The organism is Wenyingzhuangia heitensis (genome assembly GCF_011762155.1).
GTDB classification, from domain to species: Bacteria; Bacteroidota; Bacteroidia; order Flavobacteriales; family Flavobacteriaceae; genus Wenyingzhuangia; species Wenyingzhuangia heitensis.
Window position 1 is genome coordinate 1 of record NZ_JAASQL010000004.1, and the last position, 115,343, is coordinate 115,343.

102 protein-coding genes and 2 tRNA genes (1 of these 104 running past the window's edge) are annotated in these 115,343 nt (G+C 31.3%); 59 read left to right on the forward strand and 45 right to left on the reverse strand.

What is annotated here, in order from left to right:
- Positions 1-210 precede the first annotated feature (210 nt).
- Positions 211-1,716 carry an aminotransferase-like domain-containing protein gene (locus tag FHR24_RS12175; protein WP_167189150.1) on the reverse strand — a complete coding sequence of 502 codons (1,506 nt, stop codon included), beginning with the start codon at positions 1,714-1,716 and terminating at the stop codon, positions 211-213.
- Between the two features lie 67 nt (positions 1,717-1,783).
- Here FHR24_RS12175 and FHR24_RS12180 point away from each other — a divergent pair, with 67 nt between their 5' ends.
- Entirely contained in the window at positions 1,784-3,607 is a 1,824-nt protein-coding gene (locus FHR24_RS12180; protein ID WP_167189153.1) for a TonB-dependent receptor plug domain-containing protein, read from the forward strand.
- A 13-nt stretch (positions 3,608-3,620) separates the two neighbouring features.
- On the forward strand, positions 3,621-4,730 hold the full coding sequence (bioB, locus tag FHR24_RS12185; RefSeq protein ID WP_167189156.1) for a biotin synthase BioB: 1,110 nt from the start codon (positions 3,621-3,623) through the stop codon (positions 4,728-4,730).
- Between the two features lie 55 nt (positions 4,731-4,785).
- Here bioB and FHR24_RS12190 read toward each other — a convergent pair whose 3' ends face one another.
- Positions 4,786-6,327, reverse strand: coding sequence for a glycerol-3-phosphate dehydrogenase/oxidase (locus tag FHR24_RS12190; RefSeq protein WP_167189159.1), 1,542 nt, complete (start codon positions 6,325-6,327; stop codon positions 4,786-4,788).
- 130 nt (positions 6,328-6,457) lie between these two features.
- Here FHR24_RS12190 and dnaE point away from each other — a divergent pair, with 130 nt between their 5' ends.
- Complete coding sequence (gene dnaE, locus FHR24_RS12195; RefSeq protein WP_167189162.1) at positions 6,458-10,957, forward strand: DNA polymerase III subunit alpha; 4,500 nt, start codon at positions 6,458-6,460, stop codon at positions 10,955-10,957.
- A 64-nt stretch (positions 10,958-11,021) separates the two neighbouring features.
- On the opposite strand, the gene gldJ is transcribed toward dnaE, so the two are convergent.
- Positions 11,022-12,722: a gliding motility lipoprotein GldJ gene (gldJ, locus tag FHR24_RS12200; RefSeq protein ID WP_167189165.1), complete on the reverse strand. Its 1,701-nt coding sequence runs from the start codon at positions 12,720-12,722 to the stop codon at positions 11,022-11,024.
- 128 nt (positions 12,723-12,850) lie between these two features.
- Between gldJ and porU the strand changes: the two genes are divergently transcribed.
- The 3 genes from porU (at position 12,851) to FHR24_RS12215 (ending at position 18,994) form a co-directional block, all read left to right on the forward strand.
- Positions 12,851-16,732 (forward strand): type IX secretion system sortase PorU, encoded by a 3,882-nt coding sequence (gene porU / locus FHR24_RS12205; protein WP_449441504.1) that lies wholly within the window; start codon positions 12,851-12,853, stop codon positions 16,730-16,732.
- A 17-nt stretch (positions 16,733-16,749) separates the two neighbouring features.
- Positions 16,750-17,859 (forward strand): type IX secretion system outer membrane channel protein PorV, encoded by a 1,110-nt coding sequence (gene porV / locus FHR24_RS12210; RefSeq protein ID WP_167189171.1) that lies wholly within the window; start codon positions 16,750-16,752, stop codon positions 17,857-17,859.
- Between the two features lie 64 nt (positions 17,860-17,923).
- Complete coding sequence (locus FHR24_RS12215) at positions 17,924-18,994, forward strand: 3-oxoacyl-ACP synthase III family protein (RefSeq protein WP_167189175.1); 1,071 nt, start codon at positions 17,924-17,926, stop codon at positions 18,992-18,994.
- An 8-nt stretch (positions 18,995-19,002) separates the two neighbouring features.
- Here FHR24_RS12215 and tsaD read toward each other — a convergent pair whose 3' ends face one another.
- Positions 19,003-20,025: a tRNA (adenosine(37)-N6)-threonylcarbamoyltransferase complex transferase subunit TsaD gene (gene tsaD, locus FHR24_RS12220; RefSeq protein WP_167189178.1), complete on the reverse strand. Its 1,023-nt coding sequence runs from the start codon at positions 20,023-20,025 to the stop codon at positions 19,003-19,005.
- A 111-nt stretch (positions 20,026-20,136) separates the two neighbouring features.
- On the opposite strand from tsaD, the gene FHR24_RS15755 reads away from it, so the two are divergent.
- From FHR24_RS15755 to gap, 4 genes are all read left to right on the forward strand, one after another.
- A complete protein-coding gene (locus FHR24_RS15755) occupies positions 20,137-24,444 on the forward strand; it encodes a translocation/assembly module TamB domain-containing protein (RefSeq protein ID WP_167189181.1) in 4,308 nt (1,435 codons plus the stop codon).
- Positions 24,445-24,515: 71 nt separating this feature from the next.
- A complete protein-coding gene (locus FHR24_RS12230; protein WP_167189184.1) occupies positions 24,516-25,430 on the forward strand; it encodes a sugar phosphate nucleotidyltransferase in 915 nt (304 codons plus the stop codon).
- Positions 25,431-25,579: 149 nt separating this feature from the next.
- Positions 25,580-26,566, forward strand: coding sequence for a 6-phosphofructokinase (gene pfkA, locus FHR24_RS12235; RefSeq protein WP_167189187.1), 987 nt, complete (start codon positions 25,580-25,582; stop codon positions 26,564-26,566).
- A 45-nt stretch (positions 26,567-26,611) separates the two neighbouring features.
- Positions 26,612-27,610 (forward strand): type I glyceraldehyde-3-phosphate dehydrogenase, encoded by a 999-nt coding sequence (gene gap / locus FHR24_RS12240; RefSeq protein ID WP_167189190.1) that lies wholly within the window; start codon positions 26,612-26,614, stop codon positions 27,608-27,610.
- Positions 27,611-27,922: 312 nt separating this feature from the next.
- Here the strand turns inward: gap and fumC are convergent, their stop codons facing one another.
- Complete coding sequence (fumC, locus tag FHR24_RS12245) at positions 27,923-29,320, reverse strand: class II fumarate hydratase (protein ID WP_167189194.1); 1,398 nt, start codon at positions 29,318-29,320, stop codon at positions 27,923-27,925.
- 244 nt (positions 29,321-29,564) lie between these two features.
- Between fumC and FHR24_RS12250 the strand changes: the two genes are divergently transcribed.
- Entirely contained in the window at positions 29,565-30,569 is a 1,005-nt protein-coding gene (locus FHR24_RS12250; RefSeq protein WP_167189197.1) for a lipid A-modifier LpxR family protein, read from the forward strand.
- 53 nt (positions 30,570-30,622) lie between these two features.
- Here FHR24_RS12250 and FHR24_RS15670 read toward each other — a convergent pair whose 3' ends face one another.
- From FHR24_RS15670 to gcvP, 4 genes are all read right to left on the reverse strand, one after another.
- Entirely contained in the window at positions 30,623-31,630 is a 1,008-nt protein-coding gene (locus FHR24_RS15670) for a TlpA family protein disulfide reductase (protein ID WP_243846551.1), read from the reverse strand.
- Between the two features lie 149 nt (positions 31,631-31,779).
- Positions 31,780-33,423 carry a pyruvate dehydrogenase complex dihydrolipoamide acetyltransferase gene (locus FHR24_RS12260; RefSeq protein ID WP_167189200.1) on the reverse strand — a complete coding sequence of 548 codons (1,644 nt, stop codon included), beginning with the start codon at positions 33,421-33,423 and terminating at the stop codon, positions 31,780-31,782.
- A gap of 15 nt (positions 33,424-33,438) precedes the next feature.
- Positions 33,439-34,437 carry a pyruvate dehydrogenase (acetyl-transferring) E1 component subunit alpha gene (pdhA, locus tag FHR24_RS12265; RefSeq protein WP_167189203.1) on the reverse strand — a complete coding sequence of 333 codons (999 nt, stop codon included), beginning with the start codon at positions 34,435-34,437 and terminating at the stop codon, positions 33,439-33,441.
- A gap of 377 nt (positions 34,438-34,814) precedes the next feature.
- Complete coding sequence (gene gcvP, locus FHR24_RS12270; RefSeq protein ID WP_167189206.1) at positions 34,815-37,658, reverse strand: aminomethyl-transferring glycine dehydrogenase; 2,844 nt, start codon at positions 37,656-37,658, stop codon at positions 34,815-34,817.
- A 119-nt stretch (positions 37,659-37,777) separates the two neighbouring features.
- Between gcvP and FHR24_RS12275 the strand changes: the two genes are divergently transcribed.
- Positions 37,778-38,590, forward strand: coding sequence for a UbiA prenyltransferase family protein (locus FHR24_RS12275; protein WP_167189209.1), 813 nt, complete (start codon positions 37,778-37,780; stop codon positions 38,588-38,590).
- A 52-nt stretch (positions 38,591-38,642) separates the two neighbouring features.
- Here the strand turns inward: FHR24_RS12275 and FHR24_RS12280 are convergent, their stop codons facing one another.
- The 7 genes from FHR24_RS12280 to rsfS are packed head-to-tail and all read right to left on the reverse strand — an operon-like array spanning position 38,643 to position 44,010.
- The gene (locus FHR24_RS12280) at positions 38,643-39,248 is read right to left on the reverse strand and encodes a YceI family protein (protein WP_167189212.1); all 606 of its coding nucleotides are present in this window, start codon (positions 39,246-39,248) and stop codon (positions 38,643-38,645) included.
- An 11-nt stretch (positions 39,249-39,259) separates the two neighbouring features.
- On the reverse strand, positions 39,260-39,544 hold the full coding sequence (locus FHR24_RS12285) for an acyl-CoA-binding protein (protein WP_167189215.1): 285 nt from the start codon (positions 39,542-39,544) through the stop codon (positions 39,260-39,262).
- Between the two features lie 16 nt (positions 39,545-39,560).
- The gene (locus tag FHR24_RS12290; protein ID WP_167189218.1) at positions 39,561-40,214 is read right to left on the reverse strand and encodes a phosphatidylserine decarboxylase family protein; all 654 of its coding nucleotides are present in this window, start codon (positions 40,212-40,214) and stop codon (positions 39,561-39,563) included.
- Between the two features lie 3 nt (positions 40,215-40,217).
- Positions 40,218-41,045 carry a phosphatidate cytidylyltransferase gene (locus FHR24_RS12295; RefSeq protein WP_167189221.1) on the reverse strand — a complete coding sequence of 276 codons (828 nt, stop codon included), beginning with the start codon at positions 41,043-41,045 and terminating at the stop codon, positions 40,218-40,220.
- 2 nt (positions 41,046-41,047) lie between these two features.
- On the reverse strand, positions 41,048-41,641 hold the full coding sequence (locus FHR24_RS12300) for a hypothetical protein (protein WP_167189224.1): 594 nt from the start codon (positions 41,639-41,641) through the stop codon (positions 41,048-41,050).
- Positions 41,642-41,660: 19 nt separating this feature from the next.
- Positions 41,661-43,622 carry an ATP-dependent zinc metalloprotease FtsH gene (ftsH, locus tag FHR24_RS12305; protein ID WP_167189227.1) on the reverse strand — a complete coding sequence of 654 codons (1,962 nt, stop codon included), beginning with the start codon at positions 43,620-43,622 and terminating at the stop codon, positions 41,661-41,663.
- Between the two features lie 16 nt (positions 43,623-43,638).
- Positions 43,639-44,010 carry a ribosome silencing factor gene (gene rsfS, locus FHR24_RS12310; protein WP_167189230.1) on the reverse strand — a complete coding sequence of 124 codons (372 nt, stop codon included), beginning with the start codon at positions 44,008-44,010 and terminating at the stop codon, positions 43,639-43,641.
- A gap of 76 nt (positions 44,011-44,086) precedes the next feature.
- Here rsfS and FHR24_RS12315 point away from each other — a divergent pair, with 76 nt between their 5' ends.
- The gene (locus tag FHR24_RS12315; RefSeq protein ID WP_317166205.1) at positions 44,087-44,827 is read left to right on the forward strand and encodes a biotin--[acetyl-CoA-carboxylase] ligase; all 741 of its coding nucleotides are present in this window, start codon (positions 44,087-44,089) and stop codon (positions 44,825-44,827) included.
- Here FHR24_RS12315 and FHR24_RS12320 read toward each other — a convergent pair.
- Both FHR24_RS12320 and pyrE read right to left on the reverse strand, forming a co-directional pair.
- On the reverse strand, positions 44,824-45,213 hold the full coding sequence (locus FHR24_RS12320; RefSeq protein ID WP_167189236.1) for an SRPBCC family protein: 390 nt from the start codon (positions 45,211-45,213) through the stop codon (positions 44,824-44,826). The genes FHR24_RS12315 and FHR24_RS12320 overlap by 4 nt on opposite strands.
- Positions 45,214-45,297: 84 nt before the next feature.
- Positions 45,298-45,948, reverse strand: coding sequence for an orotate phosphoribosyltransferase (gene pyrE / locus FHR24_RS12325; protein ID WP_167189239.1), 651 nt, complete (start codon positions 45,946-45,948; stop codon positions 45,298-45,300).
- Positions 45,949-45,955: 7 nt separating this feature from the next.
- Here pyrE and FHR24_RS12330 point away from each other — a divergent pair, with 7 nt between their 5' ends.
- The 9 genes from FHR24_RS12330 (at position 45,956) to FHR24_RS12370 (ending at position 57,393) form a co-directional block, all read left to right on the forward strand.
- Entirely contained in the window at positions 45,956-46,552 is a 597-nt protein-coding gene (locus FHR24_RS12330) for an NUDIX hydrolase (RefSeq protein WP_167189242.1), read from the forward strand.
- Positions 46,553-46,593: 41 nt separating this feature from the next.
- Positions 46,594-48,528 (forward strand): protein-disulfide reductase DsbD family protein, encoded by a 1,935-nt coding sequence (locus tag FHR24_RS12335; RefSeq protein ID WP_167189245.1) that lies wholly within the window; start codon positions 46,594-46,596, stop codon positions 48,526-48,528.
- A gap of 61 nt (positions 48,529-48,589) precedes the next feature.
- Positions 48,590-49,273 carry a phosphatase PAP2 family protein gene (locus FHR24_RS12340; protein ID WP_167189248.1) on the forward strand — a complete coding sequence of 228 codons (684 nt, stop codon included), beginning with the start codon at positions 48,590-48,592 and terminating at the stop codon, positions 49,271-49,273.
- A 4-nt stretch (positions 49,274-49,277) separates the two neighbouring features.
- Positions 49,278-50,852 carry an ArnT family glycosyltransferase gene (locus FHR24_RS12345; protein ID WP_167189251.1) on the forward strand — a complete coding sequence of 525 codons (1,575 nt, stop codon included), beginning with the start codon at positions 49,278-49,280 and terminating at the stop codon, positions 50,850-50,852.
- 25 nt (positions 50,853-50,877) lie between these two features.
- Positions 50,878-52,545: an ArnT family glycosyltransferase gene (locus tag FHR24_RS12350; RefSeq protein WP_167189254.1), complete on the forward strand. Its 1,668-nt coding sequence runs from the start codon at positions 50,878-50,880 to the stop codon at positions 52,543-52,545.
- Between the two features lie 88 nt (positions 52,546-52,633).
- Entirely contained in the window at positions 52,634-53,581 is a 948-nt protein-coding gene (locus FHR24_RS12355; RefSeq protein WP_167189257.1) for a glycosyltransferase family 2 protein, read from the forward strand.
- Positions 53,568-54,461 (forward strand): lysylphosphatidylglycerol synthase transmembrane domain-containing protein, encoded by an 894-nt coding sequence (locus FHR24_RS12360; RefSeq protein ID WP_167189259.1) that lies wholly within the window; start codon positions 53,568-53,570, stop codon positions 54,459-54,461. The genes FHR24_RS12355 and FHR24_RS12360 overlap by 14 nt, the downstream gene beginning before the upstream one ends.
- A 168-nt stretch (positions 54,462-54,629) precedes the next feature.
- On the forward strand, positions 54,630-56,420 hold the full coding sequence (gene rpsA / locus FHR24_RS12365) for a 30S ribosomal protein S1 (RefSeq protein ID WP_167189262.1): 1,791 nt from the start codon (positions 54,630-54,632) through the stop codon (positions 56,418-56,420).
- A 118-nt stretch (positions 56,421-56,538) separates the two neighbouring features.
- A complete protein-coding gene (locus FHR24_RS12370; protein ID WP_167189265.1) occupies positions 56,539-57,393 on the forward strand; it encodes an N-acetylglucosamine kinase in 855 nt (284 codons plus the stop codon).
- A 50-nt stretch (positions 57,394-57,443) separates the two neighbouring features.
- Here the strand turns inward: FHR24_RS12370 and FHR24_RS12375 are convergent, their stop codons facing one another.
- The 4 genes from FHR24_RS12375 to FHR24_RS12390 all read right to left on the reverse strand — a co-directional run bounded on the left by FHR24_RS12375 (position 57,444) and on the right by FHR24_RS12390 (position 61,497).
- Positions 57,444-58,184 (reverse strand): hypothetical protein, encoded by a 741-nt coding sequence (locus FHR24_RS12375; RefSeq protein WP_167189268.1) that lies wholly within the window; start codon positions 58,182-58,184, stop codon positions 57,444-57,446.
- A 190-nt stretch (positions 58,185-58,374) separates the two neighbouring features.
- A complete protein-coding gene (locus FHR24_RS12380) occupies positions 58,375-59,634 on the reverse strand; it encodes a UDP-N-acetylmuramoyl-tripeptide--D-alanyl-D-alanine ligase (RefSeq protein ID WP_167189271.1) in 1,260 nt (419 codons plus the stop codon).
- A 5-nt stretch (positions 59,635-59,639) separates the two neighbouring features.
- Positions 59,640-60,344 (reverse strand): 16S rRNA (uracil(1498)-N(3))-methyltransferase, encoded by a 705-nt coding sequence (locus tag FHR24_RS12385; protein WP_167189274.1) that lies wholly within the window; start codon positions 60,342-60,344, stop codon positions 59,640-59,642.
- 4 nt (positions 60,345-60,348) lie between these two features.
- Positions 60,349-61,497 carry a transporter gene (locus FHR24_RS12390; protein WP_167189277.1) on the reverse strand — a complete coding sequence of 383 codons (1,149 nt, stop codon included), beginning with the start codon at positions 61,495-61,497 and terminating at the stop codon, positions 60,349-60,351.
- A 174-nt stretch (positions 61,498-61,671) separates the two neighbouring features.
- Here FHR24_RS12390 and FHR24_RS12395 point away from each other — a divergent pair, with 174 nt between their 5' ends.
- The 13 genes from FHR24_RS12395 to FHR24_RS12455 all read left to right on the forward strand — a co-directional run bounded on the left by FHR24_RS12395 (position 61,672) and on the right by FHR24_RS12455 (position 74,893).
- Positions 61,672-61,848 carry a DUF4834 family protein gene (locus FHR24_RS12395; protein ID WP_243846552.1) on the forward strand — a complete coding sequence of 59 codons (177 nt, stop codon included), beginning with the start codon at positions 61,672-61,674 and terminating at the stop codon, positions 61,846-61,848.
- Between the two features lie 17 nt (positions 61,849-61,865).
- Complete coding sequence (locus FHR24_RS12400) at positions 61,866-64,283, forward strand: YfhO family protein (RefSeq protein ID WP_208412351.1); 2,418 nt, start codon at positions 61,866-61,868, stop codon at positions 64,281-64,283.
- A 1-nt stretch (position 64,284) separates the two neighbouring features.
- Positions 64,285-65,472, forward strand: coding sequence for a glycosyltransferase family 4 protein (locus FHR24_RS12405; protein WP_167189282.1), 1,188 nt, complete (start codon positions 64,285-64,287; stop codon positions 65,470-65,472).
- A gap of 5 nt (positions 65,473-65,477) precedes the next feature.
- Positions 65,478-66,731, forward strand: a complete 1,254-nt coding sequence (locus tag FHR24_RS12410; RefSeq protein ID WP_167189285.1) for a glycosyltransferase family 4 protein — start codon at positions 65,478-65,480, stop codon at positions 66,729-66,731.
- A 1-nt stretch (position 66,732) separates the two neighbouring features.
- A complete protein-coding gene (gene wecB, locus FHR24_RS12415) occupies positions 66,733-67,824 on the forward strand; it encodes a non-hydrolyzing UDP-N-acetylglucosamine 2-epimerase (RefSeq protein ID WP_167189288.1) in 1,092 nt (363 codons plus the stop codon).
- Between the two features lie 90 nt (positions 67,825-67,914).
- A complete protein-coding gene (locus FHR24_RS12420) occupies positions 67,915-69,378 on the forward strand; it encodes a lipopolysaccharide biosynthesis protein (RefSeq protein ID WP_167189774.1) in 1,464 nt (487 codons plus the stop codon).
- 90 nt (positions 69,379-69,468) lie between these two features.
- Entirely contained in the window at positions 69,469-69,807 is a 339-nt protein-coding gene (gene rpsF, locus FHR24_RS12425) for a 30S ribosomal protein S6 (RefSeq protein WP_167189291.1), read from the forward strand.
- 2 nt (positions 69,808-69,809) lie between these two features.
- Positions 69,810-70,106 (forward strand): 30S ribosomal protein S18, encoded by a 297-nt coding sequence (gene rpsR / locus FHR24_RS12430; RefSeq protein ID WP_167189294.1) that lies wholly within the window; start codon positions 69,810-69,812, stop codon positions 70,104-70,106.
- Between the two features lie 13 nt (positions 70,107-70,119).
- The gene (gene rplI / locus FHR24_RS12435) at positions 70,120-70,566 is read left to right on the forward strand and encodes a 50S ribosomal protein L9 (RefSeq protein WP_167189297.1); all 447 of its coding nucleotides are present in this window, start codon (positions 70,120-70,122) and stop codon (positions 70,564-70,566) included.
- A gap of 82 nt (positions 70,567-70,648) precedes the next feature.
- Complete coding sequence (locus FHR24_RS12440; protein ID WP_167189300.1) at positions 70,649-71,122, forward strand: DUF6495 family protein; 474 nt, start codon at positions 70,649-70,651, stop codon at positions 71,120-71,122.
- A gap of 8 nt (positions 71,123-71,130) precedes the next feature.
- A complete protein-coding gene (locus tag FHR24_RS12445) occupies positions 71,131-71,802 on the forward strand; it encodes a TrmH family RNA methyltransferase (protein WP_317166206.1) in 672 nt (223 codons plus the stop codon).
- 299 nt (positions 71,803-72,101) lie between these two features.
- Entirely contained in the window at positions 72,102-72,401 is a 300-nt protein-coding gene (locus FHR24_RS12450) for a hypothetical protein (protein WP_167189306.1), read from the forward strand.
- On the forward strand, positions 72,353-74,893 hold the full coding sequence (locus tag FHR24_RS12455) for a VPS10 domain-containing protein (protein ID WP_167189309.1): 2,541 nt from the start codon (positions 72,353-72,355) through the stop codon (positions 74,891-74,893). Before FHR24_RS12450 ends, FHR24_RS12455 begins: the two co-directional genes overlap by 49 nt.
- Before the next feature lie 50 nt (positions 74,894-74,943).
- On the opposite strand, the gene FHR24_RS12460 is transcribed toward FHR24_RS12455, so the two are convergent.
- From FHR24_RS12460 to FHR24_RS12495, 8 genes are all read right to left on the reverse strand, one after another.
- A complete protein-coding gene (locus tag FHR24_RS12460) occupies positions 74,944-75,819 on the reverse strand; it encodes an aldose 1-epimerase family protein (RefSeq protein WP_167189312.1) in 876 nt (291 codons plus the stop codon).
- A complete protein-coding gene (locus FHR24_RS12465; protein ID WP_167189315.1) occupies positions 75,812-76,249 on the reverse strand; it encodes a DUF4258 domain-containing protein in 438 nt (145 codons plus the stop codon). Before FHR24_RS12465 ends, FHR24_RS12460 begins: the two co-directional genes overlap by 8 nt.
- A 62-nt stretch (positions 76,250-76,311) precedes the next feature.
- A complete protein-coding gene (locus FHR24_RS12470) occupies positions 76,312-77,511 on the reverse strand; it encodes an alanine dehydrogenase (protein ID WP_167189318.1) in 1,200 nt (399 codons plus the stop codon).
- 30 nt (positions 77,512-77,541) lie between these two features.
- The gene (gene tsaE, locus FHR24_RS12475; RefSeq protein ID WP_167189320.1) at positions 77,542-77,946 is read right to left on the reverse strand and encodes a tRNA (adenosine(37)-N6)-threonylcarbamoyltransferase complex ATPase subunit type 1 TsaE; all 405 of its coding nucleotides are present in this window, start codon (positions 77,944-77,946) and stop codon (positions 77,542-77,544) included.
- Positions 77,947-77,967: 21 nt separating this feature from the next.
- On the reverse strand, positions 77,968-78,369 hold the full coding sequence (locus FHR24_RS12480) for a hypothetical protein (RefSeq protein WP_167189322.1): 402 nt from the start codon (positions 78,367-78,369) through the stop codon (positions 77,968-77,970).
- 40 nt (positions 78,370-78,409) lie between these two features.
- Positions 78,410-78,492: transfer RNA gene (locus FHR24_RS12485), tRNA-Leu, on the reverse strand.
- Between the two features lie 119 nt (positions 78,493-78,611).
- Positions 78,612-80,069: an aldehyde dehydrogenase family protein gene (locus FHR24_RS12490; protein ID WP_167189324.1), complete on the reverse strand. Its 1,458-nt coding sequence runs from the start codon at positions 80,067-80,069 to the stop codon at positions 78,612-78,614.
- A gap of 200 nt (positions 80,070-80,269) precedes the next feature.
- A tRNA-Lys gene (locus FHR24_RS12495) sits at positions 80,270-80,342 on the reverse strand.
- Between the two features lie 102 nt (positions 80,343-80,444).
- Between FHR24_RS12495 and FHR24_RS12500 the strand changes: the two genes are divergently transcribed.
- Entirely contained in the window at positions 80,445-80,954 is a 510-nt protein-coding gene (locus FHR24_RS12500; RefSeq protein ID WP_167189327.1) for a shikimate kinase, read from the forward strand.
- Positions 80,955-80,957: 3 nt separating this feature from the next.
- On the opposite strand, the gene FHR24_RS12505 is transcribed toward FHR24_RS12500, so the two are convergent.
- Complete coding sequence (locus FHR24_RS12505; RefSeq protein WP_167189330.1) at positions 80,958-81,458, reverse strand: phosphoribosyltransferase family protein; 501 nt, start codon at positions 81,456-81,458, stop codon at positions 80,958-80,960.
- Positions 81,459-81,468: 10 nt separating this feature from the next.
- Complete coding sequence (locus FHR24_RS12510; RefSeq protein ID WP_167189333.1) at positions 81,469-81,855, reverse strand: RNA-binding S4 domain-containing protein; 387 nt, start codon at positions 81,853-81,855, stop codon at positions 81,469-81,471.
- Between the two features lie 71 nt (positions 81,856-81,926).
- Between FHR24_RS12510 and FHR24_RS12515 the strand changes: the two genes are divergently transcribed.
- Positions 81,927-82,544, forward strand: a complete 618-nt coding sequence (locus tag FHR24_RS12515; protein WP_167189336.1) for an FKBP-type peptidyl-prolyl cis-trans isomerase — start codon at positions 81,927-81,929, stop codon at positions 82,542-82,544.
- Positions 82,545-82,598: 54 nt separating this feature from the next.
- Here the strand turns inward: FHR24_RS12515 and FHR24_RS12520 are convergent, their stop codons facing one another.
- On the reverse strand, positions 82,599-83,123 hold the full coding sequence (locus FHR24_RS12520) for a DUF1697 domain-containing protein (protein ID WP_167189338.1): 525 nt from the start codon (positions 83,121-83,123) through the stop codon (positions 82,599-82,601).
- Between the two features lie 93 nt (positions 83,124-83,216).
- Here FHR24_RS12520 and pta point away from each other — a divergent pair, with 93 nt between their 5' ends.
- The 7 genes from pta (at position 83,217) to FHR24_RS12555 (ending at position 90,775) form a co-directional block, all read left to right on the forward strand.
- Positions 83,217-85,310, forward strand: a complete 2,094-nt coding sequence (gene pta / locus FHR24_RS12525; RefSeq protein WP_167189341.1) for a phosphate acetyltransferase — start codon at positions 83,217-83,219, stop codon at positions 85,308-85,310.
- A 3-nt stretch (positions 85,311-85,313) separates the two neighbouring features.
- Positions 85,314-86,504 (forward strand): acetate/propionate family kinase, encoded by a 1,191-nt coding sequence (locus FHR24_RS12530; RefSeq protein ID WP_167189344.1) that lies wholly within the window; start codon positions 85,314-85,316, stop codon positions 86,502-86,504.
- 321 nt (positions 86,505-86,825) lie between these two features.
- Positions 86,826-87,302, forward strand: coding sequence for a T9SS type A sorting domain-containing protein (locus FHR24_RS12535; protein WP_167189347.1), 477 nt, complete (start codon positions 86,826-86,828; stop codon positions 87,300-87,302).
- A 4-nt stretch (positions 87,303-87,306) separates the two neighbouring features.
- A complete protein-coding gene (locus tag FHR24_RS12540; protein WP_167189350.1) occupies positions 87,307-88,242 on the forward strand; it encodes a hypothetical protein in 936 nt (311 codons plus the stop codon).
- Positions 88,243-88,351: 109 nt separating this feature from the next.
- Positions 88,352-89,032 (forward strand): Crp/Fnr family transcriptional regulator, encoded by a 681-nt coding sequence (locus FHR24_RS12545; RefSeq protein ID WP_167189353.1) that lies wholly within the window; start codon positions 88,352-88,354, stop codon positions 89,030-89,032.
- A gap of 61 nt (positions 89,033-89,093) precedes the next feature.
- Positions 89,094-90,026, forward strand: a complete 933-nt coding sequence (locus FHR24_RS12550; RefSeq protein WP_167189357.1) for an anti-sigma factor — start codon at positions 89,094-89,096, stop codon at positions 90,024-90,026.
- A 254-nt stretch (positions 90,027-90,280) separates the two neighbouring features.
- Positions 90,281-90,775, forward strand: coding sequence for an autotransporter domain-containing protein (locus tag FHR24_RS12555; RefSeq protein ID WP_167189360.1), 495 nt, complete (start codon positions 90,281-90,283; stop codon positions 90,773-90,775).
- A gap of 64 nt (positions 90,776-90,839) precedes the next feature.
- Here the strand turns inward: FHR24_RS12555 and FHR24_RS12560 are convergent, their stop codons facing one another.
- The 6 genes from FHR24_RS12560 to FHR24_RS12585 form a co-directional block, all read right to left on the reverse strand.
- A complete protein-coding gene (locus FHR24_RS12560; protein WP_167189363.1) occupies positions 90,840-91,532 on the reverse strand; it encodes a TerC family protein in 693 nt (230 codons plus the stop codon).
- An 89-nt stretch (positions 91,533-91,621) separates the two neighbouring features.
- The gene (gene rplT / locus FHR24_RS12565; RefSeq protein ID WP_167189366.1) at positions 91,622-91,966 is read right to left on the reverse strand and encodes a 50S ribosomal protein L20; all 345 of its coding nucleotides are present in this window, start codon (positions 91,964-91,966) and stop codon (positions 91,622-91,624) included.
- 113 nt (positions 91,967-92,079) lie between these two features.
- Positions 92,080-92,277 (reverse strand): 50S ribosomal protein L35, encoded by a 198-nt coding sequence (gene rpmI / locus FHR24_RS12570; protein ID WP_167189369.1) that lies wholly within the window; start codon positions 92,275-92,277, stop codon positions 92,080-92,082.
- A gap of 156 nt (positions 92,278-92,433) precedes the next feature.
- A complete protein-coding gene (gene infC / locus FHR24_RS12575) occupies positions 92,434-92,952 on the reverse strand; it encodes a translation initiation factor IF-3 (RefSeq protein WP_317166207.1) in 519 nt (172 codons plus the stop codon).
- 85 nt (positions 92,953-93,037) lie between these two features.
- Positions 93,038-94,981 (reverse strand): threonine--tRNA ligase, encoded by a 1,944-nt coding sequence (gene thrS, locus FHR24_RS12580; RefSeq protein WP_167189372.1) that lies wholly within the window; start codon positions 94,979-94,981, stop codon positions 93,038-93,040.
- Positions 94,982-95,060: 79 nt separating this feature from the next.
- Positions 95,061-95,678, reverse strand: a complete 618-nt coding sequence (locus FHR24_RS12585) for a TetR/AcrR family transcriptional regulator (protein ID WP_167189375.1) — start codon at positions 95,676-95,678, stop codon at positions 95,061-95,063.
- Between the two features lie 76 nt (positions 95,679-95,754).
- On the opposite strand from FHR24_RS12585, the gene FHR24_RS12590 reads away from it, so the two are divergent.
- The 4 genes from FHR24_RS12590 to FHR24_RS12605 all read left to right on the forward strand — a co-directional run bounded on the left by FHR24_RS12590 (position 95,755) and on the right by FHR24_RS12605 (position 101,247).
- Positions 95,755-96,882: an FAD-dependent monooxygenase gene (locus tag FHR24_RS12590; protein ID WP_243846553.1), complete on the forward strand. Its 1,128-nt coding sequence runs from the start codon at positions 95,755-95,757 to the stop codon at positions 96,880-96,882.
- Complete coding sequence (locus FHR24_RS12595; RefSeq protein ID WP_167189378.1) at positions 96,883-97,374, forward strand: DUF2867 domain-containing protein; 492 nt, start codon at positions 96,883-96,885, stop codon at positions 97,372-97,374.
- Positions 97,375-97,424: 50 nt separating this feature from the next.
- Positions 97,425-98,957, forward strand: a complete 1,533-nt coding sequence (gene guaA / locus FHR24_RS12600; protein ID WP_167189380.1) for a glutamine-hydrolyzing GMP synthase — start codon at positions 97,425-97,427, stop codon at positions 98,955-98,957.
- A gap of 151 nt (positions 98,958-99,108) precedes the next feature.
- Entirely contained in the window at positions 99,109-101,247 is a 2,139-nt protein-coding gene (locus FHR24_RS12605; RefSeq protein WP_167189383.1) for a LysM peptidoglycan-binding domain-containing protein, read from the forward strand.
- Here FHR24_RS12605 and FHR24_RS12610 read toward each other — a convergent pair.
- A complete protein-coding gene (locus FHR24_RS12610) occupies positions 101,239-102,240 on the reverse strand; it encodes an NAD-dependent epimerase/dehydratase family protein (protein WP_167189386.1) in 1,002 nt (333 codons plus the stop codon). The genes FHR24_RS12605 and FHR24_RS12610 overlap by 9 nt on opposite strands.
- A gap of 64 nt (positions 102,241-102,304) precedes the next feature.
- Here FHR24_RS12610 and FHR24_RS12615 point away from each other — a divergent pair, with 64 nt between their 5' ends.
- Positions 102,305-102,877, forward strand: a complete 573-nt coding sequence (locus FHR24_RS12615) for a 5-formyltetrahydrofolate cyclo-ligase (RefSeq protein WP_167189390.1) — start codon at positions 102,305-102,307, stop codon at positions 102,875-102,877.
- Positions 102,867-103,517: an HD domain-containing protein gene (locus tag FHR24_RS12620; RefSeq protein ID WP_167189393.1), complete on the forward strand. Its 651-nt coding sequence runs from the start codon at positions 102,867-102,869 to the stop codon at positions 103,515-103,517. Before FHR24_RS12615 ends, FHR24_RS12620 begins: the two co-directional genes overlap by 11 nt.
- Positions 103,518-103,614: 97 nt before the next feature.
- On the opposite strand, the gene FHR24_RS12625 is transcribed toward FHR24_RS12620, so the two are convergent.
- Positions 103,615-104,286 carry an SCO family protein gene (locus tag FHR24_RS12625; protein ID WP_167189396.1) on the reverse strand — a complete coding sequence of 224 codons (672 nt, stop codon included), beginning with the start codon at positions 104,284-104,286 and terminating at the stop codon, positions 103,615-103,617.
- Positions 104,287-104,398: 112 nt separating this feature from the next.
- On the opposite strand from FHR24_RS12625, the gene rseP reads away from it, so the two are divergent.
- From rseP to FHR24_RS12655, 6 genes are all read left to right on the forward strand, one after another.
- The gene (gene rseP, locus FHR24_RS12630) at positions 104,399-105,727 is read left to right on the forward strand and encodes an RIP metalloprotease RseP (protein WP_167189399.1); all 1,329 of its coding nucleotides are present in this window, start codon (positions 104,399-104,401) and stop codon (positions 105,725-105,727) included.
- 111 nt (positions 105,728-105,838) lie between these two features.
- A complete protein-coding gene (locus FHR24_RS12635; RefSeq protein ID WP_167189402.1) occupies positions 105,839-107,680 on the forward strand; it encodes a cation:proton antiporter in 1,842 nt (613 codons plus the stop codon).
- A 96-nt stretch (positions 107,681-107,776) separates the two neighbouring features.
- Positions 107,777-108,322, forward strand: coding sequence for a 30S ribosomal protein S16 (locus FHR24_RS12640; protein WP_167189405.1), 546 nt, complete (start codon positions 107,777-107,779; stop codon positions 108,320-108,322).
- Between the two features lie 18 nt (positions 108,323-108,340).
- Positions 108,341-108,868 carry a ribosome maturation factor RimM gene (rimM, locus tag FHR24_RS12645; protein ID WP_167189408.1) on the forward strand — a complete coding sequence of 176 codons (528 nt, stop codon included), beginning with the start codon at positions 108,341-108,343 and terminating at the stop codon, positions 108,866-108,868.
- A 45-nt stretch (positions 108,869-108,913) separates the two neighbouring features.
- Entirely contained in the window at positions 108,914-109,609 is a 696-nt protein-coding gene (locus FHR24_RS12650) for a tRNA1(Val) (adenine(37)-N6)-methyltransferase (protein WP_167189411.1), read from the forward strand.
- A 5-nt stretch (positions 109,610-109,614) separates the two neighbouring features.
- On the forward strand, positions 109,615-110,001 hold the full coding sequence (locus FHR24_RS12655; RefSeq protein WP_167189413.1) for a DUF423 domain-containing protein: 387 nt from the start codon (positions 109,615-109,617) through the stop codon (positions 109,999-110,001).
- A 13-nt stretch (positions 110,002-110,014) separates the two neighbouring features.
- On the opposite strand, the gene FHR24_RS12660 is transcribed toward FHR24_RS12655, so the two are convergent.
- Genes FHR24_RS12660 through FHR24_RS12670 form a run of 3 tightly spaced genes read right to left on the reverse strand, consistent with a single transcriptional unit; the run spans position 110,015 to position 112,489 of the window.
- A complete protein-coding gene (locus tag FHR24_RS12660) occupies positions 110,015-110,419 on the reverse strand; it encodes a DUF4296 domain-containing protein (RefSeq protein WP_167189416.1) in 405 nt (134 codons plus the stop codon).
- A gap of 9 nt (positions 110,420-110,428) precedes the next feature.
- The gene (locus FHR24_RS12665; protein ID WP_208412352.1) at positions 110,429-111,766 is read right to left on the reverse strand and encodes a dihydroorotase; all 1,338 of its coding nucleotides are present in this window, start codon (positions 111,764-111,766) and stop codon (positions 110,429-110,431) included.
- Between the two features lie 3 nt (positions 111,767-111,769).
- A complete protein-coding gene (locus FHR24_RS12670; RefSeq protein ID WP_167189420.1) occupies positions 111,770-112,489 on the reverse strand; it encodes a polyprenol monophosphomannose synthase in 720 nt (239 codons plus the stop codon).
- A gap of 85 nt (positions 112,490-112,574) precedes the next feature.
- Between FHR24_RS12670 and FHR24_RS15795 the strand changes: the two genes are divergently transcribed.
- The 3 genes from FHR24_RS15795 to FHR24_RS12685 all read left to right on the forward strand — a co-directional run bounded on the left by FHR24_RS15795 (position 112,575) and on the right by FHR24_RS12685 (position 114,639).
- On the forward strand, positions 112,575-113,228 hold the full coding sequence (locus tag FHR24_RS15795; RefSeq protein ID WP_167189423.1) for a DUF4271 domain-containing protein: 654 nt from the start codon (positions 112,575-112,577) through the stop codon (positions 113,226-113,228).
- A 7-nt stretch (positions 113,229-113,235) separates the two neighbouring features.
- Positions 113,236-113,985 (forward strand): uroporphyrinogen-III synthase, encoded by a 750-nt coding sequence (locus tag FHR24_RS12680; RefSeq protein WP_167189426.1) that lies wholly within the window; start codon positions 113,236-113,238, stop codon positions 113,983-113,985.
- A gap of 72 nt (positions 113,986-114,057) precedes the next feature.
- On the forward strand, positions 114,058-114,639 hold the full coding sequence (locus FHR24_RS12685; RefSeq protein ID WP_167189429.1) for a DUF3109 family protein: 582 nt from the start codon (positions 114,058-114,060) through the stop codon (positions 114,637-114,639).
- 74 nt (positions 114,640-114,713) lie between these two features.
- Here the strand turns inward: FHR24_RS12685 and FHR24_RS12690 are convergent, their stop codons facing one another.
- On the reverse strand, positions 114,714-115,343 hold the 3' portion of the coding sequence (locus FHR24_RS12690; RefSeq protein WP_167189432.1) for a ribonucleoside-diphosphate reductase subunit alpha. 1,086 nt of this gene lie beyond the right edge of the window; the window shows 630 of its 1,716 coding nt (coding positions 1,087-1,716); its start codon lies beyond the right edge, outside the window; its stop codon occupies positions 114,714-114,716.

Here is a 115,343-nt window from a genome sequence, read left to right on the forward strand (position 1 = left end):
AATGAGCTAATGGGATACGATACGTTAGGCATCTATCTCTATAAATAACTCTAATTAAGACTGGTATTTACTCTATTATTTATTAATAGAATATTAATCTAATATTTAAAGTTAATTATAACTCAGAATATATGCCTTGTAAATAAAAATGTTACCTGGTGTTATTGTTGACTAAAAGTTAATTTTTTATTATTATAAGTGATTAATCTATTAAGCATTAGTTTTAGATACTTGATTATAAGCAGTTTTTAGTTTTTTGATTACTTGTATTATCTCGTCATCATTTAAATGACCATAGCCTAAACGAATAGCACATGTGCTTTTGTTTTGGTACAAAATAGTTTTTGGTAAAAACAAATCCATTTTTTCAGCTTTTTCAGCTAGTTTTATTAATGAAATTTCAGGATGAAAATTTAACCATACTGCAAGACCTCCTGAGGGTATATTCCATTGTGCTATTTCTTTAAAATGTTTAGATAACAAATTGCACAATGAATCCCTTCTTTGCTTATATATAAAGATGTTTTTTTTCATGAGACGATATATTTCACCCTCATTAATTAACTCAGACAACATTTGTTCTTGTATTAAATCGCCTTGTTTATCTAATAATTGTAAATAGTTATTAGCTTCTGAAATTAAGTTTTGAGGAGCAATTACAAAACCTGTTTGAAAACTTGGAAATAAAGACTGTCCAAGTTTTCCTAAATAAATTACGACACCGTTAATATCAGCACTTGCCATGGGTAACATTGCAGAACCTTCAAATTGAAAATCATAATCGTAATCATCTTCAATTATAGCAAATTCGTATTCTTTGGCAAGTTGTAATAATTCTAAACGACGTTCTGCATTTAAAGTCACTCCTGTTGGATAATCTCTATGTGCACATACATATACACATCTAATGCTTTGCTTTTTGAATTTTTTTTTGATATAGGTAACATTTATACCATTTTTATCTACTGGAATTGTTTTTATCTTTGCACCAGCTTGTTGAAAAATCATGTTAGCAGCATAATTACTCATATCTCCTACCAACACAATATCATCTTGTTTTATTAATAACTGAGATACAATATATAAGCTCATTTCTGTACTTCGTGTACTAATGATACTTTTAGGAGTTATATGAAAACCTCTAGTTGCATTTAAATAATTACACAATTGTGTTTGAAACAAAGAATAAGAAAATTCGTTATATCTATTCCATTTTTGGATTAATGTCTTTCGTTTCATTGCTGCACTATACCATCTTGAAAATTGATGTACTGGATGTAGTCGTAAATCAGGATTTCCATCGTTTATAGTATAATTTGCTTTTGTTTGTTGTATTGTAGATGCTAAATGAAAAGATTTTTGAAATGGAAAACCTGTGGTTTCTGCATATTTGTAAGCTTGATTTACTTGTAATGAGTTTGCTCTTATCTTTGCTGTCTTAAGTTCTGGTTCTAAAACAAATGTCCCTTTGTTGGGGATTATTTCTACCCAACCTTGAGAAGCTAACTCTTCATAAACAGCTACTGCTGTATTTCTATGAATTTTTAATATTTGGCTAAGCACACGTGTTCCAGGAAGTATGGCTCCTTTGGTTAAATACCTGCGTTGTATTACGTTAATTATTTTTTGTGAGATTTGAATATATACAGGTTGAGTTAAAGATTTATCAAAATCTATCAATTGCTTAAAAAGGAGATTAACCGGACTATCTTTCATCTTTGTACTGGACTATTTGTATCGTCCGGAAAGTTACGAGTTTTGCACCGTATTTAAAATCCTATACATGAAAATTAAGATTACTTTAATAATTACATTATTATTTTCTGCTACACAAGTAGAAGCGCAAGAAACCTCTATTGAAAGAGATGTTTTAAAAGAAGTTACTATTACATCTACAAGAATAGATTTACCATTCAAAGAACATTCTAGAACTATAGATGTAATTTCATCTGATGATATAAAAAATAGTGCAGCTACTAATGTTGCCGATTTATTACAACAAGTAGCAGGTGTTGATATTAGAAGAAGTGGAACAGGAGGAGGAAATGCAGATTTATATATCAGAGGTGGAGGATTTGACCAAACTTTACTTTTAATTGATGGTATTAAAATGGATGATTCTCAAACAGGTCATCATACCCTAAATGCTGCTATACCAATTGAAATGATTGAAAGAATTGAAGTTGTAAAAGGACCTGCAGCTAGGGTTTTTGGTCAAAATGCATTTACTGGAGCTATAAATATTGTAACTAAAAAGAAATTAAAAAGTGTTGCTACTGTAAATATTGAGGCAGGTTCTTTTGGACAAGTAAATAGTTCTGTTACGTTTGGAGAAGAATATGAAAACACATCTTTTATTGGGCATGTTAGTGCATTAACTTCAGATGGTTATAGATACAACACAGATTATGAAAATAAAAATTATGTGTTAAAAGGAGTTTTTAACAAGAAGAATCAACCAATTGAAGTAATTGCGACTTTTCTTGATAAAAATTATGGAGCCAATGGATTTTATTCAATTGAATCGGCTACAGAACAATATGAAGAAACACAAAGTAGTTTGATAGGTGCAACGACTACTTTTAAATCGGGGAATTTAAAAATAACTCCTAGGTTATATTGGAAAAGAGGACAAGATGAGTATCTGTATATAAGAGATAATCCTAGTGTTTATAGAAACTTACATATAACTCATAAAGTAGGTTTGGAAACAAATGCTTCTTATACTTCAGATCTTGGAGTTACAGGTTTAGGGGTTGATATTTCTAGAGTATTTATTAGTAGTAATAATTTAGGAAATAGAAATAGAACTATGGTAAATTTATTTTTAGAACACCGTTTTAAACTATTAGATGATAAATTAGATATAACACCAGGTGTTGCAGTTACTTATTTTTCTGATTTTAAGTTCTTTGCATTTCCTGGAATAGATATAGGGTATGAATTGTTAGACAATTTAAAAATATATGGAAATGTAGGAGTTACTTATAGAATACCGACGTATACCGATTTATTCTATAACTCACCAACATCGAGTGGAAACTCTAATTTAGAACCAGAAGAAGCTTTTGCACAAGAAATAGGACTAAAGTATAACTCAGGAGTATTTACAGCTTCTATGGCTATTTTTAATAGAGATGCTTCTAATTTAATTGATTATATAAGACCTGATACATCAACTTCTATATATACAGCAACAAATATTACAGAAGTCAATACAAAAGGTTTAGAACTAAATACGGATTACCGTTTTAAAATAAAAGAGTTTGATCAAATATTATCTTTGGGCTATACTTTTTTAGATGATGATATTTTACATGAAAATAAAGAGTTGTCCCGTTATTCTTTAAACACTTTAAAACATCAATTCATAACTCGTTTCTCAAGTAGATTATTTAAGAATGTAAGTCAGAATATTATTTATAAACATGCAGAACGATCTGTAGGGACAAGTTATAATGTTTGGGATGCTTCTATTATTGTAGATATCCAAAAAGTTAGTTTTACGGTTACGGCAAATAATATTTTTAATGCAGACTATATAGAGTCTGGTTTTGTACCCATGCCCCCAAGTAATGTGTTATTTGGTTTGCGTTATAGTTTTTAAAATAAATGTATTTATGAGTGAAGTAAGACACAATTGGACAAAAGAAGAAATTCTTGAAATATATAACAAACCATTAATGGAGCTTTTGTATGAAGCTGCCACTGTTCATAGAGTTCATCATGAACCTAATGAAGTTCAGGTATCTACCTTATTATCTATAAAAACAGGGGGATGTTCTGAAGATTGTGGGTACTGTCCACAAGCAGCAAGATATCATACAGATATTGAAGGAAATGAGTTAATGCCCGTTCAACAAGTAAAAGCACAAGCTTTAAGAGCTAAAGCATCTGGCTCTTCTAGAGTTTGTATGGGGGCATCTTGGAGAAATGTAAAAGATGGACCTGAATTTGATGAAGTTTTAGAAATGGTAAGAACCATTAATAAATTGGACATGGAAGTTTGTTGTACGTTAGGAATGGTTACCGAAAATCAAGCACAACGTTTGGCAGAAGCTGGTTTGTATGCATATAATCATAATTTAGATTCATCAGAAGAATATTACAAAGAAGTAATTTCGACAAGAGGATATCAAGATAGATTAGATACGATTGACAATGTTAGAAAAACAAACGTAACCGTTTGTTCTGGTGGTATTATTGGAATGGGAGAATCTACAGAAGATAGAGCAGGAATGTTAGTTGCCTTATCATCCTTAAATCCTCAGCCAGAATCTACACCTATTAATGCACTGGTAGCAGTAGAAGGGACACCTTTAGAAGATCAGCAACCTGTTGAGATTTGGGATATGATTAGAATGGTTGCAACGACTAGAATTGTATTGCCAGAAACACAAGTAAGATTGTCTGCAGGTAGAACACAAATGAGTCAAGAAGGGCAAGCATTCTGTTTCTTTGCAGGAGCCAATTCTATTTTTGCAGGAGATAAATTATTAACAACTCCAAACCCTGATGTTAATGAGGATATGAAGTTATTTGCAAAATTAGGATTAAATGCCATGAAACCATTTACCAAAAAGGTACAACCAAAATCTGTAGATGCAGTAGATTCTGAATACCAATCTTTGGGAGAAAATCCTAAATGGACAAGACCAGAACATAAAATTGCTAAAAACGAAGAAGCAAAACAAAAAGCAAAAGAGATTAGAGCTGCTGAGAAAGCATAAAATTTAAGTAATAGATTAAGAAAAAACTCGTAGAATTAATTTTCTACGAGTTTTTTTAGTTTAATAAATATTGTTGTGCTAATTTTTTAAAACTAGTAATTTGTTGTTTTTTCCAATCCTCACTTTTAATTAATTGTTCTTGTAATATAGCTGCTACAACTTCTACAGATTCTATGCTTGCTTTAGCATCTAAAAATAATAAACGAATTCTTCTAGCTAAAATATCCTCTATAGTTTTAGCATCTTCTTTTAAAATAGCCCAAACAATTTGTGCTTTGATAAAAGGATAATTAGGGTGAATTTTTTCTTTCAATTCAGGTTTTTCTTCTGCTAGTTTTCTAATTAATTTGGCATCAGTTCCATAAATACCTAAAGGATTTATTTCAGGTTTTTGTTTGCTGTGACCGTGAATATTTAAAAATTCAGTTTCCGATTTAATAAAAGGAATTACAGCAACCATAGTTGCTTTATCCACAACATCTTCAGCCATTTTTCTATAAGTCGTCCATTTTCCACCAGCAATACTAATCAATCCACTTTTGCTAACTTCAATTACATGTTCTCTAGAAATTTCTGCTGTATCTTCTGCATTTCCATTTTTAACCAAAGGACGTAAACCTACAAATACACTTTTTACGTCTTTTTTGGTAGGGTTTTTAGTTAAATACTTTGCTGTATGTGTTAGTAAAAAATCAACTTCTTTATCTTTAGGTAAAGGTTCGTAAGAGTATTTGCTAACAGGAGTATCTGTAGTTCCGATAATAATTTTATCATGCCAAGGAACGGCAAACAAAACTCTACCATCTTCTGTTTCAGGAATCATAATAGCAGTGTTACTGGGTAAAAAACTTTTATCTAACACAATATGTACCCCTTGACTACTTGTCATTATTTTAGGAGTTGTCTTGTGATCTTGTTGTCTAATGGTATCAGAAAAAACACCTGTAGCATTGATAACTGATTTTGCTTGAATAGCATAGGTTTTTAATGTGTTTGTGTCTTTAATAATAGCTCCGTCTATCAACCCTGCTAAGTTTTTGGTAAAATCTATAAACTCTGTGTAGTTCAAAACAGTAGCTCCTTGTTCTTTGGCGGTCTGCATCATGTTGATAAGCAATCGAGTATCATCAAACTGACCATCGTGATAAATAACACCACCACGCAATCCCTTTTGACTAACGGTGGGAATGTAGTTAATTGTTTCTTCTTTAGATAAAAATTCAGAATCACCAAAACCTTCTTTTCCGGCCAACCAATCGTATAATTTTAATCCAATTCCGTAAAATGGACTTTCCCACCAATCGTAGGTAGGTACTACAAATTTTAAATCGTGAACAATATGTGGAGCATTTCTTTTTAGAATAGCACGCTCTTTTAAAGCTTCTAAAACCAAAGAAAAATTTCCTTGTTGTAAATACCTAACTCCACCATGAATTAGTTTGGTGCTTTTGCTAGAAGTTCCTTTTCCATAATCTTCTTTTTCTACTAATAAAGTTTTGTAGCCTCTAGAAGCAGCATCAATAGCAGCTCCTATTCCTGTGGCACCACCACCAATAATTAAGATATCCCAATGTGTGTTTTCAAGTTTTTCTTTCATAGTAATAAGTTATGATGGTTGTTTTAAAGGTACTATAATTATCAGTTGATAACTATTTTGTTTGCATGTGAAATCATCAATATTTTACGTGATATATTTTGTATTTTTAAAACTTCCCAAAACAACATATATGTACTTAATTTTTGATACAGAAACTACAGGTTTACCTAAAAGTTACAAAGCACCTATGACAGACACAGACAACTGGCCTAGATGTATACAAATAGCATGGCAGTTGCATGATGATATGGGGCGTGTTGTAGAACATGATAATTTTATGGTACAACCAAATGGATTTAATATTCCGTTTGACTCTGAAAAAATTCATGGTATTTCTACAGAATTGGCTCAAGAACAAGGAATTTCTTTACAAGAAAGTTTAGAGCGATTTAATATCGTTTTGGGAAAAACTAAATTCTTAGTAGGACAAAATGTTACGTTTGATGTAAACATTATGGGGGCTGAATTTATTAGAGCTGGAATCACCCCAAATTTTAAAGCTTTTGAATTTGATAGTTTTGATTTAGAGACGTATAATTTTGGAACTAAGCCTCCCAAAAATCGTTCAATGGCTATTGATGATTTGTCTGAAGATGATAAAAATACATTGGGCATTTTAGATACCTGTACAGAAGTTACAGCTAGTATGTGTCAGTTACCAGGAGGTAGGGGAGGAAAATTTAAACTACCCACTTTAACAGAATTACATAATTATTTGTTTGGAGTTGGTTTTGGAGAAGCTCACAATGCAACTGCCGATGTGGAGGCAACTACACGCTGTTTCTTTGAATTGATTAGAAAACAAGCATTTACTCAAGAGCAATTAGATGTAGATCCTAATTATTTTACAGAATTTAGAACTATAAATCCTAAACCTTTTGACGTTATAGGTTTAAAACACTTAAACTTAAAAAAAGAAAGTGAAAAAATAAGAAAACGTCAATCAGAACAAGCAGGAGCTAAGGGTAAAGGAGTTAATGTAAAAGAAAGTTTAGCCAAGTTAGAAGATGTTTCTTTTGCACATTTACACAATCATACACAATATTCTATTTTACAATCTACTATAGAAATTGGAGCATTGGTGAACAATGCAGGTAAACACAATATGTCTGCTGTAGCTATGACAGATACAGGAAACATGATGGCATCTTTTCATTTTACCAATGCCGTTGCTGGTTATAATAATGGTATAAAAGCAAAAAGAGAAGAGGCAGAAGAAAAAGGTGAAGTATTTACTGATAAAGAATTGGTTCCTATTGTTGGTTGTGAATTTTTTGTTTGTGAAAATCATTTAGATAAAACTAAAAAAGACAACGGTTATCAAGTTGTTTTGTTAGCTAAAAACAGAAAAGGATATCAAAATTTGGCAAAAATGTCATCTACAGCGTTTGTGGATGGGTTTTATTATGTGCCAAGAATTGATCGAAACATTATAGAACAATACAAAGAAGATGTTATAGCGTTAACGGGAAATTTATATGGAGAAGTTCCTAGTAAAATTTTAAACGTTGGTGAAAAACAAGCTGAAGAGGCTTTAGTTTGGTGGAAAGAGCAGTTTGGAGATGACTTGTACATTGAAATGATGCGACATGGTCAAGAAGATGAAAATGTTGTGAATAAAGTCTTGCTAGAGTTTTCTGAAAAATATGATATAAAGATTGTTGCGACCAATAATACTTTTTATATCAATCAAGAAGATGCCAATGCACATGATATTTTATTGTGTGTAAAAGATGGAGAAAAACAAGCCACTCCAATAGGTAGAGGTAGGGGGTATAGATATGGATTGCCTAACGATCAATATTACTTTAAAACTCCCGATGAAATGAAGGAGCTTTTTGTGGATGTGCCAGAAGCAATTAGTAATATTCAGGAATTGGTAGATAAAATTACTCCATTTACTTTGGCAAGTGATGTATTACTTCCTGCCTTTGATATTCCAGATCAGTTTAAAGATGTAAAGGATTTAGAGGATAAAGGAAAAAGAGGAGAAAACAACTTTTTAGCGCATTTGGTGTATGAAGGAGCTAAAAAAAGATATGGGGAAATTACAGAGCCTATTAGAGAACGTTTAGATCTTGAATTAGATGTAATTGCCAAAACCGGATACCCTGGTTACTTCTTAATTGTAGAAGACTTTATTCGAGCAGCCCGTGAAATGGGTGTTTCTGTAGGACCTGGTCGTGGATCTGCAGCGGGTTCTGTAGCTGCTTATTGTTTATGGATAACCAATATTGATCCTATTCAGTACGATTTACTTTTTGAGAGATTCTTGAATCCGGAACGTATATCTATGCCTGATATTGATATTGATTTTGATGATGAAGGACGTGGTCGAGTAATTGATTATGTAATTGATAAGTATGGAGCCAATCAAGTAGCTCAAATTATTACATACGGAACTATGGCAGCCAAATCTTCTATTAGAGATACTGCCAGAGTATTAGATTTACCTTTGTTTGAGGCCGATAGAATTGCCAAGCTAATTCCGGGGATGAAACTGAAGAAAATTTTTGGATTAGACGATAAGGAATTAGCATCTAAACTACGATCCGAAGAAATAGAAATGGTAAATGAGCTAAAACGCATTTCTGATGGGGATGGTTTAGAAGCAGAAACTATTAATAAAGCAAGAGTATTAGAGGGTTCCGTTCGTAACACAGGAATCCATGCCTGTGGAGTTATTATTACTCCAGATGATATTACAAAATTTGTTCCCGTTTCTGTAGCCAAAGATTCAGACATGTATGTTACTCAGTTTGACAACTCAGTGGTAGAAGATGCTGGACTGTTAAAAATGGACTTTTTGGGGCTAAAGACCCTTACTTTAATTAAGCATACTTGCCAAATTGTAAAAGCAAGACATGATGTAGATTTAGATCCAGAGGCTTTTCCTATTGATGATTTAAAAACATATGAGTTGTTCCAAAGAGGAGAAACGGTTGGGATTTTTCAATATGAATCACCTGGAATGCAAAAATACATGCGTGAATTAAAGCCGACAGTTTTTGCGGATTTAATTGCGATGAATGCCTTGTACAGACCAGGACCTTTAGAATATATTCCAAGTTTTATTAATAGAAAACACGGAATTGAAGAAATTTTGTATGATTTACCTGCTGAAGAATACAAAAACCGATTGGCAGAAACCTATGGTATTACCGTATACCAAGAGCAGGTGATGTTACTGTCTCAAGATTTAGCCGGATTCACCAAAGGTCAGGCCGATACCTTGCGTAAAGCAATGGGTAAGAAGCAGATTGCAGTACTGGCAAAAATGAAACCTTTGTTTGTTAGTCAAGCAGCTGCTAAAGGACATGATGAAAAAGCCTTAGAAAAAATTTGGAAAGACTGGGAGGCATTTGCATCGTATGCATTTAACAAATCTCATTCAACCTGTTATGCTTGGATTGCATACCAAACAGCTTATTTAAAAGCACATTATCCTGCAGAATATATGGCAGCTGTGTTGTCTAACAACATGAATGATATTAAGCAGGTTACCTTTTTTATGGAAGAGTGTAAGCGAATGGGATTGACTGTTTTAGGGCCTGATGTAAACGAATCTTATGCAAAATTTTCTGTAAATGATGAAGGAGCCGTTCGTTTTGGAATGGCAGCCATTAAAGGAGTTGGAGGAATAGCTGTAGAGGGAATTATAAATGAACGAAAAGAAAACGGACCTTTTGCTTCTATTTTTGATGTAGCCAAACGTGTAGATTTAAGAACTTGTAATAAAAAAGCATTTGAAGGTTTGGCTTTGGCAGGTGGTTTTGATTCTTTTGGAGATGTACACAGAGCTCAGTTTTTTGCTACCGATGAAAAGGGAATGACTTTTTTAGAAAAGGCAATGAAGTTTGGTCATGCCTATCAAGAAAGTATCAACTCTTCTCAAGTATCCTTATTTGGTGAGGCTTCTGATGTTCAATTACCAGAACCTTTAGTTCCTCCTTGCGAAACTTGGGGGACTATGGAAACTTTATCAAAAGAAAAAGAAGTGGTGGGAATTTATATTTCTGCTCATCCGTTAGACGATTATAAAAACGAAATGCGCTTTACCAATTGTAGTGTAAGTATGTTTAAAGAGGATTTAAAAAAATATGTAGGAAATGGTTTTTCATTTGCTGGAATTTTAACAAGTGCAGAACATAGAATTGCCAAAAATGGAAATGGTTGGGGATCTTTTATTATTGAAGATTATATGGATTCTCATGAGTTTAGATTATTTGGAGAAGATTATTTACGTTACCAACACATGTTAGTGCCTAATTCTTTTTTATACATAAGTGGTACAATTCAGCGTGGATGGATGCAAAAAGATGGTACGGAAGGGACTCCAAGAGAAAAGTTTTCTGATTTTTCTTTACTGTCAGATGTGATGGATAAAAAATGTAAGAAGATTACGTTTAAAATGAAATTACATGAAATAACAGAAGAAAGAATAGAACAGTTAGAAATGTTACTATCTGGTTATACAGGTGAAGGAGCTAAACAAACAATAGGATTTAATTTAATATCGGACAAAGATAGAATTGATATAGAAATGCCATCAAGAACTTATAAACTAAAAATATCGTCAGAACTATTTGAGTATTTGGATAAGGAAGGGTTTGAGTATAAGTTGAATTAAAATAAAAAAGAGGTAAATAATTTTAATTATTTACCTCTTTTTTGTTTTGTGTAATGTAGTTCTCTTAATAAGAAATATTAAAAGGAGTTCTTTTTCCAGGTTCATGACCTTCCCCCACCTTGCTTACAACACATCTAAAACCAATATAATCTGTAGACATGTATTCTTCCATAAATCTTCTTTGTGATGGATCTAACCAGAATTCTCTATCTTTCCAAGATCCTCCTTTGTATACTCTAGAATGATTTGTAATTAAAGAGGTTCTCGTTTTGTCATCATATACATACTCTAATTTTCCTGTTTCTTCATTAAGAACTGGAGCAGGAATAATAGGGGCATTGTATACTTTTTTTACTCTTTCAGGATCCTCTTCTAAATATGTTCTAGAAGAAGCAGTATCTCCGTCTGCAAAATCTCTATTGTCAGCTTTTTGAAAGCTAGGACTTAAATAGGCATCACTACTAGATATTTGTTCTTTAATTATTTGTCCAGGAAGTACTGTAGGTACAATTTTACCATTAGGTAATGTGTCATAAGTAATGGTATTATAATCAGCAATTACAATATTTCCGTTTTCATTTAATTTAGGTTTTCTAAATACGTTTCCTCTAGCGTAGTTAAAGTCGTTTAAGTTAGTGTCTATTTCTGGTCTGTAAACATCAAAAACCCATTCTGCAACGTTTCCTGACATATCGTACAATCCAAAAGCATTAGGAGGGTAACTTCTTACTGGAGTTGTAATATCTCCATAATCAGAACTCCACCCTGCAATACCACTATAATCTCCTTTACCTTGCTTAAAGTTGGCATGTTGTACATAGTATTTACTTTGTAAATCTCTTGTACTTTCACCATTCCAAGCATATTTTTTTCTACCTCTAATAGAGTTAAAATATCTATTTTCAATATCAGCTTTAGCAGCATATTCCCATTCAACTTCTGTAGGTAATCTGTAAGAAGGAGATGGAGAGTGTCTGTCTATATTTAAGATAATATCTTTTTTATCTACAACAGCAGCAATTGCTGTAGTATCATTTTCTTCTTCTTCAGGATTGGTTACATATTCTGTATAAATAGAATAATCTCCGTTAAATAACAATTTAGGATCAGCTTCAAACACTTCTGCATCAAAATGGTTTCTTCCTTCAACAGTAATTTGTTTGTTTGTATATAAAGGTTTTAAAACCCCTTCTTCCATTAATTGTTTTTCAGTAATTCTATCGGTTCTCCATTTACAGTAATCATTTGCTTGCCTCCAACTTACTCCCACAACAGGATAGTTTTCATAAGCTCTGTGACGTAAATAATTTTTAGATAAGCCAGCATCATGACCTAAAGGTTTTTCCCAAACCCCTTCATTAGGAACTGCAGCTGCATAAATATGTTTGTATTTTGGATTTTCTGGAGGGAATACTTTTTTTAGCCAATCTAAATAAATAAGATATTCTCTGTTGGTTACTTCTGTATCATCAATATAAAAACTTTGTACGTGTACAGATTTTGGTGGGTTTGTAATACCTCCCATTACATCTTGCTGAGTTTGTCCCATCACAAAAACACCACCTTCTATAAGAACCATATTATTGGTTATTTCTTGTCCTCCATTAGGAGATAGTCTAGAAAGACCACCGTTTTCGGGTAAACTAAAATCCATTCCTACGTTTTCGGAACGTCTATTAGTACTAAGGTTTTGCTGGTTAAAACAACTTGTTAAGCAAAGTAGTAATAAGCTAGATATCAAGATTGTTTTTATGAATTTTTTCATAAAGATTGAAATCACTATAATTGTTAATTGGTACGCAAGATATCATATAATCCTTAATTATACAATTTAAATACGTTGTGTAATTGAGAAGTTTATAATCGCTATATTCGTCAAATAATTCCATAGAAATGAAACTACGCTACTTAGTCTTTATTATATTAAGTACCTTGAATATATTTAGTCAAGAAAAACAAACTTTTAGTTTAGATTGGAAACAAGTATATGAACCTGTTTTACAGAAGAGTATATTAGTTGCGACTAATGTAGCTCTTAATCATGATTTACAACCTTCCTTTGGGTATCACTTTAAAATAGAAGAAGGTAGGTCTATTGATAATTATGAATTTACAAACGTTATTACAGAAAAATTAACGAATAGTGAGTTAAATACTGTAGATGTTAGTTTGTTACTAAATACATTTACTCCTTTACTTAGTGTTGTTAAACAGAGAAATAAAAATACAATTGCAGTAGAGGCAAATCCTGTTTATAAAAAAGATAATGGAGAAATTGTAAAAGTAACTTCTTTTCAACTTAATTATGGTTTAACAAGTTTATCTAGTTCAAGGATTAGTGCTATAAATGGAACAACTGCTCAAATTAATTCTGTTTTGTCGTCGGGTACTTGGTATAAAGTTGCTGTTGATAAATCTGGAGTTTTTAAAATAGATGCTTCATTTTTTAATTCATTAGGAGTTAATATATCATCTATAAACCCTAGAAATATAAGAGTTTATGGAAATGGAGGTGTTATGTTGCCAGAGTTGCTAAGTGAATCTAGAAAAGAAGATTTGGTAGAGAATGCTATTTTTGTATCTGGTGAAAATGACAATGTGTTTAATGATAATGATTATGTTCTGTTTTATGCACAAGGTCCTATAGGTTGGGATTTGGTATCAAGAAATAATATTACTCATCAACAAAATATTTATAGTGATTTAGCCTATTATTTTATAAATGTAGATTCAGGTGTAAATGGAAAAAGAATTAAAAATAAGGCAACTATAACGAATACTGCTACAAAAAGCATTAATACGTTTACAGATTATCAATTTCATGAAAAAGAGTTGATAAACTATATTAGAGTAGGGAAAAAATGGTTTGGAGAAGACTTTACCTTAAATAATAGGCAGTCATTTACGTTTAATTTTCCTAACATAGATACAAGTCAACCAGTGTTTTTAAAAGGATCTTTTACAGGTTTGTCTAGTAGTGTTTCTACAGATTATTTGGTGCAGTATGACAATAATGATGGGAATGTAGATAATAATAATCAAGTTTTATCTGCAAGTATCGCTTCAACAAGTAGCTCTGCGTATGTAGATAATTTAGTGTCTAATACTTTTAATGTAGAAAACTCTAATGTTAAGTTAGATATTACATGGAATCATAATGGCGATCTATCTGCTTTAGCTTATTTGGATTATTTAGAAGTGAGTGCTGATCGATTTTTAACCGCTACAGGGCAACAGTTTAATTTCTTAAACTTTAATTCAAACACAACTTCCGAAGTTTTAGAATATACTATTGCCAACAATTCTGAAATAGATGCAATTTGGAATGTTACAGATCCAACAAATGTTACTAATATTCAGGACCTAGATTTAGGAACTAGTACTTTTAAATTTAAAGAAATTACTGATGGAGTTTTAGATTATTATCAAGTTGTAAAAGAGTCAAATGCTTATACACCTATCAAGTTGGAAAACTCGATTGTTGTCAATCAAAACTTACATGGTTTAACAAACGTACAGTATATAATAGTAACAAATAAAAGTTTAAAAAGTCAAGCACAAAGATTGGCTAATTATCATCAAGAAAACACAACTATATCAGAAACAAACAATAGTTTATTAAATGTTGAAGTGGTAGAAATAGATGAGATTTACAATGAGTTTGGTTCTGGATCTCCAGATATAACAGCTATTAGAGATTTTCTTAAATATATATATGATAATGGAACTTCTGAAGAAACCAAACTAAAATATGTTTGTTTTTTTGGTGATGCAAGTATAGATTACAAAGAAATTAAATATCCAAATACAAATTTGGTTCCCGTATACTTATCTACAAGAAGTACCAGTTTAACAAGCTCTTACAATACAGATGATTATTTTGCTTATTTAGACGAAACAGACGATACAAACAATGATGGAGAAGTGAATCCAGGAGGGCAATTAGATATTTCAACTGGAAGAATACCTGTGAAGACAGAACAAGAAGCCAAACAATATATAGACAAGGTCTTAAATTACTACACTCCAAAATCTTTTGGGGATTGGAAAAATAAAGTTACTCTTTTGGGGGATGATGGTCAAGATGGAGAAGATCAGGATTTGATAAAACACTTAGAAGAATCAGCTTTAAAGATAGGAGTAAATAATAAGAACTTAAATTTAGATAAGTTATATACAGATGCTTTTAAAGAAGAAGTTACTGCAGGTGGAGGAAGATATCCAGATATAAAAAAGAGATTTGACGAAGCTTTTGAAAGAGGATCTTTAGTCATTAATTATTTTGGACATGGAAATACTTCTACACTGGGAGAAGAGGTATATATGGGAATATCTGATATAAGAGGGTATAGAAATTTAAATAATCTTCCACTGTTTATTACAGTAACCTGTGATTTTTCTAGATTTGATGATCCTACATTTGTGTCTGGAGGAGAAGAGTTGATAGAAAGTGCCTATGGAGGAGCTGGTTCTATGATAACAACTTCTAGAGAAATTACTATATTCTCAGGAGAAACTATAAATAATAAATTAGCAGATTTTCTTTATAGTTACGATGGTAAGAGTAGAACAATAGCAGAAGCTTTAAAAGATGCTAAAAACGAAATTATACTATCTAACGAATTGTTTGTGTATTTCTTTGGAGATCCAGCCATGAAACTATCAATACCCAAAGAAGGAGTTGTTTTAAACAATGTACAAAAACATATTACAAATACCGAAACAGGAAATGTAACTTATAGTGATGTTACTGAATTAAACGGATTGTCTAAATTAAGAGTAACTGGAGAAGTACAAAATGAAGGTTTGTTAAACGAAAACTTTAATGGAGAATTATCTGTTATTTTATACGACAAAGAAATAGATAGAAAAACATTATTAAATGAAGGAGCTGGAACAGTTGTAGAGTTTAAGTCCTTAGAAAGTAAAGTTTTTGTGGGAAAAGCATCTGTTACCAATGGAGTGTTTAAGTTCGATTTTGTTTTACCTAAAGATGTAAGCGTATTGCCCGAAAATGCTAAATTTAGCTTTTATGCAGCTTCTACTACAGAAGAAAGAGCAGGAAGTAGTTTTGATTATAAGGTAGGAGGAATAGATCCTGATGTAGAGGAGGATACAACAGCACCAGAAATTCAACTCTTTTTTGAAGATGAAACTTTTGTTGCCGGAGGAAATACATCATCAACACCTAACTTACTTGCTAAAATTTATGATGAAAATGGAGTGAATACTTCCTTAAATTCTATAGGACATAATATCACTTTGGTTATAGATGGAGATTTGGCCAACCCGATATCATTAAATGAGTATTATACAACAGAAAAAGACGACTTTACAAACGGAGTAGTAAACTATCAGTTGTCTGAATTAGAAATAGGAAATCATACAATTACATTTAAAGCGTGGGATTCACATAATAATTCATCAACTCAAACGTTAAACTTTTTTGTAGAAGAAGATAAAGGGTTTAAATTAAGTAAGGTATTAAACTATCCAAACCCATTTATTAACCACACAGAATTTTGGTTTAAAAATAATAGACTTGGTGATCCATTAGAAATTAAAATACAAATTTATACGGTATCAGGTAAATTGATAAAAACAATTAGATCAACAACCAATAACTCTGATAATATAGAAAGATCTGTTACCTGGGATGGTAGAGATGACTATGGAAATCGTTTGGGGAAAGGAGTTTATTTGTATAAATTAGTTGTAAAAAACACATTTACAGATGAAGTTGATGAAAAAATTGAAAAATTAGTAATATTGTAAAAACAGAAACAAACTATATGAGAATCTTAAAATTAAACTTAACTACTTTAGTTTTGACTGTACTTTTTAGTACATCACTTTATGCCCAAGAGAATAATACCATTACAACAGTAGCTCCTTTTTTAAATATTGTTACAGATGCAAGGGCAGCCGCAATGGGAGATGTTGGAGTTGCTTCCTCTGCTGATGGAAATGCTCTTTTTCACAATGCCGCTAAAATGGTGTTTCATAAAAATGAAGTTACTTTAGGAATAAATTACACACCTTGGTTACGTAACCTAACAGATGATATTTATGTAGGTAATTTCACTTATCAACAGAAAATAGATGAGAGAAGTGCTTTTGGTGGTGGGATAAAATACTTTAATTATGGTGAAATAGAAATTACACAATCGGGAGATAGCGGAACTAGTTCTAAGGGTTCTCCGTATGAATTAGCTTTAGATGCGGCTTATTCATTAAAATTAAGTGAAAATTATTCTATGGCTGTAGCCCTTAGGTACATTAGATCTGATTTAAGTATTACAGGTACATCTATTTCAGATATTCAACCTTCAAATGGTTTTGCAGTAGATATTTCTGGATACTATGTGTCTAATGAAATGGCTTTTAGCGAATTTAATGGAGTTGCAAGAGCAGGTTTTAATATTAGTAACATAGGTCCTAAAGTAAGTGTGTTAAACAGCGAAGGTTTTTTACCCACCAATTTAAAATTAGGAGGAGGGTTCGATTTTATTGTTGATGACTACAATCAATTAGGGTTAACGTTAGAATTTACCAAATTATTGGTTCCTGCTGTAGATGGGGAAGATAAAAATTTTATAGAAGGAATGATTTCTTCTTTTGGAGATGCTCCAGGAGGTTTAAAAGAAGAATTACAAGAAGTAACTATTGGTTTAGGAGCAGAGTATTTATATAACAATGCATTTGCTTTTAGAGCAGGATACTTTAAAGAAAACGAAAATAAAGGAAATAGAAACTTTTTTACATTGGGAGCTGGTTTTAGAGCAAGTTCTTTTAACGTTGATATTTCTTACTTAGCAAGTAATTCTGTAGTAAACAATCCACTTGAAAACACACTTAGATTCTCGTTGTCTTTTGATTTAGGAGATATATACGAGTATTAATCCTAAAAATATATTTACATTTGAGCCAGCATTAATAGAATGCTGGCTTTTTTATTTATTACATATGTATAGCAATATTATCATTACAGGTACAGGAAGTGCCATTCCCAATAGAATAGTAAAAAACACAGATTTTAAAAATCACGTATTTTTAAATGAAGATGGTTCTCTTTTTGAAAAAGAAAACAGTGAAATTATTGAGAAATTTAACGCAATTACAGGAATTGAAGAAAGAAGGTATGCGGAAGATCATGTAAATACATCTGATTTGGCTACACAAGCATCTGTAGAAGCTATTAAATCCTCTAAAATTGATAAAGAAGAGTTAGATTTAATTATTGTAGCTCATAATTTTGGAGATATTAAAAAAGGAAGTATACAAGGAGATATGTTGCCTAGTTTGGCAACTCGTGTTAAAAATAAATTAGGAATAGAAAATCCAAACTGTGTGGCATATGATATTCTTTTTGGATGTCCGGGTTGGGTACAGGCTATGATACAAGCAAATCAAGCAATAAAAGCAGGAGATGCTAAAAAAGTATTAATAATTGGGGCAGAAACATTGTCTAGAGTTGTTGATGATAGTGATAGAGATAGTATGATTTTTGCTGATGGAGCGGGAGCAACTATTTTAGAATTAAAAAAAGAAGATAAGGAAAGAGGAATTTTAAGTACAGCTGCTCAAACCTATGCAATAGAAGAGGCAGGGTATTTATATTCGGGACCTTCATACAATCAAAATTTAGATCAAGACGTTAACTATATAAAAATGTTAGGGCGTAAAATTTATGAATTTGCATTGACAAAAGTACCTGCAGCCATAAAAGTAGCGATGGATAAAAGAGGATTAGAAATAGATGATATTTCTAAAATATTCTTACATCAAGCTAACGAAAAAATGGACGAAGCCATTGTAAAAAGGTTGTATAGAGAATACAGAAAACCAGTTAAAAAGAATGTGATGCCAATGTCTATTCAAAAACTAGGAAACAATTCTGTAGCTACAGTTCCTATTTTATACGATATGGTTTTACGAAATCAATTAGAAGGTCATTCTGTTGAGATCAACGATATTGTTGTATTTGCGTCTGTTGGAGCAGGAATGAACATAAATGCAATTACGTATAAACTATAATTATAGTTTTAAGAATTTACTTTTAATCTTGGATTTGCAGTAACACTTTGGTTGTTGTACAATCCAAGTTTATATTTTTGATAAGCAGTAATAGCAATCATAGCAGCATTGTCTGTAGTATATTCAAATTTAGGAATGTAACAAGACCAACCAAAATGTGTTTGAGCATTGGTTAAACGTTTTCTAATTTCTGAATTGGCAGAAACACCACCTGCAATTGCTACTTGTTTAATCCCTGTTTCTTTTACGGCTTTTTTAAGTTTATCCATTAATATTTCGGCAATTGTGTTTTGTACACTAGCGCATATATCATTTAAGTTCTCTTGAATAAAATTAGGATTTTCTTTTACCTGCTTTTGAATAAAATATAAAATAGCTGTTTTTAAACCGCTAAAACTAAAATGGTGTTCTTTTACTTTAGGCTTGGTAAATGTAAAAACAGGGTTCCCTGTTTGAGCATGTTTGTCTATTAAAGGACCTCCAGGATAAGGCAATCCTAAAATCTTAGCAGTTTTATCATAAGCCTCTCCAACAGCATCATCAATAGTTTCTCCTAAAATCTCCATGTCAAAATAATTGTTCACTTTTACAATTTGTGTGTGACCCCCGCTAATAGTTAAGCATAAAAAAGGAAATGTTGGTTTTTTATCGCTAGCATCATCAATAAAATGAGCCAAAATATGAGCCTGCATATGATTAATAGCTAACAAAGGAACGTTTAAAGCAAGTGCCATAGATTTGGCAAAAGATGCTCCTACTAGCAAAGAACCCATCAAACCAGGACCTTGTGTAAATGCAATAGCGTTAAGGTTTTCTTTGGTAATGTTTGCTTCTTTTAGAGCAGCATGTACTACAGGAACAATGTTTTGTTGATGTGCTCTAGAAGCTAATTCTGGAACTACCCCTCCATATTTTGAATGTATCTCTTGATTGGCAACAATATTAGATAGAATTTGTTCGTTACAAATTACAGAAGCACTGGTATCATCGCAAGAAGATTCTATGGCTAAGATGTATGTTTTATCAAGCATATTTACAGTTTAATTAACTATTTTAGTGGCACAAATTTAGGGTTTATAAAAACAATAATAAAAATACTCGCTCGGTTTTTAATAGCAATAACAGTTCTACTGCTATTGCTGGTGTTTGCGTTACAATTTGGAAAAACTCAGACCTTAATAGCAAACAAAGTTTTTGATTATTTAGACAAAAAATACGATGTTACTTTTCAGTTAAAAGAGCTTAAAATTAATCCTTTTGGTAATTTTAGAATAGAGAATCTATTAATAGAAGACCATTATCAAGACACCTTAATTTATGTAGATTATTTAAAAGGGAGCTTGGTCGATTATCATAAAATTAAAGACAAAACTATTTCTTTTAAAAATATAGAAGTTAAAAATGGTTGGGTAGATGATTATATTTATAGTGGAGATTCTATAAGTAGTTTGACCATTTTTTCGGCAAAATTTAAAACGGGTAAAAAAAGCACAGAGCCTTTAAAACTTAATTTTAAAAATATACGTTCTACCAACTTAAGATATGTAAGAAGGAGTGATGAAAAACCTATTGTTGATTTTCATCAGATTTCTGGGCAAATAGAAAACCTACATATAAAAGGTCCCGAAGTTACTGTAATTGCAGACTCTCTAGGTTTTGAAGATGTTTATGGAATTAAATACCAAAAGTTAAAAACAGATTTTAGTTATTCACTTTCTAAAATGAGTTTTAAAAACACCAAAATAAAAACGAAAAACTCTAATGTGTATCTAAATGTAGATTTTACATACAGACCTGGAGAAATGGCAGATTTTGTAACCAAGGTAAAATTACAAGGTCAAATAGATGAAGGAGAGTTAAGCTTAAAAGACATTCATAAAATATACCCACATTTTAAAAATGGAGAAACTTTTGATATTAAAACACAATTGTCAGGAACTTTAAATGATTTAGATTTAGAAGAGACAAAAATTATATCTAAGAATTTAAAGACGTATCTAATAGGAGACTTTTCTTTAAAAAATAGCATTGTAAATAGAGATGATTTTTGGTTTAGAGCTAAAGATGCAGCTATAGAATTAATGCCAGAATCTTTGGAACAAATTGTGCCAAATCAATATTACAAAGAGTTGCCCACAAGTTATTACGGATTAGAACAATTAAATTTTAATGGCGATTTATTTGTCTCTAAAGAAAAATTGGTGCTTACCGGAGGAGTGGTTTCTAACCTAGGTAATTTACAGCTAAATGGATTGATAGATCATTTAAACAAAAACACAAAAACCTTAGATTTTAAAGTCTTACACGGGGTTGTGTTTAAAAATAAATACTTAAAAGGTTTTAAAAACATTACGTTAAATGGAGGTGTAAAAGCAAGTATTGCTAAAAATGAATTGCAGTTAAAAACAGATATGGCTTTAAAAAGAATATCTTATAAAGATTTAAAGTTATCCAATGCAACTTTATCTTTAACCATAAATAACAAAGATATAAGAGCTAATTTTAAATCTTTAGATTCACTACTAACGTTTGAAGCCAATATAGATTATAAAAATCAAGCAGATCATCAAAAAAAGTATGATTTAAATTTTAAAGTTTCCAAAGCAAGATTGGCCAAACTATTTCCTAAAAGTGCCTCTTATCAAAAGAATGTAACAGGAATTGGTCAGGTAAACATTATTCAAAATGGAGATAGTCTTTTAGCAACAGGTTTGATAGATGATTTGCATATAGAAACAGAATCAGACACCTTAGGATTAAGTGCTATAGATTTAAATTTTTCATCAAAAGGAATTAATAAATTAATCACATTAAACGCTAAAGAATTATTGTCTTTAGAGGTAGAGGGAGCTTTTGAGTTTTCTGATTTTGAAAAATTAGTTGAAAATGCCTTGTATAAATTTATACCCGGTAAAAAAAACAGAACCGATGTTAAAAATCAAACTTTAAACTTTGGTTTAGAAGTGTATCCAGAGTTTTTAAGATCTATAACTAATAAAATAAAATTAAACGAAAATGTAAAGGTCTCTGGAGTTTTAGATGCCAAAGGAGATAAAGGATTGATATATGCAACAGCACCCTCTTTTGCTTCTAAAGATTTTCAGGTAGATAGTTTAAGGATCTTTTTAGACAACTCTAACCAATGGATTAATTCTAACATTTCGGCTAAAAAATTTAAATTTAAGAAACAAGTTTATGATGATTTATCCTTGTTAGGAAAAAAGGTAAACGATACCCTTTTTGTAAGGTCTAACTTTAATACAGATAAAATAGACAATCGAGCCGTTTTTAATTTAACAACAGAAAAGGATGCATTAACTTTAGGAATAGAAAACGTGTATTTTAAATATTTAAAATCTACATGGGTTAACAAAGAAATAAAACAAAATAAAATATACTACAACTATAAAACGGGGGATTGGTATTTCTATGGAATTTCTTTTGGAAATAAAAATCAAGAATTTGAATTTGATGGAAGCATTAAAAAGGGAACTTCTAAAAACCTAAGATTAGCACTTAAAAACATAAATTTAGCTGAGGTTTTCCCCAGTATTGATAGTTTAAAAATAGGAGGACTTGCTAGTGGAGTTGTGTTTTTTAGAGAAAAAAACACCTTGTTAAAACCAGATGGAAATTTAATTGTTAGAAACTTAAAAATTAACGGAGTAGATTATGGTTTTATGAAAACCAGTATTGAACCTAGTGCTAAAGAATTTGGCTACAATTTAAACTTTAATATTTCTAACAACGAGGAACAAAACATTGATGCAGCTGGAGAAATTATAGTAAACGAAACCAATTTTTTAGAATCCAATGTTGCATTAAATGTAGTACTAAATGATTTAAGATTAAGTTCCTTAAGCCCCTTAGGTAGAAATGTGTTATCTGCAATAAGAGGTAGAGCTAAGGGGAATTTTAATGTATCAGGAAAATTAAATGATTTTAATACCTACGGCTTTATAGAACTTTCCAAAGCAGGATTAAAATTTCCATATTTAAATACTAATTACAATTTTACCGGAGACACCAGAATAGATTTAAAAGGAAAAAGTTTTGTGTTTAATAAAATTAATTTAGAAGACAATGTATACAAAACCAAAGGAATTTTAAAAGGAGTAATTGATTATGATAAATACAATAATTGGAATTTAGACTTAAGAGTAGATACCAAAAATTTATTGGTAATGAATACCCAGCAACATGAAGACTCTAGATACTACGGAACTGGTTTTATAAATGGCTTTGCAACCATAAAGGGACTGACCTCTAGTTTAGACATAAATGTAACGGGAAGAACATTAGAAAACACTAAATTTATTTTGCCAATTAGTGATGTAAAACAAGTAGAAACCAATCGATTTATTTATTTTAAAGAGCAAAAAACAGACTCTGATGAAACCAATACAACCAATATATCTCAATCTTTAGGAGGCGTAACCGTGGTTTTAAATTTAGATATTACCAAAGATGCTTTGGGAGAAGTCGTAATAGATCAAACCTCAGGAAGTTCTTTACAAGGTAGAGCAGATGGTAGATTATTGATAGATATAGATCGATTTTTTAACATTAAAATGTATGGAGATTTAGTAGTTGATGAAGGCTTGTATAATTTTAAATACGGAGGTATTGTAAACAAACCCTTTACGGTAAAAAAAGGAGGAACCGTTTCTTGGAACGGAGACCCTTACAAAGCAGAATTAAATATAGAGGCTGTACATAGCGTAAAAGCAAACCCTAAAGTATTGTTAGAAAGTTTAACTGTAAACAGAAAATTAGAGGTTGATTTAATAACGCAAGTTACCGGAGAGTTGTTTGACTCTAATCAAGAGTTTATGATTGAAATTCCCAATGCAAGTTCTACAGTTGCTTCGGAATTAGACTTTAAATTAAATATTGATGAAAACTCCAAAATGAGACAATTCTTTTCGTTGTTAGTCTCTAAATCTTTCTTTGATGAAAATAAATTAAACAACACAAGTGCTGTATTGTCTAACACAACATCAGAATTAATTTCTAATGCCGTAACCGATATTTTTAACAACGATGGAGATTTATTTCAATTTAATTTTGGATATACCTCAGGAGAAACCTCAGAAGTAGAAGATTTAGCGATAGACAATCAAATAGACATTGGAGTAGAAACAGAAATTAATGATCGAATTTTAATTAACGGAAAATTAGGAGTACCCGTAGGGACTAAAACACAGTCTGCCGTTGTAGGAGAAGTTAAAGTAGAGTTTTTATTAAATAAAGATGGAAGTCTAAGATCATCGGTGTTTAATAGGCAAAATGAAATTCAATATTCAGAAGAAGAACAAGGTTATACTCAAGGGATTGGTTTAAATTATCAAATAGACTTTAATAATTTAAAAGAAATGCTTCAAAAATTAAAGATAAAATCAAAAGGAAAAGCCAAAAAAGAAGAGGAACTAGATTTAATTGATAATTAATTAATAAAAGTAATTTTTTGGGTATCAGATAAAAAACTATTTTTATAATCTATAAAATTAAAAAAGGAAAGATGAGTACATATACACTGGTTGTTTTAGCAGCAGGAATGGGAAGCCGTTATGGAGGTTTAAAACAAATGGATACCATGTCTGATGAAGGAGATACAATTATTGACTTTTCTCTATACGATGCAATTCAAGCAGGATTTAAAAAAGTAGTTTTTATTGTAAGAGAAGAATTTATAGATCAGTTTAAGGCCAAGTTTGATGATAAGTTAGAAGGAAAAATAGAAATAGAATATGTTTGTCAAGAATTAGACAAAGTACCTTCAGGATATCCAATTCATCCAGAGAGAAAAAAACCTTGGGGAACAGGACACGCATTACTGGTAACTAAAGGTGTTGTAAAGGATAACTTTATTGTAATTAACGGAGACGATTTTTATAGTAGAGAAGCTTTTGAAACCATTATAGGTGAGTTGTCTAAATTAGACAAAGAATCACACAATATGTGTATGGTTGGTTTTAACTTAGACAAAACAATATCTGAAAATGGATATGTTTCTAGAGGACAATGTTATGTTAATAATGCACAAGAATTAACAGACGTTGTAGAAAGAACACATATAGAAAAAATTGAAGATAAAATTTATAGAAAAGACGAAGACGGAAACTTAGTAGTTATGGAAAATGACACTACCGTATCTATGAATTTTTGGGGATTTACTCCTAAATTTTTAGATGCATTAGAAAATGACTTTGTAGATTTTATGAAAGAAAGATCTGCAGAATTAAAAAGTGAGTTTTTTATACCTACCGTTGTTAACAATGTAATTCAATCAGGAAAAGGAGCTGTAACAGTGCTAAAATCTGATGCAAAATGGTATGGAGTTACCTATGCAGAAGACAAACCAGTGGTAACAAAAGCAATAAAAGAATTAAAAGAAAAAGCAATATATCCAAAACATCTTTGGAGTATAAAATAAAAATATTAAAACTCTCTAAAATATAAATTTAGAGAGTTTTTTTTGTTTTTCCAAGATCGAAAATACTCGATATCGTTTTCGTATTTAAAACTACTAGTAATATTTTGAAAGTTAAATATTACTACTTTTATGCATTATAAAAAAAGAACATGAATACTAAAGTAACCAAAATAGCCGTAATGACTTCAGGAGGAGATGCTCCAGGAATGAATGCTGCGGTAAGAGCTGTTGTTAGAGCTTGTATATACAATAATATTGAATGTATGGGAATCATGAGAGGTTACCAAGGATTGATTGAAAACGAATTAATTCCTTTGGACTCTAGAAGTGTTCGTAATACAATTAGTAGAGGAGGTACTTTTTTACAATCTGCTAGATCTAAGGAATTTAGAACACCAGAAGGTCGCGCTAAAGCTTTTGAAAACTTTAAAGCAAACGGATTAGATGCTTTGGTCGTTATTGGAGGAGATGGTTCTTTTACAGGAGGAATGATCTTTAACAAAGAACACGGAGTGCCTGTTATTGGTATTCCTGGTACAATAGATAACGATATTTATGGTACACAATTTACCTTAGGGTATGATACTGCTTTAAATACCGTAGTAGAGGCAATTGATAAAATTAGAGATACAGCATCATCGCACAACCGTTTATTTTTTATTGAAGTAATGGGACGTGATGCAGGATTTATAGCATTAAACGCTGGAATTGGTGCAGGTGCTGAAGAAATATTAATTCCTGAAGAAAATTTAGGAATTGAAAGATTGATAGAGTCTTTAGAAACAAGTAAAAAATCTGGAAAAACATCTAGTATTGTTGTAGTTGCAGAAGGAGATAAAACTGGTAAAGGAGTTTTTGAATTAAAAGACTACGTAGAAAAGAACATGCCAGAGTACGATGTACGTGTATCTGTATTAGGACATATGCAAAGAGGAGGTTCTCCTTCTTGTTTTGATAGAGTTTTAGCAGGACGTTTAGGAGTAAAAGCCGTAGATTTGTTGATAGAAGGAAAATCTAACTTAATGGTTGGAATTAACAACAACGAAATTACAGCTACTGACTTAGAAAAAGCAGTAAAATTACATCACGACATCAATAAAAACTTGTTAAGAGTTGCAGATATTTTAAGTATCTAACAAAAGAACAAATAAATAAATTAATAAATATTATAATTAATTATCATGGTAAAAATCGGAATTAACGGATTTGGTAGAATTGGTAGATTTGCATTCAGATCTGCAGTAGCAAGAGAAAATGTACAAGTAGTTGGTATCAACGATTTATTAGACGTTGAATATTTAGCTTACATGTTAAAATATGATTCAGTACACGGTGAATTTAAAGGAACTGTTGAGGTTGTTGATGGTGCTTTAGTAGTAAACGGAAACACAATTAGAATTACTGCAGAGCGTAATCCAGCTGACTTAAAGTGGGATGAAATTGGAGCTGAGTATGTAATCGAATCTACAGGTTTCTTTTTAACTAAAGAAACTGCAGGAGCGCACTTAGAAGCTGGAGCTAAAAAAGTAGTTTTATCTGCACCATCTAAAGATGATACCCCAATGTTTGTAATGGGAGTTAACAATACTGAGTTAAAAGCTGATCAAGCAATTTTCTCTAACGCTTCTTGTACTACTAACTGTTTATCTCCTATTGCTAAGGTATTAAACGATAACTGGGGAATTTCTGAAGGGTTAATGACTACAGTTCACGCTGCAACTGCAACTCAAAAAACTGTTGATGGTCCTTCTATGAAAGACTGGAGAGGTGGACGTTCTGCAATTCACAACATTATTCCTTCTTCTACTGGAGCTGCAAAAGCTGTAGGAAAAGTAATTCCTGCATTAAACGGAAAATTAACAGGTATGGCTTTTAGAGTTCCTACTATGGATGTTTCTGTTGTTGATTTAACTGTAAAGTTAGAAAAGCCTGCAACTTATGCTGAAATTTGTGCTGCAATGAAAGCTGCTTCTGAAGGAGATATGGCTGGAGTTTTAGGATACACTGAAGATGCTGTTGTTTCTCAAGACTTTATCGGAGAAACTCGTACTTCTGTATTTGATGCAACTGCTGGTATCGCATTAAACGATAACTTTGTAAAAGTTGTTTCTTGGTACGATAACGAAATTGGTTACTCTACTAAGATTGTTGACTTAATTGAATACGCTGCTACTTTATAGTAATAGCAAACAATATAAATTTAAAAAGTCCTTTGTTATTGTAACAAGGGACTTTTTTTTATAATTTATACTATGTGTAAAGCTGTCTAAAATAATCAGGCAGGTTTTTAAGTTTTTATACTTTTTTTAAAGAGGAAAATGCATCAAAAGAACGAAAGTATTCTAAAATGATAGTATCAATACTTCAAGGAAATTTGTGTGGAAAACCTATAACGGTTAAATTAAGCATAAACTAAATTTTATTTTAGAAAGGAAAATAAAAAACCGTTATCTATTATTAGATAACGGTTTTTCTATATTGTAATATTAGGCTTATTTTAAAGCACCAATCATCTCTTCTGGTCTTACCCATTCATCATATTGTTCTGGTGTTACGTAACCTAAACGTACAGCTTCTACTTTTAAAGTAGTTCCGTTAGCGTGAGCAGTATTTGCTATCTCAGCAGCTTTGTAATATCCTATCTTAGTGTTTAAAGCAGTCACCAACATTAAAGAGTTGTTTAATAACTTTTCTATAACGGGGTAGTTAGGTTCAATACCAACCGCACAGTTCACATCAAAAGATACACAAGCATCACCAATTAAACGAGCAGATTCTATCAAGTTTTTAGCCATAACAGGTTTAAAAACATTTAACTCGTAGTGTCCTTGTAGTCCACCAACACCAATAGCAACATCGTTACCCATTACTTGAGCAGCTACCATAGTTATCGCTTCACATTGTGTAGGGTTTACTTTACCTGGCATAATAGAAGATCCTGGTTCATTAGCAGGAATAATTAATTCTCCAATACCAGAACGAGGTCCAGAAGCCATTAAACGAATGTCATTTGCTATTTTGTTTAAAGACACAGCAACTTGTTTTAAAGCTCCGTGAGTTTCTACAATAGCATCGTGAGCTGCTAGCGCTTCAAATTTATTTTCTGCGGTTACAAATGGCAATCCTGTAAATTCAGCTATTTTTTTAGCTACTAAAACATCGTAACCAGCAGGAGTATTTAAACCTGTTCCTACAGCGGTTCCTCCTAAAGCCAATTCAGCCAAGTGAGGCAATGTGTTTTTTAAAGCTTTTATTCCGTGGTCTAATTGAGAAACATATCCAGAAAATTCTTGTCCAATAGTTAACGGAGTTGCATCCATTAAGTGTGTACGTCCAATTTTTACTACATTTTTAAACGCTTCAGATTTTGCTTTTAAGGTATTGCGTAATTGCTCAATTCCTGGAATAGTAATTTCTACTACAGCTTTGTAAGCGGCAATGTGCATACCTGTAGGAAATGTATCGTTAGAGGATTGAGATTTGTTTACATCATCATTAGGAGTAATAACCTTTTCACCTTCACCAATTACACGTCCGGCTAATTCTTGAGCTCTATTGGCAATAACCTCATTAGAGTTCATGTTAGACTGTGTTCCAGATCCTGTTTGCCAAACTACTAATGGAAATTGATCATCGTGTTTACCCGATAAAATTTCATCACAAACAGTAGAAATTAATTCTTTTTTAGATTCTTCTAACACACCTAAATCAAAATTTGCATGTGCAGCTGCTTTTTTTAAGTAAGCAAATCCATAAATAATTTCTAATGGCATACTACCAGAAGGTCCTATTTTAAAGTTGTTAATAGATCTTTGAGTTTGCGCTCCCCAATACTTATCAGCAGGTACCTGTACCTCACCCATAGTATCTTTTTCTATACGATATTTCATTGGATATTATTTAAAATTCATTTTGATAACTCAAAGATAAGCGAAACCAAAAATTAGAAAAATGATTCATCTCATAAAATAAAATTAATTTTTAAGATTATACAGATTGAATGTTTTTCACTAAGTATTTAACAAAAATCGATGTAGTTGACTATGATCAATTTTGTTTAGGTACTAAGTAGAGTAGCATCAATTTTAAAAAGAAGAAGAGCGGGTATATTTGAATAACTAAATGATCAACTTTATGTCTTATTTTTACAACCTTTTTCTAATTTCAATCACATTACTTTCTACAGGTAATTTACTCTCTCAAAATAAAGGAGATTCGTTTATAAAACAAGCTTCTTTTTACCATGAAAATGATGCTTTTTTTGCTCCTAAAAATACAGATGATAATTACACAGCAGGGTTAAGATTAGATGTGGTAACTAAAGAGCTTAAATTTTGGCAACCCTTTTTTAAGTTAACAGGAAAAAATCCAAAATACTACAATCATTTTAATTTTGGATTTCAATCTTTTACGCCAACTAATATTAGTAATAGTGAGGTGATAACAAGTGATAGACCCTATGCATCTTATACTTTTTTAAGTTTAGGAAGAACACAATTGTTTAAAAATACTGTGTTTTATTCAGAGCTATCTATTGGTGCATTGGGATTGCCTTTGGCCAAAAGAGCTCAGATTTATATTCATAAGAAAAAGTTTTTAGGAACCGATAGACCTAGGCCTATGGGTTGGGACAATCAGATAGAAAATGGAGGAAGTTTGGCCATAAATTATAAGGTGAATTATTTATATGTTTTTAATGATGCCATTTCTCATAATTATGTGATTCCATCAATACGTGTAATGGGAAATTTTGGTAACTATATTTCAGATTTGTATGTAGGGACACAATTATCTTTGTTAAATATTAATTATAGCAATTCATCATTAAATTTTAACGAAAAAGTAGGGTATCATCATAAAAGAAATGGAAAAACAAGATTTAATATTTTTGTAGAGCCAGGTTTTAGATGGAATATATACAACCCAACGTTACAAGGAGCTTTGTTTTTGGATAATTCTGTTTATACCGTTGACAGATCTAAAATAAACAGTTTTCTATTTGATGTAAATTTAGGAATGAACTTAATTATTAAAGACGTGTTGGTTTTAAAATATACATTAACAAGAAGAACACAAGAGTTTTCTTTTGGAAAACAATCTCACTGGTGGGGAGGTTTTGGTTTGGGGATTAAATTATAAAAGCGATACCTAATAAAGATATCGCTTTTAAGCGTACTGTTTTAAACCTAGAATTAAGGTAGGTTTTTTAGCAATGTGTGTATTTGATCACTAGAAGGTCTTGGAGCATTTGCAGATACAATATTCCCCTCTGTATCTAACAAAATAAAACGAGGAATTCCCGTAATTTGGTAAGCTTCCATAAAATTATTGTCACCATTTGAAAATAGTTGAATACCTCCCATATCTTTGTCTTTAATCATGCTTTTCCATTTGTCTTTTAAGTTGGGATTGTCTACAGAAATACTTACAAATTTGATGTTTTTCTTGTGAAATTTAGTTTCTAGTTTTTTTAAGAAAGGAATTTCTGCGATACAAGGAGGACACCAAGTAGCCCAAACATCTATATAAACATAGTTTCCTTTTAAATCTGAAAGTTTGGTAGAACCACCTTTGTAATTTTCATAATCAAAAACAGGAGAAGTATCTCCTTTTTGTAAGCTAGCATCAATACCGTTAACTGTATTGTATTGATTGTTTAGATTTTCTATAAAAACAGTTAAGTTTTCTTTTTCAGTTTTGTTAACTAAAGGGTCTATGTCTGAATGATTTTTTAATAAATCTTCAATTTTTTGAACCATAGTATTAATATAAGCATCAAAAGCAGTTTTGTCTAAGCTATTTATACTGTCTAATTTTTCAAATACATCTTGGGTGATTAATTCTCTTTTAAGTAAATAATTGTTTACTTTTTTTCCGTTACCACTATAACGAATGCTTTTATGAAAATCATTTACATCTACATTAATTTCTAAATTGGTGTTTTTGTTTAGGAATAAAGTTTTTCCTTGGTTTCCTATTTGAAAGTATGCAAATTCACCATCAATATTAATAGTGTCTTTAAAGACTCCATTTTCTATTTTAATGTTTTTTACATTGTCTTTAGTTCTTAAAACTACTTCTGTAATAGAGCTAGGTAGGTTTTCTATTTTTCCTTCTATACTAGCGTGTTTAGGGCTGTTGGTACAAGCAATTGTTAACAACGTTGTACTAGCCACAAATATTTTTTTTAAATACTTCATTTCTTAATTTCTATGGTAAATCTATTGACCTTTTTGTAGCATATATCGAGCCAAAAAAGAGAAATCTAAATTTTAAGTTTATAAAATCTAAGATATAAAAAAACACCTCTGCAATAACAGAGGTGTTTTAAATATGTATATAAAACTGCTTAGGCAATCATAGTAACAGGATTCTCTATAAATTGTTTTAAAGTATTTAAGAAAGCTGCACCAACGGCACCGTCAATAGTTCTGTGATCACAAGACAATGTTAAGTTCATTACATTACCAACAACAATTTCTCCATTTTTTACAACAGGCTTTTGTTTAATCCCACCTACAGATAAAATTGCAGAGTTTGGTTGGTTAATAATAGATGTAAAGTTGTCTACACCAAACATACCCAAGTTAGAAACCGTAAATGTACTACCAGACATTTCTGCAGGAGTTAATTTTTTGTTTTTAGCTTTGATTGCTAAGTCTTTTACTTCAGCACCAATTTGAGTTAAACTTTTTGTATCTGTAAAAGGAATTACAGGAACAACTAGTCCGTCTTCAATAGCAACAGCAACACCAATAGCAATATGCTCGTTATAGATTGTTTTTTCAACAGTCCATTCCGTGTTAATTTGTGGGTGTTTTTTAATCGCCATTGCAGAAGCTTTTACAACTAAATCGTTGAAAGAAACTTTAGTGTCTGGCAATTCGTTAATTTGCTTACGAGAAGCAATAGCATTGTCCATATCAACATCTAAGCTGATGGTAAAGTTTACGTTTTCTGTTTGAGACTTATCTAGAGCTCTAGCAATAGCTTTACGCATGTTAGAGTTTTTCTCTTCTCTTTGGCTAACTTCTCCTACTGGTGCAGCAGGTGCAGTAGCTTTAGGAGAAGGAGCAGCTTCGGTAGCAGGAACGTAGTTTTCAATATCTACTTTCACAATTCTTCCACCTTCACCAGTTCCAACAACTTTTGCTAAGTTAATTCCTTTTTCTTCAGCTAAAGCTTTTGCTAAAGGAGAAGCAACTATACGTCCATTTTCAGAATCAATAGCGCTTACTTTTTTAGTAGCCGTAGGAGTAGCTGCTTTAGGAGTCTCCGTTTTACTGGGAGCAGGAGCAGCAGTTTTAGGAGCTTCTGTTTTAGGAGCTTCTTTTGCAGGTGTACTAGGAGCTGTTCCAAAGTTAGCAGCAACAGCAGAAACATCAGTTCCGGCTTCACCAATAATAGCTAATAAACTATCTACAGGAGCCGTTTCACCTTCTTGCAATCCAATGTATAATAAAGTTCCTTCGTTAAAAGATTCAAACTCCATGGTAGCTTTATCAGTTTCAATTTCAGCAAGAATATCACCTTCTTCTACTTTGTCACCTACCTTTTTTAACCATGATGCTACAGTACCATCTGTCATAGTATCACTTAATCTTGGCATTGTAACTATTGTTACACCATCAGGAATAGCAGCTGCTTCTGTAGCAGGAGCTGCTTCTTCTTTTTCCGGAGTAGCAGGAGTTTCTTCAGTAGTAGCTTCTGCAGCAGGTGCAGAGTCACCATCTAACAATCCAGTAATGTCTTCACCTTCATCACCAATAATAGCTAATAAGCTATCTACAGGAGCGGTATCACCTTCTTGTAATCCAATGTGTAATAAAGTACCTTCGTTAAAAGACTCGAATTCCATGGTAGCTTTATCTGTTTCAATTTCTGCTAAAATGTCTCCTTCTTCTATTTTATCACCAACTTTCTTAAGCCATTGAGCAACTGTACCTTCGGTCATAGTATCACTCAAACGTGGCATTGTAACTATTGTAGCCATATTATTTTTCTTGGATTATTTATGTTTTACAAATGGATAATTTTCTTGCTCATATACCATATCGTATAATTGTTGCTTGTCTGGGTATGGAGATTCTTCAGCAAATTTTTCACATTCAGCAACTTTAGCTTTCACGTCTTTTTCTACTTGTTTAATTTCCTCTTCAGTTAAATATTCTTCTTTTTTAATAACGTCTAACACTTGAGTGATAGGGTCAATTTTTTTGTATTCAGCAACTTCATCTTTTGTACGATAATGTTGTGCATCCGACATAGAGTGACCTCTATAACGGTAAGTTTTCATTTCTAAGAAAGTTGGTCCATCACCTCTACGAGCTCTGTCCATAGCTTCGTCCATAGCTTCGGCAACTTTAATAGGATCCATTCCGTCTACAGGTCCACAAGGCATTTCGTATCCTAAACCTAATTTCCAAATATCTTGGTGGTTTGCAGTACGCTCTACAGAAGTACCCATTGCATATCCATTGTTTTCTACAATAAATACAACTGGTAATTTCCAAAGCATTGCCATATTAAAAGTTTCATGAAGTGACCCTTGACGAGCAGCACCATCACCAAAACAACAAATAGTAACTCCACCAGTATTGTGGTATTTATCACCAAAAGCCATACCAGCACCTAAAGGAATTTGTCCACCAACAATACCATGTCCTCCGTAGAAACCTTTTTCTTTAGAGAAAATATGCATAGAACCTCCCATACCATGAGAAGTACCAGTTACTTTTCCATACAACTCGGCCATTACTCTTTTAGGATCTACTCCCATACCAATTGGTTGTACGTGGTTACGATAAGCAGTAATCATTTTATCTTTACCTCCTAATTCCATAACATGCAAACATCCTGCTAAAATTGCTTCTTGACCGTTGTAAAGGTGTAAGAATCCTCTAACTTTTTGTTGAATGTAAACTGCTGCCAATTTATCTTCAAACTTTCTCCAGAAAAGCATGTCCTTATACCAGTTGATGTAGGTTTCTTTGGTGATTTCTTTCATGATTTAATTTAAATTATTACAATAAGTAAACTAAGTATTGCTACATAGTTTGGTGTTTTTATTCGTCGAATAGAGGCAAAAATAAGACATTATCACTAAGTAATAAACATATGAAACGACTTTTTTAAGTGCTCGCTTTTAAGATTTTACAGCCTTTTAGAAAACATAGGTTTGAATTTCGTGAGAGGTGTAATAGGTGTTTTGTTTATCTTGTTGTTATTTAGTGTTTTATCTTGTTTTTTGAAGTGTTTTTTTATTGTTGAATATCGTCAAAATAGATTTTAAAAAAAAGTGGTTTTTTAAAAAAAATGAAGATTCAAACAAAAAGGCTATCAATGTTTAATTGATAGCCTTTTTTGTAAGAGGTGTTTTTTAGTTTACATATAACTTTCTATAGGTTCACAAGAACATACTAAGTTCCTATCACCATAGGCATCATCAACTCTACGAACCGTAGGCCAGAATTTATTGTCTGCTATTTCTTTTAGAGGATAAGCTGCTTTGTTTCTAGAATAGCTAAAATTCCATTCATCAGAAGTTAACATTTTTTGTGTGTGAGGAGCGTTTTTAAGAATAGAACTTTCATCGTGATTTTCTAATTCATCAATTTCGGCTTTGATACTTATCATAGCATTGATAAAAGTATCTAACTCTTCTTTGTTTTCACTTTCTGTAGGCTCTATCATTAAGGTTCCTGCTACGGGAAAAGATACCGTTGGAGCATGAAAACCATAATCCATTAAACGTTTGGCAACATCAACAACTTCTATTCCTTTAGTCTTAAATTGTCTAAAGTCAACAATCATTTCATGAGCACAAAATCCATTTTCTCCAGAATATAAAATAGTGTATTCTGCTTCTAATTTAGTTTTGATATAATTGGCATTTAAAATAGCATTTTGAGTAGCCGATTTTAATCCTTTAGCTCCTAACATTTTAATATAACCATAGGATATTAAACAAACCAATGCAGATCCCCAAGGAGCTGCAGATATGGCCTTAATTCCATTTTCTCCTCCTGTGTTAATTACTGGGTTTGAAGGTAAAAAAGGAGCTAAGTGCTCTACCACACAAATAGGTCCTACTCCAGGTCCACCACCTCCGTGAGGAATGGCAAATGTTTTGTGTAGGTTTAAGTGACAAACATCTGCACCAATAGTTGCAGGATTTGTTAAACCTACTTGTGCATTCATGTTGGCACCATCCATATAAACTTGTCCTCCGTTATCGTGAATTAGTTGGGTGATTTCTTTAATACCACTTTCAAAAACTCCGTGGGTAGAAGGATACGTAACCATTAAACAAGATAAATTATCCTTATGTAAAATGGCTTTTTCTCTTAAGTCATTAATGTCAATATTTCCATCTTCGGTAGCTTTGGTTACTACTACTTTCATTCCAGCCATTACTGCAGATGCAGGATTGGTTCCGTGAGCAGAAGATGGAATTAAACAGATGTTTCTGTGATGATTGTTTTTAGATTCGTGATAGGCTTTTATAACTAAAAGTCCAGCATATTCTCCTTGTGCACCAGAGTTTGGTTGTAAAGAAGTTGCGTAGAATCCTGTAATCTCATTTAAATCATTTTCTAAACCTCGCAAAACTTCTTGATATCCTTGGGCTTGTTCAACGGGTACAAAAGGATGAATGTTTCCCCAGTTAGGCCAACTTAAAGGTAGCATTTCTGAGGCAGCATTTAATTTCATAGTACAAGATCCTAAAGAAATCATAGAGTGATTTAAAGATAAATCTTTACGTTCTAATTTTTTAATATAACGCATCATTGCTGTTTCAGAATGATAGGTGTTAAATACAGGATTAGTTAAATAATCCGAAGTTCTTTTGAATTCTGGTTTTACATCAACTTCTTGTAATTCATGAATTTCGGTAAAGTTTTTACCGGTAGCTTTGGCTAAAATTCTTACAATCTCGTTAATATCATGCAAGTTAGTTGTTTCGTTAACAGCTATGCTAATAGATGTTTCTGAGTTGTATAAAAAGTTAACATGTAATAATTCTGCAATTTCTTTTACTTTACTTGCAGATGGAACAGTTATATTAAGTGTGTCAAAAAACACTTGATTAACTTGTTCTAAACCTAATTGTTTTAGCGTAACGTTAAGTGTATGTGTGTGATTTAATATTTTATGGGCAATGTGTTTTAATCCTTTTGCTCCATGAAAAACACCATACATACCTGCCATAACAGCTAATAAAACTTGAGCAGTACATATGTTGGAAGTTGCTTTTTCTCTTTTAATATGTTGTTCTCTAGTTTGTAGAGCCATACGCAAAGCACGATTTCCATCTAGATCTTTAGTAACTCCAATAATTCTACCAGGTAGAGATCTTTTGTAAGCTTCTTTAGTTGCAAAATAGGCAGCATGTGGTCCTCCGTACCCCATAGGTATACCAAAACGTTGTGTTGTTCCTACTACAATATCTGCTCCCCACTCTCCTGGAGGGGTTAGTAGTGTTAGACTTAATAAATCTGCAGCCACTGCAATTCTAGCTTCTGCTTGGTTTGCGTTTTTTACAAAATTAGTATAATCAATTACTTTTCCGTTTTTACCTGGGTATTGAACCAATCCACCAAATACATCTTCTGAGAAATTAAAGTTTTCATGATTTCCAATAATCAAATCAATATGTAAAGGTGTTGCTCTAGAAATTAAAACATCAATAGTTTGTGGCAATACATTGTCTGATACAAAAAACTGCAATGCATTGTTTTTCTTTTGTGTTCTGGTTCTGGTATTAAATAACAAAATCATGGCTTCGGCTGCTGCTGTACCCTCATCTAATAAAGAAGCATTGGCAATTTCCATTCCTGTTAAATCGGTCACCATAGTTTGGTAATTTAACAAAGCCTCTAACCTACCTTGAGCTATTTCTGCTTGGTATGGAGTGTAAGCAGTATACCAACCTGGATTTTCTAAAACATTACGCTGAATAACTCCAGGAGTAATTGTAGGATGGTAGCCTAAACCTATGTAGTTTTTAAATAATTTATTTTTTACAGATAGTTTTTGAATATGATCCATGTATTCATACTCACTAAGTGCGGTATCTAATTGTAAGTCTTGTTGTAAACGGATGTCACTAGGAACGGTTAAGTTTACCAGTTCTTCCATTGAGTTTACATTTATTTGAGCAAGCATTTGTGCTTGTTCCTCTGTATTTGGACCTATATGTCTGTTAGCAAAAACATCTGTTTTCATGCGAAAAGAATAAAAATTTGAAAGACACAAAAATAGGGATAATAAAAGTTTTATTTTTGATTAAGAATTAAATGTTTTAAGCAATTTTGCATCACTTTGTTGATAAGTCTATTTGTTAAATGAAAATTTTTAAAATTTTGTTTCAGTTTTATGTGTTTAGCAACTTGCATGTGTCTATTGCTGTTTGTTGTTTGGTACAAATTACCGGAACCCTTTTTAAGGTTGATGTGTTTTATGAATCTCTTTTATTAGCTTTTTCTACGTTTGTTGCGTATCATTTAATTAGATATTTAAATAGGTTTAAATATGGAAAAGTTCATCTTTTAGATCGTTTTAGCAATCAATACAAAAGGGCTATTGTTGTAATGAATGTTGTTGCTTTTTTGGGATCTATAATTCTTTTTTTTCAATTTAAATTTTTAGAATTATTAAGATTGATTCCCTTTGGGGTTGTGACTTTATTTTATGCTTTTAGTTTTTTAAATATACATGGAGAACGTTATTCTTTGAGGTATATTCCCGGATTAAAAATTTTTATTATTGCATTTGTGTGGGCTGGGGTAGTGGTGTTTTTTATGTTAGATTTTAGTAAGCAAACCTTTCTTTATTTTTTAGAGTTGATGTTTTTTGTAGTTGCTTTAACACTTCCTTTTGATATAAGAGATTATAATTTTGACATTGATAAAATAAAAACATTGCCTATTGTATTGGGAGTGAAAAACACCAAATTTTTAGGGAGTATTTTACTGTTTGTGTCTACAGCGTTGCATTTTTATAATTTTGGTTATCATGGGTTTTGGGAATTTACATGTGTTAATATAGTATTGCTAATAATGTTGTTGTTCTCTAGAACAAAACAATCTACCTATTATGCTTCTTTTTGGATAGAAGGAGTACCTATTTTATATTATTTAATTGTGATATATACATAAAAAAAACCTCTACAAGCTGTAGAGGTTTTTTTATAAGAATTTGATCTGTGTATTATTTTATAAAGTTTAAAACAGCATCAAGATCTACAGTATTCCATGTCTTGCTTATACCATCTTCACCAGTATGCAATACTTCACAAGCTTTGTGTAAAGATGCTAAAGCTTTTTCTGCATGCCATTCATTAATATTAATAGATGCTTTTAAATAAGCAGTATTGTTTTGTAGGTTTAATGTAAATGGCAAATCGTGAGTTTCGTCATTCATTGTTAAAGAGATAATACCATTTGTACCGGTAACACTAGTAACTTTACCCGATAACAATTCTGTATGATCCATTATTCCAAAAAATAGGGATTTTAGTTTAGCATCTCTCACACCATTATTACTAAAAATACTACTTACAGGAATTGAAAATTCTACACCTGTTAAAGCTTCGTTTAACGTAGCTGCTTTTTTGTTGTTAGTTACATTGGTTGTTTGAAACTGACCTTTAACTCCAGTTTTGTTTGTGAATTTATATCCAACCCAGTTTACAATTACCGTTTCTGCATCTAATTGATATGTAGGAGTACTACTTGTTGTGGTTTCTTTTTTCTCTTTTTGTTTACAGGCTGTAAGGGAAACAACAGCTAATAAAATAAGTGCTATTTTTTTCATGTTGATATGATTTATTTAATGGTTATATTATTGTGTTTTTCTACAAGTCTAATGTATTTTATTTGAGCTTGTTTAGGCGAAATACCTTTTAATTGCATCCATGCATTAAATTTAAAAGAATCTATAAGGTCTTTTTTTTCTTGATGTGCATTGAAACTAAAAAAATGATCACCTTTGGTAGCTTGTTTAAAATAAGCATAAAACTCTAACATAATATCGGGTGGTAACGGATCCATTTTCAAAGCAATTTTTACAGCTTTGTCAAAACGTTCTCTCAATAAAGCATCTTTACTCATAGTACGATATTGGGTATTATAAAGAGGCGATAATATCTTCAGCTCCTTTTACTTTTTGATTTAAAGATACATTAATTTTAGCATCTAACGGAAGGAATAAATCTACTCTAGAACCAAATTTAATAAATCCAGCATCTGTTCCTTGTAACACTTCTTGTCCTTCTTCAGCGTAGTTTACAATTCTTTTGGCAAGTGCTCCGGCAATTTGTCTGTATAGTACTTCTCCAAAAGTTTTATTTTCTACCACAATAGTAGTTCTCTCATTTTCTTCTGATGCTTTTGGATGCCAAGCTACTAAATATTTACCAGGATGGTATTTGCTGTATTTTATCAATCCACTTAAACCATATCTTGTTACATGCACATTTAAAGGACTCATAAATATAGATACTTGTAATCTTTTGTCTTTAAAATATTCAGGTTCAAAAACTTCTTCTATTACAACTACTTTACCATCTACAGGAGCTACTACGTGATTGTCTGAAACTTTGGTATGTCTTTTAGGGTTTCTAAAAAACTGTAAAATAATATACACAAAAAATAGTGCTACTGCATATATAATGTATTGTAACCAAGCTAAATCTTTTAATAAAAAGTAGGTTAAATCAGTAGCTATTAAAGCTAAAATAATTGTTGCGGTTATAATTAATTTTCCTTCTTTGTGAAACATGGTTTATGAAATTAGTTGTAAATAAAAATAAATAAATGGTGATGCAAATAAAAGACTGTCAAAACGATCTAAGACTCCACCGTGACCTGGAATTAAATTTCCACTGTCTTTAATGTTGGCTGCTCTTTTAAACATAGACTCTACCAAATCACCCAATCCACCAAAAATACTAATTACAATACTTAGTCCCAACCATTCTGACAAAGAATATTGAGTAAAATACTGAGCCAATACTGTTGCTGTAATTAATGTAAATATCAATCCACCTAAAGAACCTTCTATGGTTTTGTTAGGAGATATTTTTTGATAAAGTTTGTGTTTACCAATAGCTTTTCCTGTTAAATAAGCAAAAGTATCTGTAGACCATATTAGAATTATACAACCTAAAAAAGTAGATCCTTGATAAGTGTTTGTTTCATTGCAAAAGGGAATTGCTAAAATAATGGTAAACGGAATAATAGCATATAAAAAGGTTAGAAATATAATTCCTAAATCTGTAAATGGGTTGTTTTGTTGTTTTTTAAAAAGTAAAATTAAAAATGCAAAAAATAATAAAACATAGATAAAGGTTGCATTTGTAATGTCGTTAGAAAACAAGTTGTTTATTGGAAAGTAATTTTTTAAAATTTTAAGACCCCCTGTAGAAAGCAAAAAAGTAAAAGTTCCTAAAACATAAAAGAAAGGAGTTTTGTAATTGCTCAATTTTTGAAATTCAAAAATAGCGACAATCATAAAAAAGAAAAAAAGTAAGTAGAAAGATATACTACTATACAATGTTGCTCCTATAAGTATGGCAACAAAAACAATTCCTGAACAAGCTCTTTGCAGCATAATTATAGATCTTCTACTAAAATTAGATATAAATTCTTAGAATTAGAAACCCCATAGCTTAAAAAATTGTCTTTTTTAGTATCTAAAATATAGTTTCTAATGTCACAAATATTGGTTGGAATTTTGTTTTTACAGTTAGATTTAATTCCTGTTAAACCTTCTCCCATGTTTTTTACTATTTGGCTAGTGTTTGCCAAAACAATAAAGTTACTGTCTAGTTCACCCAGCTTCATTTCTCCAATTTGATTAGAGGATAACATTATATTACCCGAATCGGCAACCAAATGTTCACAGGTAGAAAAGAAAGGATATTCTTTGTTAGATACTGCTACATTAGTATCGGTTATCATACAAACTTCTTTAAGCTCGTTGTTTATACAAGAAACACTCTTCCAGTTGTTTTCTAACAATATTCTTTTAAATGTTTGTAAAGCCTCTTCTTGAGAAACACAGTATAAAAACTTACCTCCTTTGTTAATAAAGTTATTAACAAACAAATCATCTAAAGATAAAATAACGGGTTGTTCGTTAATTTTTTTCTCTTTAGATGATGGTTTGGTATTTGAAGTTTTAAAAAATTTACTAAATAAACTCATTAAATAATGTACCTCAATTTTAACTTTTCACTTCAGAAGTCTCTTCCTCAGTTTCTTGTTCTTTTAATTTTTTTTCTAGCTTTTCACTTTCGCTTAAAAAAGCTCTTTCACCAAAAATTTTGACTAAGTCATCCTTAAAAATAACTTCTTTTTCTAACAAACGATCTGCCAATGCAGTTAACTTGTCTTTGTTTTCTGTTAATATAGTAATGGCTCGTTGGTATTGAGCTTCTATTAGATTGCTAATTTCTTCGTCAATTAACTTTGCTGTAGTTTCACTATAAGGTTTGGTAAACCCGTATTCTTGTCCACTAGAATCGTAATAGGTTAAGTTTCCAACTTTTTCACTTAAACCATATATACTTACCATGGCTCTAGCTTGTTTGGTTACTTTTTCTAAATCGCTTAAAGCTCCTGTAGATATTTTATTGAAAATAATTTTTTCTGCTGCTCTACCTGCTAAGGTTGCACACATTTCATCTAACATTTGCTCCGTTTGTACAATCATTCTTTCTTCTGGCAAGTACCAAGCGGCTCCTAAAGATTGTCCTCTAGGTACAATAGTAACTTTAACCAAAGGAGCTGCATGTTCTAACATCCAACTTGCGGTTGCATGTCCCGCCTCGTGATAAGCAATTGTTTTCTTTTCTTTAGCAGAAATGATTTTGTTTTTCTTTTCTAAACCTCCAACAATTCTATCAACAGAATCTAAAAAGTCTTGATTGTCTATAGATTCTTTTCCTTTTCTAGCAGCCATTAAAGCAGCTTCGTTACAAAGGTTCGCAATATCAGCTCCAGAAAAACCTGGTGTCTGTTGTGCTAAGAAATCTACATTTAAATCGGTACCCAGTTTTAAAGGTTTTAAGTGTACATTAAAAATGGCAGATCTTTCGTTTAAATCTGGTAGGTCAACATAAATTTGTCTATCAAATCTACCAGCACGCATTAGAGCTTTGTCTAATACATCAGCTCTGTTGGTTGCTGCAATAACAATAACGTTTACATCTGTACCAAAACCATCCATTTCTGTTAGTAATTGGTTAAGCGTGTTTTCACGTTCATCATTACCACCTGTCATGTTGCTTTTTCCTCTGGCTCTACCAATGGCATCAATTTCATCAATAAAAATAATAGAAGGAGATTTTTGAGCTGCTTGTTTAAACAAGTCTCTTACTCTAGAAGCTCCTACACCTACAAACATTTCTACAAAGTCTGAACCTGATAAAGAGAAAAAAGGAACACCTGCTTCCCCAGCAACAGCTTTTGCCAATAAGGTCTTTCCTGTTCCAGGAGGTCCTACTAGCAATGCCCCTTTAGGTATTTTACCACCAAGGTTTGTGTATTTTTCAGGATTCTTTAAAAAGTCTACAATTTCTTGTACTTCTTCTTTGGCACCTACCAGTCCTGCAACATCTTTAAAAGAAACTTTTACTTTTTGTTTCTCGTCAAATAACTTGGCTTTAGATTTACCAATGTTAAAAATTTGACCTCCAGCACCACCTCCGCTAGCACCACCAGACATTCTTCGCATCATAAAGATCCAAATACCTAGAATTACTATAAAAGGTAAAAATCCAATTAAAGAATCAAATAAATCTGTTCTGTTGTCAAATTTAAGATCAATAGTTAAATTATACTTTTCTTTATTTTTGTTGATAAGATTCTCAAAGTTTTCTAAACTACCAAAGTTATACGTTAATACAGGTTTGGTTGGAGCCCAAGGCAAAATATTGTCTTGATTTTTATCTTTATAGGTTTCTTGTGCTTCTTTAGTTAAGTGAATTTCTGCATAATCTTTATTAACAATAGAAATGTTTTCAATATTGTTAGATCTTAACAGTTCTTCAAATTTATTTTTAGAAATATCAGTACTAGTTGTAGTATTTCCAAAAAGATTAAAAGATAATATTACAGCTATTATTGCTGCATAAATCCAATAGGAATTGAATTTAGGTTTGGGTTGGTTATTTTCTTTACTCATTTTAATAGCGTGCTTTTTAAGATTCAGAAGAAATTTTAGTGATTTTAGCATCACCCCATAATCCTTCAATATCGTAAAGTTCTCTTACTGGTTTTTGAAAAACATGAACGATTACATGTACATAATCCATTAAAACCCAGTTAGCTTGGCTTTCTCCTTCAACATGAAATGGTTTTTCTTGAGCTTCTTTTCCAACTATTTTTTGAATGGAACCAGAAATAGCACTTACGTGGGTGTTAGAGGTTCCTGTGCAGACTACAAAATAGTCGCATATAGTATTGTCAATTTCTCTTAAATCTATTAATTGAATATCTTGACCTTTTAACTCGTCAATTGCTTTAATAACTGTAGAAATTAACTGATCGGTACTTACGTGTTTTTTAGACATTAAAAAATCTTTAGTTTTGTAGCAAAGTTATCGTTTTTTAAGTGATTACTTATACTAATGTAATTATAATTTATTTGTGAATATAATCAAACTTAATGCCATCGACTCAACAAGTCTTTTTTTGAAAGATTTGTCAAAAAAAGGAATCTTAGAAAATTTTACAACTGTTGTGGCTGAATCTCAACTTGAAGGTAAAGGGCAAATGAATACACACTGGCATTCTGCCAAGGGTAAGAATTTATTGTTTACTGTTTATGTAGCGTTAACAGGTTTACCCATAGCACTTTCTCCTTATGTTAGCTTTTTAGTTGCCTTAAAAATAAGAGAAGTTTTAGATGGATTTTTGGCAGACAAAACAAAAATACAGATAAAATGGCCTAACGACATAATGTCATACAATCAGAAGATTACAGGGATTTTGGTTGAGAATAAAATAAAACAAGAAAAGGTTTTTGGAACTTTTATAGGGATTGGGATAAATGTAAATCAACTAGTTTTTCCAGATTTTTTACCAAATGCAACCTCTATGTCTATTATTAGTGGTGTGAATTACAATAAAGATTTGCTTCTTACCACTATCATAAATGAATTTAAAAAAGTATTAACTGTTGGTTATATTCTAGAGAATAAAGAAATAATCAAAAAAGATTACTTGTCTTATTTGTATAAAATAAACATTCCGTCTATGTTTAGAGACAAAGCAGGAAATGTGTTTATGGCAAAAGTAATTAACGTTTCTGATGAAGGTTTGCTAATTGTAGAAAAACAAGATGAGTTAGCGTATTCTTATGCAGTTAAAGAAATAAGTTTTCTTTAAATATTTTTAAGGTTGTCACTCAATGCATTTATAAAATTGGTTAACGGTTTTTTTACCATCATAGCCATCATTGGATTGAATTTTCCATCAAACAAAAGTTGAGCTTTTGATTTGGTATCATCAATAGTATTTAAAAGTATGGTTAAACTAAAGTCTAACTTGCTAGATGCAGCTCCTAAAACTATTTTATGGGTAGGTGTTTGTTCTTTTAGAACTAATCTTATTTCTGGCATTCCAGATAATGCAAATAGAAAAGAGTCTCCATCTACTTCAAATTTTTCAATATTGCTAGGCATTAGCTGCTCAAAGTTTTTTAAATCTGTTAAAAAATTATATATATTTTCTGTAGATTTTTGAATGCTAATAACGGGAGTTTCTAATTTCATAAGAGTCGTTTTTTATGGAATACAAATATAGAAAATAGGAATAAAAAAAAGCATCTTAAAATTTTTAAGATGCTTTTGTGTGTTTTAGTCTTCTTCGTTAGTCCATTTGTCTGGAGCTTTTCTCCAAGCTTGAACCAACGCAAGTTCTTTAGCTGTAATGTAATTGTCTTTAACAGCTTGTTCTAATAGTATTTTATAATTACTTAATGTAGTTAAGCTAATGTTGGCTTCTTTAAAATTTTCATCAGCAATAGGAAATCCATAGGTAAATATAGCCATCATTCCTTTAACGTTTACATCGGCTTCTTTTAAAGCTTCAACAGCTAGTAAACTACTTTTACCTGTGCTAATTAAATCTTCTACCACTACTACGTTAGAACCTTTTTCTAAATAACCTTCAATTTGGTTTTTTCTACCATGTTTTTTAGGTTCTGGTCTTACGTATACAAACGGAATTCCAAGTTCTTGAGCTACCAAAACTCCAATGGCAATTGCTCCTGTGGCAACACCAGCAATTACATCGGGCTTTCCGTAGTTTTCTTCTATGGCTTTTGCCATGTTGGTTTTTAAGAAATTTCTGATTACTGGATAAGAAAGTGTAATTCTGTTATCGCAATAAATAGGAGATTTCCAACCAGAAGCCCATGTGAAAGGATCGTTAGGTTGTAATTTAATTGCTTTTATTTTTAAAAGCTGTTCTGCGGTATTATTTGCTGTATCTTTGTTAAAAATCATAGTGCAAATGTATAAAGTTTTTATCAATGAAGTTCCAGTTTTTTTTACAGAAATCAACACTAGTCTAACTAGTTTTAAATCTGTTTTATATCAGGAACTTGATTGTCAGTTTCTTTTTCATGAGATTTCTAAAAATCCCGAGGTAAAAATAAATGTTATTTGTGACAATTTGGAAAATGATTGGCTCAATTTTCTATTAAATTTTCAAGTTCGAGAAGCAGCAGGGGGTGTGGTTAAAAATAAAGCCAAAGATTTACTTTGGATTTATAGATTTGACAAATGGGATTTACCTAAAGGACACATAGAAAAAGGAGAATCTAAAAACGTTGCTGCTATTAGGGAAGTTGAAGAAGAATGCAATGTAAGTGGCTTGGTAATTGATAAAGAATTACAAACTACGTATCACGTTTTTGAGCACAAAGGAAACAAAGTAATGAAGGTTACTTATTGGTTTTTAATGCATACAACTATAGAAAGTCAAACTTTAGTGCCACAAACAGAAGAAGGAATTACAGCTGTTTGTTTTAAAAATAGCAATGATTCTTTAAAATGCTTGTCTAATACGTACGGAAACATCAAACTATTGATGGAAGAAATATTGTAAAGAACTTAAAATAGACTCGTCTTAGTCTCAAATTATATTTTATGAAATTAACAATTCATTTATTTAAATTACTATTATTTTTTTCAATAATAACAAGTACCGCTCAGGTATTTAATCCCGTTACTTGGACTACTTCTGTAGAACAAAACAAAGAAGGGGAAACAGTATTGGTATCTACAGCAACTATAGAAGAGGGATGGCATTTATACAGTCAATTTGTAGAAGATGGAGGTCCTATACCTACCACGTTTTACTATTCTGGTGAAGTTAAGCTGATAGAGAAAACACTAGAAGGAGAAGGAGAGGTTGTAGAAGATCCTACTTTTGGAATGCAATTAAAGTATTTTGGACATAAGGCTGTTTTTAAGCAAGTTGTGGAATTAAAAGAAGAGTTGTCTACTTTAAAAGCTTCGGTTGAGTATATGGTTTGTAATGATGAAATGTGTTTGCCTCCTAAGGAAGTAGATTTGATTTATAATTTGTCTGCAATTAAAAAAGTTGCAACAATAGTAACTTCGTCTAATGTAGAAAGTGAATCAACAACAAATGAAGAAAAACAAGGATACGGAATGTTGTTTTTGTTAAGTTTTCTGGCTGGATTAACCGCTTTAATCACCCCATGTGTGTTTCCTATGATTCCGATGACCGTAAGTTTTTTTACCAAACAAAGTAAAAGTAGAGCGTTGGGAATTAGAAATGCAATTATATATGGTATTTGCATTGTTTTAATTTACGTATTGTTAGGAACTATTGTAGTTACCGTTTTTGGTCCTAGTGCTTTAAACGAATTGTCTACAAGCGTTGCTTTTAATGTTGTGTTTTTTGTAATTCTATTGTTTTTTGCATTTTCTTTTTTAGGAGCTTATGAATTGGTTTTGCCAAGTTCTTGGGGAACCAAATTAGATGAAAAAGCAGATAGAGGTGGTTTGGTAGGAATCTTTTTTATGGCTATGGCTTTGGCAGTAGTATCTTTTTCTTGTACGGGGCCTATTGTGGGTACGGCTTTGGTGCAATCAGCATCACAAGGAGGAATTGCTCCTATTATATCTATGCTAGGTTTTTCCTTAGCTATTGCATTGCCGTTTACATTGTTTGCTGTTTTTCCAGGATGGATGAATTCATTACCAAAATCTGGAGGATGGTTAAACACTGTAAAAGTGGTTTTAGGATTTTTAGAGTTGGCATTGGCATTTAAATTTTTATCAAATGCAGATTTGGTGTTGCAAGCACATTGGCTAGAAAGAGAAGTTTTTATCGCTATTTGGATTGTTGTGTTTTTAATGCTAGGATTGTATTTATTAGGTAAAATAAGATTGCCACATGATTATGAGCCTTTGGAAAAAATATCGGTAACTAGATTGGTATTAGCAATGGTTAGTTTTATGTTTGTAGCCTACATGATTCCTGGTTTATTTGGTGCTCCCGTTAAAATTATTGGTGCATTTGTACCTCCTTTAGAATATAGTGAATCTCCTAACGGATTGGGGGTTGTACAAGCTGTTAGTAATGCAGCAGATAAAGACTTACCAAAAGGTGCTCATATAATGGCTCCTTATCATATTTTAACTTTTAAAGATTACGATTTAGGATTGGCTTACGCTAAAAAAGTAAACAAACCTGTTTTGTTAGATTTTACGGGGTACGCTTGTGTAAATTGTAGAAAAATGGAACAAAATGTTTGGACAGACAAAGAGGTGTTAAATATTCTTCAGAATAAAGTGGTCTTAATTTCTTTACATGTAGATGATCGACAATCTTTTAACGAGCAAGAAATTTCTCCATTAACAGGAAAACCATATAGATACAAAGGTCAAAAATGGGCTCACTTTCAAGAACAGCGATACAAAACCAATGCACAACCTTATTACGTAGTGTTAGATGCTAATGGAAATGATGTATCTAAACCTGTTGGATACACCCCCAATGTTACTAAATATTTAAATTGGTTAAAAAAAGGAATAGAAAAAACACACTAATTAAGTATTTCGTAAAATAGAATTAACGATGAAAAATTAATAGTATTCTAGTTTTGTATTTATGATAAATAAGTACAAACAGTACAGGTTTCAGCTTTTGTTACCTTTTGTGATTATACTATTGGGATCGGTTTTCTTTTTTACGTATCCAAAAGGAGAGGTGGTTTTGTTATTAAACAAACTCCACAATCCTACATTCAACTTTATTTTCAGAAAATTAAGTAGTATAGGGAACGCTTTAAGTGTTTTTTTCTTTTTGTTGATTGTAGTCCGATTTAAATTTAAATACTTGTACTTTTTTATTTTGGCCTTTGCGATAGAGTCTTTCATTATTATTATATGTAAACATTTAATTTTTGATGGAACTTTTAGACCTTATTTATTTTTTAAAGAACTAGGTTTACTAGATGCAATAGATTTTGTACAGGGTGTAAAAATTAGAAAAACAGATTCTTTTCCTTCTGGACATACCGCTTATTCTTTTTTTATAGCTACGTTTTTTGTGTTAAAACTAAACAATCTTAAAAGTTCTGTAGTTATATTTTTGTTGGCCACATTAATTGGGGTCTCTAGAATGTATTTAGTACAACATTTTTTTGCAGATGTTTTTACTGGAGCAGTTGTAGGTGTTTTAGCTACTTATACAGCTTTTATATTGGTTTTTAAAACCCAGAAGAGTTGGTATAATTATCGATTAACCATTAATACAAACAAGGAATCATTGGTAGTTTTAACAAACGAGTAATTGTATGAATTTATTAGAGTCTAAGTACACTTGGTTGTGGGTGTTTTTGTTTGCGTTTGTTTTTTGTTTGTTTGGCAATTGGAGTTCTATAATATACATATTAGACGAAGCAAAAAATAGTGAAGCAGCAAGAGAAATGTTGGTGTTTGGTAATTTGTTTCAACCTACTTTTAATAGAGAAATAAGAACAGACAAACCACCGTTCCATTATTTTTGTATGATAATTGGATACAAGTTATTTGGTGTAAATGCTTTTGGTGCTCGATTTTTTTCTGCCTTATTTGGTGCTCTTACCATTTTAAGTACTTATGTTTTTACTAAAAAACATTTAGGAAGTCAGGTTGCTAAAATAACTTTAGGAGTTTTGTTTTCTTCGTTTTATTTTATTCAAGAATTTCATTTAGCTGTTCCAGATCCTTATTTAATTTTTTGGATGAGTTTGGCTTTTTTCTGTTATATAGAATTTTACATAACGCAAAATAAAAAGATTCTTTTATTATTATATACAGCTATTGGTTTTGGAACTTTAACCAAAGGTCCTATAGCTATGGTAATGCCTGGTTTAGTAGCCTTTGTTCATTTGATATTGTATAAAAAATTAAACATTAATATTTTAGTAAGACTTAAGGTGTTTGAAGGGGTTTTGTGGGTGGCATTAATTAGTATTCCGTGGTTTTACTTTGCGCATATATATACTGATGGTGTTTTTACGGATGGTTTTTTCTTTAAACACAACCTAGGTCGTTTTAAAGGAAAAATGGAAGGCCATGGAGGGATGTTTTTAGTAACTATTGGTTTTGTTGTTTTAGGAATGTTTCCCTTTTGTTTATGGATTTTTAGAGCATTAATAAGTGGAGTTAAGCAAAAAACAAGAAATATTTTTGTGTTTTATAGTGCTTTAGTAGTTATTGTTTTTGTGTCCTTTTTTGCAGTGTCGGCAACAAAACTACCTAACTATACCATGCCTTGTTATCCGTTTATAGCTATATTATTAGGTTGGTGGTTGTGTAATGTATACAATTATCAAATAACAGTAAAAGGAAGACATGTTGAGTGGATAATTTTAATGTTTATCGCTTTAGTTTTGCCAATAGGAGGATACATTGGTTTGTCTTTAGATGCAAGCTTAAGTGCTAAAAAATGGTTGGCAATTGTTTTGGGCTTTGTGCCTATAGGAGTTGGTTTTGCTTATTCTTGTTTTTTAAAAGATCTACTAAAAAAAAGCTTTCTATTTTTAGTAGCTACATTTATGTTGTTAAGTATGGTTTTATTTGGGTTGATTTTTCCAGTATTGACAAAAGAAACTCCTGTTGAAAAATACAAAGAGCTTGTAGAAACAGAAGTGCCTGTTGTTGTATACAAAAGAATGGATGCTGCTTTTCCTATTAATTTTAATAGAACTTATAAAGTGGTTAATTCTATAGAAGATGTTCAGTTGTTTTTTAAACAACATCCTAATGGAGTAGTAATGACCAATACAAGAAATAAAAAAGAAATAAATCAATTAAGTATCTTTAAAGAATTATTTTCGCAAAAAAGTTTGTTCGAAAACCATACAACTAGAGTTTTTGGAAAATAAACAAACTTAAAGATTCTTATTCGTTATGATTTTATCAAAAAAAGATAGCTACCTGCTTTATGGTTTTTTGTTGTTAGTATATGTGTGTGGCTTGTTTATTCCTATTATGGAAAACGATTCTGCTCAACACGCAACAATGGCAATGAGAATGTATCTTGAAAATGACTTTTTACATATTTATAAAGGAGCAAATGATTATTTAGATAAACCACATATGCATTTTTGGTTGTCTGCTATTTCTTTTAAAATTTTTGGAATCCATGCGTGGTCTTATCGTTTACCAGCTTTAATTTTTACGTTTATAGGTGCTTTTTACAGTAATAAATTAGCGGTTCATTTTTATGGTAAAAAAATAAATCACATTGCGGCTTTGGTGTTTTTATCAGTACAAGCAGTTATTTTAGCCAATCACGATGTTAGAACGGATGCTGTTTTAACGGGGGCTATTGCTTTGGCCATTTATAATTTTGTAAAGTATTTAGATAGCTCTAAATTATCTAATTTAATTTTAGGTTTTTTGGGGCTGGCTATTGGTTTCTCTAGTAAAGGGCAGTTGGCTGTTTTTATTTGTGGAGTGTTTTTGTTTGTACATATAGTGTATGCTAATAAATGGAAGCAGGTTTTTTCTTGGAAAGTATTGGTGGGACTTACAGCTTATGTATTGTTTATCAGTCCTGTTTTATATGCTTATTATGTTCAGTTTGATTTGCATCCAGAAAAAGTTTTTAATGGATTTAATAATATTTCTGGAATCCGATTTATTTTGTGGGATCAGAGTTTTAATAGATTAACAGGTACAGGTTTTAAGAACAATAGCCCAGATTACTTCTTTTTCTTTCATACGATTTTGTGGGCATTTTTACCTTGGCCAATTATTATGTATGCAGGTATGTTTAGTCACCTAAAAAAAGCTATTAGCCACAGGTTTAAAAAAATAGAAGGTTTTGAATTGATGAGTTCTTTGGGAACGTTATTGGTTTTGTTAGTTATAAGTACTTCTAAATTTAAATTGCCTCATTATTTAAATAGTTTATTTTCTATAATGGCTGTTTTGGTGGTTGGTTACTTATGGACTTTACATAAAAACAAAAAAATTAAACTATTAAGTCGTTGGGCAAATTTTCAAATAGGTTTGTTTGTATTTTTAAGTGTTTTTGTTTTGTGTTTGTCTTTTTGGGCATTTACACTTTCTAGTTGGTTAATTATAATAGGAATTGTTGTGATTGTTACTTTATTGATTGTTTTTCTAAAAACAGTGAAAGAAGCTCCTTATAGAAAACTAATAGTGTCATCAGTTGGTTTAATGGTGTTGATTAATTTTACGTTAAACACACAATTTTATCCTAATTTGTTACAATATCAATCTGGAATCACCGCTAGTAAAATCATCAAAAAAAATAAAATTGATCCAGAACATTTGTATTTAAGAGATGGAATAGAAGCTTGGTCTGTTAGTTTTTATGCACATAAAAATTTAAAAAGAGTAAAAGTGGCTAATATTCCAAATCAACTTAAAAAAGGAGAGTGGGTGTATTTAGAAGAAGCCTCTTTTTTAAAAACCAAAGAAGCAGGAGTTGTATGGTCTAAAATATATCCGTTAGAACATTATAGAATTACCAGATTAAAATTAAAGTTTTTAAATCCGTCTACAAGACCAGAAACATTAACAAAAAGGTATTTGGTGCAGAGATAAAGTAAAAAATCAAAAATATTATTTAGCAAACAACTTATTTTAGTTTTAAGGATTATGAGTAAGTTTGTCAAATCGAAATAAAAGTAAAATGAGCAAAACAAGTTTATTATCTATTGTAGTTCCTGTTTATAATGAGGAAGGAAATGTTACTTTGTTAACAGACAATATAGATAAAGGTTTAGAGGGGTACAATTACGAAATTATTTATATTGATGATTGTTCTACAGACAATACTCGTAAAGAAGTAAAAGAATTAAATCACCCGAAAGTGATTTTAGTAGAGCTTAGAAAAAATTACGGACAAAGTTCTGCCATTGCTGCAGGAATAGATATTGCCAAAGGGGAATATATTATTACTATGGATGGAGATTTACAAAACGATCCATCGGATTTACCTGCAATGTTAGATAAGTTGATTGAAGAAGACTTGGATATGATTACGGGGATTCGTCAGAAAAGAAAAGATAATTTTGTAAGAACTTTACCATCTAAAATAGCAAACTTTATCATTAGAAAAACAACCGGATTGCATATTACAGATCATGGTTGTGCAATTAAAATATTTACAGCAGAAACGGCAAAAGGATTAAAGTTATACGGAGAAATGCATCGATTTATTTCTTTGGTAACTTTTATGAACGGAGCAAGAATTTCTGAAATGCCTGTAAAACATCACGCTCGTCAGTTTGGAGTTTCTAAATACGGATTGGGAAGAACTTTTAAAGTAATTAACGATTTACTATTAATTTTGTTTCAGCGTAAATACATGCAAAAACCTATTTATTTGTTTGGGAATATAGGATTGGTATTTGCAGGAGCAGGAATGTTAATTAACTTTTACCTATTAATTATAAAGCTAATGGGAGAAGACATTTGGGGAAGACCTTTGTTAATTTTGGGAGTGATGTTAGTTGTTATGGGAATTCAGTTTTTTACTGTAGGTATTATTATAGATTTGTTGATGAAAACCTATTATGAGTCTCAAGACAAACGACCATATAACTTAAGAAAAGTAACTACTTTTGAAAAAAAATAATTATAAAAAAATAGCAGGAACTGCATTAAAAATAGGAGTGAGTGCGCTCCTGTTTTATTTTGTAGTTACTAAAATTTCTTTTACAGAGGTACTGCGTATTATTAAAAACAGCAATCTTGTTTTAATAATTGCAAGTGGTTTGTTTTTAGTTATATCTCAATGGATTTCTTCTATCCGTTTAAATACTTTTTTTCATTCTTTAGGTTATTATTTGTCAGCCAAAAGCAATCATATATTGTATGCTATAGGAATGTTTTATAATTTTTTTATTCCTGGTGGAATTGGTGGAGATGCCTACAAAGTATTTAAGCTTCATAAGAAGTTTGATTGGAGCGTTAAAAAATTATCAGCCGCTATTTTTGTAGATCGGTTTTCTGGTCTAACAGCTATAGGAATGTTATTAGTTGTTTTAGCAATTCCTTTTGTGCAATCTTTAGGATGGATTTCATCAAACGTAATTTTATATAGTTTAGGAGTTTTGTTGTTTTTGTTGGTTCCTTTATTATCTTTGGTATTGGTGCAAAAATTATTTCCATCTTTTAAAAAAGTATATTTTAAAACTTTAGGATATTCGTTATTAGTACAATGTTTACAGTTGCTATCTGTATATTGTTTGGTGGTTAATTTTGGAGTAAGTTCAGACTTAGTTTCTTATTTATTAGTGTTTTTAATATCTGTAATATTATCAATTGTTTCTTTTGCGGGAATAGGAGTAAGAGAATTTGTGTTTTATCAGGCAGCAGATTTGTTACACTATAATAAAGATATATCTGTTGCTATAGGATTACTTTTTACTTTTTTAACCGCAATTTTGTCATTAATAGGAGTGTTTTTTCAACTAAAAAAGGCAGAATTATCACAACAAGAAAAAAATAGCTAACTAGCTGTTTTTGTGTATTCTTACTTAAAAATTATTTGTATATTTGCAATCCTTTTTAGCGAGCTAGGTTTAGAAAAGGATTGAAAAAAATATAAAAATAACATCTTTAGTTGTTGTTACTCGCTTTTTAAAACTGATTATCAGCTAGATACAAATTATTTTAGACACATGTCTGAAGAAAACACAAACGCAGTAGAAGCTCAAGAGCAAGAAACTGTACAAGTAGATCCAAAACAATTTTTAGCAGATTTTAACTGGCACAAATACGAAGAAGGTATTGATGAGGTTGATGAAGCACAATTAAAAGAGTTTGATGCTGCTTTAGAAGGAACTGTAGGTTTCGTAAATGAGCGTGATGTAATTGAAGGAACAGTAGTTCGTATTACAGATCGTGATGCGATCATCGACATTAACTCTAAATCAGAAGGAGTTATTTCTTTAAACGAATTCCGTTACAATCCTAACTTAGCTGTTGGAGATAAAGTAGAGGTTTTAGTTGATAGAAGAGAAGATCACTCAGGACAATTAGTATTGTCTCACAAAAAAGCAAGAGTAATCAAAGCTTGGGATAGAGTTATTGCTGCTCAAGAGTCTGGTGAAGTAGTTAACGGTTACGTTAAATGTAGAACTAGAGGAGGTATGATTGTTGATGTTTTTGGAATTGAAGCATTCTTACCAGGATCTCAAATTGACGTAAAGCCAATTAGAGATTACGATCAGTACGTAGACAAAACAATGGAATTCAAAGTTGTGAAAATCAACCACGAATTTAAAAACGTTGTTGTATCTCACAAAGCTCTTATCGAGGCTGATATCGAAGTTCAGAAGAGAGAAATCATTTCTGGATTAGAAAAAGGTCAAGTATTAGAAGGTATAGTTAAAAACGTTACTTCTTACGGTGTATTCGTAGATTTAGGAGGAGTTGACGGATTAATTCACATTACTGACTTATCTTGGTCTAGAATCAATCACCCATCTGAGGTAGTTGAATTAGATCAAAAATTAAACGTTGTAATCTTAGACTTTGATGACAAGAAAACTAGAATCCAATTAGGATTAAAGCAATTGTCTCAACACCCTTGGGATGCTTTAAGCGCTGACTTAAATGTTGGAGATAAAGTTAAAGGTAAGGTTGTTGTTTTAGCTGACTACGGTGCATTCATCGAAGTTGCTGAAGGAGTTGAAGGATTAATTCACGTTTCTGAAATGTCTTGGTCTACTCATTTACGTTCTGCACAAGATTTCGTAAAAGTAGGTGATGAGGTTGATGCGCAAATCTTAACTTTAGATAGAGAAGATCGTAAAATGTCATTAGGTATTAAGCAATTACACCCAGATCCATGGGCAGATATTACTGCTAAATATCCTGTAGGTTCTACTCACAATGGAGTTGTACGTAACTACACTAACTTTGGTGTGTTTGTTGAATTAGAAGAAGGAATTGACGGATTGGTATACATTTCTGATTTATCTTGGACTAAGAAAATTAAGCACCCATCTGACTTTGTTGCTGTAGGTGATAAATTAGATGTTCAAGTATTAGAATTAGATACTGAAAACAGAAAGTTAAACTTAGGACACAAACAAACTCAAGATAACCCTTGGGATGCTCACGAAGCTACTTATGCTTTAAATACTGATCATGAAGGAACAGTAAAAGAAAAGACTGACAAAGGAGCTGTAGTTGATTTTGCAGATGGTGTTGAAGCATTTGTACCAGGTCGTTTATTAGAAAAAGAAGACGGTTCTAAAATTAACAAAGGAGATACTGCAATTTTTAAAGTAATTGAGTTCTCTAAAGAATTTAGAAGAATTGTTGCTTCTCACACAGCTACTTTTAAAGAAGCTGAAGCTAAGAACATTAAAGCTCAAGCTAAAAAAGTTGAATCTTCTGAAAAATCTACTTTCGGAGATATCGCTGGTTTAGCAGACTTAAAGAAAAAAATGGAAGGGAAATAATAGTTCTTTCTTTTTAAATACTAAAAGCTGATTTGATCATTCAAATCAGCTTTTTTTATGGATCATATTTGTATATTTACAAGACTTATTTTTACTAACCAAACTAAATAAAAATACAATGATATTAATTGCTGATGGTGGTTCTACCAAAGTAGATTGGATTGCTCTTAATCAAGATAAGTCTGAAAGGTTTAAAACTCGTACAGAAGGATTAAACCCAGCGATTGTAGCTCCCCAAACTCTTAAAAAAAGAGTGTTAGATAATATTAATTTAGAGCCCACTAGAGAAGAGGTAACACAAGTGTTTTTTTATGGAGCAGGTTGTGGAACTTCTAAAGCTATTGAAACTTTAGAGAAAGTATTTCAAGAGATTTTTGTAAAAGCAGATATCATTGTTGCCGAAGATATGTTGGCAGCAGCCTATGCGGCATCAGAGACTGAACCAGCTATTGTATGTATTTTAGGAACTGGTTCTAATAGCTGTTATTACGATGGTAAAACAACTACGTCTACCAGTGTTTCTTTAGGTTGGGCAATTATGGATGAAGCTAGTGGAAACTATTTTGGAAAAAAATTGATAAGAGATTATTATTACAAAATAATGCCGCAAGAGATTAGAGAAAAATTTGAAAAAGATTTTAATCTAGAAGATGATTATATAAAAGAACAATTGTATCAAAATGAAGCTCCTAATACTTATTTAGCAACACATGCTGCTTTTATGTTCGATTTTAAAGAGCATGATTATATTACAGGATTGATAGAAAAAGGGGTTGATGAATTTTTCCGTTACCGAGTTTTACCATATGGAAAAGGAAAAGAAACTCCCATTTATTTTATTGGATCTGTAGCCTATTACTTTTCTAACATTGTAGAGAAAGTAGCTACCAAATTTGATTTAAATTTTGCAGGAGCTATACAAAGACCTATTGATAATATGATTGCTTACCACAAAAAGTATCTAATTAAATAAACAGTATAAAATGTACTAAAAAGGAACCCAATTGGGTTCCTTTTTTTTTGTTATCTTCTATAGCTGTTGCTGTTTTTTCTGTAGGAACTAGAGTTGCTAGATTCCTTCTTTTTAGAATTTCTTTCTTTATATGAATTATCCTTTTTAGAATTTTGTTTTTTTAATTCTTTTTTACTGTAAGACTTTGTTTTATTTCTAGTTGTGTTTGGGTAATATCTATTTGGATATTTTTTTATGGGAGTTCTGTTGTATGAATACTGTTTTCTTATATTGTTGTTAGGAGCTTTATAAGAATGATGATGTCTTGTTGGTCTTTGATAATGCCTGCTTCTAGGCTGATAATGATAGTTGATCCTGTTAACATATCCTGTATAAGAATAATTACGACCATAATTGGTATAGCTAATGTTTAAATTACCAATAGCCTGTACATATCCAGACCTATTGTATCTAATAATTACATTTCCAATTCTATCAACTCTACCATTGTAGTCATAATAAATAGGAGTATTTTCTATGCTCACAATATCTCCATATTGGTTTCTTTGAATATAAGGAGTGTAATTTCTACCAGAATTAAAACTTATATTTATAAAATTAGTGTTGATGTGAGCTCTAGATATTTTTGGGTTGATGATATTAAAATCAAATTCTCCGTTTCTAAATACAGCATATTCTACACCATTTTCTATAAAAATAAAAGGAGTATTGTTATAAGAATTATTTGTAGTTGCAGATGCTATTGTTGTAATTAAAAAACAAGAAGCAAGAAATAAGAATATTTTTTTCATGATCTACTATTTTAAATGGAACATTGCCTCTTTATTTCAAGCGACTTAACATGGGTTAGAATCCAAAGAGCATGCCATAAATATTTAGTAGAGAGTTTTAAAAGGTTAACTATCTGTTTTTAATAGGTTTTGCGTATAAAAAAAGGCTTAAAGAAATATTTCTTTAAGCCTTTTTTTGAAGTGATTTATTTTATAAAACATCTAAAATTCTTTCTAAAGCCATTCCTCTAGATCCTTTAATTAAGAGTGTACTGTTTGTAAAAGTAAAGTTGAAATTATTTTTTAGTTCATCATAAGAAGAAAAGAAATAAGCTCCATCTTGTTTTTGTTTGTAAAAGTTTTCTCCAACAAAAATGGCCTCTGTAAATTTGCTGTTTACTACTTTCTGAATAATGTTTTTATGTTCACTAGCGCTTGTGTTACCTAGTTCAAACATATCACCTAAAATAACAACTTTAGAAATATCGCTTAAGGAGTTTAGGTTGTCTAAGGCAGCTTCCATGCTTGTTGGGTTTGCATTGTAAGCATCTAAAATTATTTGATTGCTATTTTTTTGTAGAATTTGTGAACGATTGTTTTCTGGAATATAACCTTCTATTGCTTTTTTAATGTTTTCATCGTCAATGTTAAAATGATTTCCAATAGCAATAGCCGCAATAATATTATTGTAATTGTATTTGCCAATAAGATTACTTTGGATGACTTGGTTGTTATATGCCAATTGTACATATGGAGTTAATTCTAGCAAAGGGGTTTCGTGTGGATTGATAAAAATACATTCGCAATATTCAGCTTCGTCTACCATTCTTTGCGCTTCTTGGTTCACAAAAGCAATTCCTTCTGCATTGGCAATGTAGTTGTACATTTCAGACTTTCCTTGAATAATGCCTTCTTCAGATCCAAAACCCTCTAAATGGGCTTTTCCAAAGTTGGTAATGTATCCAAAATTAGGAGAAGCTATAAAACACAAATGTTGAATTTCTTTTAAGTGATTAGCTCCCATCTCTACCACTCCAATTTCAGTTTCAGGGGTCATGCTTAATAAGGTAATTGGAACACCAATATGATTGTTTAAATTACCTACTGTTGCGCTTACTTTGTACTGAGTTGCTAATATTTCTCTAACTAATTCTTTAGTGGTAGTTTTTCCATTACTACCTGTTAAAGCTATAATAGGAATTGCTAAATATTCTCTATGGTAATGCGCTAATTGTTGTAGTTTTTCTAGAACATTGGGTACTAAAATGGTTCTATTGTCTATGTAGAATTCCTCTTCATCAATAATTACATAGGCAGCTCCTTGTTCTAAAGCTTGTTTTGTAAATGTATTGGCATTAAAACGATCTCCTTTTAATGCAAAAAAGAGGGCTCCTTTGGTAATTTTTCTAGTATCGGTAGTAAAATTTTGTTTTTGATTTAAAAACAATTCATGTAGTTCTAAAGTTTTCATAGATACTATAATAAGGTCATTAAAGAAGAAATGTAAATTCCGGCAGTTTCTGTTCTTAGTCTGTTATCTCCAAGAGTTACAGGAATAAAGTCTGATTGTATTGCTTTGTTTATTTCGTTAGGAGTAAAATCTCCTTCGGGGCCTACTAGAACCAAAATATCATTTGTGGGTTTGGCAATGTCTTGTAGGTATTGTTTGTTGTTTTCGTCTTCGCAATGTGCTATAAATTTTTGAGTCGAATTTTGTGTTTTTAGAAAATCATCAAAAGAGATAGCTTCATTTAAAACCGGTACATAAAATTGCAAAGATTGTTTAACGGCAGACTGTATAATTTTATTCATACGATCTAACTTGATCACTTTTCGTTCTGAATTTTTACAGATAATAGGAGTAATTTCATCAATTCCAATTTCTACGGCTTTTTCTAAAAACCACTCATACCGATCGTTTAATTTGGTAGGAGCAATGGCAATGTGTAAATGAAAAGGTCTATTTTTTTCTTTATACTCAACAGATTTTATTGCAACGGTACATTTTTTTTCGTTTGCTAAATTAATTTCGGTAGTAAAAAAAGAACCTTTACCATTGGTAATATAAACGGTATCTCCTTCTTTTTTTCTAAGTACTTTTATCAAATGTCTACTTTCATCTTTATCAAAAGTAAAAGTAGTATCTGTATTTTGTATGTGTTCGCTAATAGATAATATCATTAGATTAATAACTTAAAATTACGTCGTCCATTTCTTTTTTCTTCACCTTACGTTTTTTTCTTCGTTTGCGTTCTTTTTCTTTTTTCTTATTTTCTTTTTCTTCGCGTTTTAATCTAGCCTCTTCTTCTTTTCTGTCTTTTTCTTCTTGTTTTCTGATGGCTTCATCTTGTTGCCTAAAATATTCGTCTAGAATTTCGTCTTTGGTTTTGTTTTTTTCCTCTATAAGAATTTCATCAACAAACTCTTCTTCTTTTTTCTCTACTTTTTTACGGATGGTTGGTTGCGGTTCCTCTTCTTCGGGCAGATCTATATATTCCCATCTGTCATAATGATTGTCTATTCTGTAAGAAGCATTAATTCCAAATTCAGAGCCCAATGTGTTTTTACCTAGAGCTGCATTCATGTGTACAGCTACGGATAAATCTTTATTTACTAAAAAAGGAGTTCCTATTCCTACGTTAAAAAAGTTAAAATCATTTACTTGGTGGTATCTAACCTCTGCGTAGGGGTTGAATCTTTTTGCCATTACATAAGAAGAAGATAAGGTGTAAATAAACTCAGGAAAATCTCCACCAATATATTTGTAATCAAGCTGATTATTAACTCTAACTCTTTTGTTTATATGATTTTGAGCAATAATACTAGTAGAAAAAGTAGTTCTTCCTCCGTTGTTAAAGTTTAAATTGGTTAAAGGAGAGTTTATTTCAAACTTAGCTGCTACACTAGGAATTAATCCATTGTATTTGAAACCATATCTACGTTTCCAGCTTTTTTTAACCTCTGCACTTTCTTTAGTAATGTGTTGATAGATTAAATATTTTAATCCTACAGATAACATTTCTGTACCTGTAATATTTCTATTTGTGCCTGTAAAATTTTGAGTAGTAAATTTATGATCTAAAGAAGCTTCTAGTTTTTCTTTCCAAAAACCAATTCTTAAATTAAAATCATTACTAAAAGAATTACTTTTTATATTTTGACTGTCTAAAGTGTTATATAATATAGTGTTCTCAAACTGAATTACATTGGTTCCTAATGCGTATGGGGTTTCTGTATGCCCTGGTTTATTAGAGTTTATAATGTTTGTGTACTGTGCGTAATTTGTTGCCGTAAAAAGAATAAAACAAAAAAAGCTTAAAAGGAATCTGTTCATGTGTACAAAAAATTATAGCTGTAAATATAATATTTTATACTCGGGTGGTCGGGTTCGTTTTCAAATTATTATTTTTGGGGGACAAAAGATTTTTTAATGCAAGAAGCAAGTTTTATGGGATTGATTAGAACCCTAGTAATTATAATAGCAATATACTATGTGCTAAAGTTTTTTATGAAGTATATTGCCCCGGTTTTATTGGTGAAATATGTTCAGAAAAAGACAGGACAACAGTATACAGAAGAGCCAAAAACCAAAGAAGGAACCACTACAATTGATAAAAAGCCACAAGAAAAGAATATTGTAGGAGACAATGTTGGAGAATATGTGGATTATGAAGAAGTAGATTAACTCCCAAATTTTACATTTTGAAAAACAATAGAATTTTAAAACAAGTTGCTATTTACTTTGGTGTACTTGTTACTTTTTGTATAGTAGCTCTTTTTTATTTTAAACCTGTATTAAGTGGTGATAAACTTTTTCAGAGCGATATTGCTCAGTTTAGAGGAATGTCTAAAGAGTTAAATGATTTTAGAGAAAAAAAAGGAGAAGAAGCTTTTTGGACTGATGCTGCTTTTGGTGGAATGCCCTCTTATCAGCTAAGCACATATTATCCTAACAACTATATAAAAAATGTAGACAGTGTTATTCGGTTTTTACCAAGACCTGCAGATTATTTGTTTTTATATTTTGTTGGTTTTTTTGTACTGCTAACTGTTTTAAAATTCGATTGGAAATTAGCCTTAATAGGTTCGTTGGCTTTTGGTTTTTCTACTTATTTTATCATTATTCTAGGAGTAGGACACAATGCAAAAGCACATGCAATTGGCTATATTCCGTTGGTATTGTCAGGAATGTTACTGTTGTTTCAAAACAAATATTTATCAGGATTTATTTTAACAGCTCTAGCAATGGGATTAGAAATTCAGACGAGTCACCCACAAATGACTTATTATTTATTGTTCTTATTATTGATTACAGGCTTGTTTTATTTAGTAGAGCACCTAAAAAAAGGAGACATAAAGCAAGTTGTAAAGCCTGTTTCTTATGCAGTAGTTGCTATGGTAATAGGTTTGCTAATGAATGCACAAAGTTTATTGGCAACCAAAGAATATGCATCTAATAGTACACGTAGTAAAAGTGAACTGACAATTAGTCCTGATGGAAAATCAATAAAAGCATCTTCTGGATTGTCTAAAGAATATATAACAGAGTATAGTTACGGGGTTTTAGAAACGTTAAACCTAATAATTCCTAGATTGACAGGTGGAGCAAATAACGAAGATGTAGGAACAGATTCTAATACTTATCAATTTTTAGCACCTAAAATAGGAGCTAGTCAAGCAGCAAATTTTTCTAAAAATGCACCTACCTATTGGGGAAGTCAGCCTATTGTTGCTGCTCCAGCTTATATAGGAGTAGTTTTTGTATTGTTGTTTTTTATAGGAGCTTTTTTAGTAAAAGGTTGGATTAAAAAAGGATTAGTAGCCGCTACTATTTTTTCTATATTGATGAGTTGGGGTAAAAACTTTGATTTGTTAACTAATCTTTTTATTGATTATATGCCCTTGTACAACAAGTTTAGAGCGGTATCTTCTATACAAGTAATTGCAGAAGTATGTATTCCGTTGTTAGGAATGTTGGCGTTAAAAGAATTGTTCTCTGAGAATATTACCAAACAAGAAAAAATAGAAGCCCTTAAAAAAGGTGGTGGAATTTTAACAGGAATACTTATTGTTTTTGGATTTTTAGGAGGAATATTTTATTCTTTTGTTGGTGGTAATGATGGATATTACAATCAGCAAATACCTGGTTTTACAGGAGCTTTACAAGCAGATAGAAAAGCTATGTTAATGTCAGATAGTATTCGTTCTTTTGTTTTAGTTGCCATTACTTTAGGGTTGATTTGGGGAGTGTTAACCGTAAAAATTAAAAAACAATATGGAGTTATTGTGTTAGGTGTTGTGTTGTTGTTTGATACCATGGGGATTGCCAAAAGATATGTGAACGATGATGATTTTTTACCAGCACATAAAGTTGAAAAACCTTTTCAGAAAACAGCTGTAGACAAACAGATTTTAGAAGACAAAGGGCATTATAGAGTTGTAAATTTAGCAGGTAATTTTATGAGTGATGGGGCTACTTCCTATTATCATAAATCTATAGGAGGTTACCATGCAGCCAAGTTGAGAAGGTACCAAGAGTTGGTAGATTTTCAATTGTCTAAAAACAATATGGAGGTGTTCAATATGTTAAATACCAAATATTTTATCACTCCAAATGAAAAAGGACAAAAGCAAGTACAACAAAACCCAGATGCAAACGGAAATGCTTGGTTTGTAAACAATATTATAGAGGTAAAAACAGCCAATGATGAAATTTTAGCGCTGTCTGATTTTAATTCTAAAAACGATGTAATTGTAAATACCAATGAGTTTTCTGTAACCAAAACGGAGCAAGATACTACGGCGGTGGTTGCTTTAAAATCGTACCAAGCCAACCAACTTATTTATGAGTATAAAACTGAAAAACCACAAGTTTTGGTGTTTTCAGAAATATATTACCAACCAGGATGGAACGCTTATGTAGATGGAGAATTTACAGCCCATTTTAGAGCGAATTATGTGCTAAGAGCAATGAATGTTCCTGCAGGGAAACATATTATTGAATTTAAGTTTGAGCCACAGGTAATTCAGCAAGGAAGTATGATAAGTCTTGTGGGGTATGGTTTACTTATTTTAGTATCGGGATTATTGTTTTTTGTGACCAATAAAAACAAAAAGTAAGATGCGTATAGGAATGATTCTAGACAAAACCTTTCCACCTGATGTTCGGGTAGAAAATGAAGCAGAAACGTTGGTAAAACAAGGACACGATGTTTTTCTATTTTGTTTAAAATACAATGACGAACAATTAGATGATGAACTTATAAACGGCATAAAAGTATGTCGTTATTCGTCTAGTCAGTTAGAATACAAATTGTCAGCTTTGGCTTATACGGTTCCGTTTTATACTTGGTTGATGACTCAAAAAATAAAGTCATTTATTAAAAAAAATCAGATAGAAGCTTTACATATTCATGATATTAGAATAGCAGATGCAGTGTTTAAAGCCAATAAAAAAAGCAAACTAAAAATAGTCTTAGATTTGCATGACAACATGCCTGAGATTATGCAGTTTTATCCACATTTGCAAAAGTTCCCTGGTAAGTATATCATCTCTCTTAAAAAGTGGAAAGTAAAAGAAGAAGAGTTTATTAGAAAAGCTGATAAAGTAATTACAGTTTCGCCAGAGTTTGTAGATGAGGTGGTAAATAGAACTAAAATCGCATCAGATAAAATAGTATTAGTTCCCAACACGATTCGAAAAAGTTTTTACCAAGATGCTATTATTGAAGTATCTATTATAGAAAAGTACAAAGACAGTTTTGTGATTTTGTACTTGGGAGATACACACTTAAGAAGAGGTTTGCAAACTGCCATAAGTGCTATTAAAAACGTATCAAAAGAAATAGAAAATGTAAAATTAGTGATTGTAGGAAGCAATACTACAGATGCTGTTTTAAAACAACAAACCAAAGATTTAGAGGTAGAAAAATATGTAGATTTTGAAGGTTGGCAAAATGTAGCTTTATTTCCGTCATATATAAAAGCAAGTACTATTTGTATATCTCCTTTACATAGAAATATTCAGCACGATGTTGCGTATGCAAATAAATTGTTTCAGTACATGAGTTTTGAAAAATCAGTACTTGTTAGTAATGCAACTGCTCAAAAAACGTTGATAGAAAAAGTAGATGCAGGCTGGGTTCATGCAGATAGAGATGTTGCTGATTTTACTCAAAAAATAATTGAAATTTTTAAAGATGTTAAGGGAAGACATCAGAAAGGGAAAAATGGAAGTGAATTTGTAAAAGAAGAATTTATTTGGGAAAAAACCTCTCAAAAGTTAGTAGAATTATATAATCAACTTTAAGGATTTTGAAAGTATTAATCATTACTTATTATTGGCCACCAGCAGGTGGCTCAGGAGTACAACGTTGGCTAAAGTTTGTGAAATATTTACAAGACTTTGGTATTACTCCTGTAATTTACACCGTAGAAAATCCTGATTATCCTGTAACAGATGAAACATTACAAGCTGATATTCCTGAAGGAATAGAGGTTGTAAAGCAACTTATTTGGGAACCGTATCAGTTGGTCTCATTTTTTTCTAAAAACAAAAATGTAAAAACAAGTGCAGGGTTTTTAGGAACTAAAAAAGGAGTAATGTCTAAAGTGGCAACTTACATTAGAGCCAATTATTTTATTCCAGATGCTAGAATGTTTTGGATAAAACCCTCTGTTGCGTATTTAGAAAATTATCTATCAGAAAATAAAATAGATACAATCATTTCTACAGGTCCACCACATACTACACATGTAATTGCTTTAAAATTAAAACAACAAAACAACATTCGTTGGATTGCAGATTTTAGAGATCCGTGGACAGAAATCGATTATTTTCATCAATTACCGTTGACTAAAAAATCCATCAAAAAACATGAAAAATTAGAACAACAAGTTTTAAAAATAGCAGATGAAGTTTTGGTAGTAGGACAAACGATGAAAGAATCTTACGATATTTTTTCTAAAAATGTACATGTAATTACCAATGGTTTTGATGGTGATTTAAGTAGTGAAACTAATTTAGATAATGAGTTTACCATTACCCATATAGGAATGTTAAATGCAGATAGAAATCCGTTAATTTTATGGCAGGCTTTGTCAGAATTAAAAAAGAAAATCACTTTTAAAGTTCAGTTGATAGGTAAAGTAGCTATAGAGGTTAAAGAAAGTATTAAAGAATTTGATTTGTCAGAATCGGTTTCTTTTGTGGATTATGTCCCTCATGAAGAGGTAAAAACCTATCAACAAAAATCGCAAGTTTTATTATTAGCTGTAAATAATGTGCCTAGTGCTAAGGGAATTATAACAGGTAAAATATTTGAGTATTTACAAGCACAAAGACCTATTGTAGCCATTGCTCCTAAAAATGGAGATTTGGCTGTGATTATAGAAAAAGCAAAAGCTGGTTTTGTGGTAGATTTTAATGAAACAGAAAAGTTAAAAGAAATACTTGTAGATTTACATACACAGTACAAGCAAAAAAATTTACAAATAAATGCTGTTGGTGTAACTCAATATCATCGAAAGGCATTAACAGCACAGTTAGCAAACATTATTAAAAAGTAATTTGAAAAAAATAGTAACCATATTAGGAGCAAGACCTCAGTTTGTAAAAGCTGCGGTATTAAGTAGAGTAATTTCTGAACACAATGTTATTGAAGAAGTGATTGTACATACAGGTCAGCATTATGATAATAATATGAGTATGGTTTTTTTTGAAGAGATGAAAATTCCCGTTCCCAAGTACAACCTAAACATAAACGGATTGAGTCATGGAGCCATGACTGGACAAATGTTAACAAAAATTGAAGAAGTTTTAGCATTTGAAAAACCAGATGCTGTAGTTGTATATGGAGATACAAATTCAACTTTAGCAGGAGCTTTGGCAGCACAAAAAATGGGGATTAAAGTAATTCATATAGAAGCAGGTTTACGTTCTTACAATATGAGCATGCCAGAAGAGGTAAATAGAATTTTAACAGATAGAATTTCTAATTTACTATTATGTCCAACACAAACAGCGATAGACAATTTAGAAAAAGAAGGATTTGCCAATCATAATATAAAGGTTGTAAAGTCTGGAGATATTATGAAAGATGCCGTAGAATTTTATGGGGCTATGTCTGACGAAAAAGCAACGGTGTTACAAAATGAAAATTTAGAGCCTAATAATTTTGTGTTAGCAACAATACACAGGCAAGAAAATACGGATGATATAGTAGCTTTAAAAGGAATTTTTGAAGGATTAACTAAAATTCATCAAACTAAAAAAGTGGTGATGCCATTACATCCTAGAACAAAATCGGTTTTAGAAAAAAATAAATTAAGGTATCCTATTACGTTTATAGATCCTGTTGGTTATTTTGATATGTTGGCTTTGCTTAAAAATTGTGCCTTAGTGGTAACCGATAGTGGAGGTCTGCAAAAAGAAGCTTTTTTTAATAAAAAACCTTGTGTCATTGCAAGAGAAGAAACGGAATGGGTAGAGTTGGTAACTCACGGTTTTGCAACTTTGGTAGGCAGCAATGCTCAAAAAATGCAAGAAGCATATCAATTACACAGCAACAAAAATCACGATTTTTCGGTGTCTTTATATGGAGATAAAGTGGGAGAGACTATATACCAAGAAATTAAAAAGCTGATTATTCAAAAAGAATAAAGTGTTTGATGAGATCGATAACCGATAGCTAAAAACCGATGATCGATGAGTGGTGGACGAAAATCGAAGAACGATAAACGAAACATGAAAATGGGAATTGTTTTAAAAGAATCATATAAAAATACGGTTACCTTATTGATCGCAATTTTGGTAGGAGCTATTAATACATTGTTTTTATACGTTTACTTTCTTGATGTAGCTTATTATGGATTGATCACATTTGTATTATCCACAGCTTTTATTTTAAAACCTCTAATTGCTTTGGGGGTAAATTTTAGTATTGTTAAATTTTTCTCAGCTTATACAGATAAAGAAAATAAAGATAAGTTTTTAAGCTTGGCTTTGTGGCAACCACTACTTGTAGTTATTCCTTTAGGTTTTGTGACTAGTTTTTTTTATGACTTTATATCTACTTTACTTTCCGATAAAAATCCATTGGTTAAAAATTATACTTATTTAATTTTTTTGGTCGCGATTGCCAATGCTTATTTTGAAATTTTTTATGCTTGGGCTAGAGTTCATCTAAAATCGGTATTTGGAAACATACTAAAAGAATTGTTTGTGAGAATAGTGGCTAGCTTGCTATTGGTAGCGGTTTATTTTAAAATTATCGATAGTCATCAATTTGTACTTTGTATGGTAGGTGCTTATTTTTTACAAGCCATATTTATGATGATTTTTGCATTTAAACAATATTTACCTAAGGTTTCTTTTCAGTTGCCAAATAATTTTAAAGAAGTCATAAAATATAGTTTATATATTATTTTGGCAGGTTCTGCAGCAACTATATTGTTAGATATAGATAAATTTATGATTCCGCAAAAAGAAGTAATAGAGCAAGTTGCTTTTTATGCCGTTGCTGTTTATATAGGTTCTGTAATAGAAATTCCGGGTAGAGCTATGAGTCAGATTGTACAACCACTTACTGCAAAGGCTATAAATGAAGGTAAAGAAGATGAGGTTTTAGATTTGTATCAAAAAACATCTATTAATTTACTAATTGCTTCGGGCTTTATTTTTATGTTGGTTAATTCGAATATTTCATCAGTATATCAATTATTGCCCAAAGCCTATACACATGGTGTTTGGGTAGTTTTAATGATTTCGATTGCAAAATTGTACCATATGTTTTTGGGGAATAATGGAGCTATAATATCAAATTCTAAACATTATAGAATATTATTGCCTTATGGTTTGGCAATGGCTTTTATGGTAATTGTTTTAAATAATAGTTTAATAGATCTATTAGGAATAGATGGTGCTGCATTGGCTACTTTAATAGTTGTGTTGCTTTTTAACACGTTAAAATTGTGGTACGTAAAAGCAAAATTTAACATTCAGCCCACCACAAATAAAACATGGATTGCCCTTGGGGTGATAGCTGTTTTTACAAGTATAGGGATAATGATAAACTTACCATTTCATCCAATTGTTAATCTTTTGGTTGAATCTACTTTATTATCAGGGATGTATGTATTTGTTGTAATACAATGTAATCTATCCTTAGACATAACAAATCTGTATAAAAAAGGACTCTTATTCTTAAAAAGATAAAGAACTTATTTTTTGGGAGTTATACTTTGTATATGAATATAGAAACACTATATTTGCACCCGATTTAATTTTAATTAAAAAACAATCATTATGAATCATTACGAAACTGTTTTCATTTTGAATCCCGTTTTATCTGATACTCAGGTAAAGGAAACAGTACAAAAGTTCGAGGACTATTTGGTTTCTAAAGGTGCCGAAATGTTACATAAGGAAGATTGGGGGCTAAAAAAATTAGCTTACACAATTGAAAAGAAAAAAAGTGGATTTTACCACTTATTCGAATACAAAGCTGCTGGTGAATTAGTTGCTCCTTTCGAATTAGAGTTTAGACGTGACGATAGCGTTATGCGTTATTTAACTGTAAAGTTAGATAAGCACGCTGCAGCATGGGCTGACAAAAGAAAGTCTAACTTAAAATCTGCGAAGTAATTATGGCAAATATCGATCAACAAGCAAAAGGTGGAGCTAAAGGAGACGTTAGATACTTAACTCCGTTAGACATTGAAACTAAGAAAGAAGCTAAATACTGTAGATTTAAGAAAAAAGGAATCAAATACATCGATTTTAAAGATGCAGATTTCTTAATGTACTTAGTAAACGAGCAAGGTAAAATTTTACCAAGACGTTTAACAGGAACTTCTTTAAAATATCAACGTAAAGTGGCACAAGCTGTTAAGAGAGCTCGTCACTTGGCATTAATGCCATATGTTGGTGATTTATTAAAATAATAAGTAGACAATCATGCAAGTAATATTAAAACAAGACGTTGAGAACTTAGGGTTCACAGACGATATCGTAGAGGTGAAGAATGGTTACGGACGTAACTTTTTAATTCCTGCAAGAAAAGCTGTTTTAGCAACTGAGTCTGCTAAAAAAGTATTAGCTGAAACTTTAAAGCAACGTGCTTATAAAGAAGCTAAAGTAATAGAAAGTGCTACTGCTACAGCAGAAGCTATTAAAGGATTAGAGATTAAATTGACTTCTAAAGTAGGTCAAGGAACTAAATTATTTGGTTCTATTTCTAACATTGATGTTGCAGAAGCTTTAGAAAAAGCAGGACATTCTATTGAAAGAAAATTTATCAAAATTGCTGGAGGTTCTATTAGAAGAACTGGAAAGTATACTGCTGCAGTTCGTTTACACAGAACTGTAACTGCTGATTTAGATTTTGAAATTATTGCTGAGTAATTATCACAATAAATCTTATATAAAAGCTCACTAGCAATAGTGAGCTTTTTTTATTTTTGTTTATTCTAAAAAAATATTTAGTATGAAATACATTCAATTAACCAAGGAACAATTAGAGGAGTTGCACGAAGAGTTTGCTACCTTTTTAGCATCGCAACAAATTGATGTGAAAGAATGGAACGAAATAAAAAAGAACAAACCCGAAGTTGCTGACGAGGAACTAAATCTTTTTAGTGATTTGGTTTGGGAAGATGTTTTAAGCAAAGCAAAATATATAGAACATTTTTCAAAATCGAGTCTTAATTTATTTTGTTGTACAGATGGAGTTATCCAACGTATAATGATAAAATCAAACGATGAATTGATTGATTTAAGTTCTCAAGAAGGTATTCAATATTTGTTAAATGATCCTAAAAGTAAAAAGTTTGAGTTTTTTAAAGGAGCTAAGAAATACGATAAAGAACGAAATTTAGAAATTTTTGATTTGGTTTTAAAAGGAGCAAGTATTAATAAAGAAGGTGCTTTGTATCAAAACTTTGAGAAATTTGTAAATTAAGCTATATGATAGATCAAAAATTAGTCACTTATCTAGAAGAGTTTGTTACCGATGAACGCAAAGCTTTGTTTAAAAGTGTTTTGCAAAACAGAACTAGGCACTTTGCTGTGGTGTTAGAAGATTTGTATCAAAAACATAATTGGAGTGCTGTAGTGCGTAGTTGTGATGTTTTTGGTGTGCAAGATATTTATACTATAGAGAATAAATACAGTGCTTATATTTCTAATGGAGTAGGTAAAGGTGCTCAAAAATGGGTTGATTTTCATCGGTTCAAAACCAGAGAAAACAACACACAGGACTGTGTAGATGAGTTAAAAGCCAAAGGATATCAAATTATAGTCACGACACCACACGAAGATTCTTCTTTTGTATCTGATTTTGATATTACTAAAAAATCAGCATTTGTGTTTGGAGTAGAAGGAGCAGGAGCTTCAGATTTAGTAATGAGTCAGGCAGATGGGTACTTAAAAATACCGATGTACGGTTTTACAGAAAGTTTAAACGTATCGGTAGCAGCAGCTATAACACTTCAAAACACAACAGATAGATTGCATAAATCGGACATAGAATGGCAATTTACAGAACAAGAAAAAGAAGAAACCTATGTTAGTTGGTTAGAAAAATCGATAGGATCTATAAAGTTAATTAAAGAAAGATATTATAAAGATTTAGAAAAATAGACAAAACTATTATTGTAGTAAGATCTATACTAAGTAGCTACATAAAAAATATAAAATTCAACAAAAAAGAGACTCACTGGGAGTCTCTTTTTTGTTTTTAAAATTGAAACAAATATTTTATTTAATAATACAAATGGTTCTTAGGTGTAGAAAAGTAATAATGTCTAGTTTTTATCTTGTTTGTGAGTTGATATATCTTGTTTTTACGATGTATTTTTATTGAGCTTTCTAGAAAATAATAGGGTCAGAATAAAAGAAAGCACGATAGGATAGAAATAAATACAAACACGGATACACAAATGAAAGTAAAAAAAATAATACTACTAACAATTTTAGTGTTAGTAACAAGTGTTGGAAATGCTCAGACTAGTTTTTTTAACAAATTAAAAACTAGAAGAGTAGCTTCTAGTAAAGAGGTTTTTTGGGAACAAGTAGGGCCTGGAAATGCAGGATTTGCAAATTTATTAAGATATCATCCCACATTACCAGGAGTTATTACTCAGTGTCCAGATATGTGGAATGCCTATCAATCTGAAAACAACGGAAAAAAATGGTATGGAATTACAGATTCCGATGGAGATGCAGAATTTTTCATTTAAGAGATTTATATTATTCGGTACCTGATGCTAATTTTGGTTTGGCTTTAACTTCTTCTCAGTTATGGAAAACTCAAGATTTGGGAAAATCATGGGAAATTGTACCTTATTGTCCTTGGTATAAACAAGATGTTGACGGTACAGATAAAGAAGCTTGGAGAAAAAAAGTAGCAACTTTAGCCATAGACCCTACCAATAAAAAAGTTTGGTATGTTGCGGGTGGTGCACATGTAAGACAACAAGATTGGATGTCTTCTTTAAAAAACATTACTCAAAAAAATCCTCGAGGTGCTAAGGCTATGAATCAAGGAAAATTGTGGAAAACTAAAAATGGTGGTAAAAGTTGGAGTTTGATAACTACAGGATTGCACCCTAAAGCACAAGTGTGTAGAATTATTGTAAACCCTAAAAATAACAAACAAGTTTTTGCAGCTTCAGATTATGGATTGTATAAATCCGAAAATGGAGGAAAAAAATGGGAGCATATTTCTAAAGGAAAATTAGAGAATGATATTATTATGGATATGGATTTTTATTACAATGCAAAAACTAAAAAGTTTGTATTGTTTTTAATAGATCAAACCCAATATATTGCCAATGGTAAAACAACAAAAATCTCAGGAGGTATTTTTTATTCTAAAGATGAAGGAAAATCTTGGAAGAATATAACAGCAGATTTAACCTTAGATATCAATCAACTATCTGGAGGTGTACCTGCTAATTATTATCAATACATTGCTAAGTGGTTTGGTATTTCTAAAGGAAAAGCAAAACAACTATATCCAGAATTACCAACAAAAGCTTTGCAACGTTTTAATATGATTAGTGCAGATCCTAGTAGAGAAGGAGCTGTTTATGTTGGTTTTGCAGATCCACAGGTTGGCACTTCTATAATGCCTGGTCGTTTATGGACTACAGATAATTATGGAAAAAAATGGATCAATACAGCTCGCTTGTATCAAGATGCTTGGGAAAAAGATAAAGCTTATTGGCAATCTAAAGAAAATCCAACTCATGAAAATATGGAGGTAGGTCACTCGTCCCCTCATATGAGATTTGGAAAAAATTATGCACTTCGTTCTATGAGAGGTTTGTCTGTTGGAGTAAATGGTGATGTAATGATAATTTCAGATCACAGTACTATGCTAAGTAAAGATCACGGACAAACATGGAAACAAGTAGATGAAGAAAGAACATCTTCTGGAGCAATTGTAGGAACAGGTAATAGTAATTTACCAGGGTTAACAATTGCACAAGACAAACGTTTTAAAACTACTTTATTAGGTTCTGGAGAACATAGATTGTGGATTTCTGCTACGGACAGCCCAAATGATAGAATAGCTTTAAATTTTATAGAATCTGCACAAGCAACTGTAAGTAATTTAGTATTTGATCCTTATGACGCAAAAACAGTCTACGCAACATCTAACCGTCAGGAAGATAAACAGTATATGTTTAAGAGTATTGATGGAGGTTTAAATTGGGCAAAACATGGAATTGCAACACCTGCAACTAACAAATGGAAAGATGATTTTTATACAAATGGATTGTTAATAGACCCTACTGATGCTAACTTTATGTATTTTGGAATTACTCAAATAGCAAATCCAAACAAAGCAACACAAGGTGGTTTTTTCTTTTCGGATAACAACGGTAAAACTTTTGAGCAGCGAAATAGTGGTTTGCCTTCTCCAGCAAGAATTAATGATGTTCAATTTGATCCAAGAGATCCATCAGGAAAATCTTTATTTATTGCCGCGGAAAAAAACATACACAATTATGTAAAACCATTATCGGACGGAGGGTTATATCACTCTACAGATAGAGGGTTGCATTGGAAAAAAGTAAAAACTCCTAATGAAGTAAATGGGGTACAATTTGTAAAGTTTGATACTACAAACCGTATGTATATAACCACAGGATATAGAGGTGGTGGAGCAGGAGTTTGGTATTCTGATAATTTTGGAGAATCTTGGAAGCAAATTTTTGATTTGCCAGAAACAGAGTGTATAGATGTTTCTCCTTTTGATCAAGATTTATTAGTAGTAACAGTTAAGTTTTTAGCTAAAAACCCAGGAGTTTATTTAAGTAGTGACAGAGGAATTACTTGGACTAAAATAAATACAGGAATTACCATTCCTCATCAAATTGAAGATGTAAAGTTTGATGTTTTTAATCCATCAGAAATATGGTTAGCAACTAAAGGATGTGGTTTTTACAAAGGGAAAATTAACAACGGAACTAAAATTCAAGTTATTAAAACATTACCTGCTGTTGCAGAAAGTAGAAAAGGAGAAAGTATTCAGTTACAAGCAAACATTATAAATTCTAAATTTAAAGGGGAAAAGATTGTATGGAAGTCTGAAAACACAAATATTGCTACTGTTGATGAAACGGGAAAGGTAACACCTATAGGAAAAGGAACTGTTAAAATATGGGCATCTACTTTAGAGGGTAGATTTACAGATTTTAGTGTGTTTACAGTATTTAAATAATAAAGATTAACTTAAAAAAAGAGGTTCATTTTAGAAAATGAACCTCTTTTTTAATGAATAGTATACTTATATTCACAATTAAAAGTAGTTAAACTAGTTAGTTTTATAATACCTTCTTTATTTATTAGTTGTTGATTGTGATTGATGTGATCTGAAATTCCGTGCCAAGGCTCAATACAAATAAACGGAGAATTTCTAGTGGCAGACCAAATTCCTAAGTAAGGAAAGTTTTTAAATTGAATAGTTATGTATTTTTTTTGAGTAGGTTGATGTACAAAAGAAACCTCTGAAAAAGGATTTTTATTAAAAACGATAGCATTGTTATCAAAAATAGTTTTTGTTAGTGCTAAAGATCCTGCGTTAGAAAATACATTAAATTTTTCATCGTTTCTATAACCTGTTTTTATAGAAGTAGATGTAGGAGTTTCTTTTTTATCAAAAACCAAAACATATTCTTCTCTTGTTTGATTTTGTTCAAAAGGACAAGCAAATGCAGGATGTGCTCCAATAGAAAAATACAAATCCTGTTTAGCGGGATTTGTAATTATGTATTTAGTTGTTAATCCTTGTGAGCTAAGTGTATATTTAATTTGTAAAATAAAATCAAAAGGATAAATAGTAAATGTATCTTTTGTAGCAGTAAGCTGAAAAACAAGAGTGTTTTTAGATTGTTTTACTACAGTAAATGTACTGTTTCTGGCAAAGCCATGTTGTTTTATGTTGTATTCTTGTTCCTTAAAAATATAGGAGTCATTTTTAAGGGCTCCAACAATGGGAAATAAAACAGGAGTGTGTCTGTTCCAAAACGTAGCATCTCCACTCCAAATATATTCAGTAGTATTTTTAATCAAGCTAATTAGTTCAGCACCTTTTGTTTTAAAGGTAGCTGTAATAAATTGATTTTTTAACTGATACATATTACTCATTTGTAATTACTTTTACCTCTTTTAAAGTTGCAACATATTCACATCTTTCAAAAATAAAAGCAAAATTGTGAGTTACAACCTTGTTGTTTATCGTTTTACCAATAGTTGTGTCAATCCAATAATCAGGACAAGGTTTTTGGTGTACGTGGCTTTTGTCTCTGTTCCAGTTTCCTTTATGTAGTACATATTCTATATCCATAGAATCTAAACTATATTGGTTTAAAGTAAGCTGAGCTGTGTTAGATATTTTAAAGGTGTCTCTTAATTTAATTTGTTTTAAAACACGTGCATTAAAACCATAATCAAACGTAGTTCCTTTTTGTTGATTTATGTAAGATAAGGCGATTACACCTAAAGCCAATCCTCCTAAGTAATAACCAAATCGTCTTAATAATTTGGCATCAATTTTACTTAATAAGTCTTTTATCATTTGTTGTAAATTTATGACCTCAAAAGTAAAGAAGTCAAACGGATTGTATGAGTGTTTAAGAACTAAATAATTAATAAATTAATATCTGTAAAAGGAATATTAAACCAATCACCTACAGCTTTTTTAGTAACAATACCTTTGTACATATACATACCGCTTCTAATAATTCTGTCATATTTAACAGCAGCTTCAAAACCTCCTTCATCACCTACCGTTAAAAGATAAGGGGTAATAATGTTACTAATAGAAATAGTAGCTGTTTTAGCGTATCTGGACGGAATGTTGGGAACACAATAGTGCATTACTCCATATTTTACAAATGTAGGATTGCTATGTGTTGTTAAGTCCGAAGTTTCAAAACATCCTCCTCTATCAATACTTACATCTATAACCACCGCACCTTCTTTCATTACAGATACCATATCTTCAGAAACTATAATTGGAGCTCTTGTTTTTCCTTTGATGGCAGCAATTACCACATCGGCTCTCATTAGTGCTTTTTCTAATGCTTTATGATGTATGGTTGAGGTGTAAACAGGAATGTTTAAGTCTTGTTGTAGTTGTCTTAATTTGGTAATAGAGTTGTCAAAAACTTTAACACTAGCTCCCAATGCTTTTGCAGATTTTGCAGCAAATAAACCTACGGTACCTGCACCTAAAATAACAACTTCACAAGGAGGAACACCGCTAATATTACCTAGCAACCTACCAGAACCACCATTTTCGGCATTCATTAATTCTGATGCAATTAGAATAGAAGCAGTTCCAGCAATTTCACTTAAAGATTTTACAATAGGATAACTATCGTGTTCGTCTTTAATAAAATCAAAAGCGATGGCTGTAATTCGTTTACTTGCCAAAGCTTTAAAATATTCTTTAGATTGTGTTTTTATTTGGAGCGATGAAACTAAAAAACTTTGAGGAATCATATACTCAATTTCTTGTAAAGAAGGCGGAGATACTTTTAAGATAAGATTGCATTCAAAAACCTCTTTAGTACTATAACAAATTCTAGCTCCAGATTCCGCATATTCTTTATCTGTAAAGTTAGAGGCTATACCAGCTCCTGTTTCTAATATAATTTGATGGCCCTGTAGTGTCATAGCAGCTACAGCATCTGGCGTTAAGCAAACTCTTTTTTCTTCGTGGCACGTTTCTTTGGGGATTCCTATAAATAAATCTCCCTTTTTAGGTGTTATTGCCAATCGTTCTTCTTGAACATGAAATTCAATTTTACCAAATGCAGACATACGTTTCCCCATAATCAATCTGTGTAAGCAAGTGAGTGTTGGTTACTTAAGACAGAGAGTTCTGGTGTTGTCAGAGTTTGTCTTAATGGTAATCACCTGTGCATCTAAAGGTAGTAAATTTTCTACATTCTCAGGCCATTCTATAAAAGCCCATTGGTTATTATATAGGTATTCTTCAATTCCCATATCGTATGCTTCGTTTTCATCTTCTATGCGATAAAAATCAAAGTGATATAAGATTTGATTTTGAGCTGTTTCATATTCATTAACCAAAGCAAAAGTAGGAGATGAGCTAATATTACATCCTAATTGGCTAGCAAGTTCTTTGATTAATGTTGTTTTACCAGTTCCCATAGTTGCATAAAATAAAATAGTTTTACTTTTTGTATGCTCTATAATTTGTTTTGCAACGGCAGGTAAATTGTTTAAAGAATAGGTGATTTCCATTGTGTAGATCTTAACTAAGGATTATTTTTTTTCAAATGTATAATCCATGTGATATATGCTAGATTTTTGATCTATTAATTGATAGCCATTTTTATCCATAAAGTTTTTAAAATCAGTATTACTTTTAAACTTTAAATTGTTTCCTTTTTCATCAACAAGATAAAAAAATGCAACATCAAAATTTTTGTTGGTTTCTGTTTTAGGAATTTCTTTACGAGCTATAAATTCAAAACCCTTGTTTTCAGGATGTAAACCAATCTTAAAAGAAGCATCTTTTAAAGTGTCTAGTTTTTTTTCAAATTTATTGTCTTTAAGACTTATAAAAGTGATGGTTTTGGTTAAAATTGCCGATGTTTTATTGTTCTTTTTTGATGAACATGATAATAACGATGCTAAAACAATTGATAAAAGAATTTTTTTCATAATCAACTTTTTTAATATTTGAATAGATAATTATACTTAGTACACCTAACTGGATTCGAACCAGCACGTCCTTAGGACACTACCCCCTCAAGGTAGCACGTCTACCAATTCCGCCATAGGTGCAATAATACAAGGGATGCAAATATCTTTAATTTAATTGAATTTTGCATAAATTTTTTAAAAAGCAAAGGAGGGAATTAAATTGATTAATTCCCTCCTTAAAAAAAAGTATGTAGTTACTATTAAAACAATGCTGTTGATACACGTTTTTTAACCAGATAATCATCTAAAGCTAAATGAGAACAATCATGACCAATTCCACTGTTTTTAATTCCTCCATGAGGTAAATAAATAGAATATTTTACACCGTTAATTTGAATTTCTCCAAATTCTAATTCGTCAGTAAAACGTTCAATTCTTTTATGATTGTTTGTAAATATATAAGAAGCCAATCCAAAGTCGGTATCGTTGGCTAATGCTAAAACTTCATCATCAGAATCAAAACTCATAATTCCTGCAACAGGACCAAAAGTTTCTTTTCTAAATAAATCCATTTCAGGAGTAATTCCAGATACTACAGTTGGTTCTATCCAGTTTCCTTTTTCAGGTAATCCTTCAGGAATTTTACCTCCATATTCTAAGGTAGCTCCTTTGCTAACAGCATCCTTCACCAAATCAAACATTCTATCTCTGTCTGCACGAGCAACTACAGGTCCCATAAATACATCGGGATTTTCTTTGGTTCCAAAACCTAAAGTCAATTCAGAAGCTTTTTTAATGTAAGCTTTTAAAAATTTATCATAAATATTTTTGTGAACCATTATTCTGTTAGCAGCCACACATATTTGACCAGAATTGCTGTATTTTAATCCGATAGCTAGATTTAAAGCTTTTTCAAAATCGGCATCTTCAAAAACAATAAAAGGAGCATTTCCACCTAATTCCATTCCTAGTTTTTTAATAGAGGTAGTACTATCTGCAATTACTTTTTGACCCGTAGCAGTAGAACCAATCATGGTTAATACGGCAGGAATAGTACTAGTTGTTAAAGTTGTAGCAACCTCTTTACTAGGTCCTGATAAAATATTAATGACTCCTGCAGGAAAATTTATTTCGTGTAAAATTTCTCCTATCATATAAGTAGATAGTGGAGACAATGCAGATGGTTTTATAATGATTGAGCATCCGGCAGCTAGTGCAGGTCCTAGTTTAAAACCAACATTTAATAAAGGGAAATTCCATGCCAAATAAGCCACAGCTACTCCAGCAGGCTTAGATACCATTTTATGAGTATGTGTGTTTTCGTAATCTGGAATTTGTTCTTCTCTTAGGTTTTTCATGGCATTAGGATACCAATCTAAAGCATTCACTAGAGCCTCAATATCTTCGGCAGCACCTCCATAGGTTTTACCCATTTCGTGAACCATAGCTGTTTTTAACTCGTGTTCTTTAGCCAGTATAGCGGTACGTAACTTTTGCATCCACTCTGTTCTTTCTGCTAAAGTTAGTTTAGACCAATATTTAAACCCTTTTTGTGCGGTAATTAAGGCTTTTTCAGCATCTTGTTTACCTGCTTGTGCAACTTCTGCAATTGTTTCTCCTGTTGCAGGACAAATTACTGCTGCCCTTTTTTTATTTTCTGAATCGACTAAAGTACCGTCGATATATAATTTTTTATATCCAAAATTTTGAGTCACCATATTTTATTCATTTTAAACAAAGATAGGTTTTGAAAGTGCTTTTTTTTGGTACTAAATAGTCAATTTATGGCTGTATTTTTACCATTTTTAATAAAAACTAAGATTTATAAGTGTTGATCTGTTAATTTTAAGGGTAAAAAATAAGACGGATGCTTTTTAACAAAAAAAAATAGCTCCCTTAAAAAAGGGAGCTATTTTTGTGACCGGGCTGGGGCTCGAACCCAGGACCCTCTCCTTAAAAGGGAGATGCTCTACCAACTGAGCTACCAGGTCAATGAGGGGGCAAATATAAAGCTTTTTTTAAATCGTGAAAACTTTTTTTAGGTTGTTTTTTTCTTTGATATTTGCGAAGTCTAATTTGCAATGTATAAAAACATGAAACTGATTCTTTTAGGGTATATGGGCTGTGGTAAATCTGCTATTTCAAAATCATTAAGTCATCAATTAAATTCTAAAAGAATTGATCTAGATGATTATATAGAGAAAAGAGAAGGGATGAAAATTGCAGATATATTTGCAAAGAAGGGAGAAATATATTTTAGAAAATTAGAAACTACTTGTCTAGAAGAGTTGTTAGATAGTAAAGAGGATTTTATTCTATCGTTAGGTGGTGGAACTCCTTGTTTTGGAACTAATATGGAATTGATTAATGAAAAATCTACTTCTGTTTATTTAAGCGCAAATATCCCAACATTAGTAGCAAGATTACTTCCTGAAAAAAGTAAAAGACCGTTAATTGCTAGAATTAATGATGATGATTTACCTGAATTTATAGGAAAACATTTGTTTGAAAGAAGACCTTTTTATTTACAGGCTAAAATAGCAGTGTCTGTAGATCAGAAATCGGTAAATGGTATTGCCAAAGAAATAGTTGCTGCATTGTAAATGTTAGCATAAATAAGCAATAGCATCATTTTCTTGACTAAAATCTACTTCTATATGTTCTTGTAAAGAGGTAGATAGAGACAATCCCTTAAAATCTGCTTTTACAGGATATTGTTTGTGATTTCTGTTTACCAACACAGCTGTTTTAAAAGAAGCTAAAGGAACTTGTAAAAAGTGCTTTACACCGTAAATAAGTGTTTTTCCAGAACTTAAAACATCATCAACCAAAACAAGATTTTTATGTTGATATTCTTCTTGAGGAATACTAGAAGTAATTTCTGTTAGTGGATTTTTTTTGTCTAAAATTAATTCACATAAAGTAATTTTAACATCGCTAATTTCTTCCAAATGAGCTTTTAGGTGTTTAGAGAAAATGAACCCATTTCCATTAATACCAGCTAAAATTATTTCATCTGCCTCACAATTACTTTCCAAAATTTGAAAAGCAATTCTTCTTGTTTTTTGTGTGATTTCTTGATGATTTAATATAATAGACTTATTCATGCGTGTCAATTTAATTTTCGTTGTCAAAAGTACCGTTTTCTTGGTATTCGTCTAAATCTCTTCTGTCTTTTTTACTAGGTCTACCTGCACCTTTTTTTCTGTAATAGTCTTTGGCAAACTTTAACATGTCTGTACGTTCAAAAGCTTCTTTTGGAGTGGTGTCTTTTCTGTATAGATCTACCAATTTTGCTCCAACTCTGTTGGGTGGAATGTCTAAAACCTCTAATTGGTAGTTAATTTGATTCTTACGAACTGTAATTTTTTCGCCAATATACACATCTTTAGATGGTTTGGCATTAACATTGTTAAGTTTAACATGACCTTTTTTACATGCATCAGTAGCTATAGATCGAGTCTTAAACATTCTAATGGTCCATAAATATTTGTCAATTCTCATTAGTTATTTGTAAATGATTCTTTCCGCTAAGATATGAAAATTGTAAATTGCGAGTTGAAAAACAATAGATAATGAATTTTAAAAAGATAATACTAGCTGTGTTAGCAGTTTTAGTAATTGGTTGTCAGGATGATACAGAGGTTTTTGACCATGCAGGACAATACAAAATAGAAAAAGTAGAAATAGCAACTTATTTGGCTACGCATTATTATAATAGTGAAAACGATCAGTTTGAAAACTTGGTAGAAGGAAAAACATCTTTAGCCAATGATGAAAAATTAAAAGCAGTTGAAACCAATTATAATAATATTGATTATACAATGTATACTTATGAAACTGTAGTTGGTACAGGTAATAGTCCTGATACTAATGATATTGTAAACATAGTGTACAAGTTAACATCTTTAGAGAATGAATTGTATCAAGAAAATGATGTGAATGATGGATTCTTAGATTTAACAACAGTAATACCAGGTTGGCAAATAGGATTGCCTAGCTTTAAAGAAGGTACTTATGATGAAACAACAGATCCATCTATACCAAGACAATACAAAGATTCTGGAGAAGGGTTGATGATTGTTCCTTCGGGATTGGCTTATCAAAATTTTGGAAGTGGATTAATTTCTGCGAACGAAACCTTAGTCTTTAAGATTGTATTAAGATCTGTAGGTCAAATAGAAAACGAATAATAGATAGGTCATAAATTATAAAAAAAGCTCCAAAATAATGTTTTGGAGCTTTTTTTATGCGCTAGCCATAGTAATTAATTTTTGTACAGTATTGTAATTACGAGTAGTTGCGGTAGTGTTTAAAAGTTTCTCAACACAATTGTTATTCAGTTTAGAGTCGCTGTATTTGGTTGCATATTTTACATGAATAATTGATTTTTGAACAATATAGTCATCATTTCCAAAGTCTTTTTCTTGTAAACCGTTAGAAGTTTTATACCCGTTTAACGTAAAAACAAAATAATTTTTGCCTGTTTCTATATTAAAAGGATGAGAAGCTATTAGTTTTTTAAAAGTTAAAAAAGAATAACTAAATACTTCTAGGTGATATCCGTAAATTTCTTCGATACTATTTTTAATTTTTAATGAAACATTTTTAGAAGATGTTAGCGTACTTTTAAGTATAAAATTTCCGCTTTGGATATAGCTATTAACTTTTGTAAATTCATCACAATTAGTTAGTAGGTTTACAAAATCTTTCATTATAATTTTGTTTTTACCTGCTACGTTTACCCCTCTTAAAAGTACAATATAAATCATGTTAAATTAATAGAAATAAATATAAAAGTATGATATATATTATATTATTTAGAATTATTATGTGTTATTTTTGTTTAAAACTATAGAACTATTATGAGTAAAGCTATTTATATTGCTGCTTCACATTCCAACAGTGGAAAGTCAATTGTAACCCTTGGTTTAATGAGGTTATTGTTAGGTAAAACAACAAAAGTTGGATATTTAAAACCAATTATTACCAGTAAAAACAATGAAAAAGATTTTCATATAGAGACCATTTTATCACATTTTGATTTAGATATAGAATACAAAGATGCCTATGTATTTACTGGAAAAGAGGTGATTACAAAAAGAAATCAAGGTAAGAGTGGAGAGATTATAGACACCATTATCAAACGTTATAAAAAATTAGAATCTAAGTACGATTTTATATTGGTTGAAGGTACCGATTTTGAAGGAGATGCAACTTCTTACGAAGCAGAACTAAATGTGTTAATAGCCAAAAATTTAGGAATTCCTGCCTTGATTATTAGCAAAGCCAAAAAAGGAATTTCTGTACACGATTTGATAGAGAACACCAAGTTGATATATGATACTTTTACAAGTGATCAAGTAAATGTACTATCTGTAGTTATTAACAAAGCAAATAAAAACCATAAGGAAATGATTACGGAGCATTTAAATAAAATACTCCCAGTATCTGTAGTTAAATCTGTAATTCCTTATTCCGATAAATTGTCAAATCCAACAGTAGCAGAAATTGTAAGAGAATTAAATGCAGAAGTCTTGTTTGGAGAGGCCGGATTAAACAATCCTATTGGTGCTTACGGTGTTGGAGCCATGCAGTTAAGAAACCACTTGGAGCATTATGTAGATAATTATTTAGTAGTAACACCAGGAGATAGGGCCGATATTATTTTAGGATCTTTACAAGCAAATAGTTCTAAAAATTATCCAAAAGTATCAGGAATTGTATTAACAGGAGGTTTAAAACCAGAAAAAACAATTTTAAAATTAATTGATGGATTATCTGATGTAGTACCAATTTTATCTGTAAAAACAGGAACTTTTGAAGCGACTACAGATGTTGCCAATGTACAAGCTCAAATATATTCAGAAAACACAGATAAAATTTTAGCATCACTTAGAATTTTTGACAAATACATTCCTACTGAAGAGTTAACCAATAAATTAATCAATTTTAAAGTAAACGGAATGACTCCTAAGATGTTCCAATACAATATGATTGATAGAGCAAGTAAAACAAAAAAGCGAATTGTTTTACCAGAAGGAAATGATCCACGAATTTTAGAAGCTGCAGCAATGTTGGCTACCTTAAATATTGTAGATGTAGTATTGTTAGGTAATATTGAGGAATTAAAAATAAAAGCAGAAAAAATAGATGTTGCTATTAATTTTGATAAAATAAAAGTAATCAATCCTATAGATTCAGAATACTTTGAAGATTTTACCAATACACTTTATGAATTAAGAAAACATAAAGGGATGAATTTAGATACTGCCAAAGATACTATGACAGATGTATCGTACTTTGGTACCATGATGGTTCATAAAGGATTGGTAGATGGTATGGTTTCGGGGGCTGTAAATACCACACAACATACCATTAGACCTGCCTTACAGTTTATAAAAACCAAACCAGGAGTATCTGTAGTGTCTTCTATCTTCTTTATGTGTATGGAAAACAGAGTTTCAATCTTTGGAGATTGTGCTATTAATCCAGATCCAACAGCAGAACAATTAGCTGAAATAGCTATTTCATCAGCAGATTCTGCCGCTAATTTTGGTATTGAGCCAAGAGTAGCTATGTTGTCTTATTCTTCAGGGTCATCAGGAAAAGGTGCACAGGTAGATAAAGTACGTACTGCTACAGAAATTGTAAAACAAAAAAGACCCGATTTAAAAATAGAAGGACCTATTCAGTACGATGCAGCTGTAGATCCTGGAGTAGCAAAAAGTAAAATGCCAAACTCAGAAGTTGCAGGAAAAGCAACTGTATTGGTGTTTCCAGATTTAAATACTGGAAACAATACCTACAAAGCCATTCAGAGAGAAACAGGAGCTTTGGCAATTGGACCTATGTTACAAGGATTAAACAAACCCGTAAACGATTTAAGTAGAGGTTGTACCGTAGACGATATTTTTAATACAGTAATTATCACCGCTATACAAGCACAAGAATTATAAAACATGAATATATTAATTATCAATTCAGGAAGTTCATCAATAAAATATCAATTGATTGAAATGCCTCTAGAAAAAGTTGTTTGTGAAGGCTTGATAGAACGTATTGGAGTAGGACAAGACAACTCAAACTTTGTTTACAAGCCCATTAATGGTGATGAAATTACAATACAAGGTGCTATTGCAGATCACAAAGAAGGATTGTCTTTATTAGTTTCTCATTTGTTTGATGAAAAAGTTGGAGTAATTGCTGAAAAAGAAGATTTAAAAGTAATAGGACATAGAGTTGTACACGGTGGAAGTGCTTTTAACAAAGCAGAGATCGTGACTCCAGAAGTAAAGGCAGAAATTAAAGAATTATTTTCTTTAGCTCCCTTACACAATCCTGCGCATTTATTAGGTATAGAAGTTTGTGAAGACTTGTTTCCACAAGCAAAACAGGTGGTGGTTTTTGATACCGTATTTCATCAAACCATGCCAGCTAAAGCTTATAAATATGCATTGCCTAAAAAGCTGGCAGAAGAAAAAAAGATTCGTGTTTACGGATTTCATGGTACGAGTCATAAATATGTATCCGAAAAAGCAAATGAGTTTTTAGGAACTACTACTACCAAACTAGTTACTTTGCATATAGGGAACGGAGCCTCTGTATCTGCTGTGCAAAATGGACTTTGTGTAGACCATTCTATGGGATTTTCTCCAACTACAGGTTTAGCAATGGGAACTCGAACAGGAGATATTGATCCTGCCGTTATTGTACATTTGGTTAAAAATTTAGGATATTCAGGACAAGAAGTAAGTGATTTAATCAACAAGCAAAGTGGAATGTTAGGTATGACTGGCTACTCAGATTTTAGAGATTTGGTAAATCAATCTAAGAGCGGAAATAAAGAATGTACCGAAGCGTTAGAATTGTATGCCTATAGAGTTAAAAAATATATTGGAGCTTATGCAGCGGCTATGAATGGATTAGATGCTATTGTTTTTACCGCTGGAGCAGGAGAAAATTGTATTGAAATTCGTGATTTAGTATGTAAAGATTTAGAATATTTAGGAATTGAAATTGATAAAGATTTAAATAACCAAAGACCAAAACAATTAACCGAAATTCAAGTTAAAAACGCTAAAGTTAAAATTTTTATTATTCCAACAAACGAAGAGTTAGAAATAGCAAAACAAAGCTTTAACTTAGTATAAAAACAACTTTAAAAATTACACAAAAAAGCCTCTATTAAAAATAGAGGCTTTTTTGTGTCTAATTAATTTAACTACTTTAGAATGTTTTAATAATTGTGGTTTGCAAAACAGGTTTATTTTTTTGTATAAACTTATACTCATAAATTTAAAGAATATACATCTCTTAACAAGCTCTTGAATTTAAAAAAATGATTGTCTTTTTTCTTCAAATGGAATAAAAATCATAAAATACCCGATTGGGCTACTCTTTTGTCTTAATGGGCTATTACAAAATATTTATATCATATAATTTTACGGTTGTATTAAATTAAACTATTAATTATGAAACACAAAAAGACAATTACAAATCTTACCGTTATTCTTCTTGGGTTAGGAGGAGTGCAAGCACAAGAAAATATGGTAGCTGTAGGAGGAGAAATTAAGACAACAGGTGGAACTGTTAATTATTCTGTAGGACAAGTATTTTACACAAACTCTGTAGGCTCAAGTGGGAGTGTAGAACAGGGGGTAAATCAGCCCTACACAATTTCTTCTACATTAGGTGTTGATGAAAAATATATTCTTTTAGAATTATCTGTTTATCCAAACCCAACTACTGACTTTTTAAACTTAAAATTAAAGGATTTTGAAAATGTGAATTTTCAACTGATGGATTTGTTAGGTAGGCAGGTTGAAACTAAAAAAGTAACGGAAAACAATACATTAATTTCCATGAGTGCCTTACCCAAAGCTACTTATTTTTTAAGTATCGTTAAAAACAATCAAATCGTAAAAACATTTAAAATTATTAAAAACTAGAAACATGAAAAAAACATTACAATTAATTATTGCTTTATTAATAAGTATTAACACATGGGCACAAGCACCCGAAAAAATGAGCTATCAAGCGGTAATCCGAGATACAGAAAATAACTTAGTTGTTAACCAAAACTTAGGAATACAAGTTAGTGTTTTAAAAGGAGGACAGTCTGGTACTGCTGTTTATGTAGAGAGACAAACTCCAACTACAAATGCTAATGGATTAGTGAGTTTAGAAATAGGTACGGGTAATGTTAGTACGGGAGTTTTTTCTAATATTGATTGGAGTAATGATACTTATTTTATCAAAACAGAAACAGATATTACAGGAGGTACAAATTATACAATTACTGGAACTAGTCAAATGATGAGCGTACCATATGCATTATATGCAAAAACATCAGGTAGTTCTTCTTCAAACTTACCTCAAACTCCAACTGCTGGAGATATGACTTATTGGAATGGTTCTTCTTGGGATAAAGTAGCTGCACCATCAGAGAGTAGTATGGTATTAACTTACTGTGAAGATAAACCTGTTTGGACAAAAGATGGAAAATGTCCGATAAAAGTTGGTACACGAGCTGAAGGAGGTATTGTATATAAGATATTTCAAAATGGAGATACAGGTTATGTTGAAGGAGAGACACATGGTTTGGTGGCATCAAGTACACAAGCAAGAGTACCTTATTCTCAATCAGGTAATTATGTTAATGCTTTAAATGAAGGAACTTATAATAATTGGCATATGCCTTCGGTAGCTGAACTAGTAGAGATTCGAGGAACTGTAGGAAATCAAAATTTCTTTGCGTATGATTATCACTGGTCTACATACTCATCATCTTATGCAACTCAAGAGCTAGCTAATCCAACATTTGGAGAAGGTAATACTTATCAAAATTGGTCTCATTCATTTTCTGTTTTATGTGTAAGAGAATTTTAAAGTTATAATTTACTATATAAAAAAGCCTCTATTTTTAATAGAGGCTTTTTTGTGTAATTAATCATAAAATAATTCGACATATGTAGTACTTCAACTATCCCTAAATAGAATGTCTAAACAATTATGGTTTGTAGAAAATGTTAATTTATTTGGAAAACTTTGTCCTCATAAATTTAAAGAATATGCTTCATGTCATCAGTTTTTAAACTTTAAAAAAAATGAATATGTTTATTTTTCTGCAGATAGAGCGAATAAATTATTTTTAATTCAATCTGGAAAAATAAAAATAGGTTATTACACTGCCGAAGGAGATGAGGTGATCAAAGCTATTTTAAGTAAAGGGCAGGTCTTTGGCGAAAAAGCTTTGTTGGGGCAAGATACCAGAAGTGAATTCGCAAAAGTATTAAATAGCTCAACGACTGTTTGTCCTATAGAAGTTGCTACACTACATGATTTAATGAAAGACAATCAAAATTTTGCTTTAAATATTTACAAGTTCATCAACTATAGAATAAAAAAATTAGAAAGAAGGTTAGAAATTTTAATGTTTAAAGATTGTAAAACAAGAGTAACAGAATTTTTAACAGATCTTTCTAACGATTTTGGAGTTGTAAATAAGAGTAATCAAACCATAGAAATAGAACATCCCTACACTCAAAAAGATATTGCAAACTTAATAGGAGCCTCTAGACCTAGTTTAAATATTATTTTAAATGAATTAAAAGAAGAAGGGCAGATAGAGTTTACAAGAACTAAAATTATTTTAAAAAAAAGCTTAAGTGTTAGCTAGCTAACAAAACATAAAAAAGATCTGTTCTACATTTGATTTTATAATTAAAAATCAATTTAAAATGAATAAGAAATTTTTTACAGCAGGTGTTTTAGCCTTTGGAATGTTACTAGGATCGTGTGATAATGATGATGATACAAAGTCAATAATAGAGAGTAATACAAACTTAGAATTATCTATAAATGGATTGGCAAACTTAGGTGATGATTTTGTTTATGAAGGATGGATAATTGTAAATGAAAATCCTGTGTCTACAGGAGTATTTACCATAAATGATTCAGGAGATTGGTCTGCAAATTCTTTTACTGTAGATAAAACAAATTTAGCAAATGCGACAAAATTTGTCTTGTCTATTGAGCCAACGGTAGATAATGATCCAGCACCATCTGCAACTAAAATTTTAGCAGCAGATTTTTCAGGGAATTCTGCAATAGTAGTTGCTAATACAATTCCGGGGATTAATACAAATGGAGATGGAGAGTTTACTGAGGCTTGGGGAAAGTTCTTTTTAAGAACTCCAACAGATGAAACAGGAACTAATAACGGAAATGATGAAAATGGAATATGGTATGGTACTCCAGGGACTCCGCCAACAGCAGGTTTAGGAGGTATGCCAGAGTTGGAGGCAAGTTCTGGTTGGAGGTATGAAGGTTGGGTTGTTGTAAATGGAACACCTATATCTACAGGAACATTTATTAGTTTTACAGAAAGTGATGCAAGCAATCAGTTTAGTGGAACAGAAGCAAATGCAGGACCACCAATTCCAGGAGAAGATTTTTTATTAAATGCACCAACAGGAGTTACGTTTCCTTTAGACGTTAGAGGAAAAACAACAGTAATCTCTTTAGAGCCTTATCCAGATAATTCGGTAAAACCGTTTTCTATAAAACCACTCTTAGTTACTATTGCTACAGATGCTGCAATAGCACCAACAACCCATAACTTAAATACTAATCTATCAAGTTTTCCATCAGGATCTATTATAAGAAAGTAAGAAAAGAAGTGTATTGTTTTTATAAAAAGGTTGATCCATTCCAAATGGATTAACCTTTTTTTGTTTTTAAATTAACATATATACATTCTTTCGGCATTGCACTTGTATATATCATAACATATTAATTATAAAAAATATATTATGAAAAAAGTATTACTTAGTGTGTTGTTTTTAACAATGTTGAGCGTATCTGCTCAAGAAATAGAATTTGAATCGTCGTATTCTAAAGGAGAAGCTATACTGTTGGAGGTAGTTTGTCAGCAGGAAAATCAGAAACAGAAAATGTTGATGGAACTAATTATGAAAGTAAAAGTTTCTCAATCAATCCATCTGTTGGATATTTTATAGAAGATAATTTGGTTGTAGGTCTTTCTGCAAGGTATAACAAAATAAAAACTAAAGAAAACTCTAATACAGAGTATGATGATTCTAATTATGGTGTAGGTGTGTATGCAGAAAAATATTATAAACTCTATAAAAGTTTCTTTTTAAGTGTTTCTGGTAATGCTAATTTTATTAACAACGATAATGATAAAAACGATATTGAAAATAGATTTTATACTATAGGTGTTTCTCCAAGTATAAGTTGTGTACTTAACAAGCATATGTCTATCAAAGTTGGGTTTGATAATGTTTTAGGATATACTTATAGAACATACAATAATCAAGGAAATAGTGGAAGTTCTAGCGGTTTTGTAACAGATTTAGGAGATTCTGATTTATCTGTAGGGTTTAGATACTTTTTCTAATAACTACTGAATTATGGTTTAAAAAAAGCTCGATAGAATTTCTATCGAGCTTTTTTGTTAGGGTTTATTTTTTAACTGTTTTAATCTGTATCAAATCTACTAAAAAGGCAAATAACATAGAAAAATAAATGTATCCTTTAGGGATTTCAAAATGGAGACCTTCTCCAATTAAAGAAACACCAATCATCATTAAAAAACACAACGCTAATATTTTAAAAGAAATGTGTTTATTGATAAAGTTTACGATGGGTTTAGAAGCAAAAATCATGATTAAAACACTTATTATTACAGCAGCATACATTACATATAGATTGCTAACCATACCTACGGCAGTAATAATAGAATCTATAGAAAATACAATATCTAGAATAAGAATTTCAATTAATAAATTAGTAAAGGTTGAATTTTTTACTTTTTTATTACTAGCATTTACTTCTGTTTCAGTATGATGAAAAATTTCAGAACTAGCTTTGTAAAGTAAAAAGATTCCACCTATAAGTAGTATGATGTTTTTTCCGCTAAAACCTAATCCAAAAACAGAGAATAAATTATTATCTAGCTTTAAAATCCAAGAAACAACAGTTAACAATCCTATTCTAATAATAGCCGCTAAAGCCAGTCCTATAATTCTTAATTTATCTCTTTTTTCTTCAGGAAGTTTATCTGTTAAAATGGATATAAATATAATATTATCTATTCCTAACACCACTTCTAAAAAAACGAGCGATACTAATGGGATGATTATTTCTTGTAGCATAGTTTAATTTTTTCATCAAATGTAATAAATTAAAAAACCCTCTAACAAAAGTTAGAGGGTTAAAATATAAGCAAGATATTATTTTAAATTTATTTTACTTTTTCGACGATGGCCTTAAAAGCTTCTGGGTTGTTCATAGCCAAATCAGCTAAAACCTTACGGTTTAATTCGATGTTTTGAGCTTTTACTTTCCCCATAAACTGAGAATAAGACAATCCATGAATACGAGCACCCGCGTTAATACGAGTAATCCATAAAGCACGGAAACTTCTTTTCTTGTTTTTTCTATCACGGTAAGAGTAAGACATTGCTTTCTCAACCGCATTTTTTGCTACTGTGTAAACGTTTTTACGTCTTCCAAAATAACCTTTTGCTTGCTTCAAGATTTTTTTTCTTCTTCTTCTTGAGGCTACTGAATTTACTGATCTAGGCATAATTTCAATGTTTTTTGTAGTGAGGCGATTACGTAATTACTTAGTCGTAATTGTTAATACTTTTATTGCCCACTCCATGGTTAATAATTAAATATTCCCTTGTTATACTTAAATTACTTTAAGTTTAACATGTTTTTAATACTCGCTTCGTCGTTCTTGTGAACTAAACCGTCGTGAGTTAATTTTAATTTACGCTTTTTAGACTTCTTTGTTAAGATGTGACTTTTAAAAGCGTGCTTTCTTTTTAATTTTCCAGTTCCAGTTACTTTGAATCTCTTCTTAGCACTAGATTTTGTTTTTAATTTAGGCATCTCTATAAGTTTTTATTCTTGCTTATTTTATTTTGAGTAATAGCTATTGTTAAATAGCTATACTTTACTTTTTATGTTGATAGAAAGTAGAAAAGGTTGTTGAGTTTACGTTATGTATAAAACCTAATAGACTTTAAACATAAAGAGGTCTGTCAACTATTTTTTTACTTTAGCAGCCATAAACATAATCATACGTTTACCTTCTAACTTAGGCATTTGCTCTACTTTACCATATTCTTCTAATTCTTGAGCTAATTTTAATAGTAAAATTTGCCCCTGATCTTTAAATATAATAGAACGACCCTTAAAGAATACATATGCTTTTAGTTTTGCACCATCTTGCAAAAATTTAATGGCATGTTTCTTTTTAAATTCGTAATCATGCTCATCTGTCTGAGGTCCAAAACGAATTTCTTTTACAGTTACTTTAGTAGCTTTCGCTTTAATAACTTTATCACGTTTCTTTTGCTCGTACAAAAACTTTTTGTAATCTATAATTTTACAAACAGGAGGGACAGCTTTAGGAGATATTTCTACTAAATCTAACTCTTGTTCTCTAGCGAATCTTTTGGCATCAGCAATTGGATATACTCCAACTTCGATGTTTTCACCTACTAAACGCACTTCATCCACAAAACGAATATCGTTATTAATTCTATGTGGATTTTCCTTAATAATTCTCGCAGGTCCTCGGGACCTTCTTCTCTTAATTGCTATGGCTTTATCTTTTTGCTCTCATATTACTATGAGAAGTTAAACTCTATTTAAATGGTACTAAGGTTTTGTCTATTTCGTTAGTTACATGTTTGATAAAATCATTTACAGAAAAAGATCCTAAATCTCCTTCACCATGTTTTCTAACAGATACACTTTCTTCTCCTTCTTCTTTTTCTCCTACAATAATCATGTAAGGGATTTTACTAACCTCAGCATCTCTAATTTTTCGACCTGTTTTTTCATTCCGGTCATCAATTAGCGTGCGAATTTCGGAATTTTCTAGCAATTCTGAAACTTTTTCTGCATATTTCTGATATTTCTCACTGATTGGTAAGATAATAACTTGTTCTGGCATTAACCAAAGTGGAAAATTACCACCTGTATGTTCTAACAATACAGCAATAAAACGTTCCAAAGATCCAAAAGGAGCTCTGTGAATCATAATAGGTCTATGTTGTGCATTGTCAGATCCTTTGTAGGTTAAGTCAAATCTTTCAGGCAGATTGTAGTCTACTTGAATAGTTCCTAACTGCCAACTTCTTCCTAATGCATCTTTTACCATAAAGTCTAATTTAGGTCCATAAAAAGCAGCTTCTCCTGTTTCTACAACATAATTTAAACCTTTTTCTTTGGCTGCATTTAAGATTGCATTTTCTGCCTTTTCCCAATTTTCATCAGAACCAATGTATTTTTCTGGATTTTCAGGGTCTCTTAAAGAGACTTGAGCTGTAAAGTCTTCAAAACCTAAAGAACCAAATACATATAATACTAAATCAATAGCATCTTTAAACTCTTGATCTAATTGATCTGGAGTACAAAAAATATGTGCATCATCTTGTGTAAAACAACGTACACGAGTCATTCCATGTAATTCACCACTTTGCTCGTATCTATAAACGGTACCAAATTCAGCATAACGCTTAGGTAACTCTTTATAAGACCAAGGTTTGTAGTTAAAAATTTCACAGTGATGAGGACAGTTCATTGGTTTTAATAAGAATTCTTCATCCATTTTTGGAGTTTTGATAGGTTGAAAACTATCTTCTCCATATTTTTCATAGTGACCAGAAGTCACATACAACTCTTTTTGGCCGATATGTGGTGTTACCACCATCTCGTATCCACCTTTTTTAAGCGCTTTTTTTAAGAAGTCTTCTAAACGTTGCCTTAGGGCAGCTCCTTTTGGTAACCATAAAGGCAATCCTTGTCCAACTTTTTGAGAAAAAGTAAACAATTCTAATTCTTTACCCAATTTACGGTGATCACGTTGCTTTGCTAATTCTAATAATTCTAAATATTCAGTCAACAACTTCGCTTTAGGGAAAGTGATTCCATAAATACGAGTTAACTGAGGATTTTTTTCATCACCTCTCCAATAAGCACCTGCAGCACTCATTACTTTAACTGCTTTTAAAATTCCTGTATTTGGAATATGACCTCCACGACATAAATCAGTAAAATCATCATGATCGCAGAAAGTAATTTCTCCATCGGTTAAGTTTTCTATCAACTCAACTTTAAAAGGATTTTCTTCTTCTTTATATTTAGCTAAAGCATCTGCCTTAGAAACTTCACGCAATGTAAATTCGTGTTTTCCTCTAGCCAATTCTAAAAATTTAGCTTCTATTTTAGGGAAGTCTGTTTCAGAAACTTTGTGTTCACCAAAATCAATATCGTAATAAAAACCGTTTTCTATGGCAGGACCAATAGTTAATTTTACACCAGGATATAATTTTTGAATAGCTTGTGCTAAAACGTGTGCAGAAGAGTGCCAAAAAGCTTTTTTTCCTTCGGGTTGATCAAATGTAAATAAGGTTAAATTACCGTCCGTGGTTAATGGGGTTTTGGTTTCAACGGTATTTCCATTAAAACTTGCAGAAATTACATTTCTTGCTAAACCGTGGCTAATACTCATGGCCACATCCATTGGCGTACTATTTTGTTCGTACGCTCTTACACTCCCATCGGGTAAAGTAATATTAATCATTATAAATATTTTTTTGCATTGCAAAGATAGTCGTTTAATTGTAGATTAAAAACGTAAGACAAAAAAGAATTAAGATGTTTTAAGTTAACAGTAAATAATATTCATCAAGACCTTTTTTAGTTAAATAAGGGTAGATGGATTCGGTTATAATTTTAACATACTTATCAGTTGTTTTTTTATCAATTAATGTATTTTCTATAGTTATAGATGACATCCAAAAGTCACTCAAAATCTGAATTCGAGTATACAAATCGTCAAATTCATTTTTAAACTGTTCGTTTCTCATTAATTTGTTTGCAACAAGAGTGTTGAATAAGTCTAGAGTTTGCTGTTTTCTTATTTTAACCAATTGATTGTAATGTGTTTTAACTACAGGTTGTTCTCTCATAATTTGAGTAAAGTCTAATAAAAAAAAGCGATACTCATAAAACAGATGTAATACAGCACTAGACAATTGGTGTAATGTTTTAACATTTATTTGGTTCTGATTGATATTGAGCATTGTTTTGTCAATATCTGCAACCAAACTAAAATAAAGAGTTTCTATAATATCTTCTCTTTTTTTGTAATGATAATTTAAGTTTCCCTGACTTATGTTTATCTCCTTAGCAATTCGTCTTAAAGTTACCTTGTAAAGGCCTTGCTGGTTAAACAAATCTAAAGAAGTTTTTAATATTTTTTGTTTTGTTGTATTCATGGACTGTAAATATAATTATTTAGTATAGATGACCTACTAAATATAATTAGTACATTTGACCTAATTTAGATGTTTTATGATGATAATAGATATTATAGGAGGAGGTATAGGAGGTTTAACCACAGGAATTTTCTTAAAAAGAAAAGGGTTTAACGTGCGTGTTTTTGAACAAACAAAAGAGGTGAGATCCTTAGGTGCTGGTATTATCTTGGCAAATAATGCCATGCAGGTTTACCAGAAACTTAATCTGTCTGATAAAATAACAGCACAAGGATCTTATGTTTCTTCTGTAAAAATTGTTGATGAAAAATTAGAAACTATTTCAGAAACAGATTTGTCGGTTTTTGAAAGTAAATATCAACTTAAAAACATAGCCATTCACAGAGGAAAACTCCAGAGAATATTGATGGATGAATTTGAGTCAGACGAACTTTTTTTAGATCATCAACTTAAAGGAATAAAAAAGAAATCTAACGGATGTCTTTTAAAGTTTAATAATGATAAGGATTATAATTCAGAAGTTGTTATTGGAGCAGATGGTATTCATTCTAAAGTTAGACAACTGTTGTTTGAGTCTGTTAAAATAAGAAAAGCACAACAAATATGTTGGAGGGGGGTATTGAATTATAATCTACCGGAAAAATACAGTCATCAAGCTGTAGAAAGTTGGGGGAAAGGAGTTCGTTTTGGTTTTGTTAAAATTAACGATCAAAAGGTGTATTGGTATGCATTAAAATCGATTCATAAATATAGGAAGCAAAATATAAATATAAATGATTTTAAAGTGTTTGATTCTTTGGTTGCTGATATTATTTCTAAAACAGATGAAAAAAACATTCATACTGCTGAAATAATGGATATTGCACCTTTTAAAAATTGGAGTGTTGATTGTATTTGTTTGTTGGGGGATGCAGCACATGCCACCACACCAAATTTAGGGCAAGGAGCTTGTCAGGCTATAGAAGATGCTTTTGTGTTGGCAGAATGTATAGAAAAACACCATATTCTAAAAGCTTTTAAAGAGTATGAAAAATTAAGAATAAAGAAAGCACATAAGATTGTTTTAACAAGCTATAAAATAGGAACAATAGCACATTGGTCAAATTCTCTGTTGGTGTGGTTAAGGAATAGAATAGTAAAAACGATTCCGTTATCTATTCAAGAAAAACAAATGGAAGCTATTTTTAAACTAGTCATAATATAGATGAAGAAAGTAATAAAAGAGAAGTCTCTTAAAGAAGATTACCAAGGCTGGGTTTTGAATCAAATTGATTTTTTAGACACGTTTGCTACCACCAATCATAAAAATACGGTTACAGAAATAGCAAATTTGATTTTTAATACGATGCCTGTGTGGATAGATTTTTTATTTAAAATCAGAAATGTATTAGTGTCGGTTGTAGGGTTAAAAACAGTGCAGCCAATAGATTATTCTGTGGAATATAAAATAGGAGGATATATTGGTTTTTTTAGAATTTACGAATTAAAAGCAACTGAGATAGTTTTAGGAGTAAATGACAAGCATTTAAATTTTAGAGTTGTTGTTGGTAAAACAAAATCAGAATTTTACAATGTTAAAATAACTACTTTGGTAACGTATCACAATAAGTTTGGAATGGTCTATATGAATGTGATTAAGCCATTTCATAAATTGGTTGTAAAACATATGGTCAAACAGGCTTACAGAAAACCATAAAACCACTTCTTAAATTTTTGTAGTCAATAAATAAAAAGTTACTTTTGCGCATGCAACAAAAAGTACTTATTCTAGATTTCGGATCTCAAGTTACGCAGCTGATAGCTCGTCGAGTGAGAGAGTTGAACATTTATTGTGAAATTCATCCATACAACAGCGAAAAATATAATTTTGCTGATTATAAAGCAGTTATTCTATCAGGTTCTCCACACTCAGTAAGAGGAGAAAATGCACCTAAAATAGATTTATCAGAAGTAAAAGGTAAAAAACCATTATTAGGAATCTGTTATGGAGCTCAATACTTAGCACACTTTTTTGGTGGAGAAGTAGGAGCATCAAACACCAGAGAATATGGTAGAGCCAACTTATCTTTTTTAGATCATACAAATCCTTTGTTTGATGATATTAAAGAAGGAAGTCAAGTTTGGATGAGTCATTCTGACACCATTTTAAACTTACCAGATAATTACGAATGTATTGCAAGTACACCAGATGTAAAAAATGCAGCATATCACGTTAAAGGAGAAGATACTTACGCAATTCAATTCCACCCAGAGGTATATCACTCTACAGATGGAGCTAAATTATTAGGAAACTTTTTAGTGAAAATTGCAGGAGTTGCTCAAGAATGGACACCTAATAATTTTGTAGAAACTACCGTTCAAGAAATTAAGGACAAAGTAGGAAACGATAAAGTAGTTTTAGGACTGTCTGGAGGGGTAGATTCTACCGTAGCAGCCGTTTTATTAAATAAAGCTATAGGAGATAATTTATACTGTGTATTTGTTAACAATGGATTACTACGTAAAAACGAATTTGAAGGTGTGTTAAAGCAATACGAAGGTATGGGCTTAAACGTAAAAGGAGTAGATGCTACCGACAGATTTATGAAAGAATTAGAAGGTTTGTCTGATCCTGAATTGAAACGTAAAGCTATTGGTAAAGCATTTATTGATGTTTTTGATCAAGAATCTCATTTGATAGAAAACGTAAAATGGTTGGCACAAGGAACTATTTATCCTGATGTAATTGAATCTGTTTCTGCAGATGGAGGACCATCAGCAACAATTAAATCTCATCATAACGTAGGGGGGTTGCCAGACTTTATGAAATTAAAAATTGTAGAGCCTTTACGTATGATTTTTAAAGATGAGGTTCGTAGAGCAGGAAAATCTATGGGAATTGATCCGGAACTGTTAGGTCGTCATCCTTTTCCAGGACCAGGATTGGCAATTAGAATATTAGGAGATATTACCCCAGAAAAAGTAGCGATGTTACAAGAAGTAGATGCTATTTTTATTAACGGGTTAAAAGAACACGGATTGTATGATTCTGTTTGGCAAGCCGGAGCTATTTTATTACCTGTACAATCTGTAGGGGTAATGGGAGATGAGCGTACATACGAAAAAGCGGTTGCTTTACGTGCTGTTGAGTCTACAGATGGTATGACTGCTGACTGGGTAGATTTACCATATAAATTTTTACAAGAAATATCAAACAAAATAATAAACAGTGTAAAAGGAGTAAACAGAGTTGTTTATGACATTAGCTCTAAACCACCTGCTACTATTGAGTGGGAATAAGGTTTTATTATAAAATTAAAAACACCAACTTTAAAAGTTGGTGTTTTTTTATACCTATATTTTGTTAATATGTATCTAGGTTTTAACGTATGTTAGGTTCTTATATTTGGTATAATATATGTAATATTGTGTTCTGAAAATGAATCCCAATATGATACAAATATGTAAAGCTTTTAGTTTGTTGTTTTTTATGATAAGTTTCTCTTTATCAGCACAAGAACTAAAAGAGTATAAGGTGAAAAGAGGAGAGTCTTTAAAGGATATTGCAGAAAAATTTGATGTAAGCTACACTGCTTTGTTAAAAGCAAACCCAGATATCCCTAAAAAGCCAAAGAAAAAAACGTTGATAAAAATTCCTGTCAGAAATTTTAAATCAACAAAACCCCCTAAAGATCTAAGGCCAGATGCTAGCAGAGATTATTTTAAATTTTCTGAACAAGAAAAAGATTCTTTGGCGGTACATAAAGTAAAGGCAAAAGAAACGTTGTATAGTTTATCTAAACAATACAATATATCTATGTCTAATTTGCTAAAACAAAATCCTGTTTTAGCAATAGATGGATTAAAAATAGGACAAGAATTACAGATTTTAACGGTAAAAAAACAAGCCCCTGCAAAGCAAACCATAAAAACACATACCGTTGCTGCAAAAGAAACTTTGTATGGAATTTCTAAAACATACGGAGTTAGTATTCCTGATTTAAAAAAGGCTAATTCAGTTGTGTTAAGCGAAGGGTTAAAACTTGGAACCGTTTTAATAATACCTACACTTAGTAAGGAAGAAATTGAATCAGATCCTAGTAAACATATTATTGCTAAAGGAGAAACCTTATATAGTGTTTCTAAAAAGTACGGAATTAGTGTTTCAGAATTATTAGCTGTTAATGATACCGTAACTATAGACAGTTTGGTAATTGGTTCAGCTATTCAATTGCCAAGTAAAGTAATTGCCAAAGTGACCAAAAGTACTGTTGCACCAATATACAAAAGATCTCCTTTAACATATTCTTATCAACAAGGAGATTCTATAGAAGTGGTTTTGGAAGAGTTAGGAATAAGCAAAGATTCTTTAAAGTCTATAAATCCTAGTTTTGATTCTATTCTAGAAAATGGAGGAGATTTATTGGTAGGATTAAAAAGAACTCATGTGTTGTTTGAAGATCATCAATGGTTTAAAGATTCTATAGTAATTGATAAAGTGGTAAATACAATGATTATGTTGCCTTTTGATTTTAAAAAGAATGATACGTTAAGTCAAGAGATCTTATTTGCAAACCCAAATGGATTGCCTAGTATTGTTTCCGATTTTTACTTAGGAGCATCTATGGCAATTGATTCTTTACAAAAACAAGGAGTTAAAGTAAATTTATCTGTTGTAGATACAGAAAAATCGGTAGACTCTATTCATAAAAATATGGAGGTTATAAAAGCACATCACCCAGATGTTATTATAGGTCCTTTGTATACCAATAATGCAATGTATGTAGCTACTCAATTTCCATCGGTTCCTGTGTACTATCCTATTTATTCTCAAAAACAAAACCGTTTTAGAAATAGTAATATAATCAAAACAGCTACTAATAAAGATTTGTTAGAAAAAGAAGTGTTGTCTTTTATTAAAGAAAATAGAAAAGGACAACATTTAATTATTGTGGGAACTAAACAAAATATGACCGCTTTAAAAAATTATAAAAGCATACTAGCTAAAAGAGATAAGTTAGGAGCCATTATAGAAAACGATGTTAGCTTATTAACGTTGTCTAAAGGATATATTTCTAGACAAGAATTTTTAAGCCAACTAAAGTTAGAGCAACCCAATTGGATTTTAATTGTAGAAAATAGCAATGTAATTACTGCTGATGTTTTTAACAACACAGGGTCTATTCCTAAAAAAGATTTATTAGATACACCTGTAAGAGTTTTATCTTTTGAAAAATCGGACTATGCAAATAAGATTTCATACGAAACCTTGGCAAAATACAATTACACTTATGGTACAGATGAGGTAGAGTATATTGCTGTAAAAAACAAAAAGGTAGAAAAAGCTTATTCTGTTAAGAACAGTGCACTACCAAGCGAGTATGCCATTAGAGGGTTTAACGTTACTTATGATGCTGTTTTAAGAACAATAAAAGGGAATTCTAAAGATGTTAATGGGGCATCTCACAGATACAAACAAGCTTTTTATTATACTAAAAACGGAGAGCAGGTAAAAGAAAATCAAGCTGTATTTGTAAATGCAATAGAGAATACAAAAGAAGAGGGATTAAAAATTATTAGATTAAGGTAATTTAGAACAAATTTCTTTAATTACAGTAGTAAAAGGGGTATAGCTAAAATTAGTTATACTCTTTTTTATTAGATCTCCTTTGTAATATCTTTTTTTATGAGCAGCACGTGCACTGTATTTGTTCAAGCCAAAGTTAATAGTTCCAAAAGTTAAGCTAGACACAAGATGATTTAATCGCCAAGCAATTTCTGTAAAAGTTTTACTGGCTTTAAATTTTGGAGGTTTTACATTTAGAGTCTTAGCAATTAAAGAAAAAATGTTGTGGTAACTAAGATTTTCTGCAACCATAATAAAACGTTGATTGATAACAGTACTATTCATCAAAGTAATCATTGCAAATATTACATCTTGTACTCCTACAACACCAACAGTTCCGTTGGTATAAAACGGCAAACCTTTTTTTATTTTAGAAAATAGTTGGCTAGAGTTTAGATTCCAAGCTCCAAAACCAAAAATAACCCCAGGGTTTACAATTACTACGGGCAACCCTTCTTGAGAACCTCTCCAAACTTCTATTTCTGCACCATATTTAGTAATGCTATAATCACTATGGTCTCCTTCGGGATTCCATTCGCAATCTTCGTCAATAAAATCAATACCAGGAGTTTTGGCTAATGTTGCAATAGAGCTAACGTAACATAATTTTTGTATTTTGTTTTTAATACAGAGATTTACAATATTGGCCGTTCCTTCTATATTTATTTTTCTTAGCTGTTCACTATCGGAAGCTTTAAAAGATACTTTTGCGGCCGCATGATATACATGTGTAATCCCAATAAAAACTTTTTCTAGTTCAGGAATATCAACAATGTCAGCTTTTTTCCAGACAATGTTTTTATAGTTTGTTGTGTCACCATACAATTCAAAAATTTCTTTGGTTATGTTTTGTGTGTTTTTATTTCTGTAAGTTGCTACTACTGTGTTGTTTGTGCTACACAAATGGTATAACAAATGAGCTCCTACTAAACCTGTACCTCCTGTAACTAAAATCATAACTCTAAATTAGTGAATTTTGAGAGATATTAATTGTTAATTTTGTTTTTCAAAGTATTTTAAAATGACTAAAAAAGAGTTACGAAAAAAATATAAAAAATTAAGAGCTACTTTATCAAGTGACGAGATAACATCAATTACTTTACAAATTGCAAATCAGCTTTTAAAAGCACCTATTTGGAATAAAACATATTATCATTTGTTTTTAAGTATTGTAGATTTAAAAGAAATAGATACAGATCAAATTTTACATGTTTTATTTGCTAGAAATAAAGAAGTTGTCGTTTCAAAATCAGACTTTATCAAAAATACCTTGTCTCATTTTTTATTAACCGAAAACACTAAGTTTGTTATTAATTCTTACGGAATTCCAGAACCACAAAATGGATTGTCTGTGCCAGAAGATAATATTGATGTTGTTTTTGTTCCTTTACTAGCCTTTGATATAAGTGGAAACAGAGTGGGATATGGCAAAGGTTTTTATGATGATTTTTTAAGTAAATGTAAATCGGATGTTTTAAAAGTAGGATTGTCTTTTTACGAAGCTGAAGAACAAATAGAAGATGTTTACTTAGGAGACATTCCTTTAGATTATTGTATAACTCCACATAAAATATATCAATTTAATGAATCATAATACAATCAATAATACCATTGCTTTTGTAAAAGAACAATTAAAAAATGCCGAAGGAGGTCACGACTGGTTTCATATAGAAAGAGTGTATAAAAATACTTTGCTAATTGCTAAAACAGAAAATTGTGATTTAGAAATAGTTTCTTTAGGAGCCTTGTTACACGATATTGCAGATTCTAAATTTTATAATGGAGATGAACAAGTTGGACCTAGGGTAGCTACACGTTTTTTAAAATCAGAAAATGTAAAAGATGAGGTCATTAATCATGTGGTAAAAATTATAGAAAACATTTCTTTTAAAGGAGGAAAAGAGAAGCAGACTTTTGCTTCGGTAGAGTTAAATGTGGTACAAGATGCAGATAGATTGGATGCTATTGGAGCTGTGGGAATTGCAAGAGCTTTTAATTATGGAGGTTTTAAAAACAGAGCGATGTACAATCCAGAAATTGCTCCCAATTTAAACATGACTAAAGAGGAGTATAAAAAAAGTACAGCACCCACAATTAATCATTTTTATGAAAAGTTATTGTTGTTAAAAAATAAGATGAATACAAAGACGGGAAAACAGATAGCCAACCAAAGACATCAATTTATGGAGTTGTATTTAGAGCAATTTTATAAAGAATGTGAAGGGAATTTGTAAGGAGTTAATTTATAGTGCGACCTAATAGACGTTAAGCAACTGCTTAACTTTTTCATAGCAATTTTTCCTCCGGTATCATTTTTTGGTGCCGGAGGTTTTATTTTTCGGATATTAATAGATAAATGTCTTTTATAGCTTGTTCAACTTCTAGTTTGTTGGTTCCGTCATAAAAACCTCTAATTCTTTTTTGGGTATCTATCAGTATAAACTGTTCTGTGTGAATAAAATCTTGATCCCCACCATCTCCTTCATCTAAAACAGCAAAATAATTTTTACGAGCCAAGTTGTAAATTTCTTTTTTATCGCCAGTAGTAATGTGCCACTTTCCAGAAATTGCTCCATGTGCCTTCGCATAAGTTTTTAAGACAGGAACGCTATCCATAACAGGAGTTACAGAGTGAGATAAGAATTTTATAGAGGAATTATTGATGAATTCTTGTTGAAGGATATACATGTTGTTAGACATAATAGGGCAAATAGTACCACATCTGGTAAAAAAGAAATCGGCAATATAAATTTTGTTATCAAAGTCAGACTCTGTTACTGTGTTTCCGTCTTGGTCGGTTAGTTTAAAAGCCCCTATAATGTGATTTTTTGACTTGTTTAAAAGACTTTCATCTACTAATCTTGGATTAATGTCTATAGGGTTATATATTGGCAAAGATTTTGCTTTGTTGTTTAGGTGATATAAATAAGAAATAATAATCACAGACAATACACCCATAGCAATAAAGGTGTATTTAGATTTGGCAAAAAAGTTTTGACTCATGCTTAAAATTTTATCAAAGTTACAAAGCATTTTAGAAACTTTAGCCAAAAAAATAAGAACACATAATTAAAGTTGTACATTTGTTCGACTTAAAAAAGAATTACATTATTACATGGAAAATTTAATTATTGCAGGGCAATTTTTGTTAAGCCTTTCTTTATTGATAGTATTACACGAATTAGGACACTTTATTCCTGCAAAACTATTTAAAACCAAAGTTGAAAAGTTTTATTTATTTTTTGATTATAAATTTTCTTTATTCAAGAAAAAAATTGGAGAAACTGTATATGGAATAGGGTGGATTCCGTTAGGAGGATACGTTAAAATTGCAGGTATGATTGACGAAAGCATGGATACCGAACAAATGAAACAACCTGCACAACCTTGGGAGTTTAGATCTAAACCGGCTTGGCAACGATTGATTATTATGTTAGGTGGAGTTATTGTGAACTTTATTTTAGGATTGGTTATTTATATCATGATTTTTGCTACTTGGGGAGAAGAAGTGGTGAGTCCTAAAGGAATTAAAAATGGTTTTGCCATTCACAAACACTTTGAACAATATGGTTTTAGAAACGGAGATACTTTTTTAGCTGTTGATGGAAAACCTGTAGAAAATGTTTTAAGAGTAAGCAAGCATTTGTTTTTAAGAAACGTTAAAAATATTGAAGTTTTACATGCAGATGGTACTAAAGAAACACTATCGGTTCCCGAAGATATAGGAAAACAAATGTGGCAGCAAAACATTATGGAGCCATTTACTCCAATGTTTCCTGCAGTTATAGATTCTGTAATAGCTAATAAACCTGCTTTTAAGTCAGGATTTATAAAAGGAGACAAGGTTGTGTCTGTAAACGGAGAAGCAACACCTTATTGGTCAGATTTTACGGCTAAAATTCAGCAATCAGAAGACAAGCCTTTAGAGGTTTCTGTAAATAGAGGAAATGCATTAGTAACCTTAACAGTCACCCCAGAAGAAAGTAAAATAGGAGTTGCTCCTTTATTTGTTACCGAAGAAGTTGCTACTGTAGAACATAAAAAATACAGTTTAGATGAAAGTTTTTCTAGAGGATCTACAGCAGCATATTGGACTTTAAAAGATTATATGGCTCAGTTTAAGTATGTATTTACTAAAAAAGGAGCTAGTAGTATGGGAGGTTTTATTTCTATTGCTAAAATTTTTAAACCTGTATGGGATTGGAAAGTGTTTTGGACAAACACAGCTTTCTTGTCTATTATGTTAGGGTTTATGAACTTGTTGCCAATTCCTGCATTGGATGGTGGACATGTAGTGTTTACTTTATACGAAATGATTACTGGTAGAAAGCCAGGAGATAAATTTTTAGAATATGCCCAAATAACAGGATTTGTATTGTTATTATCTCTTTTAGCCTTTGCAAATGGTAATGATATTTACAAACTTATTGTTGGTTGGTTGTAAATTTAAAAAGAACATAAATTTAAAGCTGCTCTTAACATGTTAAGAAGCAGCTTTTTTTATGGTATGAATTTTATAAAAAATAAGTATTTTAGAATTTCAAATATTGATTAGATGATAGAGTTAGCAGGAATTATTATTTTAGGGATTATAGCACAATGGGCAGCTTGGAAATTAAAGTTACCTGCTATTTTGCCATTAATCTTAATAGGGTTGATTGTAGGACCTGTTTCTACACTAATTACAGAGGATGGTTCTAAATGGATAGAGCCTGTATGGAACGGAACCAATGGTTTGTTTGCAGGAGAAAGTTTATTTTATTTTGTGTCTCTTGCTATTAGTATTATTTTATTCGAAGGAGGGTTAACCCTAAAAAAGAAAGAGGTTTTAAATGTAGGGCCTTCTATCATTCGGTTAATTACTATTGGTACTATCATTACCTTTTTTGGAGCCGGAATTGCAGTTCATTATTTATTTCAACTAAGCTGGTCTATATCTTTGTTATTTTCTTCTTTAATTATTGTAACAGGTCCTACGGTAATTACTCCAATTTTAAGAAACATACGATTAAAAAGAGATGTCTCTGCTATTTTAAAATGGGAAGGAATTTTAATAGATCCTATTGGAGCATTAGTTGCTGTATTGGTTTTTGAGTTTATTAGTGTAGACAACACAAGCGATTATACTCAAACCGCTATCATAGAGTTTAGTAAAATTGTACTGTTTGGATTTACTTTTGGATTTACTTTTGCTCATGCATTTAATTTTATTTTAAAAAAGAGCTTAGTTCCTAAATATTTATTGAATGTATTTACACTGGCTTATGTATTGGGAGTTTTTGTATTGTCCGATTCTTTTGCACATGAGTCTGGTCTGTTGTCTGTAGTAATCATGGGAATGGTTTTAGGAAATATAGACATGCCTCATTTAAAAGAAATTTTAGACTTCAAAGAGTCATTAAGTGTTTTGTTAATCTCTATTTTATTCATTCTGCTATCTGCTAATATGAATGTTAAAGATTTTGACTTGATAAATAATTGGCAAACTTTGGCTTTGTTTGGAATTATTATTTTAATTGTTAGGCCTTTGGGAGTATTTTTAAGTACCAAGGGATCTGGGTTAAAGTTCACCGAAAAAACATTTATTAGTTGGGTAGGGCCAAGAGGGATTGTTGCAGCAGGAATAGCCTCTTTATTTGGATTAAAGTTGGTGGCAAAAGGAGAAGCAGGGGCAGAGTATATTACTCCGTTGGTTTTTGTAATTGTATTAGGAACCGTATTGTTAAACGCAACCACTGCAAGATTAGTAGCAAGGTTGTTGGGGGTGTATGTAAGATCTTCTAAAGGGATTTTAATAGTAGGAGCCTCAGAGGTTTCTAGAGTAATTGCTCAGTATTTAGAAAAAAGAAATAGATATGTAGTGTTAATAGATAACAATGCAGATAAAATTAAACTGGCTCAAGATATGGGCTTAAATGCTGAGGTGGTAGATGTGTTTTCTGATGATGTTAGTAACAATATAGAGTTTACAGATATTGGATACTTGTTAGCATTAACAGGAAGTAAAAAAGTAAATACACACACAATTCATAGTTTTAGAAAAAGAATAGATGCTTCTTCGGCATTTAGATTCGTATCAGAAACAGAATTAAGTGATGGAAAACGTGATGTGGATGCTAATTTGTTATCTCTAGAAGATGACTTTATAAGATTTAGTGAGTTGATTAGAGAGTATCCTCAGGTAAATGAGATTAATTTAACATCGCAAGAAGATTTTACAGCAAAAAACAAACAATTAACAGAGCAACTTAATACCATACCTTTATTTGTTTCGGATGAAAAAGGTGAGTTATATGTAATTGCTGCAGCTAATGAAAAAATTAAAATTGGTAAAAACTGCAAATTAATTTATATAGGTGAACCACTGTCTAAAAAACAGGTAGTTATAGATAAATAATTTTTAAATGAACAAGTAAAGGAGTAAGAAAATAATTGTATATTTGCACTCTTAAAAATTAATAACGTAGGTCGTGAACCTACACAATTTTAAATTATGTCAGTAAAAATTAGATTACAAAGACACGGTAAAAAAGGAAAACCTTTTTACTACGTAGTAGCAGCAGATGCTCGTGCAAAAAGAGATGGTAAATTCTTAGAAAAATTAGGAACTTACAATCCAAATACGAATCCTGTTATCATTGAATTAGATGTTGATGCATCTGTAAAATGGTTAAACGATGGAGCACAGCCTACTGATACTGCAAAAACAATTTTATCTACTAAAGGAGTTTTGTTAAAAAAACACTTACAAGGTGGAGTTAAAAAAGGAGCTATAACAGAAGAGCAAGCTGAAGCTAAGTTTGCAGCATGGTTAACTGAAAAAGAAGCTTCTATTCAAGCTAAAAAAGATGGTTTAACTGCTGAGCAAGCTGCTGAAAAAGCAAAAGTTTTTGAAGCTGAAAAAGCTGTAAACGAAGCTCGTGTTTCTGCTGCAAAAGAAGCTGAAGAAGCTTTAATTGCTGAAGCTAAAGCTGCTGAAGAAGCTGCTAACGCTACAGAAGAAGTTGCTGAAGAGTCTACAGAAGAAACTGCTGAGTAATTTCTAAAATACGATTTTATGCATAAGAATGATTGTTTTTATTTAGGTAAAATCGTTAGAAAACACAGTTTTAAAGGGGAAGTGGTTATCAAATTAGATACTGACGAACCTGAACTTTACAAAAATATGGAATCAGTCTTTGTTGAACACAGCAAAGATCTGATTCCATTTTTTATTGAAGAAAGTTTGCTGCAAAAAGGAAATCAATTACGTGTGCGTTTTGAAACTGTAGATACAGAACAAGATGCAGATGCTATTATGAATGCAGGAATCTACTTACCTCTTCACTTTTTACCCAAATTAAAAGGAAATAAGTTTTATTTTCATGAAGTAATTGGATTTACAGCTGTAGATGTTAATTATGGGGAATTTGGTTCTATAACAGGAATTAATGATAGTTCTGCACAAGCATTGTTTGAAATTGATAATGATGGAGTAGGAGTTCTTATTCCAATGATTGATGAATTTATCAAAGAAATAGATCGTGATGGAAAGCGTGTTGTTTTAGAAACACCTCCAGGCTTAATAGAGATGTATTTGTCGTAACATTCTTAGTAAACATTTGTATTTTTACGTCTGTAAAATATTTTTATGTTTCAATTCAAACAATTTTCTATTACTCAAGATAAATCAGCCATGAAAGTGGGGACTGATGGAGTTTTATTAGGAGCATGGACTCCTGTAGAAAAAGCAACACAAATTTTAGATATTGGTACCGGAACAGGATTGATAGCCTTAATGTTGGCACAAAGAAATTCTTTTTCTAATATAGATGCTGTAGAGATTGATATATCTGCTTGTTTAGAGGCAGAGGAGAATTTTAAGAGCTCTAACTGGAAAGATAGGATAAGTTTGTTTAAAACGTCTATCTCGCTATTTAAACCGACTATTAAGTATGATTTAATCGTATCTAATCCTCCTTATTACACAGACACCTTTAAATCGGAAAAAACAAAAAGAACTTTGGCTAGACATGTAGATGGTCTGTCTTTTAAAACACTATTATCTTATTCTAAAAAATGGTTAACAGATAAAGGAATTTGCACATATATTATTCCTTATAAAGAAGAAAATGATTTTATTTTGTTGGCTTTAGAAATGGAATTGTATTTGATAAAACAAACACGTGTAAAAGGTAGAAAAGAGTTAGAATATAAAAGAAGTTTACTATGCTTTTCTAAAACACCAGAAGACTGCGAAAAAAAGGAGTTGATTATTGAAATTGATAGACATATTTATACCGAAGATTATATTAAATTAACAGCACCTTTTTATTTAAAAATGTAATACCTATGAAAAAATATATAGTACTGGCAGCTCTTAGTGGAGCTACATCTGTAGGTCTGGGAGCTTTTGGGGCTCATGGATTAAGAAATGTATTGTCTGAAACGGCATTGAATAGTTTTGCAACAGGGGTTAGGTATCAGGCTATACACAGTTTGTTGTTATTAATTGTAGTGATGTTACCGATAATTTCAATTTCTCAAAAAAGAAAAATAGCCAATATATTAATTGCGGGTATTGCAATGTTTTCGGGGTCTATTTATTTATTGGCTCCGGGTTTGGTAGCTGCTAAATATTTGTGGTTTGTAACTCCTTTGGGAGGAACTTTGTTGTTAGCTGCTTGGCTAATGATTGCTTTTTATACACTAAAACAAAAAACGACTTTAGATTCCTAAAGTCGTTTTTTTATTATTGAATAGAGTCCTTTTTTTTATTGAGCTCTTTTGCTTCTTTCTGTTTTTTTTCTACCTCTTTGGCTAGTTCTTTTTCTACTAGAGAAAGTTTTTGTTGAAGTTGATTTTCTACTTGTTTTAATACTTCTTCGTGTTGTTTAATATCCGAAGTGTAGTATTTTAAACTATTGTGAAAGCTTAAAGAGTCTACATTGTATTTTGTATAAATAAGTGAATGGTAGTTTATACTTCTATCTCCGTTTTTATTGACGGAGTTTTTAGCCGTTCTGGCTAAGTAAGAATCTGCCAAAATAGTAGCCATTTTATCCTGAGGGATTAAATTATCTGGTTTTTTTGGAATGGTATTACTATCACAAGCAACTATGAATAGAAAAAATAAAGAGAAAAAGTAAGGCTTCATAAAATTGTCTTATCTGTTAAAAGTGATTCTTTTTCCTTTGTTTTCTTCGTTAAAAACACCATTGTCATAAATAAGGTTTCCGTTTACAAAAGTATGGGTAATTGAGTTATTAAAAGTAGTTCCTTCAAAAGGACTCCACCTACATTTGTATAAAATATTATCTTTGGTTACGGTCCATTTTTTTTCTGGATCAATTAAAACCAAATCCGCATAATACCCTTCTTTTACATAACCACGTTTTTCAATTTCAAAAAGTATAGCAGGGTTGTGACACATTTTTTCAACTACCTTTTCAATTGTTATTTTACCTTGATCAACAAAATTTAACATTGCAGGTAAAGCATGTTGTACTAAAGGACCTCCGCTTGGTGCTTTTGTGTAGTTATTTTGTTTTTCTTCTAATGTATGTGGAGCGTGGTCGGTTGCTATAACATCAATTCTGTCGTCTAATAAAGCTTTCCACAAGGCTCCTTGGTCATTTTTTGTTTTAACAGCAGGATTCCATTTTATAAAAGTTCCCTTTTTAGCATAATCATCACTATTAAAGTTTAGGTGATGTACACATACTTCGGCAGTAATTTTTTTGTCTTTTAAAGGAATGTCATTTCTAAATAATTCTGTTTCAATGGCTGTAGATAGATGAAAAACATGTAATCTAGCTCCTGTTTTTTTAGCTAATTCAATAGCTTTAGATGAAGATAGATAGCAAGCTTCGGCACTTCTAATAATAGGGTGTTGTGCAATAGGAATTTCTTCTCCGTATTGATCTAGTGCTTTTTGAAAGTTGTCTTTGATGGTTTGTTCATCTTCACAGTGAACTGAAATTACCATATCGGTTGATGAGAATATTTTTTCTAATACTTCAGGGTTATCTACCAACATGTTTCCTGTTGATGAACCTAGAAATAATTTAATTCCAGCAACTTTTTTAGGGTCTGTTTTTAATAATTCCTCTAAATTATCATTAGTTCCACCAAACATAAAAGAATAGTTAACATAAGAGTCTTTAGAGGCAATGGTAAATTTGTCTTCTAGTAAGTCTTGTGTAGTAGCTTGTGGTACTGTGTTAGGCATTTCTATAAAAGAAGTAATTCCTCCAGCAGCAGCAGCTTTACTTTCGGTAGCTATGTTTGCTTTGTGTGTTAGACCTGGTTCTCTAAAATGTACTTGGTCATCTATAGCTCCGGGAATTAAAAATTTACCTTTCGCTTTTATTACCGTGGCAGATCTAGGAACTTTTATATCTTTTGCAATCGTTTTAATGATTTCGTTTTCAATCAAAAGATCGCGTTTAAAAATTTTCCCTTCGTTAATAATACTCGCACCTTTTATAACAGTACATCCCATAATTTATTTTTTTGTCAATCCTTTAAATTTCATTTTTATCACTCCAAAAATAGCTTCACTTATTATAGAGCTATCTAATTTTGAAGTTCCTTTGGTTCTATCGGTAAAGATAATAGCTACTTCTTGAATAGAAAAATTACGAAGCCATGCTTTAAATTTCATTTCTATTTGAAAAGCATATCCTGTAAAACGAATATTGCTAAAATCAATACTCTCTAGTACTCTTTTTTTATAACAAATAAAGCCAGCAGTAGTATCAAATACAGGAATTCCTGTGACGAATTTCACATACTTAGAAGCAGTATAAGATAATATCAATCTTTTAAAATCCCAGTTAATTACGTTTATTTTGTTGTTAATATACCTGGAACCAATGGCTAAATCTGCTCCTTGTTCACATGCATTAATTAGTCTTGGTATGTCTTTTGGATTGTGAGAAAAATCTGCATCCATTTCAAGAATATATTCGTAATCTTTTTTTAGAGCCCATAAAAATCCGTGTATATAAGCTTTTCCTAATCCTCTATTTTGGGTTCTAATTTCTAAATAAAGGTTAGAGTTTGTGTGCTGTAATTGTTGTATTGCTTTTATAGTACCATCTGTAGAATTATCGTCTACAATTAAAATGTGATAATTGGCATTAATAGTAAATACAGCATTAATAATAGCGTGGATGTTTTCCACTTCATTAAGTGTTGGTATAATAATTAATGCTTGCTGCATACTTGAATTTTGTTTTGGCAAATTTACGTTTTTTTATTCCTAATTTTACAGCAACATTTGTACCCTTTTATATAGACTTAATACAATGGCAGAAATCATAGATTTTACATATTATACACAGGTAGGAATTGTATTGTTGATTCCTCTATTTTTTGTGTTTCTAATGTGCATGGTAGATTTAAAACGAACGCAATTGCTTTTTAAAAGTTTTTTTTCTAATCAGTATTTTTATACTTATTCGGTAGATAATATTGCTACCGTATCAGTCTATCATTTTTTTGGACTTGGGTTTGTTTCTACGGTTATATCCTTGTTTTTAATGCCTTTATTGTATGATAATCAATTTATTTTTATAAATTTTTCACTTCTTTTCTTTAAGGTATTGTTCTTTGTTGTTTTGTATTGTTTGTTAAAATATATACTGTACGAGTTTTTTTATTTTTTATCAAACAAAAAAAGACATAGTAAACAAATGTTTATACTGGAGACCAGCTATTTAGCTGTTGTGATGTTAGTTTTATATGTGTTGCTTTTTTATGTTTTTTTACATTTAAATCAACAAAATAATTGGTCTATTATTTTATTAATTAGCGCTTTAGTTTTGTATTTAATTAGATTGTTAGCTCTGTTTAGCAATAATAAAAATGTACTCTCAGGTAAATTGTTTTATATAATTTTGTATCTTTGCACACTAGAAATATTTCCGTTTATTTATTTGTTTAAGGGCTATATAGAGTAAGAAAAAGATGAAAGTAAAAACAATATTGGTGTCTCAACCAGAACCTAAATCAGATCAACTGTCTCCGTTTTCAATATTATCAGAAAAACAAAAAGTTAAAGTAGACTTTAGATCTTTTATACATGTTGAGGGATTAACGGTAAGAGATGTTCGTAATCAAAAAATTGATTTAAGTAGGTATTCTGCTATTATTTTAACAAGTAGAAATGCAGTAGATCATTTTTTTAGAATTGCAGAAGAAATGAGGTACAAAGTACCAAATGAGCTAAAGTATTTTTGTCAATCAGAAGCAGTAGCTTACTATTTGCAAAAATATGTAGTATACAGAAAACGTAAAATTTACGTTGGTAAAAGAAGTTTTCCTGAATTGTGTGAAGTTATAAAAAAACACAAAACAGAGAAGTTTTTGTTGCCTTCGTCTGATAAGTTAAAAGATACGATTCCAGAAGCATTAAATGAAATGGGGCTTGAATGGAAAAGAGCGGACTTATATAGAACTGTAACAAGTGATTTGTCTGACTTAGAAAATGTATTCTATGATGTGTTAGTGTTTTTTAGCCCATCAGGAATTCAGTCGTTGTTTAAAAACTTTCCTGAGTTTAAGCAAAACAATACAAGGATTGCAGTGTACGGAAATTCAACAGTAAAAGCAGCTACAGAAGCAGGTTTAAAAGTTGATATTTCTGCTCCATCGCCAGAGAATCCTTCTATGACAATGGCTATTGAAAAATATATTAAAGAAGTAAATAAAAAATAATTTTTTATTTTTGCAACATAAAAAAGAGCCTATTCTAAAATAGGCTCTTTTTTTATCTAAAAATTTAAAGCAATGTTTCAAATAGGGAAAACCATAGTTTCAGAGGAGGTTTTAGAAAAAGATTTTGTATGTAATATTTCTGCTTGTAAAGGCGAGTGTTGTGTTGCTGGTGATGCTGGGGCACCTGTTTTAGATGAAGAAATAAAAAAACTTAACGAAGTATATCCGAAAATTAAACACCTTTTAAGACCCGAAGGAATTGCTGCAATAGAAGAGCAAGGAACTTATACTACATCTAAGTTTGGAGAGCATGAAACAACTTTGGTAAATAATAAAGAATGTGCTTTTGTAACTTTTGATGAAAAAGGAATTACATCATGTGGAATAGAACAGGGTTATAATAAAGGTTTGGTAGATTGGAAAAAACCAATTTCTTGTCATTTGTATCCTATCCGAGTTCAGGATTATTCTGAGTTTTCTGCAGTGAATTATAACACTTGGGATATTTGTGATGATGCTTGTACATTAGGAAAAGAACTACAGGTGCCGGTGTATAAATTTTTAAAAAATGCACTAATTTTAAAATTTGGAGAAAATTGGTACATGGAGTTAGAAAAAGTTGCAGAAGAATGGAAAAAACAAAAAACTAAATAATTCTATTTTTTAGTTTACATAAAACAAAAGGCTCAAAATTTTAATTTTGAGCCTTTTGTTTTATGTGTTTAGTTTTAACCTTCACAACTAGTGCATTCTTTTTTCTGCTTAAATTGTTGAGCAGCATTCATACTGTGTTGATAATACAAAGATTTAACTCCCAATTCCCAAGCAGTTGTGTGAATTTTATTTAAATCTTTTATAGGCATTTCAGGATGCACCATAATGTTAATAGACTGTCCTTGATCTATATGATTTTGTCTGTTAGCTGCTTGATAAATAATAGAAAGCTGGTCTAGTTCTGCGTAGGTTTTAAACACATCTTTTTCGTGATCTGTTAAAAAATCTAAATGTTGTACAGAACCATCTCTATCTCTAATACTTGTCCAAACATCTTTTGTGTTATGCCCTTTTGTTTCTAAAAGATCTTCTAAGTATTTGTTTTTAATAGTGGTTTTAACCTTGGCAATATCTTTAACGTAACAGTTAGACCAAATAGGCTCAATTCCCTGAGATACTTGTCCTAAAATAAATGCAGAAGAGGTTGTAGGGGCAATAGCGTTTAAAGTTGTATTTCTACGACCATATCCTTTTAACACTCCTGGTTCACCGTATAGTTTAGCCATTTCTTCAGAGGCTTTGTATGATTTTTCTTTAATCAGTTTAAAGATTTCAGAATTGTAATTATATGCTTCTTGAGAATC

Bases quoted from the DNA above. Each gene is read 5' to 3' on its own strand.
- FHR24_RS12175 (WP_167189150.1), bottom strand. From the start codon at position 1,716: ATGAAAGATAGTCCGGTTAATCTCCTTTTTAAGCAATTGATAGATTTT.
- FHR24_RS12180 (WP_167189153.1), top strand. From the start codon at position 1,784: ATGAAAATTAAGATTACTTTAATAATTACATTATTATTTTCTGCTACA.
- bioB (WP_167189156.1), top strand. From the start codon at position 3,621: ATGAGTGAAGTAAGACACAATTGGACAAAAGAAGAAATTCTTGAAATA.
- FHR24_RS12190 (WP_167189159.1), bottom strand. From the start codon at position 6,327: ATGAAAGAAAAACTTGAAAACACACATTGGGATATCTTAATTATTGGT.
- dnaE (WP_167189162.1), top strand. From the start codon at position 6,458: ATGTACTTAATTTTTGATACAGAAACTACAGGTTTACCTAAAAGTTAC.
- gldJ (WP_167189165.1), bottom strand. From the start codon at position 12,722: ATGAAAAAATTCATAAAAACAATCTTGATATCTAGCTTATTACTACTT.
- porU (WP_449441504.1), top strand. From the start codon at position 12,851: ATGAAACTACGCTACTTAGTCTTTATTATATTAAGTACCTTGAATATA.
- porV (WP_167189171.1), top strand. From the start codon at position 16,750: ATGAGAATCTTAAAATTAAACTTAACTACTTTAGTTTTGACTGTACTT.
- FHR24_RS12215 (WP_167189175.1), top strand. From the start codon at position 17,924: ATGTATAGCAATATTATCATTACAGGTACAGGAAGTGCCATTCCCAAT.
- tsaD (WP_167189178.1), bottom strand. From the start codon at position 20,025: ATGCTTGATAAAACATACATCTTAGCCATAGAATCTTCTTGCGATGAT.
- FHR24_RS12230 (WP_167189184.1), top strand. From the start codon at position 24,516: ATGAGTACATATACACTGGTTGTTTTAGCAGCAGGAATGGGAAGCCGT.
- pfkA (WP_167189187.1), top strand. From the start codon at position 25,580: ATGAATACTAAAGTAACCAAAATAGCCGTAATGACTTCAGGAGGAGAT.
- gap (WP_167189190.1), top strand. From the start codon at position 26,612: ATGGTAAAAATCGGAATTAACGGATTTGGTAGAATTGGTAGATTTGCA.
- fumC (WP_167189194.1), bottom strand. From the start codon at position 29,320: ATGAAATATCGTATAGAAAAAGATACTATGGGTGAGGTACAGGTACCT.
- FHR24_RS12250 (WP_167189197.1), top strand. From the start codon at position 29,565: ATGTCTTATTTTTACAACCTTTTTCTAATTTCAATCACATTACTTTCT.
- FHR24_RS15670 (WP_243846551.1), bottom strand. From the start codon at position 31,630: ATGAAGTATTTAAAAAAAATATTTGTGGCTAGTACAACGTTGTTAACA.
- FHR24_RS12260 (WP_167189200.1), bottom strand. From the start codon at position 33,423: ATGGCTACAATAGTTACAATGCCACGTTTGAGTGATACTATGACCGAA.
- pdhA (WP_167189203.1), bottom strand. From the start codon at position 34,437: ATGAAAGAAATCACCAAAGAAACCTACATCAACTGGTATAAGGACATG.
- gcvP (WP_167189206.1), bottom strand. From the start codon at position 37,658: ATGAAAACAGATGTTTTTGCTAACAGACATATAGGTCCAAATACAGAG.
- FHR24_RS12275 (WP_167189209.1), top strand. From the start codon at position 37,778: ATGAAAATTTTTAAAATTTTGTTTCAGTTTTATGTGTTTAGCAACTTG.
- FHR24_RS12280 (WP_167189212.1), bottom strand. From the start codon at position 39,248: ATGAAAAAAATAGCACTTATTTTATTAGCTGTTGTTTCCCTTACAGCC.
- FHR24_RS12285 (WP_167189215.1), bottom strand. From the start codon at position 39,544: ATGAGTAAAGATGCTTTATTGAGAGAACGTTTTGACAAAGCTGTAAAA.
- FHR24_RS12290 (WP_167189218.1), bottom strand. From the start codon at position 40,214: ATGTTTCACAAAGAAGGAAAATTAATTATAACCGCAACAATTATTTTA.
- FHR24_RS12295 (WP_167189221.1), bottom strand. From the start codon at position 41,045: ATGCTGCAAAGAGCTTGTTCAGGAATTGTTTTTGTTGCCATACTTATA.
- FHR24_RS12300 (WP_167189224.1), bottom strand. From the start codon at position 41,641: ATGAGTTTATTTAGTAAATTTTTTAAAACTTCAAATACCAAACCATCA.
- ftsH (WP_167189227.1), bottom strand. From the start codon at position 43,622: ATGAGTAAAGAAAATAACCAACCCAAACCTAAATTCAATTCCTATTGG.
- rsfS (WP_167189230.1), bottom strand. From the start codon at position 44,010: ATGTCTAAAAAACACGTAAGTACCGATCAGTTAATTTCTACAGTTATT.
- FHR24_RS12320 (WP_167189236.1), bottom strand. From the start codon at position 45,213: ATGAAATTAGAAACTCCCGTTATTAGCATTCAAAAATCTACAGAAAAT.
- pyrE (WP_167189239.1), bottom strand. From the start codon at position 45,948: ATGATTTTTAACAAAGATACAGCAAATAATACCGCAGAACAGCTTTTA.
- FHR24_RS12330 (WP_167189242.1), top strand. From the start codon at position 45,956: ATGTATAAAGTTTTTATCAATGAAGTTCCAGTTTTTTTTACAGAAATC.
- FHR24_RS12335 (WP_167189245.1), top strand. From the start codon at position 46,594: ATGAAATTAACAATTCATTTATTTAAATTACTATTATTTTTTTCAATA.
- FHR24_RS12340 (WP_167189248.1), top strand. From the start codon at position 48,590: ATGATAAATAAGTACAAACAGTACAGGTTTCAGCTTTTGTTACCTTTT.
- FHR24_RS12345 (WP_167189251.1), top strand. From the start codon at position 49,278: ATGAATTTATTAGAGTCTAAGTACACTTGGTTGTGGGTGTTTTTGTTT.
- FHR24_RS12350 (WP_167189254.1), top strand. From the start codon at position 50,878: ATGATTTTATCAAAAAAAGATAGCTACCTGCTTTATGGTTTTTTGTTG.
- FHR24_RS12355 (WP_167189257.1), top strand. From the start codon at position 52,634: ATGAGCAAAACAAGTTTATTATCTATTGTAGTTCCTGTTTATAATGAG.
- rpsA (WP_167189262.1), top strand. From the start codon at position 54,630: ATGTCTGAAGAAAACACAAACGCAGTAGAAGCTCAAGAGCAAGAAACT.
- FHR24_RS12370 (WP_167189265.1), top strand. From the start codon at position 56,539: ATGATATTAATTGCTGATGGTGGTTCTACCAAAGTAGATTGGATTGCT.
- FHR24_RS12375 (WP_167189268.1), bottom strand. From the start codon at position 58,184: ATGAAAAAAATATTCTTATTTCTTGCTTCTTGTTTTTTAATTACAACA.
- FHR24_RS12380 (WP_167189271.1), bottom strand. From the start codon at position 59,634: ATGAAAACTTTAGAACTACATGAATTGTTTTTAAATCAAAAACAAAAT.
- FHR24_RS12385 (WP_167189274.1), bottom strand. From the start codon at position 60,344: ATGATATTATCTATTAGCGAACACATACAAAATACAGATACTACTTTT.
- FHR24_RS12390 (WP_167189277.1), bottom strand. From the start codon at position 61,497: ATGAACAGATTCCTTTTAAGCTTTTTTTGTTTTATTCTTTTTACGGCA.
- FHR24_RS12395 (WP_243846552.1), top strand. From the start codon at position 61,672: ATGAAGTATATTGCCCCGGTTTTATTGGTGAAATATGTTCAGAAAAAG.
- FHR24_RS12405 (WP_167189282.1), top strand. From the start codon at position 64,285: ATGCGTATAGGAATGATTCTAGACAAAACCTTTCCACCTGATGTTCGG.
- FHR24_RS12420 (WP_167189774.1), top strand. From the start codon at position 67,915: ATGGGAATTGTTTTAAAAGAATCATATAAAAATACGGTTACCTTATTG.
- rpsF (WP_167189291.1), top strand. From the start codon at position 69,469: ATGAATCATTACGAAACTGTTTTCATTTTGAATCCCGTTTTATCTGAT.
- rpsR (WP_167189294.1), top strand. From the start codon at position 69,810: ATGGCAAATATCGATCAACAAGCAAAAGGTGGAGCTAAAGGAGACGTT.
- rplI (WP_167189297.1), top strand. From the start codon at position 70,120: ATGCAAGTAATATTAAAACAAGACGTTGAGAACTTAGGGTTCACAGAC.
- FHR24_RS12440 (WP_167189300.1), top strand. From the start codon at position 70,649: ATGAAATACATTCAATTAACCAAGGAACAATTAGAGGAGTTGCACGAA.
- FHR24_RS12450 (WP_167189306.1), top strand. From the start codon at position 72,102: ATGAAAGTAAAAAAAATAATACTACTAACAATTTTAGTGTTAGTAACA.
- FHR24_RS12455 (WP_167189309.1), top strand. From the start codon at position 72,353: ATGGTATGGAATTACAGATTCCGATGGAGATGCAGAATTTTTCATTTA.
- FHR24_RS12460 (WP_167189312.1), bottom strand. From the start codon at position 75,819: ATGAGTAATATGTATCAGTTAAAAAATCAATTTATTACAGCTACCTTT.
- FHR24_RS12465 (WP_167189315.1), bottom strand. From the start codon at position 76,249: ATGATAAAAGACTTATTAAGTAAAATTGATGCCAAATTATTAAGACGA.
- FHR24_RS12470 (WP_167189318.1), bottom strand. From the start codon at position 77,511: ATGGGGAAACGTATGTCTGCATTTGGTAAAATTGAATTTCATGTTCAA.
- tsaE (WP_167189320.1), bottom strand. From the start codon at position 77,946: ATGGAAATCACCTATTCTTTAAACAATTTACCTGCCGTTGCAAAACAA.
- FHR24_RS12480 (WP_167189322.1), bottom strand. From the start codon at position 78,369: ATGAAAAAAATTCTTTTATCAATTGTTTTAGCATCGTTATTATCATGT.
- FHR24_RS12490 (WP_167189324.1), bottom strand. From the start codon at position 80,069: ATGGTGACTCAAAATTTTGGATATAAAAAATTATATATCGACGGTACT.
- FHR24_RS12500 (WP_167189327.1), top strand. From the start codon at position 80,445: ATGAAACTGATTCTTTTAGGGTATATGGGCTGTGGTAAATCTGCTATT.
- FHR24_RS12505 (WP_167189330.1), bottom strand. From the start codon at position 81,458: ATGAATAAGTCTATTATATTAAATCATCAAGAAATCACACAAAAAACA.
- FHR24_RS12510 (WP_167189333.1), bottom strand. From the start codon at position 81,855: ATGAGAATTGACAAATATTTATGGACCATTAGAATGTTTAAGACTCGA.
- FHR24_RS12515 (WP_167189336.1), top strand. From the start codon at position 81,927: ATGAATTTTAAAAAGATAATACTAGCTGTGTTAGCAGTTTTAGTAATT.
- FHR24_RS12520 (WP_167189338.1), bottom strand. From the start codon at position 83,123: ATGATTTATATTGTACTTTTAAGAGGGGTAAACGTAGCAGGTAAAAAC.
- pta (WP_167189341.1), top strand. From the start codon at position 83,217: ATGAGTAAAGCTATTTATATTGCTGCTTCACATTCCAACAGTGGAAAG.
- FHR24_RS12530 (WP_167189344.1), top strand. From the start codon at position 85,314: ATGAATATATTAATTATCAATTCAGGAAGTTCATCAATAAAATATCAA.
- FHR24_RS12535 (WP_167189347.1), top strand. From the start codon at position 86,826: ATGAAACACAAAAAGACAATTACAAATCTTACCGTTATTCTTCTTGGG.
- FHR24_RS12540 (WP_167189350.1), top strand. From the start codon at position 87,307: ATGAAAAAAACATTACAATTAATTATTGCTTTATTAATAAGTATTAAC.
- FHR24_RS12545 (WP_167189353.1), top strand. From the start codon at position 88,352: ATGTCTAAACAATTATGGTTTGTAGAAAATGTTAATTTATTTGGAAAA.
- FHR24_RS12550 (WP_167189357.1), top strand. From the start codon at position 89,094: ATGAATAAGAAATTTTTTACAGCAGGTGTTTTAGCCTTTGGAATGTTA.
- FHR24_RS12560 (WP_167189363.1), bottom strand. From the start codon at position 91,532: ATGCTACAAGAAATAATCATCCCATTAGTATCGCTCGTTTTTTTAGAA.
- rplT (WP_167189366.1), bottom strand. From the start codon at position 91,966: ATGCCTAGATCAGTAAATTCAGTAGCCTCAAGAAGAAGAAGAAAAAAA.
- rpmI (WP_167189369.1), bottom strand. From the start codon at position 92,277: ATGCCTAAATTAAAAACAAAATCTAGTGCTAAGAAGAGATTCAAAGTA.
- thrS (WP_167189372.1), bottom strand. From the start codon at position 94,981: ATGATTAATATTACTTTACCCGATGGGAGTGTAAGAGCGTACGAACAA.
- FHR24_RS12585 (WP_167189375.1), bottom strand. From the start codon at position 95,678: ATGAATACAACAAAACAAAAAATATTAAAAACTTCTTTAGATTTGTTT.
- FHR24_RS12590 (WP_243846553.1), top strand. From the start codon at position 95,755: ATGATGATAATAGATATTATAGGAGGAGGTATAGGAGGTTTAACCACA.
- FHR24_RS12595 (WP_167189378.1), top strand. From the start codon at position 96,883: ATGAAGAAAGTAATAAAAGAGAAGTCTCTTAAAGAAGATTACCAAGGC.
- guaA (WP_167189380.1), top strand. From the start codon at position 97,425: ATGCAACAAAAAGTACTTATTCTAGATTTCGGATCTCAAGTTACGCAG.
- FHR24_RS12605 (WP_167189383.1), top strand. From the start codon at position 99,109: ATGATACAAATATGTAAAGCTTTTAGTTTGTTGTTTTTTATGATAAGT.
- FHR24_RS12610 (WP_167189386.1), bottom strand. From the start codon at position 102,240: ATGATTTTAGTTACAGGAGGTACAGGTTTAGTAGGAGCTCATTTGTTA.
- FHR24_RS12615 (WP_167189390.1), top strand. From the start codon at position 102,305: ATGACTAAAAAAGAGTTACGAAAAAAATATAAAAAATTAAGAGCTACT.
- FHR24_RS12620 (WP_167189393.1), top strand. From the start codon at position 102,867: ATGAATCATAATACAATCAATAATACCATTGCTTTTGTAAAAGAACAA.
- FHR24_RS12625 (WP_167189396.1), bottom strand. From the start codon at position 104,286: ATGAGTCAAAACTTTTTTGCCAAATCTAAATACACCTTTATTGCTATG.
- rseP (WP_167189399.1), top strand. From the start codon at position 104,399: ATGGAAAATTTAATTATTGCAGGGCAATTTTTGTTAAGCCTTTCTTTA.
- FHR24_RS12635 (WP_167189402.1), top strand. From the start codon at position 105,839: ATGATAGAGTTAGCAGGAATTATTATTTTAGGGATTATAGCACAATGG.
- FHR24_RS12640 (WP_167189405.1), top strand. From the start codon at position 107,777: ATGTCAGTAAAAATTAGATTACAAAGACACGGTAAAAAAGGAAAACCT.
- rimM (WP_167189408.1), top strand. From the start codon at position 108,341: ATGCATAAGAATGATTGTTTTTATTTAGGTAAAATCGTTAGAAAACAC.
- FHR24_RS12650 (WP_167189411.1), top strand. From the start codon at position 108,914: ATGTTTCAATTCAAACAATTTTCTATTACTCAAGATAAATCAGCCATG.
- FHR24_RS12655 (WP_167189413.1), top strand. From the start codon at position 109,615: ATGAAAAAATATATAGTACTGGCAGCTCTTAGTGGAGCTACATCTGTA.
- FHR24_RS12660 (WP_167189416.1), bottom strand. From the start codon at position 110,419: ATGAAGCCTTACTTTTTCTCTTTATTTTTTCTATTCATAGTTGCTTGT.
- FHR24_RS12665 (WP_208412352.1), bottom strand. From the start codon at position 111,766: ATGGGATGTACTGTTATAAAAGGTGCGAGTATTATTAACGAAGGGAAA.
- FHR24_RS12670 (WP_167189420.1), bottom strand. From the start codon at position 112,489: ATGCAGCAAGCATTAATTATTATACCAACACTTAATGAAGTGGAAAAC.
- FHR24_RS15795 (WP_167189423.1), top strand. From the start codon at position 112,575: ATGGCAGAAATCATAGATTTTACATATTATACACAGGTAGGAATTGTA.
- FHR24_RS12680 (WP_167189426.1), top strand. From the start codon at position 113,236: ATGAAAGTAAAAACAATATTGGTGTCTCAACCAGAACCTAAATCAGAT.
- FHR24_RS12685 (WP_167189429.1), top strand. From the start codon at position 114,058: ATGTTTCAAATAGGGAAAACCATAGTTTCAGAGGAGGTTTTAGAAAAA.